The sequence below is a fragment of the Sphingomonas yantingensis genome, from assembly GCF_014199325.1.
Classification (GTDB): Bacteria; Pseudomonadota; Alphaproteobacteria; order Sphingomonadales; family Sphingomonadaceae; genus Sphingomonas; species Sphingomonas yantingensis.
The window spans coordinates 391,621-506,329 of sequence record NZ_JACIJJ010000004.1; the positions used below are offsets into that span (position 1 = coordinate 391,621).

100 protein-coding genes, 1 tRNA gene and 2 pseudogenes (2 of these 103 running past the window's edge) are annotated in these 114,709 nt (G+C 68.3%); 46 read left to right on the top strand and 57 right to left on the bottom strand.

All coding sequences use genetic code 11. The annotated features are described in order from the left end of the window. Together FHR19_RS14555 and FHR19_RS14560 are read left to right on the top strand one after the other, a co-directional pair. Positions 1–337 carry the 3' end of an MFS transporter gene (locus FHR19_RS14555; protein WP_184029799.1) on the top strand. 860 nt of this gene lie to the left of the window's left edge, so the window shows 337 of its 1,197 coding nt (coding positions 861–1,197); its start codon lies off the left edge, out of view; the stop codon is at positions 335–337. A 43-nt stretch (positions 338–380) separates the two neighbouring features. Next, positions 381–1,952 (top strand): peptide chain release factor 3, encoded by a 1,572-nt coding sequence (locus FHR19_RS14560; protein WP_184029801.1) that lies wholly within the window; start codon positions 381–383, stop codon positions 1,950–1,952. 16 nt (positions 1,953–1,968) lie between these two features. On the opposite strand, the gene FHR19_RS14565 is transcribed toward FHR19_RS14560, so the two are convergent. Next, on the bottom strand, positions 1,969–2,343 hold the full coding sequence (locus tag FHR19_RS14565) for a hypothetical protein (protein ID WP_184029803.1): 375 nt from the start codon (positions 2,341–2,343) through the stop codon (positions 1,969–1,971). Next, complete coding sequence (locus FHR19_RS14570) at positions 2,340–3,017, bottom strand: EI24 domain-containing protein (RefSeq protein ID WP_184030187.1); 678 nt, start codon at positions 3,015–3,017, stop codon at positions 2,340–2,342. The genes FHR19_RS14565 and FHR19_RS14570 overlap by 4 nt, the downstream gene beginning before the upstream one ends. Positions 3,018–3,110: 93 nt before the next feature. Between FHR19_RS14570 and FHR19_RS14575 the strand changes: the two genes are divergently transcribed. Further along, entirely contained in the window at positions 3,111–4,109 is a 999-nt protein-coding gene (locus FHR19_RS14575; protein ID WP_184029805.1) for an adenosine kinase, read from the top strand. A 23-nt stretch (positions 4,110–4,132) separates the two neighbouring features. Further along, positions 4,133–5,356, top strand: coding sequence for a dipeptidase (locus FHR19_RS14580; protein ID WP_184029807.1), 1,224 nt, complete (start codon positions 4,133–4,135; stop codon positions 5,354–5,356). Here the strand turns inward: FHR19_RS14580 and FHR19_RS14585 are convergent. The 6 genes from FHR19_RS14585 to FHR19_RS14610 form a co-directional block, all read right to left on the bottom strand. Next, on the bottom strand, positions 5,353–5,673 hold the full coding sequence (locus FHR19_RS14585; RefSeq protein ID WP_184029810.1) for a DMT family transporter: 321 nt from the start codon (positions 5,671–5,673) through the stop codon (positions 5,353–5,355). The two genes, FHR19_RS14580 and FHR19_RS14585, sit on opposite strands and share 4 nt — an antisense overlap. Positions 5,674–5,778: 105 nt before the next feature. Next, complete coding sequence (locus FHR19_RS14590) at positions 5,779–5,979, bottom strand: hypothetical protein (RefSeq protein WP_184029812.1); 201 nt, start codon at positions 5,977–5,979, stop codon at positions 5,779–5,781. 45 nt (positions 5,980–6,024) lie between these two features. Next, positions 6,025–8,019, bottom strand: coding sequence for a tetratricopeptide repeat protein (locus tag FHR19_RS14595; RefSeq protein WP_184029815.1), 1,995 nt, complete (start codon positions 8,017–8,019; stop codon positions 6,025–6,027). After that, complete coding sequence (gene prsR / locus FHR19_RS14600; protein ID WP_184029817.1) at positions 8,003–9,355, bottom strand: PEP-CTERM-box response regulator transcription factor; 1,353 nt, start codon at positions 9,353–9,355, stop codon at positions 8,003–8,005. Before prsR ends, FHR19_RS14595 begins: the two co-directional genes overlap by 17 nt. Next, entirely contained in the window at positions 9,352–11,388 is a 2,037-nt protein-coding gene (gene prsK, locus FHR19_RS14605) for an XrtA/PEP-CTERM system histidine kinase PrsK (protein WP_184029819.1), read from the bottom strand. The genes prsR and prsK overlap by 4 nt, the downstream gene beginning before the upstream one ends. Before the next feature lie 4 nt (positions 11,389–11,392). After that, complete coding sequence (locus tag FHR19_RS14610; RefSeq protein ID WP_184029821.1) at positions 11,393–12,781, bottom strand: TIGR03013 family XrtA/PEP-CTERM system glycosyltransferase; 1,389 nt, start codon at positions 12,779–12,781, stop codon at positions 11,393–11,395. A 170-nt stretch (positions 12,782–12,951) separates the two neighbouring features. Here FHR19_RS14610 and FHR19_RS14615 point away from each other — a divergent pair, with 170 nt between their 5' ends. Then, entirely contained in the window at positions 12,952–14,007 is a 1,056-nt protein-coding gene (locus FHR19_RS14615) for a mannose-1-phosphate guanylyltransferase/mannose-6-phosphate isomerase (RefSeq protein ID WP_184029825.1), read from the top strand. A 4-nt stretch (positions 14,008–14,011) separates the two neighbouring features. Then, positions 14,012–14,380: an HNH endonuclease gene (locus FHR19_RS14620; RefSeq protein ID WP_246359536.1), complete on the top strand. Its 369-nt coding sequence runs from the start codon at positions 14,012–14,014 to the stop codon at positions 14,378–14,380. Between the two features lie 235 nt (positions 14,381–14,615). Here the strand turns inward: FHR19_RS14620 and FHR19_RS14625 are convergent, their stop codons facing one another. Continuing rightward, positions 14,616–16,205, bottom strand: a complete 1,590-nt coding sequence (locus tag FHR19_RS14625) for a class II 3-deoxy-7-phosphoheptulonate synthase (protein ID WP_184029828.1) — start codon at positions 16,203–16,205, stop codon at positions 14,616–14,618. A gap of 139 nt (positions 16,206–16,344) precedes the next feature. On the opposite strand from FHR19_RS14625, the gene FHR19_RS14630 reads away from it, so the two are divergent. The 8 genes from FHR19_RS14630 (at position 16,345) to FHR19_RS14665 (ending at position 24,649) form a co-directional block, all read left to right on the top strand. Then, the gene (locus FHR19_RS14630; RefSeq protein ID WP_184029831.1) at positions 16,345–17,844 is read left to right on the top strand and encodes a circularly permuted type 2 ATP-grasp protein; all 1,500 of its coding nucleotides are present in this window, start codon (positions 16,345–16,347) and stop codon (positions 17,842–17,844) included. Positions 17,845–17,863: 19 nt separating this feature from the next. Next, positions 17,864–18,799: an alpha-E domain-containing protein gene (locus FHR19_RS14635; protein WP_184030191.1), complete on the top strand. Its 936-nt coding sequence runs from the start codon at positions 17,864–17,866 to the stop codon at positions 18,797–18,799. 10 nt (positions 18,800–18,809) lie between these two features. Beyond that, complete coding sequence (locus tag FHR19_RS14640; RefSeq protein ID WP_184029834.1) at positions 18,810–19,610, top strand: transglutaminase-like domain-containing protein; 801 nt, start codon at positions 18,810–18,812, stop codon at positions 19,608–19,610. Between the two features lie 638 nt (positions 19,611–20,248). Continuing rightward, the gene (locus tag FHR19_RS14645) at positions 20,249–21,499 is read left to right on the top strand and encodes a lipoprotein-releasing ABC transporter permease subunit (RefSeq protein ID WP_184029837.1); all 1,251 of its coding nucleotides are present in this window, start codon (positions 20,249–20,251) and stop codon (positions 21,497–21,499) included. After that, positions 21,492–22,166: an ABC transporter ATP-binding protein gene (locus FHR19_RS14650; RefSeq protein ID WP_184029840.1), complete on the top strand. Its 675-nt coding sequence runs from the start codon at positions 21,492–21,494 to the stop codon at positions 22,164–22,166. Before FHR19_RS14645 ends, FHR19_RS14650 begins: the two co-directional genes overlap by 8 nt. After that, a complete protein-coding gene (locus tag FHR19_RS14655) occupies positions 22,163–22,648 on the top strand; it encodes a glutathione peroxidase (RefSeq protein WP_184029843.1) in 486 nt (161 codons plus the stop codon). The genes FHR19_RS14650 and FHR19_RS14655 overlap by 4 nt, the downstream gene beginning before the upstream one ends. 43 nt (positions 22,649–22,691) lie before the next feature. Continuing rightward, positions 22,692–24,329 (top strand): DNA polymerase III subunit gamma/tau, encoded by a 1,638-nt coding sequence (locus FHR19_RS14660; protein ID WP_425505972.1) that lies wholly within the window; start codon positions 22,692–22,694, stop codon positions 24,327–24,329. Further along, positions 24,326–24,649, top strand: coding sequence for a YbaB/EbfC family nucleoid-associated protein (locus FHR19_RS14665; protein WP_184029846.1), 324 nt, complete (start codon positions 24,326–24,328; stop codon positions 24,647–24,649). Before FHR19_RS14660 ends, FHR19_RS14665 begins: the two co-directional genes overlap by 4 nt. A gap of 129 nt (positions 24,650–24,778) precedes the next feature. Here the strand turns inward: FHR19_RS14665 and FHR19_RS14670 are convergent, their stop codons facing one another. The 4 genes from FHR19_RS14670 to mutS form a co-directional block, all read right to left on the bottom strand. Further along, positions 24,779–25,981, bottom strand: a complete 1,203-nt coding sequence (locus FHR19_RS14670; RefSeq protein ID WP_184029848.1) for a glycosyltransferase — start codon at positions 25,979–25,981, stop codon at positions 24,779–24,781. 55 nt (positions 25,982–26,036) lie between these two features. Next, positions 26,037–26,465 (bottom strand): OsmC family protein, encoded by a 429-nt coding sequence (locus tag FHR19_RS14675; RefSeq protein WP_184029850.1) that lies wholly within the window; start codon positions 26,463–26,465, stop codon positions 26,037–26,039. 90 nt (positions 26,466–26,555) lie between these two features. Further along, positions 26,556–26,873, bottom strand: coding sequence for a glycine zipper 2TM domain-containing protein (locus FHR19_RS14680; protein ID WP_184029853.1), 318 nt, complete (start codon positions 26,871–26,873; stop codon positions 26,556–26,558). Between the two features lie 147 nt (positions 26,874–27,020). After that, positions 27,021–29,600: a DNA mismatch repair protein MutS gene (mutS, locus tag FHR19_RS14685; protein WP_184030196.1), complete on the bottom strand. Its 2,580-nt coding sequence runs from the start codon at positions 29,598–29,600 to the stop codon at positions 27,021–27,023. Positions 29,601–29,760: 160 nt separating this feature from the next. Between mutS and FHR19_RS14690 the strand changes: the two genes are divergently transcribed. Together FHR19_RS14690 and FHR19_RS14695 are read left to right on the top strand one after the other, a co-directional pair. Next, the gene (locus FHR19_RS14690; RefSeq protein ID WP_184029855.1) at positions 29,761–32,019 is read left to right on the top strand and encodes an NADP-dependent malic enzyme; all 2,259 of its coding nucleotides are present in this window, start codon (positions 29,761–29,763) and stop codon (positions 32,017–32,019) included. Positions 32,020–32,024: 5 nt separating this feature from the next. Then, positions 32,025–32,675: a peptidylprolyl isomerase gene (locus FHR19_RS14695; RefSeq protein WP_184029858.1), complete on the top strand. Its 651-nt coding sequence runs from the start codon at positions 32,025–32,027 to the stop codon at positions 32,673–32,675. A gap of 3 nt (positions 32,676–32,678) precedes the next feature. On the opposite strand, the gene FHR19_RS14700 is transcribed toward FHR19_RS14695, so the two are convergent. The 10 genes from FHR19_RS14700 to FHR19_RS14745 all read right to left on the bottom strand — a co-directional run bounded on the left by FHR19_RS14700 (position 32,679) and on the right by FHR19_RS14745 (position 47,512). Then, the gene (locus tag FHR19_RS14700) at positions 32,679–34,001 is read right to left on the bottom strand and encodes an APC family permease (protein WP_184029861.1); all 1,323 of its coding nucleotides are present in this window, start codon (positions 33,999–34,001) and stop codon (positions 32,679–32,681) included. After that, positions 33,998–35,773, bottom strand: a complete 1,776-nt coding sequence (locus FHR19_RS14705; RefSeq protein WP_184029863.1) for a cation:proton antiporter domain-containing protein — start codon at positions 35,771–35,773, stop codon at positions 33,998–34,000. The genes FHR19_RS14700 and FHR19_RS14705 overlap by 4 nt, the downstream gene beginning before the upstream one ends. A 69-nt stretch (positions 35,774–35,842) precedes the next feature. Further along, positions 35,843–36,445: a bifunctional 4-hydroxy-2-oxoglutarate aldolase/2-dehydro-3-deoxy-phosphogluconate aldolase gene (gene eda / locus FHR19_RS14710; protein WP_184029865.1), complete on the bottom strand. Its 603-nt coding sequence runs from the start codon at positions 36,443–36,445 to the stop codon at positions 35,843–35,845. Continuing rightward, entirely contained in the window at positions 36,442–37,410 is a 969-nt protein-coding gene (glk, locus tag FHR19_RS14715) for a glucokinase (protein ID WP_184029868.1), read from the bottom strand. Before glk ends, eda begins: the two co-directional genes overlap by 4 nt. Before the next feature lie 55 nt (positions 37,411–37,465). Further along, the gene (edd, locus tag FHR19_RS14720) at positions 37,466–39,286 is read right to left on the bottom strand and encodes a phosphogluconate dehydratase (protein WP_184029870.1); all 1,821 of its coding nucleotides are present in this window, start codon (positions 39,284–39,286) and stop codon (positions 37,466–37,468) included. A gap of 23 nt (positions 39,287–39,309) precedes the next feature. After that, entirely contained in the window at positions 39,310–40,014 is a 705-nt protein-coding gene (gene pgl, locus FHR19_RS14725; protein WP_184029872.1) for a 6-phosphogluconolactonase, read from the bottom strand. Positions 40,015–40,070: 56 nt separating this feature from the next. Next, a complete protein-coding gene (gene zwf, locus FHR19_RS14730; RefSeq protein WP_184029875.1) occupies positions 40,071–41,528 on the bottom strand; it encodes a glucose-6-phosphate dehydrogenase in 1,458 nt (485 codons plus the stop codon). Between the two features lie 107 nt (positions 41,529–41,635). Next, on the bottom strand, positions 41,636–43,105 hold the full coding sequence (locus FHR19_RS14735) for an efflux transporter outer membrane subunit (protein WP_184029878.1): 1,470 nt from the start codon (positions 43,103–43,105) through the stop codon (positions 41,636–41,638). Continuing rightward, positions 43,102–46,293: an efflux RND transporter permease subunit gene (locus tag FHR19_RS14740; RefSeq protein ID WP_184029881.1), complete on the bottom strand. Its 3,192-nt coding sequence runs from the start codon at positions 46,291–46,293 to the stop codon at positions 43,102–43,104. The genes FHR19_RS14735 and FHR19_RS14740 overlap by 4 nt, the downstream gene beginning before the upstream one ends. Position 46,294: 1 nt before the next feature. Beyond that, positions 46,295–47,512: an efflux RND transporter periplasmic adaptor subunit gene (locus FHR19_RS14745; RefSeq protein ID WP_184029884.1), complete on the bottom strand. Its 1,218-nt coding sequence runs from the start codon at positions 47,510–47,512 to the stop codon at positions 46,295–46,297. Positions 47,513–47,788: 276 nt separating this feature from the next. On the opposite strand from FHR19_RS14745, the gene FHR19_RS14750 reads away from it, so the two are divergent. Next, entirely contained in the window at positions 47,789–48,604 is an 816-nt protein-coding gene (locus FHR19_RS14750) for a ferredoxin--NADP reductase (protein ID WP_184029886.1), read from the top strand. Positions 48,605–48,719: 115 nt separating this feature from the next. Next, positions 48,720–48,794, top strand: a tRNA-Asn gene (locus FHR19_RS14755). Positions 48,795–48,854: 60 nt separating this feature from the next. Here FHR19_RS14755 and FHR19_RS14760 read toward each other — a convergent pair. The 3 genes from FHR19_RS14760 to moaA form a co-directional block, all read right to left on the bottom strand. Then, positions 48,855–49,043 (bottom strand): hypothetical protein, encoded by a 189-nt coding sequence (locus FHR19_RS14760; protein ID WP_184029889.1) that lies wholly within the window; start codon positions 49,041–49,043, stop codon positions 48,855–48,857. An 88-nt stretch (positions 49,044–49,131) separates the two neighbouring features. Beyond that, the gene (locus FHR19_RS14765) at positions 49,132–49,908 is read right to left on the bottom strand and encodes an NAD kinase (RefSeq protein ID WP_184029892.1); all 777 of its coding nucleotides are present in this window, start codon (positions 49,906–49,908) and stop codon (positions 49,132–49,134) included. After that, complete coding sequence (moaA, locus tag FHR19_RS14770) at positions 49,905–50,903, bottom strand: GTP 3',8-cyclase MoaA (RefSeq protein WP_184029894.1); 999 nt, start codon at positions 50,901–50,903, stop codon at positions 49,905–49,907. The genes FHR19_RS14765 and moaA overlap by 4 nt, the downstream gene beginning before the upstream one ends. Before the next feature lie 100 nt (positions 50,904–51,003). On the opposite strand from moaA, the gene FHR19_RS14775 reads away from it, so the two are divergent. Next, positions 51,004–52,911, top strand: a complete 1,908-nt coding sequence (locus tag FHR19_RS14775; protein WP_343053285.1) for an EAL domain-containing protein — start codon at positions 51,004–51,006, stop codon at positions 52,909–52,911. Between the two features lie 118 nt (positions 52,912–53,029). On the opposite strand, the gene argC is transcribed toward FHR19_RS14775, so the two are convergent. From argC to FHR19_RS14790, 3 genes are read right to left on the bottom strand one after another with little or no spacing between them, the layout of a single operon-like run. Next, positions 53,030–53,962 (bottom strand): N-acetyl-gamma-glutamyl-phosphate reductase, encoded by a 933-nt coding sequence (argC, locus tag FHR19_RS14780; protein ID WP_184030200.1) that lies wholly within the window; start codon positions 53,960–53,962, stop codon positions 53,030–53,032. Then, positions 53,959–54,855, bottom strand: coding sequence for an NlpC/P60 family protein (locus FHR19_RS14785; RefSeq protein WP_184029897.1), 897 nt, complete (start codon positions 54,853–54,855; stop codon positions 53,959–53,961). The genes argC and FHR19_RS14785 overlap by 4 nt, the downstream gene beginning before the upstream one ends. After that, a complete protein-coding gene (locus tag FHR19_RS14790; RefSeq protein WP_184030202.1) occupies positions 54,785–55,111 on the bottom strand; it encodes a MarR family transcriptional regulator in 327 nt (108 codons plus the stop codon). Before FHR19_RS14790 ends, FHR19_RS14785 begins: the two co-directional genes overlap by 71 nt. 274 nt (positions 55,112–55,385) lie before the next feature. Here FHR19_RS14790 and secG point away from each other — a divergent pair, with 274 nt between their 5' ends. Next, positions 55,386–55,787, top strand: coding sequence for a preprotein translocase subunit SecG (gene secG / locus FHR19_RS14795; protein ID WP_425505973.1), 402 nt, complete (start codon positions 55,386–55,388; stop codon positions 55,785–55,787). A 98-nt stretch (positions 55,788–55,885) separates the two neighbouring features. Further along, a complete protein-coding gene (gene pyrG / locus FHR19_RS14800) occupies positions 55,886–57,520 on the top strand; it encodes a CTP synthase (protein WP_184029899.1) in 1,635 nt (544 codons plus the stop codon). Positions 57,521–57,623: 103 nt separating this feature from the next. Here pyrG and FHR19_RS14805 read toward each other — a convergent pair whose 3' ends face one another. Then, positions 57,624–58,088 (bottom strand): Hsp20 family protein, encoded by a 465-nt coding sequence (locus FHR19_RS14805; RefSeq protein WP_184029902.1) that lies wholly within the window; start codon positions 58,086–58,088, stop codon positions 57,624–57,626. Positions 58,089–58,314: 226 nt separating this feature from the next. On the opposite strand from FHR19_RS14805, the gene FHR19_RS14810 reads away from it, so the two are divergent. After that, positions 58,315–60,816, top strand: coding sequence for a TonB-dependent receptor (locus tag FHR19_RS14810; RefSeq protein WP_184029906.1), 2,502 nt, complete (start codon positions 58,315–58,317; stop codon positions 60,814–60,816). 37 nt (positions 60,817–60,853) lie between these two features. Here FHR19_RS14810 and FHR19_RS14815 read toward each other — a convergent pair whose 3' ends face one another. Next, positions 60,854–62,185: a cation:dicarboxylate symporter family transporter gene (locus FHR19_RS14815; RefSeq protein WP_184029909.1), complete on the bottom strand. Its 1,332-nt coding sequence runs from the start codon at positions 62,183–62,185 to the stop codon at positions 60,854–60,856. Positions 62,186–62,495: 310 nt separating this feature from the next. Between FHR19_RS14815 and FHR19_RS14820 the strand changes: the two genes are divergently transcribed. Together FHR19_RS14820 and alaS are read left to right on the top strand one after the other, a co-directional pair. After that, positions 62,496–62,942 (top strand): phytanoyl-CoA dioxygenase family protein, encoded by a 447-nt coding sequence (locus tag FHR19_RS14820; RefSeq protein WP_343053287.1) that lies wholly within the window; start codon positions 62,496–62,498, stop codon positions 62,940–62,942. A gap of 31 nt (positions 62,943–62,973) precedes the next feature. Next, the gene (gene alaS, locus FHR19_RS14825; protein ID WP_184029914.1) at positions 62,974–65,619 is read left to right on the top strand and encodes an alanine--tRNA ligase; all 2,646 of its coding nucleotides are present in this window, start codon (positions 62,974–62,976) and stop codon (positions 65,617–65,619) included. 79 nt (positions 65,620–65,698) lie between these two features. On the opposite strand, the gene fdxA is transcribed toward alaS, so the two are convergent. The 4 genes from fdxA to FHR19_RS14845 form a co-directional block, all read right to left on the bottom strand. Next, positions 65,699–66,040 carry a ferredoxin FdxA gene (fdxA, locus tag FHR19_RS14830; protein WP_184029916.1) on the bottom strand — a complete coding sequence of 114 codons (342 nt, stop codon included), beginning with the start codon at positions 66,038–66,040 and terminating at the stop codon, positions 65,699–65,701. Between the two features lie 36 nt (positions 66,041–66,076). Then, positions 66,077–66,409 (bottom strand): RNA-binding S4 domain-containing protein, encoded by a 333-nt coding sequence (locus FHR19_RS14835; protein ID WP_246359537.1) that lies wholly within the window; start codon positions 66,407–66,409, stop codon positions 66,077–66,079. Beyond that, positions 66,372–68,897: a helicase-related protein gene (locus FHR19_RS14840; protein WP_184029922.1), complete on the bottom strand. Its 2,526-nt coding sequence runs from the start codon at positions 68,895–68,897 to the stop codon at positions 66,372–66,374. The genes FHR19_RS14835 and FHR19_RS14840 overlap by 38 nt, the downstream gene beginning before the upstream one ends. Before the next feature lie 76 nt (positions 68,898–68,973). Next, positions 68,974–69,690 carry a GcrA family cell cycle regulator gene (locus tag FHR19_RS14845; RefSeq protein WP_184029924.1) on the bottom strand — a complete coding sequence of 239 codons (717 nt, stop codon included), beginning with the start codon at positions 69,688–69,690 and terminating at the stop codon, positions 68,974–68,976. A gap of 106 nt (positions 69,691–69,796) precedes the next feature. Here FHR19_RS14845 and FHR19_RS14850 point away from each other — a divergent pair, with 106 nt between their 5' ends. The 6 genes from FHR19_RS14850 to FHR19_RS14875 all read left to right on the top strand — a co-directional run bounded on the left by FHR19_RS14850 (position 69,797) and on the right by FHR19_RS14875 (position 75,093). Further along, the gene (locus FHR19_RS14850; RefSeq protein WP_246359538.1) at positions 69,797–70,612 is read left to right on the top strand and encodes an ABC transporter permease; all 816 of its coding nucleotides are present in this window, start codon (positions 69,797–69,799) and stop codon (positions 70,610–70,612) included. Positions 70,613–70,695: 83 nt separating this feature from the next. Then, the gene (locus tag FHR19_RS14855) at positions 70,696–71,892 is read left to right on the top strand and encodes an aspartate aminotransferase family protein (RefSeq protein WP_184029927.1); all 1,197 of its coding nucleotides are present in this window, start codon (positions 70,696–70,698) and stop codon (positions 71,890–71,892) included. Beyond that, the gene (gene argF, locus FHR19_RS14860) at positions 71,889–72,815 is read left to right on the top strand and encodes an ornithine carbamoyltransferase (protein WP_184029929.1); all 927 of its coding nucleotides are present in this window, start codon (positions 71,889–71,891) and stop codon (positions 72,813–72,815) included. Before FHR19_RS14855 ends, argF begins: the two co-directional genes overlap by 4 nt. 124 nt (positions 72,816–72,939) lie before the next feature. After that, positions 72,940–73,860: an Hsp33 family molecular chaperone HslO gene (hslO, locus tag FHR19_RS14865; RefSeq protein WP_184029932.1), complete on the top strand. Its 921-nt coding sequence runs from the start codon at positions 72,940–72,942 to the stop codon at positions 73,858–73,860. 104 nt (positions 73,861–73,964) lie between these two features. Continuing rightward, positions 73,965–74,372, top strand: coding sequence for a DUF3617 domain-containing protein (locus FHR19_RS14870; RefSeq protein WP_184029935.1), 408 nt, complete (start codon positions 73,965–73,967; stop codon positions 74,370–74,372). A gap of 109 nt (positions 74,373–74,481) precedes the next feature. Then, positions 74,482–75,093 (top strand): hypothetical protein, encoded by a 612-nt coding sequence (locus FHR19_RS14875; protein ID WP_184029938.1) that lies wholly within the window; start codon positions 74,482–74,484, stop codon positions 75,091–75,093. Here FHR19_RS14875 and FHR19_RS14880 read toward each other — a convergent pair. Beyond that, the gene (locus FHR19_RS14880) at positions 75,090–75,956 is read right to left on the bottom strand and encodes an S-methyl-5'-thioadenosine phosphorylase (RefSeq protein ID WP_184029941.1); all 867 of its coding nucleotides are present in this window, start codon (positions 75,954–75,956) and stop codon (positions 75,090–75,092) included. The two genes, FHR19_RS14875 and FHR19_RS14880, sit on opposite strands and share 4 nt — an antisense overlap. A gap of 56 nt (positions 75,957–76,012) precedes the next feature. Between FHR19_RS14880 and FHR19_RS14885 the strand changes: the two genes are divergently transcribed. Beyond that, positions 76,013–76,426 carry a DUF2147 domain-containing protein gene (locus tag FHR19_RS14885; protein ID WP_184029944.1) on the top strand — a complete coding sequence of 138 codons (414 nt, stop codon included), beginning with the start codon at positions 76,013–76,015 and terminating at the stop codon, positions 76,424–76,426. 34 nt (positions 76,427–76,460) lie between these two features. Here FHR19_RS14885 and FHR19_RS14890 read toward each other — a convergent pair whose 3' ends face one another. From FHR19_RS14890 to FHR19_RS14940, 11 genes are all read right to left on the bottom strand, one after another. Next, a complete protein-coding gene (locus tag FHR19_RS14890; protein ID WP_184029947.1) occupies positions 76,461–76,814 on the bottom strand; it encodes a HesB/IscA family protein in 354 nt (117 codons plus the stop codon). A gap of 1 nt (position 76,815) precedes the next feature. Beyond that, positions 76,816–77,283: an SUF system Fe-S cluster assembly protein gene (locus tag FHR19_RS14895; protein ID WP_184029950.1), complete on the bottom strand. Its 468-nt coding sequence runs from the start codon at positions 77,281–77,283 to the stop codon at positions 76,816–76,818. Further along, positions 77,283–78,497, bottom strand: coding sequence for a cysteine desulfurase (locus FHR19_RS14900; protein WP_184029953.1), 1,215 nt, complete (start codon positions 78,495–78,497; stop codon positions 77,283–77,285). The genes FHR19_RS14895 and FHR19_RS14900 overlap by 1 nt, the downstream gene beginning before the upstream one ends. Then, entirely contained in the window at positions 78,494–79,567 is a 1,074-nt protein-coding gene (locus tag FHR19_RS14905; RefSeq protein WP_343053288.1) for a SufB/SufD family protein, read from the bottom strand. Before FHR19_RS14905 ends, FHR19_RS14900 begins: the two co-directional genes overlap by 4 nt. Continuing rightward, positions 79,564–80,307, bottom strand: a complete 744-nt coding sequence (sufC, locus tag FHR19_RS14910) for a Fe-S cluster assembly ATPase SufC (RefSeq protein ID WP_184030211.1) — start codon at positions 80,305–80,307, stop codon at positions 79,564–79,566. Before sufC ends, FHR19_RS14905 begins: the two co-directional genes overlap by 4 nt. After that, positions 80,294–80,587, bottom strand: a complete 294-nt coding sequence (locus FHR19_RS14915; protein WP_184029956.1) for a hypothetical protein — start codon at positions 80,585–80,587, stop codon at positions 80,294–80,296. Before FHR19_RS14915 ends, sufC begins: the two co-directional genes overlap by 14 nt. Further along, complete coding sequence (locus FHR19_RS14920; RefSeq protein WP_184029959.1) at positions 80,584–80,886, bottom strand: hypothetical protein; 303 nt, start codon at positions 80,884–80,886, stop codon at positions 80,584–80,586. Before FHR19_RS14920 ends, FHR19_RS14915 begins: the two co-directional genes overlap by 4 nt. After that, entirely contained in the window at positions 80,883–82,361 is a 1,479-nt protein-coding gene (gene sufB / locus FHR19_RS14925) for a Fe-S cluster assembly protein SufB (protein ID WP_184029962.1), read from the bottom strand. The genes FHR19_RS14920 and sufB overlap by 4 nt, the downstream gene beginning before the upstream one ends. Further along, entirely contained in the window at positions 82,358–82,792 is a 435-nt protein-coding gene (locus tag FHR19_RS14930; protein WP_184029965.1) for an SUF system Fe-S cluster assembly regulator, read from the bottom strand. The genes sufB and FHR19_RS14930 overlap by 4 nt, the downstream gene beginning before the upstream one ends. 58 nt (positions 82,793–82,850) lie before the next feature. Beyond that, a complete protein-coding gene (locus FHR19_RS14935; protein WP_343053292.1) occupies positions 82,851–83,693 on the bottom strand; it encodes a DUF6597 domain-containing transcriptional factor in 843 nt (280 codons plus the stop codon). A gap of 330 nt (positions 83,694–84,023) precedes the next feature. After that, complete coding sequence (locus FHR19_RS14940; protein WP_184029971.1) at positions 84,024–84,560, bottom strand: superoxide dismutase family protein; 537 nt, start codon at positions 84,558–84,560, stop codon at positions 84,024–84,026. A 135-nt stretch (positions 84,561–84,695) separates the two neighbouring features. Between FHR19_RS14940 and hppD the strand changes: the two genes are divergently transcribed. The 3 genes from hppD to FHR19_RS14955 all read left to right on the top strand — a co-directional run bounded on the left by hppD (position 84,696) and on the right by FHR19_RS14955 (position 87,532). Next, the gene (gene hppD, locus FHR19_RS14945) at positions 84,696–85,754 is read left to right on the top strand and encodes a 4-hydroxyphenylpyruvate dioxygenase (protein ID WP_184030213.1); all 1,059 of its coding nucleotides are present in this window, start codon (positions 84,696–84,698) and stop codon (positions 85,752–85,754) included. A 117-nt stretch (positions 85,755–85,871) separates the two neighbouring features. Beyond that, a complete protein-coding gene (gene hmgA / locus FHR19_RS14950) occupies positions 85,872–87,164 on the top strand; it encodes a homogentisate 1,2-dioxygenase (protein WP_184029974.1) in 1,293 nt (430 codons plus the stop codon). After that, on the top strand, positions 87,161–87,532 hold the full coding sequence (locus FHR19_RS14955) for a Rieske (2Fe-2S) protein (protein WP_184029977.1): 372 nt from the start codon (positions 87,161–87,163) through the stop codon (positions 87,530–87,532). The genes hmgA and FHR19_RS14955 overlap by 4 nt, the downstream gene beginning before the upstream one ends. Here the strand turns inward: FHR19_RS14955 and FHR19_RS14960 are convergent. Then, a complete protein-coding gene (locus tag FHR19_RS14960) occupies positions 87,522–88,517 on the bottom strand; it encodes a quinone-dependent dihydroorotate dehydrogenase (protein ID WP_184029980.1) in 996 nt (331 codons plus the stop codon). The two genes, FHR19_RS14955 and FHR19_RS14960, sit on opposite strands and share 11 nt — an antisense overlap. A gap of 101 nt (positions 88,518–88,618) precedes the next feature. On the opposite strand from FHR19_RS14960, the gene pheS reads away from it, so the two are divergent. Beyond that, the gene (gene pheS, locus FHR19_RS14965) at positions 88,619–89,701 is read left to right on the top strand and encodes a phenylalanine--tRNA ligase subunit alpha (RefSeq protein WP_425505974.1); all 1,083 of its coding nucleotides are present in this window, start codon (positions 88,619–88,621) and stop codon (positions 89,699–89,701) included. A 98-nt stretch (positions 89,702–89,799) separates the two neighbouring features. Continuing rightward, the gene (gene pheT / locus FHR19_RS14970; protein ID WP_184029985.1) at positions 89,800–92,190 is read left to right on the top strand and encodes a phenylalanine--tRNA ligase subunit beta; all 2,391 of its coding nucleotides are present in this window, start codon (positions 89,800–89,802) and stop codon (positions 92,188–92,190) included. A 38-nt stretch (positions 92,191–92,228) separates the two neighbouring features. Here the strand turns inward: pheT and FHR19_RS14975 are convergent, their stop codons facing one another. The 6 genes from FHR19_RS14975 to FHR19_RS15000 all read right to left on the bottom strand — a co-directional run bounded on the left by FHR19_RS14975 (position 92,229) and on the right by FHR19_RS15000 (position 95,036). Beyond that, a complete protein-coding gene (locus tag FHR19_RS14975; RefSeq protein WP_184030215.1) occupies positions 92,229–92,978 on the bottom strand; it encodes a helix-turn-helix domain-containing protein in 750 nt (249 codons plus the stop codon). Between the two features lie 66 nt (positions 92,979–93,044). Then, a complete protein-coding gene (locus FHR19_RS14980) occupies positions 93,045–93,275 on the bottom strand; it encodes a DUF4170 domain-containing protein (RefSeq protein ID WP_184029987.1) in 231 nt (76 codons plus the stop codon). 186 nt (positions 93,276–93,461) lie between these two features. Further along, positions 93,462–93,893, bottom strand: a complete 432-nt coding sequence (locus FHR19_RS17740; protein WP_246359539.1) for a hypothetical protein — start codon at positions 93,891–93,893, stop codon at positions 93,462–93,464. Further along, entirely contained in the window at positions 93,890–94,207 is a 318-nt protein-coding gene (locus tag FHR19_RS14990; protein WP_184029989.1) for a DUF3618 domain-containing protein, read from the bottom strand. Before FHR19_RS14990 ends, FHR19_RS17740 begins: the two co-directional genes overlap by 4 nt. Next, positions 94,204–94,545 (bottom strand): phage holin family protein, encoded by a 342-nt coding sequence (locus tag FHR19_RS14995; protein WP_184029991.1) that lies wholly within the window; start codon positions 94,543–94,545, stop codon positions 94,204–94,206. The genes FHR19_RS14990 and FHR19_RS14995 overlap by 4 nt, the downstream gene beginning before the upstream one ends. Positions 94,546–94,553: 8 nt before the next feature. Beyond that, positions 94,554–95,036: a hypothetical protein gene (locus FHR19_RS15000; protein ID WP_184029993.1), complete on the bottom strand. Its 483-nt coding sequence runs from the start codon at positions 95,034–95,036 to the stop codon at positions 94,554–94,556. Between the two features lie 146 nt (positions 95,037–95,182). On the opposite strand from FHR19_RS15000, the gene eno reads away from it, so the two are divergent. The 6 genes and pseudogenes from eno (at position 95,183) to FHR19_RS15025 (ending at position 102,154) form a co-directional block, all read left to right on the top strand. Then, the gene (eno, locus tag FHR19_RS15005; protein WP_184029995.1) at positions 95,183–96,463 is read left to right on the top strand and encodes a phosphopyruvate hydratase; all 1,281 of its coding nucleotides are present in this window, start codon (positions 95,183–95,185) and stop codon (positions 96,461–96,463) included. A gap of 31 nt (positions 96,464–96,494) precedes the next feature. Beyond that, on the top strand, positions 96,495–96,815 hold the full coding sequence (locus FHR19_RS15010; RefSeq protein ID WP_246359540.1) for an FtsB family cell division protein: 321 nt from the start codon (positions 96,495–96,497) through the stop codon (positions 96,813–96,815). A 49-nt stretch (positions 96,816–96,864) separates the two neighbouring features. Then, the gene (locus FHR19_RS15015) at positions 96,865–97,140 is read left to right on the top strand and encodes a hypothetical protein (RefSeq protein ID WP_184029997.1); all 276 of its coding nucleotides are present in this window, start codon (positions 96,865–96,867) and stop codon (positions 97,138–97,140) included. A gap of 115 nt (positions 97,141–97,255) precedes the next feature. Further along, positions 97,256–99,800: pseudogene (gene secA, locus FHR19_RS15020) on the top strand (preprotein translocase subunit SecA); the annotation flags it as partial. A gap of 53 nt (positions 99,801–99,853) precedes the next feature. Then, positions 99,854–99,985 carry an SEC-C metal-binding domain-containing protein gene (locus FHR19_RS18060; RefSeq protein WP_425505977.1) on the top strand — a complete coding sequence of 44 codons (132 nt, stop codon included), beginning with the start codon at positions 99,854–99,856 and terminating at the stop codon, positions 99,983–99,985. 147 nt (positions 99,986–100,132) lie between these two features. Further along, positions 100,133–102,154, top strand: a complete 2,022-nt coding sequence (locus FHR19_RS15025; RefSeq protein WP_184030002.1) for a protein-disulfide reductase DsbD family protein — start codon at positions 100,133–100,135, stop codon at positions 102,152–102,154. Here FHR19_RS15025 and cysS read toward each other — a convergent pair. Genes cysS through FHR19_RS15040 form a run of 3 tightly spaced genes read right to left on the bottom strand, consistent with a single transcriptional unit; the run spans position 102,151 to position 105,461 of the window. Next, on the bottom strand, positions 102,151–103,590 hold the full coding sequence (cysS, locus tag FHR19_RS15030; protein ID WP_184030004.1) for a cysteine--tRNA ligase: 1,440 nt from the start codon (positions 103,588–103,590) through the stop codon (positions 102,151–102,153). The genes FHR19_RS15025 and cysS overlap by 4 nt on opposite strands. Beyond that, the gene (locus FHR19_RS15035) at positions 103,587–105,191 is read right to left on the bottom strand and encodes a phytoene desaturase family protein (RefSeq protein WP_184030221.1); all 1,605 of its coding nucleotides are present in this window, start codon (positions 105,189–105,191) and stop codon (positions 103,587–103,589) included. The genes cysS and FHR19_RS15035 overlap by 4 nt, the downstream gene beginning before the upstream one ends. 36 nt (positions 105,192–105,227) lie before the next feature. Further along, positions 105,228–105,461, bottom strand: a complete 234-nt coding sequence (locus tag FHR19_RS15040; protein ID WP_184030231.1) for a hypothetical protein — start codon at positions 105,459–105,461, stop codon at positions 105,228–105,230. Positions 105,462–106,225: 764 nt separating this feature from the next. Between FHR19_RS15040 and FHR19_RS15050 the strand changes: the two genes are divergently transcribed. From FHR19_RS15050 to FHR19_RS15060, 4 genes and pseudogenes are all read left to right on the top strand, one after another. After that, a complete protein-coding gene (locus tag FHR19_RS15050) occupies positions 106,226–106,543 on the top strand; it encodes an HPF/RaiA family ribosome-associated protein (protein ID WP_184030010.1) in 318 nt (105 codons plus the stop codon). 66 nt (positions 106,544–106,609) lie between these two features. Further along, a pseudogene (locus tag FHR19_RS17745) lies at positions 106,610–106,785 on the top strand (flotillin family protein); the annotation flags it as partial. 244 nt (positions 106,786–107,029) lie between these two features. Beyond that, entirely contained in the window at positions 107,030–107,254 is a 225-nt protein-coding gene (locus tag FHR19_RS15055; protein WP_184030012.1) for a hypothetical protein, read from the top strand. Between the two features lie 593 nt (positions 107,255–107,847). After that, on the top strand, positions 107,848–114,709 hold the 5' portion of the coding sequence (locus FHR19_RS15060; RefSeq protein ID WP_184030014.1) for a hypothetical protein. 1,277 nt of this gene lie beyond the right edge of the window; 6,862 of the gene's 8,139 nt are visible here — the first part of the coding sequence; it begins with the start codon at positions 107,848–107,850; its stop codon lies beyond the right edge, outside the window.

A 114,709-nucleotide genomic window follows, 5' to 3' on the forward strand; every position in this document is an offset into this window, starting at 1 on the left:
CGCGCTGCTGATGTGGCCGCTTGCCACCGGCACGCTCTGGACGCTGTGCCTCGGCGCGCTGGCGATCGGGATTGGCGGGGCGCTGGGCACCGTGCTTCAGACCCGCCTGATGGACGTGGCGGGCGAGGCGCAGGCACTGGCCGCCGCGCTCAACCATTCGGCGTTCAACACGGCCAACGCACTCGGGCCGTGGCTGGGCGGCATGGCGATCGCGGCGGGGTTCGGCTGGACCTCGACCGGCTGGGTCGGCGCACTGCTGGCGCTCGGCGGCCTCCTCTTCCTCGCGGTCTCGATGCTGATCGAGCGGCAGGGGGCGCCGGTGCCGGCGACCGCCTGACCCCCTCGCGTCCCGCGGCAATAGCCGCTAGGGGCGGCGGACGATGAGCCACTACGACGACCGCCGGACCTTTGCGATCATCTCGCACCCTGACGCCGGCAAGACGACCCTCACTGAAAAGCTGCTCCTGTTTGGCGGTGCGATCCACCTTGCCGGCGAGGTCAAGGCGCGGGGCGCCGCCCGCCGCGCCCGCTCCGACTGGATGAAGATCGAGCAGCAGCGCGGCATTTCCGTTACCTCCTCGGTCATGACGTTCGAGCGGGAGGGGGTGACCTTCAACCTGCTCGATACGCCGGGCCACGAGGATTTCAGCGAGGACACCTACCGCACGCTGACCGCCGTCGATTCGGCGGTCATGGTGATCGACGTCGCCAAGGGCATCGAGAGCCAGACGCGCAAGCTGTTCGAGGTCTGCCGCCTCCGCTCGGTCCCGATCATCACCTTTGTGAACAAGGTCGATCGCGAGGGCCGCCCGGTCTACGAGACGCTGGACGAGATCGCCGAGCTGCTTGCGCTAGACGTGACGCCGATGACGTGGCCGGTCGGCATGGGCGGCGAGTTTGAGGGGATCTACGACCTCGTCGGCAATCGCCTGCTCCTGCCCGAGGGGGCGAGCCGCGAGTTTCTGGGCAAGGTGATCGAGGTTTCCGGGCTCGACGATCCGTTGCTCGACGAGCATCTGTCGCCCGCCGGCATCGCTAAGTTGCGCGAGGAAGCGGAGCTTGCCATGGCCGGCTATGCGCCCTTCGATGTCGAGGCGTATCGGAACGGCGACCTGACGCCGGTTTATTTCGGGTCGGCACTCAAGGAGTTCGGCGTCGATTCGCTGATCGCCGCGCTCGCCGAACATGCGCCGCCGCCGCGCCCGCAGCCGGCCGAGCCTGCGCCGGTCAGCCCTGCGAACCCCGAAGTCACCGGCTTCGTGTTCAAGGTGCAGGCGAACATGGACCCCAACCACCGCGACCGCATCGCGTTCATGCGGCTGTGTTCGGGCACCTTCAAGCGTGGCATGAAGCTCACGCCGAGCGGCCATGGCAAGCCGATCGCGATCCACTCGCCGATCCTGTTCTTCGCCCGCGAGCGCGAGCTGGCAGACGAGGCCTATCCCGGCGACATCATCGGCATCCCCAACCACGGCGTGTTGCGGGTGGGCGATACGTTGTCCGAGCGGCCGGGCGTGCGCTTCACCGGGCTGCCCAACTTCGCGCCGGAAATCCTGCGCCGCGTCGTCCTGAAAGACCCCACCAAAACCAAGCAGCTTCGCAAGGCGCTCGACGACATGGCCGAGGAGGGGGTGACGCAGGTCTTCTATCCCGAGATAGGCTCGAATTGGGTGATCGGCGTCGTCGGCCAGCTCCAACTCGAAGTGCTGCTGTCGCGGCTGGACGCGGAGTACAAGGTCGGCGCCAACCTCGAGCCCGCGCCTTTCGAGACCGCGCGCTGGATCAGCGCGGAGGACCCGGCGGAATTGAAGGCGTTCATGGATCAGAACCGATCGGCGATGGCGCGCGATCGAGACGACAATCCCGTCTTCCTCGCCAAGTCGGCCTGGGAAGTCGGCTATATCGCCGATCGCTATTCCAAGGTGAAGTTCGCGGCGACGCGCGAGCGGTAAGCGGCGCGGCGGGCGGTCAGCGCCCGCCCGTCCGCCGGGTCAGCGCCGCGACGCAGCTCGCCCGGTCGATCGCCCGCCCGTCGCGTTGGCGCGCATCGACGTACGAAACGACCGGCACGCCGCCCCCGTCCTTCGGATAGAGATAGGCGTCGAGCACGCAGATCCCGCTAGAGAACTGGAGCTTGCGGCCGGTCCCCTCGGTCATTTCTGCGTCCGGTTCGCCAAACAACTGGCGAAGCGCGGCGGCGTTCTGGCCCAGCACGCGCTCCAGTCCGACGGTGGCGAAGGTCGGCTTGGCTGGCGGCGGCGGGGGGCTCGCCATCGGCGCGGGTACGGTCGCGCAGCCCGCCAGCAGCAGCCCGCCCGTCATCGCCAGTCCCAGATGCCTCATCCACGCCCCCTCATGTGATACCAATGCGTCGCCATCGCCGCCGCCAGCACCGGCGCGACGAGATTGACGAGCGGTACGACAAGCAGCGCCGTCCCCGCCAGCCCCAGCATGAAGCGTCCGCCGCGCGTGCCGCTCCGCCAGTCGCGCATCGCCGCGCGCGGGTGATGCCGCGCCGCGACCATGTCGCCGAGGTCGCGGCCGAGCAGCCACCCGTTGACGACGAAGAACGCCGCCGCGGTGCCGACACCCGTCACCAGCAGCGCGATGTATAGTGGGGAGAGCGCCAGATTGACCAGGAGCGTCCGCGCCGCCGACCCGAGGCCCATCGCCGCCCCGCGCGCGATTGGTACCGGCCGTGCGGTCGCCAGCGCCGCGGGATAATGCCGCTGCTCGACTGCCTCGACCACTTCGTCGGCGAAGATGCCGACGACCGCGATCGCGACCGCGCGGAACAAGAGCCATGACGCCAAGAGCGCAACGAACACCGCCGCCACGCCCGCCAGCTCGCTCCACCCGCCCGCGCCGTAGCTTTGGGCGAGCGCCCGCGCGCCCCACCAGCCACCGCCGCCGAGCGCGAGGAAGACGACGACCGTCAGCCCCAGCGACTTGGCGAGGACGCGCAGCACCGGCGGATCGCCGAGCTGTCCGATCGAAAGGGCAAGCGCGCGGAGCATCGCCGCCTTGTGCCCTCGGGGCCACGCGAACGCCAGCACCGCTTGCGCGCGCGCGGCGCGGGCGATAGGCGCGCCCAAACCCAGGAGCATGAATTGACCAATACCCAGTACGACGTCGTCGCGATCGGCAATGCCATCGTCGACATTCTCGCCCAGGCCGACGACGCCTTTCTCGCGGCCGAAGGGATGAACAAGGGCTCGATGCAGCTCATGTTCTCGCCCGAGGATGCCGATGCGCTTTATGACAAGATGGGGCCGGGGCGCGAAATTTCGGGCGGGTCGGCCGCGAACACCGTCGCCGGCATGGCGGCGCTGGGCGACCGCTGCGGCTTTATCGGCCAGGTCGCCGACGACCAGCTCGGCCAGGTGTTCGGCCACGACATCCGCGCGCAGGGCGTCCGCTTCGACACCGCCCCACGCGCCGGCGATCCGACGACCGCGCGCTGCCTGATCTTCGTCACGCCCGATGGCCAGCGGACGATGAACACCTTCCTCGGCGCGTCGCAGTTCCTGCCCGAGGCCGCGCTCGACCGCGCGATGATCGAAAGCGCCGCGATCCTGTATCTGGAGGGCTATCTCTGGGATCCCGAGGAACCGCGCGCGGCGATGCGTGCGGCGATCGACTATGCGCGGGGCGCGGGGCGGAAGGTCGCCTTCACGCTGTCGGACGTGTTCTGCATCAGCCGCCACGGCGACGACTTCCGCCGGCTCCTCGCCGACGGCCTGATCGACATCCTGTTCGCCAACGAGAACGAACTGCTGGCGCTGGCACAGGGCGAGGATTTCGAGGCGGCGGTGTCGGCGATCTCGGCGCAGGTCCCCGTCCTCGTCGTCACGCGCGGCGAGCATGGCGCGATCGCGGTCTCGAACGGCGAACGTGCCGAGGTGGGCGCCGAGCCGATCGAGCGCGTCGTCGACACGACGGGTGCGGGCGACCTGTTCGCGGCCGGCTTCCTCCACGGTCAGGCCAAGGGGCAGGACCTGTCGACCTCGCTTCGCACCGGCGCGCTGTGCGCAGCCGAGATCATCTCGCATTACGGCGCGCGGCCCGAGGTGGACCTGAAGGCGATGATCGCGCAGAAACTCGGCTGAGTTTCACGAGGGGAGAGGCGGCGATGCGCGGACGGTTCTGGATCGGTCTCGCGCTCGCCGCCGCTCCGCTGCCCGCGGCGGCACAGTCCGTCGAGGCGCGGCTCGACCGCTTTCTCGCCACCCGGCCGGTGATCGACGGGCACAACGACCTGCCCTGGGAAATCCGCGAGAAATACGGCGCCTCGCCCGAGGCGGCGCGTCTGGAGGGCGATACCGCCACCGCCTCTGCGCCGCTCCAGACCGACCTGCCGCGCTTGAAGCGCGGGGGCTATGCCGCGCAATTCTGGTCGGTGTGGATCCCCCAGACAACGATCGGCCCCGCGGCTGTCGAAACGACGCTCGAACAGATCGACATCGTTCGCCGGATGGTCGCCGCCCACCCCGACCGGCTCGCGCTCGCGACGACCGCCAGCGAGATCGAGGCGGCGCGCCGGGTGGGTAAGGTCGCCAGCCTGATCGGGGCGGAGGGCGGCGGGCAGATCGACGGCAACCTCGCCATGCTGCGCCAGTATCGCGCGCTCGGCGTCATTTACCTCACGCTTACGCATACCAAGAACATCGCCTGGGCCGACAGCGGCACTGACGTGCCCGCCGTCCGCGGCTTCACCGACTTCGGGCGGCAGGTGATCGCCGAGATGAACCGCATCGGCATGATCGTCGACCTCAGCCACACGTCGCCCGACACGATGCGCGCTGCGATCGCTGCGTCGAAGGCTCCGGTGATTTTCAGCCACTCGAATGCCTATGCGGTCAATCCGCACCCGCGCAACGTGCCCGACGACGTGCTCGCTTCATTGAAAGCGAACGGCGGCATCGTCATGGTCAACGTCTATCCCGTATTCGTTTCTGCCAAGGCGCGCGCGTGGCAGGCGGAAAAGGCGGCGCAGGAAGCGCGGCTGACCGGCTCCCCCGCCGGGCTGATGCTCGGCCAGCCCGCGGCGGCGGTCGAGGCGAAGATGGCCGAATGGGTCGCCGCCCACCCGCAGCCCCCTGTCACCGCCGCCGACGTCGCCGACCAGGTCGAGCATATCGCGCGCGTCGCCGGGCGCGATCATGTCGGCCTGGGCGGCGATTACGACGGCATCAGCGGCGCGGGGCCGGAGGGGATGAAAGGAGTCGACGGCTGGCGGCTGCTGTTCGCCGAACTCATGCGCCGCGGGTGGAGCGACACCGATCTGGCGAAGCTGGCGGGCGGCAACATCCTGCGCGTGATGCGCGGGGTCGAGGCTGCCGCCGCCGGGCGTTAGGCGGTGGCGGTCAGCTTGGTGCCGACGACCCCCACCACGATCAGCGCGATGAAGCCGAGCTGCACCGTGTTCACCTTCTCGCCGAACAGCCAGATGCCGAGCAGCGTCACGCCGACCGCGCCGAGCCCGGTCCACACCGCATAGGCGGTGCCGGCGGGCAGGCCGCGCATCGCCATCGCGAGCAGGCCCATGTTCACAAAACTGAGGACGATGGGCACCGCCGATGCGGTCCAAGTCCCCTGCGTCGCCGCCCATTTCAGGCTCAGCGCCCAGATGATTTCGGTCACGACCGCGACCCCGAGGATGACCCACGCCATCATCGTCTCCTCATAATCGGGCTCGTCAGGAAAGTGCCGGCCGGAAACCCGAAAAGAGGCCGTGCGTGCGCGCCGCCTAGCCGATGGCGCGCGGCGGGTCCAGCTTCAGCGACGGGCGAGCGCGCGGCCGGTCCAGATGCCGAAGCCGATCCCGACGATCGCGAGGACGCCGTTCACGATAAGCGCCACCTCGATCAGTCGGATGCTGCCCGTCGCCGCGGCGACTATCGTGAGGCTGAACGCGAGCCCGGCGGCGATCCACAGATAGCTCGAGCGGGCCATCACGGTTCGGTGCGCGTCATCCATCAGCGATCTCCTCGCGTACAGCATGCTCGAAACGCGCAGCGCCGACTAGCCTGCCGCTTCGGCCTCGCGCAGGTGTTGGGCAATGATGGGGTCGCCCGGCGCCAGCAGGCTCGCCTTGTGAAGCAGGTCGCGTGCGCCCGGGGCGTCGCCATTTGCCAGTAGCGCAACACCGTACGCATCGGCGACCGCCGGGTTCTGCGGCTGGAGCGCATAGGCGGCGGCGGCGTATTCGATCGCGCGCGCGTCGTTCTCTAGCCCCAGATGCGCCAGCGCCAGTTCGGCGAGCAGCCCCGCATCGCGGTCGCCGATCCGCAGCCGCAATTCCTCCAGCGTCGCGGCGGCGGCGGCATCGTCGCCGGCGGCCAGGTGCCAGTGCGCGGAAAGGCGCAGCGCTGCGACATTCTGCGGGTTCTGCGACAGGAACAGCGCCAGCGTGCTCGCCGCCTTTTCCCGCTGGCCCGACGCGTCGAGCGCCTCGATCAGCCGCATCGCGGCCGGCTCGTCGAAGCGAAGCGCGGCGACACGGGCATAGGCGGCGGCGGCGTCGGCGGGACGCTTGCCCATCATCCACACGTCGCCCAGCAGCAACTGCGCCGCTGGCACGCCGGGATTGGCATCGGCCAGCGCCCGCGCCTCCGAAAGCGCCTGCGGCCCGTTTGCGGCGTCGATCAGCCCGCGGATCAGCGCGATCCGCTCGGCCGGCGATCCGCCCGCGGCACGCTGTCGCAGCACGCCGAGGCCGTCGTCGGGACTGAACGCCGCGACCGCGGCGGGGGCGGGCAGCGCGGCGCGGTCGAGCAGTTGGGCCGCCACCTGCCGCTCGCCGATCCGCTCATGCGCACGCGCAGCGAGAGCGAGCGTGTAGCTGTCGGCATCGGGTCGCGCGACGACAGGGCCGAGCACGCCGATCGCGTTGCGTGCCGCGTCGGAGCGGAGATAGGCGGTCGCCAGCAACTTTCGCGCGGTGATGTTCATCGGCTGGCGCGTGACCAGCGTTCGTAGGCCAGCGATCGCCTGTTCCTGCTCGCCCGCCTGAAGATCGAGGACCCCGCGCAGCAGCATCACGCCGGGCAGGTCGTCGATCGCCCCGTTCGCATGGTCTAGCACGTGACGCGCCAGATCGAACTTGCGCGCCCGCGCCGCGAGCACCGCCTGAAGATAGAGCGCCTGCGGGCTGCCCTTGCGCACCAGCGTCGCGCGGCGCAGTGCCGCTAGCATGTCGCGCGCGCGGCCCAACTCACCGAGCGTGGCGGCGTACTGGATCAGCGCCGCGTGATTGCGGGGATCGCTCGCCAGCGACCGCTCGAACCAGGGGAGCGCGGCGGTCAGGCCATATTGCTCGCGCACCAGCTCCCCGCGCAGCGCGAGCGCATCGGTCGATCGCGGGGCGGCGGCGACGGCGCGCGCGCTCGCCTCGATCGCGCCCGACAAGTCGGCGGCGGCACGGCGAGTGCGGGCGAGCGCCAGCCACGCCGCCCCGTCAGCGGGCCGCGCCGCGACCGCGCGGTCGAGCGTCGCGAGCGCGTTGCCGAAACGTCCAGTCCGGGTTGCGAGTTCGGCGCGAACCAGATCCGCCTCGGCCGCGTCGCTCGGGTCGGCGGCGGCGAGCTCGTCTGCGGCACGTTTGGGGTCGCCCATCAGCATCAGCGCGCGTGCCCGCAGGTGCCGCGTACGCTTCATGTCGAAGCCCACCGCCTGTGCCCGGTCGAGCGAGGCGCCGGCACCCAGGCCGTCGTCGAGCGCGAGCTGCATCCGCGCGAGCCCTACCTGACCCTCGCCCCAGTTTGGATCGGCGGCGACGGCATCACCCGCGGCGGCGCGCGCGGCAGAGGGATTGCCCGCCTTCAACAGCGCCTCGGCCTGCGCCAGCGCCTTTTCGGCCGCGGGCCGGTCGGCACGGTCGGGCAGCAGGCCCCGGATGCCAAGCGTGACGACGCCAAGCCCGAACAGCGCGATGACGCCGATGACGATGCGGCGCCGCCACCGGCGGCGGACGCTGCCGCTGCGGCGGACGGGCTTGGGCTCAGGGCTGGAGGTCATAGGCCTTCATCAGGTCGTAGAGGGTAGGGCGGCTGATCCCGAGCAGCCGGGCGGTGCCAGAGATATTGCCCTCGGCATGGGCAAGCGCCTGGCGGATCGCGGCGCGGTCGGCCGCCTCGCGAACCGCGCGCAGGTTGATCGGTAGCGCGGGGGCGGCATCGCCGGTCAGGTCGAGGTCGTCGGCGGTGACGTGGCTGCCATCGGCCATGATGACCGCGCGCTTCACCCGGTTTTCGAGCTCGCGCACGTTGCCGGGCCAGCGCCACCCCTCGATCGCGGCGACCGCATCGGGAGTGAAGCCCTTGACCGGCAGCTTCATCGCCGCGGCGTGGCGCTTCAGGAAGTGCCGGGCGAGGAGGACGGCATCGCCCGACCGCTCTGCCAGTGCCGGAATGCGCACGACGATCTCGGCAAGGCGGTAATAAAGGTCCTCGCGGAACCGACCGTCGGCGACCATCGCGTCGACATCCTGATGCGTGGCGCAGACGATGCGCGTGTCGACCGCGATCGGTCGCCGCCCGCCGATCCGCTCGATCACGCGTTCCTGAAGGAAGCGCAGCAGCTTGACCTGAAGCGGGAGCGGCACGTCGCCGATCTCGTCGAGGAACAGGGTGCCGCCCGCGGCCTGTTCGATCTTGCCCTCGGTCGTCTTGACCGCGCCCGTGAAAGCGCCCTTCTCGTGCCCGAAAAGCTCGCTTTCGAGCAACGTTTCGGGGATCGCGGCGCAATTGATCGCAACGAACGCGCCGCCGCCACGCGGGCTGGCGTCGTGCAGGCTGCGGGCCAGCACTTCCTTGCCGGTGCCACTGGCGCCCAGCAGCATGACCGACACGTCGGCGCCCGCCACCCGCTCGATCATCCGCGTGACCTTGAGCATTTCGGGCGAGGCGGTGACGAGACCATGGGCACGCTCGCCGCCGCGCTCGGCCAGGCGCCGGTTCTCCGCCTCCAGCGCGTGGACGTGGAACGCGCGCGCGACGATCAGGCCCAGCGCGTCGATATCGATCGGCTTGGCGTAGAAGTCCCACGCCCCCTCGGCGATTGCACGGCGCGCGCTTTCGCGTTCGCCATGGCCGGAGGCGACGATGACTTTCAGGTCGGGTTTCAGCGCCAGCATCTCGGCCAGCGCGGTGAACCCCTCGTTCACGCCGTCGGGATCGGGCGGCAGGCCGAGGTCGAGCGTCGCGACCGCCGGCTCCTCGGCGCGCAGCAGCGTGAGGGCGGTCGCGCGGTCGGGCGCGATCAGCACCTCGTACCCGTCATAGGCCCATCGCAATTGCCGCTGAAGGCCGGGATCGTCCTCGACCACGAGCAGCTTGGGAAGGGGCGTCGTCATGCCGCGCGCTCCATCGAGCTGACCGAAGGAAGGATCAGGCGGAAGCGGCTGCCTTCGCCCTCGCGGCTGGACACCTCGATCGCGCCGCCCATTGCCGCGGCGATCGCACGCGCCTCGTACGTGCCGATGCCGAAGCCGGCCGGCTTGGTCGAGACGAACGGCTTGAACAGGCGGTCGCGCATGAAGGCAGCGGACATGCCGCACCCGCGGTCGATGACTTCGGCGACGACGCGCGGCCCCTCGATCCGCACGGCAACGCCGACCGGCTCGCCGGGCGGGCTCGCCTCGATCGCGTTCTGGATCAGGTGGCGCAGCACCTGTGTCGTGCCGGCGGAGTCGGCAAGCGCGATGGCGGCCGGATCGCCGGTGACGACGACCGGATGGGTCAGTCGCCGCTCGCCCGCCAGCGTTTCGGCAAGGCCGAGCAGCGGCACCGCGCGCGGCGCGTCGGTCCGCGGCGCGCGATCCTGCGACAGTCGGGCGACAAGTTCGGTCATCCGCCCTGCGGATTCGTTCAATGTGGCGACCATGTCGGCGCGAAAAGCGGGGTTGTCGGCATGGCGTTCGGCATTGCGCGCGACGAGGCTCAATTGGCTCACCAGATTCTTGATGTCGTGAAGGATGAAGGCGAAGCGGCGGTTGAACTCGTCGAACCGCTCGGCCTCGACGAGGCGCGCCTGCGCCTGCTGTTCGGCCAGCGAACTTGCCGCCTGTCGCCCCGCGACTTTGAGAAGATCGAAATCCTCCCAGTCGAGCGCGCGGGGCAGCGGCGGGCGGGCCAGCACGATCGCTCCCACCAATCCGCCGCCATGCGGCAGCGGAACGATCGCCCACGCCTCGGCACAGTCGAGCAGCGCCGCCGGGATCGTGTCGGCATCGGCGGGCGCACCGCCGGCGCGGATTGCGTCCAGCTCGATCACGCGGCCGGTGGCGCCGAGGTGCCGGGCCAGCAGGTCGTCGCCGACCTGAACCGGCATCGCCGCGGCGTCCCAGCGCCATTCGGCCGCCGGGACCAGCGTATCGCCCGACAGCGTCAACAGCACCCCGCCCGGCGCATCGAGCAATTCGGCGATCGCGCGGATCACGCGCGCGTCGAGCGCATCGCCGTCCGCGCGATGCCCGAGCGTTTCGGTGAACCGCATCCACTCGGCCCGATAGTCGTAGCGGTGGCGGAACAGGTGCTTCATCGCCTTGACCCGCAACCAGGCGCGCGCGGCGGGCGAGGCGAGGACGGCGAGCAGCGCGGCCGTCGATCCGAAGACGAACGCGGTCTGGAGCACGCGGGCGTGCGTGCCGCCCATGATCGCCAGCCCCTCTGTCACGCTGGCGAAGATCGCGAAATAGCTGAGCACCGCGAGCAGCGAGAGCGACTGGACCGCGACGGCGCGCGACAGCTGGATCGGGCGGTCGTCCTGCCGCTGAAGATCGGCGGCGAAGACCGCGGCGACGACGACCATCACCGCGCCGCGCATGGCGAGGATCGCGTCGGGCCAACTTCCGGTCGCCCAGGCAAGCGTCAGGATGTTTGCGTCGACCAGCCACATAGCCGCGATGCCGAGCGTCGCCGCACGCAGGCTGGCGCCCGTCGCGCGAGCATGGACATGCTGGACGAGGACGAGCGCGGCGACGCTCGCGAGCAGCCGGAGCACCACGCCGGCATCGACCAGCGCGCGGGCCATCGCCGGGTCGCGGATCATCGCCCCCGCCGACCCGATCGCACCGCCGGCGACGACGATGGAGGCGAGCACAGCGTAGAAGACCGTCCGCGATCGCTGCGCGCCCGCCTGCTCCGCACGCCACAGAAAGGCGAGCCAGCCGAGGTTGCGCAGCGTCTCCGCCAGCCGCGTCACGCCGTCACCGCTGCCGAGCCCGGCGACCGCGAGCGCCCACAGCGCCGTCAGCGCCAGCGCGGTCGCAAGGCCACGCCGCCGCCGCGGCTGCCGCCACGTCCATGCCGCCAGCGCCGCGAACAGCAGCGCGGCCAGCGAATGGCCCCAAAGCGTCAGCAGGTCGATGGCACCGCTCGCCAGCATCGGCTCAGCGCGCGCCTTCCGGCCACAGGACGACGCGGATCGTCTGAAGCAGGATCAGCACGTCGAGGAACGGCGAATAGTTCTTCGCGTAATAGAGGTCGTATTCGAGTTTCTGGCGCGAATCCTCGATCGAGGCGCCATAGGGGTAATTGATCTGTGCCCAGCCGGTGATGCCCGGCTTCACCATGTGCCGCTCGGCATAATAGGGCAGCTTCTGTTCGAGGTCCTCGACGAACTGCGGTCGCTCGGGGCGGGGGCCGACGAAGCTCATCTCGCCCTTCAGCACGCTCCAGCATTGCGGCAGTTCGTCGATGCGGAGCTTGCGGATGATCCGGCCGATCCGGGTGATGCGCGGATCGTCCTTCTCGGCCCAGACGGCGGTGCCCGCGACCTCGGCATCGATCCGCATCGACCGCAGCTTCACGATGTCGAACCCCTGATTGTAGAGGCCGACGCGGCGCTGGCGGTAGAAGGCGGGCCCCTTGCTGTCCAATTTCACGACGATCGCGGTGACGAGGACCAGCGGCAGCGTGAGGACGAGGAGCAGCAGCGAGGCGCCGATGTCGAACAGGCGCTTGAACGCGCTCGAGAACATCCGCCCCGAGGAAAAACCGTCGGAGAAGATCAGCCAGCTCGGATTGACGCTGTCGAGGTCGACGCGGCCGGTTTCCCGCTCGAGAAAGGTCGAGATTTCGTTGACGTGGACGCCGGTCGTCTTGATGCGGACGAGATCCTTGAGGGGCAGGGCGTTGCGCCGTTCCTCGAGCGCCAGCACGACCTCACTGGCGTTCAACAGGACGACGTGATCGGCCAGGTTGTAGATCGCGTCGCGGGCGATCGCCTCCGGGATCACGCGGTTTGCCTCGCTCATCGAAACATAGCCGACGACGACGAAGCCGGATCCCGGCTGGCGTCCCAGCGCCTTGATCCGTTCGGCGCGCGGCCCGGCGCCGAGCACGACGACGCGCCGCTTGAACACCTGTCCGCCCAGCGTCTTGCCGATCAGCAGGCGCAGGACGAACATCAGCACCAGCGCGGCGCCCATCGCGTAGAGCAGGTTCGATCGCCAGAAGGTCAGCGTCGGCACGAAGAAGAACACCACCGACAGGAAGATCGTCCCCAACGAAACCGCGACGATCAGCCGAGCGGTGGCGAACCGCATCGAGGTGAGCGCCTTCGGGCTGTAGGCACCGACCGCGACCATCGCCAACATCAGGCTGCCGGCGAAACTCAGCAATTGCGGAATGCGGGTCGATACCGGCTCCAGGTCGAAGTCGAGCTGATGGATGCGCCATTGCCAGCCGAACTCGGCCGCGGCGAGCAGGCAGACGAAGTCGAGCAGGCCTAGGAGCAGCACCGCATTCGGCACATAATGCTTGAACAACCGGATCATGCGGCAGGCCCCTGTCGCCCAGGTGTAAGGTTCACCGACATGTTGGCCGTGTCGCATCAATTGACAAAGAAAAGCTGAATGGTCCGTTCAAGAGGAACGGTTCCTTCCGGGCGTTCGTGCGTTTAGGCTCCGAAACGACCGCCATCCGGCGGCGAGGGGGAAGTGCGTCGATGTCCGAAACGAAGCTGATCGTGCCCGTCATCCTGTCGGGCGGATCGGGAACGAGGTTGTGGCCGATGTCGCGGCCCGAACTACCCAAGCAGTTCCTCGCGCTGACCGCCGACGAGACGATGCTGCAACTGACCGCGCGGCGTACCGACGCGGGCGAGCATTTCGCCGCGCCGATCGTCGTCGCCAACGCGATGCACGTCGACCAGATCGAGGCGCAGCTGGCCGAGGCGGGGACTGCGCCGGCGTCGATCATCCTCGAGCCGATGGGCCGAAACACCGCCCCGGCGATCGCGCTGGCCGCGCTGGCTGCCGAGGATCCTACGGCGCCGCTGCTGGTCATGCCGTCGGACCATGTCATTGCCGACGTGGCCGCTTTCCACGAAGCGATTCACCGCGCGCTGCCGCTGGTCGAGGACGGGTGGCTCGTCACCTTCGGCATCGAGCCCGACGCGCCGGAGACGGGCTATGGCTATATCCAGGTCGGCGAGCCGCTGGTCGAGGGCGTCCACCGCGTCGCCCGTTTCGTCGAGAAGCCGCCGCGCGACGTGGCCGAGGCGATGGTGGCGTCCGGCGATCATGCGTGGAACGGCGGGATCTTCCTGTTCAGGGCCGACAAGTTCCTCGACGCGCTGTCGGTCCACAATCCCGACATGCTCCACGCCGTCCAGCAATCGATAGAAAAGGCCAAGCGGGAGGGCGTGCGCGTCTGGCCCGAGCATGACGCCTTTGCTGAATCGCCATCCGATTCGATCGATTATGCGGTGATGGAAAAGGCCGACCGCGTTGCCGTCGTCCCCGTGGCGATGGGATGGAGTGACGTCGGCAGCTGGGACGCGCTGCACGCGATCAGCGACCGCGACGAGGGCGGCAATGTCTGCCGCGGCGACGTGGTGGCCATCGACACGCGCGGCTGCCTGGTCCGCGGCGACGGGCGGCGGGTGGCGCTGGTCGGGGTCGAGGACCTTATCGTGGTGGCGAGCGGCGACGACGTGTTGATCCTGCCGCGCGGCCGCAGTCAGGAAGTCAAGAAGCTGCTCGACGCGATGAAGAACTGAGCCGATGGGCCGGGTGCGGCGCAAGCTTGCCGTGGCGGCGGGCGAGCGCCGCGCGGCGGAGGCGGAGCCCCCGCCGGTCTGCGCACTGTGTGCCCGGCCGCTCGGCGCGAAGGTCGAGTGGCATCATCCGGTGCCCAAGGCGGAGGGCGGGACGGCGACCGTGCCCGTCCATCCGATCTGTCACCGTGCGATCCACGCCGCTTTGACCAATGCTCAATTGGCGAAGGAGGGTGGCAACATGGTCGCCCTCGCGGCGCATCCCGCGCTGGCCGCGTTCCTGCGTTGGGTGGCCGACAAGCCCCCCAATTTCCACGCGCCCACGCGCCGGGCAAAGACGCGCGGCGTCCCCAACCCACCGTCACCCCGGACTTGATCCGGGGTCCCGCTTCTTCCCCGTGTCCAGGGGGAGGAAGGGATTTCTCGCAGAGGCGCAGAGATATGGTGATTGCCGCGCAGCGGCTCTTACCAGCGGGCGTCGAGGAAAGCACTTTCGGCGCCCCGAAAATCATCACCTGCGCGCTCTCTACGCCTCTGCGCGAACTACCTTCTGCCGCCTCTTTTCAGAAAAAGCGGGACCCCGGATCAAGTCCGGGGTGACGGAAGAAACCTCAGGCAGCCGCCTTCTTCCGCTCGGCCAGTTCCTCGTTAAGCATTTCGGCGAGCAGGAACGCCAGTTCGATGCTCTGCCCGGCATTGAGTCGCGGGTCGCAGTGCGTGTGATAGCGGTCCGCCAGCGCCTGCTCACTCACCGCGATCGCGCCGCCGGTGCATTCGGTGACGTCCTGTCCGGTCATCTCGGCATGGATGCCGCCGGCATGCGTCCCCTCGGCGCGGTGGACGGCGAAGAAGCCGCGCACTTCGGCCAGGATTCGCTCGAACGGCCGCGTCTTGTAGCCGGTCGCCGCCTTCACCGTGTTGCCGTGCATCGGGTCGCAGCTCCACACGACCGGATGCCCCTCGCGCTTGACCGCGCGGACGAGGGCGGGGAGGTGCGCCTCGATCTTGTCATGGCCGTAGCGGGTGATGAGCGTCATCCGCCCCGCCACGCGATGCGGGTTGAGCGTGTCGAGCAGGCGCAGCAGCGCGTCGGGTTCGAGGCTCGGCCCGCACTTCATGCCGATCGGATTGCCGATACCGCGCAGATACTCGACATGCGCCGACCCCTCGAACCGCGTCCGGTCGCCGATCCACAGGAAATGCGCCGAGGTGTCGTACCACTGGCCGGTCAGCGAATCCTGCCGCGTCAGCGCCTGCTCATAGGGGAGCAGCAGCGCTTCGTGGCTGGTGTAGAAGTCGGTCCGCGACAGTTGCGGCACCGTCTCGGCATTGATGCCGCACGCCTCCATGAAGTCGAGCGCCTCGCCGATCCGGTCTGCGACGTCGGCATAGCGGTCGGCCCAGGGGCTGCGACCCATGAAGTCGAGCGTCCATTTGTGGACCTGATGCAGGTTCGCGTACCCGCCCTGTGCAAAGGCGCGCAGCAGGTTGAGCGTCGCCGCCGACTGCGAATAGGCACGCAGCAGCCGCGCCGGGTCCGGCACGCGCCCCTCCGTCGTGAAGGCGATGTCGTTGACGTTGTCGCCGCGATAGCTCGGCAGTTCCTGCCCGTCGATCACCTCGGTCGGGGCCGAGCGCGGCTTGGCGAACTGGCCCGCCATACGCCCGACCTTCACCGTCGGCAGCTTCGAGGCGAAGGTGAGGACCACCGCCATCTGAAGGATCACGCGGAACGTGTCGCGGATATTGTTGGGGTGGAACTCGGCAAAGCTTTCCGCGCAATCGCCGCCCTGAAGGAGGAAGCCATGCCCCTCCGCCACCCGGCCGAGCTCGGCGGTCAGTTGCCGCGCCTCGCCCGCAAAGACGAGCGGGGGGAAGCGGCCAAGTTCGGTCAGCGTCGCGTCGAGCGCGGCCTGGTCCGGATAATCGGGCATCTGCCGCGCTTCGGCGTTCTGCCAGCTTGCGGGGGACCAGCTACCCATTGCATTCTCCATGTTACGCGGGGTCACGAACCAGTCGGCGTGGTGCGCGATGCCGTTGGCGGCGATCTGATTGACGATCGGCGCGGCAGCGCGCTTGCCGTCCTCCTCCCAGCCCTGAACCGTGCTGCCGGGCGCGCCGTACCACGTGCCGAAAGCGGCGCGACTGATGCCGCGCGCCTCGCGAAACCGCCTGATCTTGATGCCTGCCAACGTCGTCATGCGTGCCGTTTACGCGATCTGGGTAAGGCCGATCAACCCCAAAAGGGTAAGCGACAAAGATTGTGCGCGCCGGGCTTGTGCAGCGCAACAATGCGCTACAGCATGCAACCGTCTTCGCATTGAAACATTGAAGGGGCGGATGGGGGAAGCACGCGCGTTCGATGAGATCTGGGGCCATGGCGGGCCGACAAACCCGCGTGCGCCACTGGAGATGCTGGCCGGCTGGATCGCCGAAACCCCGCGCGAGGAACTCGCCCGGCGGCTGGAAGCGGCGGAGAACACCTTCCGGCAACTCGGCATCACCTTCGCCGTCTATGGCGACCGCGATGCGGCAGAGCGGATCATTCCCTTCGATATCGTACCTCGCGTGTTCCTAGCCGATGAATGGGCGCGGCTATCGGCGGGGCTCGTCCAGCGGGTCGAGGCGATCAACGCGTTTCTCGACGACATCTATGGCGAGCGCCGCATCCTCGCCGACGGCATCCTCCCGCCCGACATCGTGTTCCGCAACCCGCAGTTCCGGCACGAGGTCGTCGGCATCCGCCCGCCGCATGGCATCTGGGCGCATATCTGCGGCATCGACCTCGTTCGCACCGGGCCGGACGACTTCTTCGTTCTCGAGGACAATGCCCGGACGCCCTCGGGCGTCAGCTACATGCTGGAGAACCGGGAGGCGATGATCCGCCTCTGCCCCGAACTGTTCCGCAATTTTCGCGTGGCGGCCGTCGACAGCTATCCCGACCGGCTGCACGAAACGATGCGCTCGGTCGCGCCGCCGGGGGCGGGGAGCCGCCCTGTCTGCGTCGTCCTCACCCCGGGGCATTTCAACAGCGCCTATTACGAGCACAGCTTCCTTGCCGATTCGATGGGCATCGAACTGGTCGAGCCCGCCGATCTCGTGGTCGACGACGACGTCGTCTGGATGCAGACGATCGCGGGCCGGGTGAAGGTCGATGTGATCTATCGCCGGATCGACGACGACTTTCTCGATCCTGTCGTCTTCCGCCCCGATTCGCTTCTCGGCGTGCCCGGCATCATGTCGGCGTATCGCGCCGGCAACGTCACGCTTATCAACGCGCCGGGCAACGGCATCGCCGACGACAAGGCGATCTACAGCTACATGCCCGAGATCGTCCGCTATTATTCGGGGGGCGAGGCGAAGCTGCCCAATGTCGAGACCTATCGCTGCCGCGAGCCGCAGGCACTGAGATACGTGCTCGAACGTCTGCCCGAACTGGTTGTGAAGCTGGTGGACGGATCGGGCGGCTACGGCATGCTCGTCGGGCCGACCGCCACGAAGCAGGAGATCGAGGATTTCCGCGCCGCGCTGATCGCCGAGCCGCACCGCTACATCGCGCAGCCGACGCTGGCGCTCTCGACCGTGCCGACGCTGACCGAAAAGGGGCTGGCGCCGCGGCACGTAGATTTCCGTCCGTTCGTTCTCACCGGCCGGGACGGGGTGCAGGTGGTCCCCGGCGGCCTGACGCGGGTGGCGCTGAAGGAAGGATCGCTGGTGGTGAACTCCAGCCAGGGTGGGGGGACGAAGGACAGCTTCGTCCTGTTGCCCGACAGCCCCCAGCTGCAGGCGCAGAGCCAGACGCTGGGCGGGATGTTTCAGCAGCAGGAACTGGGATCGTGAGGGGCGTGCACGCATGCTGATGCTCTCGCGCACCGCCGCGTCGCTCTACTGGCTTGGCCGCTATGTCGAGCGGGCGGACTTCATCGCGCGATTGGTCGAGGCGACCGTCCGCCTCGACGCGCTGTCGGCGACCCCGGCGGGGGAGGCGGCGTGGGAAAGCGCGCTCAACGTCACCTATACCGACGAGGCGTTCGCCGCGACCGGCGCGCGGGCCGATCAGGCGAGCGTCGCGCGGTTCCTGACGATCGACACCGGCCATTCGGGCTCGATCGTTCAGTGCCTCGACATGGCGCGCAACAATGCCCGCGCCGTCCGCACCGCGCTGACGCGTGAGGCGTGGACCGCGATCAATCGCGCATGGCTGCTGTTCAACTCGCGCATGCGACCGGGCAACGCGATGGCGACGCTCAACCTCGTTGAGGCGGTGAAGGCCGAGACGCGCGGGTTCGAGGGCGCGATCCTTCGCATGATGCGCAATGAGGCGGTGTGGTTCATCCGCCTTGGTTCCGCGGTCGAGCGGGCGGACAACACCGCGCGGCTGGTCGACGTGAAATACCACCTGCTGCTGCCGGAGGGCGAAGCGGTGGGCGGCATCGTCGATCGCGACCAGTGGACGACGATCCTTCAGACCGTGTCCGCGGTCACCGCCTATCGCTGGCTCTATTCGGAGGGGCTGGAGCCGCGGCTCGTCATCGACCTGTTGCTCACCCGCCCCGAACTCCCCCGCTCGCTGGCCGCGTGCGTCGAGGAAAGCGTCGAGATGCTCGGCCTGCTCGGCAAGCGCACGGGGCTTCAGGGCGGGGCGGACCGGATGGCGCGCGCGCGAATGGCGCGGATGCACAAGACGCGCACGCCCGAGGTGATCGTCGGCGGCCTGCATGAGTGGCTGTCGGCGTTCATCGCCGAAAACCTCGCGCTCGACCGCGCGATCGCCCAGCAGTTCAGGTTCATCTAGGATAGAGAAGATGCGCCTCATCGTCGAACATCGCACGCGCTATCGCTTTAGCGAGCCGCAGATCCGGTTGATCCAGTGCCTGCGCATGACCCCCGACGATACCGACGACCAGACGGTGGTCGGCTGGTCGATCGATGTCGATTGCGACGCGCGCCTGCGCCAGAGCCGCGACGGGCTCGGCAACCGACAGGCGATGCTCTACGCCGATGGCCCGATCGGGGCGATCGAGATCAGCGTGCGCGGCGAGGTCCTTACCGGCGACCATGGCGGCCATGTCCGCGGTACGGCCGAGCCGCTGCCGCCCGAATTCTACCTGCGCGAAACCGACCGGACCGTCGCGGGCGAGGCGCTGGGCGCGTTCGTCGGCGGCGCGGTGAGCGGGCTGTTGGGCGCCGACACGATCGATGCCGCCACGCGGGCGATCCACGGGCGGTTCGAGCGAATCCCCTATGTCGAGGAACTGCGCGACGCGGCGACGACGTTCGCCGGCACCACCGCTACCGGGCGCGAAATGGCGCAAATGCTGGTCGCCGGCCTGCGCACCGCCGAGATTCCCGCGCGCTATGTCGGTGGCTATCGCCAGCGCGAGGGGCGCGCCTGTGCCCCGCATGGCTGGGTCGAGGCGTATGCAGACGGCGAGGGCTGGATCGCCGTCGATCCCTCCACCGGCGGGCGCGTCGACGAGCGCTACATCCGCGTGGCGGTGGGCCTGGACACTGCGGGCGTGACGCCCGTGGCGGGTTCTCGGCTGGGGCAGGGCGAGGAGATGCTCGACGTCGCGCTGATCGTGGAACAGGCGCGGAGGCAGTAACCCGATCCTCCCCGGCATGGGAAGTCGGCCGCGCAGTCTGAAGAAGGGGCTGCCACAGGCGCGCCGCCCGCGGCGCGCCCGCTCCATCACGCTTCGCGTGCCACCTCCCCTTTGCGGGGGATGATGACGGTTCAGCGCCAAGCGCTCAGCTTGTCGATATCGCTAGGGACGGTGCGGTGCCGATTGGCGAAGACAGTCTCTCTACCGTCACCCCGGACTTGATCCGGGGTCCCGCTTGCTCTTGTTCTATCGTTCCAGCAGGCAGCGGGATCCCGGATTAGGTCAAGGATGACGAGCAACATCGATGGATCGCAGAAGCCTGAAACGGCAAACGCCCGGGCCGCATGTTGCAGCCCGGGCGCCTGCGTGACGATCGCTCGTCAGCCCCCTAATGTTGGCTCCGTCCACTCGCACTTTACCTTACGGCAAGGCGGGACTGGAACCTCCCCGAACCACGGCCTGTTTGCCTGAGCTTCGTGAGAGCTTGATTACGATTCCGTCATCCATCTGTCATTCACAATCGAGCAACGTGATTCCGAATCGCTTCACCATGTGTTCATTCGGCAACAGCCCCGATTGCACCCCTCCACAACGCTGCTAAGGCGGGCGCGAATGATCCCCTTTATCAAGGCCAATCCATGATCCTGTCGCGCTACGAGCGCATGATCGCGCGGCGCTATCTGCTGCCCGGACGGGGCGAGGCGTTCATCTTCCTGGTCGCGGGCATCAGCCTGGTCGCGGTCATGCTCGGCGTCGCCGCGCTCGTCATCGTCATGAGCGTCATGAATGGCTTTCGTGCCGAGCTGTTCGACAAGATCGTCGGCCTCAACGGTCATGCGGTGGTTCAGGGCTATGCCGGCCAGCTTCGCGACTGGCGCGAGGTGCTGGACGATGCCAAGGCGACCAAGGGCGTGACCAGCGCGACGCCGCTGATCGAGCAGCCGCTGATGACCGATTATAACGGCCGGACCGAGGCGGTGATCCTGCGCGGCATGCGGGTCGAGGATATCCGCGGCAACCCGACGATCCGCGACAATGTCGTGTTCGGCGACCTGAAGCAGCTGACGCCCGGCAGCGGCAACGTCGCGATCGGCTCGCGCCTTGCGCAACAGCTCGGCGCGACGGTGGGCAGCGAGATTTCGCTCATCAGTTTTCAGGGGGTGGCGACGCCGATGGGAACGGTGCCGCGCATCGTCTCCTACCGGGTGGCCGCGATCTTCGAGGTCGGCGTCTATGACTATGACAAGGCGTTCGTCGTCATGCCGATGGAGGATGCGCAGACGCTCCTCCTGATGGGCGATTCGGTGGGCATGATCGAGATCGACACGGTGGACCCCGACAAGGTGGAGCAGATCCTCGCGCCGCTGGCGGTCAAGGTTGGCGCCAAGGGCCAGCTCAACGACTGGCGGCGGCTCAATTCGGAGATTTTCGAGGCGCTCCAGGTCGACCGGCTCGTCACCTTCACCGTGCTGTCGATCCTCATCCTCGTCGCGGTTTTCAACATCCTGTCGTCGCTCATCATGCTGGTGCGTGCCAAGACGCGCGACATCGCGATCCTGCGCACGATGGGCGCGACGCGGCAGGGGCTGATCCGCATCTTCGTGACCGTGGGGACGACGATCGGCGCGCTCGGCATCATCGCCGGGCTCGTGATGGGGTTCATTCTTCTCTATTTCCGGCAGGGGGTGCTGAGTTTCATCGGCACCGTCACCGGGCAGCAGATCTGGGACCCGTCGATGCGTTACCTCACCGAATTGCCGTCGAAGACCGATCCGGTGGAGATTGCGGGCATCGCGCTGATGGCATTCGTGTTCAGCTTCCTCGCGACGCTCTACCCCGCGTTCAAGGCGGCGAGCACTGATCCGGTGCAGGTGCTGCGCTATGAGTGAGCCGATCCTCGCCACGCGCGGCCTGACGCGCAGCTTCACGCAGGGCGGTGCCACGATCGAGGTGCTGCGCGGCATCGACCTGACCGTAGGCCCGGGCGAGATCGTCGCGCTGCTCGGCCCCTCCGGATCGGGCAAGTCGACGCTGCTCCAGGCAGTCGGGCTGCTAGAGGGCGGATTCCAGGGCTCGATCCGCATCGCCGGACAGGAAGTCGCACAGATCAACAGCGCCGAGCGGACCGAAGTGCGCCGTGATCGCCTCGGTTTCATCTATCAGTTCCACCACCTCCTCCCCGACTTCACCGCCGCGGAGAACGTCGTCCTGCCGCAGCTCATCCATGGCGCGGGCGAAAAGGAAGCGGCCGACCGCGCCGAACGGCTGCTCTCCGCGCTCGGCCTCGGCCACCGGCTGACCCACCGGCCGAGCCAGCTCTCGGGCGGCGAGCAGCAGCGCGTGGCGGTCGCCCGCGCGCTCGCGAACCGGCCGGCGCTGGTGCTCGCCGACGAACCCACGGGAAATCTCGACGAGGCGACAGCAGACGTCGTGCTGGCCGAGTTCCTTCGCCTCGTCCGCGGTGAGGGATCGGCGGCGCTGGTCGCGACGCACAACGAACGGCTCGCGGCGCGGATGGACCGCGTCGTGCGCCTGCATGAAGGGGTGCTCGAATGACCAACCTCTACACGATCCCCGTCACCGCCGCCGACGGCAGCACGACCGACCTGTCGGCCTATCGGGGCCGCGTACTGCTGATCGTTAACGTCGCCTCCAAATGCGGGTTCACGCCGCAATATGCGGGGCTCGAGGCGCTTCATCGCGCGCATGAGGGCGCGGGGCTGACCGTCCTCGGCTTCCCCTGCAACCAGTTCGGCGCGCAGGAGCCGGGCGACGCGGCGGAGATCGCCAGCTTCTGTTCGCTCACCTACGACGTGACCTTCCCGGTGCTCGGCAAGGTCGATGTCAACGGCGCCGATGCCGCGCCGCTGTGGCGGCATCTGAAGCACGAGGCGCCGGGGCTGCTCGGCAGCGAGGCGATCAAGTGGAACTTCACCAAGTTCCTGGTCGGCCGCGATGGCCGCGTCATCGAACGCTATGCGCCGACGACCAAGCCCGAGGCGATCGAGGCCGATATCCAGCAGGCGCTCCAGCGCTGACGGGGGCTATCGCCCGCCGGCCCCAGCCCCTAGATTGATCGCGATGGACGAGATGGGTTTCGATCTGGGCGAACCGCCCGCGCCGCCGGCGCCGAAGGGCGAGGCGTACCGCGTCCTCGCGCGCAAATACCGGCCGCAGACCTTTGCCGCGTTGATCGGCCAGGACGCGATGGTCCAGACGCTGGGCAACGCGATCAAGCGCGACCGGCTCGCCCACGCCTTCCTGCTGACCGGCGTGCGCGGGGTCGGCAAAACCTCGACCGCGCGACTGATCGCCAAGGCGCTCAACTGCGTGGGGCCGGACGGTGAGGGCGGCCCAACGATCGACCCCTGCGGCGTCTGCGAGCCGTGCCGGGCGATCGCCGAGGGGCGCCATATCGACGTGATCGAAATGGACGCCGCGAGCCACACCGGCGTCGACGACGTGCGCGAGATCATCGAGGCTTCGCGCTATGCCGCGGTCTCTGCCCGCTACAAGATTTACATCGTGGATGAGGTCCACATGCTGTCAAAGAACGCGTTCAACGCGCTTCTGAAGACGCTGGAGGAACCGCCCGCCCACGTGAAGTTCCTGTTCGCCACGACCGAGGTGAACAAGGTCCCGATCACTGTCCTGTCGCGCTGCCAGCGTTTCGACCTGCGCCGCATCCCCGCCGACAAGCTCGCCGCACATTTCGCGCATGTCGTGGGCGAAGAGGGGTTCGAGGCCGAGCCCGAGGCACTGGCGCTGATCGCCCGCGCGGCGGAGGGGTCGGCGCGCGACGGCCTGTCGATCCTTGATCAGGCCATCGCCCATGCGGGGCTGGAGGGCGGGGGTGTGCGTGCCGATGCGGTGCGCGAGATGCTGGGCCTGTCCGATCGCGGCGCGGTGCGCGAACTGTTCGGCCATCTGCTCGCCGGCGACGGGGCGGGGGCGCTCGCCGCCTTGCGCCGCCAGTACGACCTTGGCGTCGATCCGCAGGCGGTGATGCGCACCCTACTGGAAGCGGTGCACGGCATCACTTTGGTCAAGGTCGGCACGCCCGCCGATCCCGCGCAGCCCGTTGAGGAGCGGGAGGCGCTGGCTGAATGGGCCTCGCGCCTGTCCTTCCCGCTGCTCCATCGCCTCTGGCAGTTGCTGCTCAAGGGGCATGAGGAAGTCGGCCGTGCGGCGCTGCCGATCGAGGCGTGCGAAATGGCGCTGCTGCGCGTCGTCCACGCCTCGCAGCTTCCCGATCCGGGCGAGCTGGCGCGCCAGATTCGCGAGGGCGGGGTGCAGGTCGCGCCTGCTGCTACCGCGCCGCCGCCGCCCGCGCCCGCCACGGCGCCGGCGCTCCCCTCGACCGCCGAGGCGATCGGCGACACGATCGCGCAGACCGGCCGGATGGCGCTGGCCGAGGCATGGCGTAATCATGCGCGCCCGGTGCGGATCGAGCCGCCCGAGATCGAGCTGTCGACCGCGCGCCCTATCCCCTCGGACTTTCCGCGCGAACTGATGGACGCGCTCAAGACCGCGACCGGCACCCGCTGGAAGGTCACGACCAGCGACGCGCCCGGTACGCCTTCGTTGCGCGAGGCCGAACGCGCCGACGACGAGGCGTTTGAGGCCTCGATCCGTGAAACCCCCGTGGTGGCCGCCGCGCTCGCCGCCTTTCCCGGCGCCGAGCTCGTCGGCCCCAAGACCCGACGGAGCATGACATGAAGAATCTCGACGACATCATGGCGATGGCCCAGAACGTCCAGAACGAGCTGACGAAGGCACAGGCGGCGCTCGACACGATCGAGGTCGAGGGCGTGTCGGGCGGCGGCCTGGTCAAGGTGCGCGCGAGTGCCAAGGGGCGGATCATCGGCGTTTCGATCGACGACTCGCTGCTGAACCCTGCCGAAAAGGGTGTGCTCGAAGACCTGATCGCCGCCGCGCTCAACGACGCTCGGGCCAAGGCGGATGCGGCAAGCTCGACCGAAATGTCGAAGCTGACCGCGGGGATGCCGTTGCCGCCGGGGTTCAAGCTGCCGTTCTGATTTGGACCAGGGGGCGGTGCCGCGCTGACAATCGGGCGCCCCATCCCGATCGCGATAAAGAAGGAAGAAGCGGGATCCCGGATCAAGTTCGGGATGACGGTGTGGCGAGGGGAGCGTTTCTCCCCAACGTCACCCCGGACTTGATCCGGGGTCCCGCTTCTTCTTCTTCTTCTTCTTCTCGACCAGCGCCGCAAGGTGCGCCCGCAGCGTTTGAGCATTCCGCTCCCAGGTAAACTTCGCGGCAGTCGCTCGAACCGCCTCGCGCGCCGGGGGCACCCGCAACAAGCCATCGATCGCTTCGGCAAACGCCTCAGGTGTCCGCGCGACGATCCGCCCCGCCTCCGCCCGATCAACCACCTCGCGCGCCCCGCCGGCGTCGGGAATGACGAGCGGCGTCCCGCTCGCCAGCGCCTCGACCCAGGCGTTCGCCAGCCCCTCCGACGAGGAGGCCAGCGCCATCACGTCGGCGGCAGCGAGCAGCGGCGGGAGCGCGTCATGCGGCACCGGCCCGAGAAGCCGTACGCGATCCCCGACATCGAACGCGTCGATCAAGCCTTGAAGCCGAGCGCGTTCCGGCCCCTCACCGGCGATACGCAGCGACACGCCCGGCAGCCGCGCCACCGCCTCGATCACGATCCCGTGCCCCTTGCGCGGGATCAGCGCACCTACCGAGGCGACCAGCGGCCCGGTGACCCCAAGCGCCGCCTTCGCCGCCAGGTCGGGGCGGAAGCGCGCCTGATCGACGCCGGTATGGTGAATCGCGATCCGATCGCTCGGCATCCCCAGCGCGATCATATCCTCGCGCATCGCCGCGCTGACGGCGAGGAGGCCATCGGCCGCGCCGCCCGCGTGCCGGACGGCATCGAGCGTAGGGGCGGCGCGTCCCCAGTGATGGATGTCGGCCCCGCGCGCCTTGATGGACACCGGCACGCTGAACCGCTTGCCGAACGCCACCGCCGCCGGGCCATCGGGAAAGAAGAAAGACGCGTCGATCACGTCAAAGGCGAAATCGCGGCGAATGCTGGTCAGCGCCGGGACCAGCGCGCGTATCAGCATCGCCGCATGAAAGCGCCCGCTCGTTGCCGGTATATTGAGGAATCGTGGCCGCTCGACCGACAGTCCCTTCCACGTCTCGTGGCGGGGCAGCGCGGCGAGTTTACGATGGCTCGGATGTTTTGAGAGCGGAAAGGGCGCTAACCCGACCGGCGCGACCACGCGAACCTCGGTATCGGGCAGCGCCGCCAGCCCCAGCGTCTGGCGCTCTACGAACACGCCAAAATTGGGCCGCGTGGCATCGGGAAACAGGGTGGAGAGCGTGAGAACGCGCAGCATCGCCCCCGATTAGCGCGGGAAGGTTAAACGATCCGCCACCTTCCCGCGTATCGGCTTACGCGTTCAGCGTGTGCTCCAGCGTGATCTCGGCATTGAGCAGCTTCGAGATGGGGCATCCGGCCTTCGCCTCGCCGGCGATCTTCTCGAACTCGGCGGCGTCGATGCCATCGACGTGCGCGATCAGGGTGAGGTCGGAGCGCGTGACCTTGAACCCGTCGCCGTCCTTTTCGAGCGCGACCTTCGCCGTCGTCTCTAGCGTCCCGTCCTTGTGGCCGGCCCCGGCGAGCGCGAAGCTCAGCGCCATCGTAAAGCACGACGCATGGGCGGCGGCGATCAGTTCTTCGGGATTGGTGCCGGGCTCGTTTTCGAACCGGGTGTTGAAGCCATAGGGCTGGTCGGTCAGCACGCCCGACTGAAGCGAGACGTGGCCTTTGCCGTCCTTGCCAAGGCCCTCATACTTCGCACTTGCGCTGCGGGTTGTCATTTCCGGCTTCTCCTTTGGTGGAATGCGCCGGACAAACGAAAGGGGCGGGCAAAGGATGCCCGCCCCTCCGTTCATTTCAGACCGTTCGGCTTAGCGGCAGCGACCGCGGCTGCCGCTACGCTCGATCTCGCGGCCCGCGAGCGCGCCTGCACCGGCGCCGAGCAGCGTGCCGAGCGTGCGGTCGCCGCGCGTGTCAATCGTGCGGCCGACGAGGGCACCGGCGACGCCGCCGACCAGCAGGCCCGTCGTGCCGTCGGGCTTGCGGCAATAACGGCGACCGTCACGGCCGCGCCACTCGCGATACTTGTAGCGCTTCTGCATCGACGCTTCCGCCTTGTCGGTCGGCAGGACGACGGTGGCGGGAACCAGAAGACCAGCGGCCGCAACGGCCATCATCAGATTACGCATTATAGTAACTCCCTAGTATCAATCTCGCCCCTCTGAACGTCGATTGCGGCGAAGGGTTTCATGAACGAAACGTTCAGCCGAATCAGCGTTCCCGGTGAGGTTCTTCTAGGGATGTGAGCCTGAACGCTGCGTGGGATCGTCGTTCATCTAGCGCGCAGATTCGGCCGCGATCGACTTCAGCGCATATAGTGCATCCAGCGCCTCGCGCGGGGACAATGCATCGACGTCGATCCCGGCCAGTTTCTCGCGCAGCGCGTCCACGGCCTGCGCTTCGTGCTCAGCCGCGGCGGCGAACAGCGGCAGGTCGTCGAGGCCGGCGGCAAGTCCGCCGGTCTTCGCGCGCCCCGCCTCGAGCTTCGCCAGCACCGACTTGGCGCGCGCGACCGTCGCCGGGGGCAAGCCCGCAAGCCGTGCGACGGCAAGGCCATAGCTGCGGTCCGCGGGACCGGGGGCGAGTTCGTGGAGCAGGACCAGATCGCCCTTCCATTCGCGCGCGCGGACATGGTGGAGGCGCAGCGCATGGCAGCGTTCGGCGAGCCGGGTAAGCTCGTGATAGTGCGTCGCGAACAAGCAGCGGCAGCGATTGACCTCATGAATCGCCTCCACCACTGCCCAGGCGATGGCGAGCCCGTCATAGGTCGAGGTGCCGCGCCCCACCTCGTCGAGGATGACGAAACTGCGCGGGGTCGCCTGTGCCAGGATCGCGGCGGTCTCGACCATCTCGACCATGAAGGTCGAGCGCCCGCGTGCGAGATTGTCGCTGGCGCCGACGCGGCTGAATAGGCGGTCGACCAGGCCGATGCGCGCACGCGTCGCGGGGACATAGCTGCCCGCTTGCGCAAGCACCGCGATCAGCGCGTTCTGGCGCAGGAAGGTCGACTTGCCGCCCATGTTCGGCCCGGTGACGAGCCAGAGGCGCGAGTCCTCGCCCAGCGAACAGTCGTTGGCGACGAAGCGCTCGGCCCGCTTGGCCAGCGCCGCCTCGACGACCGGATGGCGGCCGCCCTCGATCTCGAAACAGGCATGATCGACGAGCGCGGGGCGGGACCAGCCCCCCTCGATCGCGCGTTCGGCCAGCGCCGCGGACACGTCGAGCCGGGCGAGTGCGTCGGCAGTGGCGGCGATCGGTTCGCGCCGCGCCATCGCTTCCTCGATCAGCGTTTCGAGATGCGCGGCCTCGGCCGCAAGTGCGTGGTTGCCGGCCTGCGTGACCTTGAGCGCGGCTTCGTGCAGTTCGGGGGCGTTGAAGCGGACGACACCGGCCAGCGTCTGGCGATGGGTGAAGCCGCTCCCCTCGGCCATCAGCTTGTCGGCGCCGCGGGCGGGCACCTCGACATGATAGCCGAGCACGCCGTTGTGGCGGATCTTGAGCGCCGAAATGCCGGTGCGCGTCCGATACTCGGCCTCCAGCGCGGCGATGACGCGGCGGCCGCCCGCGCCCGTCGCGCGTAGGTCGTCGAGCGCGGGGTCGAACCCCTCGGCGATATAGCCGCCCTGCGCCGCCTCGATCGGCGGCACGGGCACGAGCGCGCGCTGGAGCAGGTCGATGAGCGCGCCGTGCCCCTGCAGCCGCGGGGCGAGGTCGGTCAGGAGCGGCGGCGGCGCGGCGAGCTTCGACAGGCTTTCGCCGAGCTGCCACGCGGCATCCAGCCCGTCGCGAAGCTGGCCGAGGTCGCGTGGGCTGCCGCGCCCCGCGACGATCCGGCCGAGCGCGCGACCGATGTCGGGCAGCGCGCGCAGCTTGGCGCGGACCCGCTCGCGCAAGCTTCCTTCGTCATGAAACCGCTGGACGAGATCGAGCCGCGCGCCGATCGCTTCGGCCTCCATCAGCGGGGCGGACAGGTCGGCGGCGAGCAGCCGCGCGCCCGCGCCCGTCACGGTGCGATCGACGGCATCGAGCAGGCTGCCCGTCCGCGCGCCCGCCTGTGTCTGTGTGAGTTCGAGGCTCTCACGCGTCGCCGCATCGATCGCCATCGTCGCGCCGCCGGCGTGGCGGACCGGCGGGCGCAGGAACGGCAGCGCGCCCTTGGCGGTATGGTCGAGATAGGCGACGAGGCCCCCGGCGGCGGCCAGCGACGCGCGGTCGAACTGGCCGAACCCGTCGAGCGTCGCGACACCGTACAGCGCCTTCAGCCGCGCTTCGCCCTTGGCGCTGTCGAATTCGCCGCGCGGACGATAGGCTGTCGCCTCGACCGCCGACCCCTCGGCGGCGATGACCTCCGCCGGTGACAGGCGGGCGAGCGTCGCGCCCAATGCGGCTGCATCGGTTTCGAACAGCTCGAACCGGCCGGTCGACACGTCCGCGGCGGCGACCGCGACCTCACCGCCCGCCTCGCCCACCGCGACACACCAATTGGCGGCGCGCGAATCGAGCAGCGCCTCCTCGGTCAGCGTGCCGGCTGTGACGACGCGCACGATCGCGCGCGCGACCAGCGCCTTCGACCCGCCGCGCTTCTTGGCTTCCTCGGGCGTCTCGACCTGTTCGGCGATGGCAACGCGGTGCCCCGCCTTGATGAGCCGCTGGAGATAGGCGGTGGCGGCGTGGATCGGCACGCCGCACATCGGGATCTTCTCGCCCTCGTGCTCGCCGCGCGCGGTCAACGCGATGTCGAGCACGGCGCTGGCGATCTTCGCATCGTCGAAGAACAATTCGAAAAAGTCGCCCATGCGGTAGAAGAGCAGGCAATCGCCGGCTTCCGCCTTGAGCGTCAGATATTGCGCCATCATCGGCGTTGGGGCGGTGGTCGTCATAGGCGGGGAAAGGGGGCGTCCGCAATCATCCCCGGCCTTTAGGCGGCGGCTACCGCCTTGCCTAGCGGGGTTGCGGTTCGCTGGCTTAGCGGCCAAGAGCCGTAGCGTCATTCCCGTCCCCGGAGCGCCGCCCAGCATGACCGAGATCCCCGCCGACCAGTTCACCGAGCGCGAGGCGCTGCGTTTTCATGCCGAGGGCCGGCCGGGCAAGATCGAGATCATCGCGTCGAAGCCGCTGACGACGCAGCGCGACCTGGCGCTCGCCTATTCGCCGGGTGTCGCATGGCCGGTAAAGGCGATCGCGGAGGATCCGGCGACCGCCTACGACTATACCGCAAAGGGCAATCTCGTCGCCGTGATCTCGAACGGGACCGCGATCCTCGGCCTGGGCAATCTCGGCGCGCTCGCCTCCAAACCCGTGATGGAGGGCAAGGCGGTGCTCTTCAAGCGCTTCGCCGACGTCGATTCGATCGATATCGAACTGAAGACCGAGGACGTGGACCGCATCATCGATGCGGTGGAACTGATGGAGCCGAGCTTCGGCGGCATCAACCTCGAGGATATCAAGGCGCCCGAATGCTTCATCATCGAGCAGACGCTGCGCGAGCGGATGAATATCCCGGTCTTTCATGATGACCAGCACGGCACCGCGATCATCTGTGCCGCGGGGCTCATCAACGCCTGCCTGCTGACCGGGCGGCGGCTTCAGGACATCAAGATCGTCGTCAACGGCGCGGGGGCGGCGGCGATCGCCTGCACCGAACTCGTCAAGGCGATGGGCGTGCGCCACGACAACGTCATCATGTGCGATCGCACCGGCGTGATCTATCAGGGCCGCGACGGCGTGAACCAGTGGCAGTCGGCGCACGCCGCCGCGACCGAGGCGCGGACGCTGACCGAAGCGCTGCACGGCGCCGACGTGTTCCTCGGCCTGTCCGCCGCGGGCGCGCTGAAGCCCGAGATGGTCAAGGACATGGCCCCCGCGCCGATCATCTTCGCGATGGCCAATCCCGAGCCGGAGATCCGCCCCGAACTGGCGAAGGCGGCGCGCCCCGACGCGATCATCGCGACCGGCCGCTCGGACTATCCGAATCAGGTCAACAACGTCATCGGCTTCCCCTTCATTTTCCGAGGCGCGCTCGACGTGCGCGCGACCGGCATCAACGATGCGATGAAGATCGCCGCGGCCAACGCGATCGCCGAACTGGCGCGCGACCGCGTGCCCGACGAAGTGGCGGCGGCGTACGGTGTGCAGCACAGCTTCGGCCCCGAATACATCATCCCCGCGCCGTTCGACCCGCGCCTGATGGAAGTCGTGTCGGCCGCGGTCGCCAAGGCGGCAATGGATTCGGGCGTCGCGACGCGGCCGATCCTCGACATGCCCGCCTACCGCACCAGCCTGCGCGCGCGGCTCAACCCGACCACCGCGGTGCTGAGCCTGGCCTATGAGGGCGCGCGGGCGCGGCCGAAGCGCGTCATCTTCGCCGAGGGCGAGGAGGAAGTGGTGCTTCGCGCGGCGATCGCGTTCCGCGACGGCGGTTATGGTACGCCCGTCCTCGTCGGACGCGACGACGTGCACGACCGCCTGCGCTCGCTCGGCGTCGCCGATCCCGAGAGCTTCGAGGTGCATAACAGTCGCGTGTCGCCGCTCGTGCCCGCGATGGTCGACTTCCTCTATGCCCGACTCCAGCGGCGCGGCTTTTTGCGCCGCGAATGCGAGCGGATGGTCAATCAGGACCGCAACATCTTCGGCGCGCTGCTGCTCCAGCTGGGGGAGGGCGACGCGATGATTACCGGCGTCACCCGCGCCTATGCCCAGTCGATGCGCGAGATCCGCCGCGTCATCGATCCGGCGCCCGGCCGCACGCCGTTCGGCGCGCACGTGCTGGTTGGCCAGACGCACACCGTCTTCATCGCCGACACCACGGTCAACGAACGTCCCACCGGCGAGGAACTGGCCGACATCGCCGAGGCGACGGCACAGGTCGCGCGCCGCATGGGCCACGAACCGCGCGTCGCGTTCCTGAGCTATTCCACCTTCGGCAATCCCGAGGGCAAGTGGCTCGACAACATTCGCGGCGCGGTCAAGGAACTCGACAAGCGCGAGCCGGGCTTCGAATATGAGGGCGAGATGTCGCCCGATGTGGCCCTCAATGCCAAGCAGCTGGCGAACTATCCGTTCGCGCGCCTATCGGAACCGGCCAACGTCCTCATCATGCCGGGGCTTCAGTCGGCCAACATCTCGGCCAAGCTGCTGCGCGAGCTGGGCGGCGACCAGATGATCGGGCCGATGCTGATCGGCATGGAAAAGAACGTGCAGATCGCGCCGATGACCGCGACGGCCAGCGACCTGGTGACGTTGGCGGTGCTGGCGGCGGGGGGCATGGCGCGCTGAAGTCTATGCTGACGCGGCGCGGGCTGATCGCGGGCGGCTTCGGCCTGCTCGCGATCCCGCGCGCACGGGCGGCGGCGCGTGAGCCGGCGGTGGTGCGGGTGCGGATCGTCACGCCCGCCGGCGTCATCATCGTCGCGCTCGACACGCGCCGTGCGCCGGGGACGACGGCGAACTTCCTCGCCTATGTCGATGACGAGCGGTTCGACGGCACGCGCTTCTATCGCGCCGCGCGCTCGAAGAAGGTGCCCGGCACCGGCTTCATCCAGGGCGGCATCCAGACCGACGCGCGTCGCATCCTGCCGCCCTTTCCGTTCGAGCCGACGACGAAGACCGGGCTGCGGCACGTCGATGGCGCGATCTCGATGGCGCGGGGGACCGATCCGAAGTCCGCGGGCGGCAACTGGGTGATCTGTGTCGGCCCGGCACCGCAGCTGGATGGGCGCGAGGGCTATATGGGTTACGCCGCGTTCGGGCGGGTGATCGCCGGCATGGCGGTGGCCAAGCGCATCCTAGCGGTGCCGACCGGCGGCGGGTTTGACGCGATGAAGGGCCAGATGATCCTGAAGCCCATCCCGATCCTGCGCGTCGAGCGTATGGATGGCGTCAAGAAACCGACCGGGCGCCCGCGCATGTGGCTGCTCTTTCAGAAGCGTTGACGTCTATTTGGCGGGCTTCAGGAAGACCAGCATCACCGCCCCGCTCGCAAGCACTACGCAACCCGCCAGCGCGCCCCAGCCGGTATAGGCCAGGCTCGACCAGAGCAGATACGCCGTCGTCGCGCAGAACAGCGCCGGTGTCACCGGATAGAGCGGCACGCGGAACGGCCGCTCGATTCCCGGATCGCGGCGGCGCAGGACGAACAGCGACAGGCCGGTCAGCAGCAGGAACAGCCAGAAGACCGGCGCGGTGTAATCGACCACCAGCGCGAACCCGTCGCGTGCGACCGCGCCGGCCGCCACCAGCGCCAGCGCGATCGCGGCTTGCGCCAGCAGCGCATTGCCCGGCGTGTCCCGCCGCTCGTTCCAGCGCCCCAGCCACCGCAGCCCCGGATATTCGCGCCCGATCGCGCAGGTCGTGCGCGCGCCGGTAATCGCGGTGGCGTTGGCGGAGGTGAGCGCCGCGATCGCCACCGCGCCGGCGATCAGCGCCGCGCCGGTCGGCCCGAACGCCGCGCGCGCGACATCCGCCGCCACCGCTTCGCTTCGCGCCACGCCGGCGAGGCCGAGCGCATTAAGAAACGCGAGGTTGGCGAGCACGTAGAGCGCGGTGACGATGCCGAGCCCCGCAACCAGCACCCAGGCGATCCGCCGCTTGCTGCCGCGCACCTCGGCCGACAGATACGCCGCCTCGCTCCATCCGCCATAGGTGAGCAGGACATAGACGAGCATCAGGCCGACCGATCCCTCGCGGGGGACCGTCGGCGCGGCCGGCACGCGATCGGCGACGAAGCCGGCGACGATCAGCAGGACCAGCCCGCCGATCTCCGCCAGCGTCAGCCAGCGCTGCACCGCCGCCCCCTCGCGCACACCCAGCCAGTTGATCGCGGTGATGACGGTGACGGCCTGCGCCGCCCAGAGACTGGCGCCGACCGCGCCGAGCGGCAGCAGCGCCTGGAGATAGTCGCCGCAGACATAGGCGAGCAGCGCCAGTGACCCCGTCTGGATCACCGCCAGCCGCGCCCAGCCGTATAGAAACGCCAACCGCCGCCCGAAGGCGAGCCCGAGGAAGTGATAGTCGCCGCCGACATCAGGGTAGGTCGCGGCAAGCTCGGCATAACAGAGCGCCCCGACGATCGACAGCAGCCCGCCCGCGACCCACACGGCGACGACCATGCCCTCGCTGCCCGCCATCCCGGCGACAAGGGCGGGGGTGCGGAAGATGCCCGCGCCGATGACGATACCGACGATCAGCGCGAGCAGGTCGACGAGCCCCAGCGTCGGTCGCGGCCGACCGAGCGCACCGTCACCTGAAGGGTCGCTCAACCCTCTGCCCGGCGGACGCGGCGGATGCGCGGTTCGCGGTCGAGCCCGGATGCATCCTTGATCGCCTTGCGCATCTCGTCGCGCTTTTCGTGTATCGAGGCGATCACCGGCCCCACCGCGACGCCGAGGTCGACGAGCAACGCCTCGGACAGTTGCAGCGAGCTTTCGAGCGTCTCGGGCACCGCGTCCGTGGCGCCCGCGCGATACAGGGCGGCGGCGTGGCCCGCGTCGCGCGCGCGCACGATGATCGGCAGATTGGGCACCCAGCCGCGGACACGCCGGGTCAGGCGGACGCTCAGCACCGGATCGTCCATCGTGATGACCAACGCCTTGGCATGGCCGAGGTTCAGGCGGTCGACCATGTCGGATCGTGCGACGTCGCCGAACTGAACGCTGTACCCCTCCGCCCGCGCCATGTTGACGACGTCGATATCCGCCTCGATCGCGAGATAGGGCTTGTCGTGGGCGCGCAGCATGTCGGCGATCGTGCGGCCCACACGGCCGAAGCCCACGACCACGGTCCCGTTCGAGGCCACCGCGCCGGTGTCGACCGCTTCGGCCGGCACGCCCGCGCGGGCCTCGATCCGGCGCGCGACCAGTCGGCCGCCCTTGGCGAGGATCGGCGTGATCGTCAGGCCGATCGCGGTGACGGTGGTCCAGAAGGTTGCGGTCGACGGCTGGATGAGGCCCGCGGCGCCCGCCGCCGCCAGCACGATCAGCGTCGTCTCCGACGGGCTGGCCATCAGTACGCCGGTCTCGGCGGCGACGCCGGGCCGCGTGCCGGACAACTTGAGGATCACCATGGTGACGAGCGTCTTGACCGCCATCACCCCAGCGATCGCCGCCAGCAGTTCGGGCCAGTATCGCGCGACCAGCCGCAGATCGAGCGCCATGCCGACCGAGATCAGGAACACGCCCAGCGCAAGGCCCTTGAACGGCGCGGTGATCGCGTCGACTTCCTCATGATACTCGGTCTCGGCGATCAAGAGGCCCGCGAGCAGCGCGCCGACGATCGGCGACAGGCCGGCGGCGGCGGTGGCGAGGCTGGCGACGATGACGACGAGCAGGCTGGCGGCGAGGAACAGCTCGGGGCTCTTGGTCCGCGCCGCCTGTCCGAACATGCGCGGCAGGACGAGGCGCCCGGCGACATAGAGCGCGACGATGGTGATACAGCCCGCAATCGCCACCTCGGCCAGGCCGTTCCAACCCTCGTCGGTGGCAGTGGGGGCGAGCGCGCCGAGCATGAAGATGATCGGGACGAGCGCCAGATCCTCGAACAGGAGCATCGCGAATGCCCCGCGCCCGATCGCGCTGGTGGTACCTGCCAGCGGCAGGACCAACGCGGTAGACGAGAGCGCGAGCGCGAGGCCGAGGCCCAGCGCACCGCCCCATGCCTGTCCCATCAGGTACAACGCCGCGCCGATCAGCAGGCCCGAGCCGAGCAACTCGGCCGCACCCAGCCCGAACACCTGCACCCGCATCGCCCATAAGCGCCGGAACGACAGTTCTAGTCCGATCGAAAAGAGCAGCAGGATGATGCCGAACTCGGCGAACGGCTCGATTGCGTGGGTGTTCGAGATCGTGATGAAATAGAGCCACGGATAGCGATCGACCATCGAGCCGAGCGCGTTCGGGCCGACCAGGATGCCGACGAGGATGAACCCGATGACGGGGCTGATCTTGAACCGCGCAAAGGCGGGGATCACCAGCCCCGCCGAGCCGAGGATGACCAGGGCATCGGAAAGCCCGCTGTTCCGAATGTCTAGCGCCATGGGGCCATCTAAGCGGGGCGGGGCAGTGCTGTCAGCCGCTAATACACCTTTCGGACCATTATCTTCCCGTCAGCGCCCCAGCCGTGCCGCCGCGCCCGCGCGCGCCTCGACATCCGCCACGGCGCCGCCCGTGACCCAGCTGCCGCCGACGCAGAGTACCGGGTCAAACGCCAGCCAGTCGGGCGCGGTCACTTCGGAGATGCCGCCGGTGGGGCAGAACTTCGCCTCGTAGAACGGGGCCGCCAGTGCCTTCAGCGCCTTGAGCCCGCCCGAGGTTTCGGCGGGGAAGAACTTGAAGTGGCGCAGGCCCAGCGCATAGCCGCGCATGATGTCGCCTGCGGTCGCGACGCCGGGCAGATAGGGAACCTGCGAATTGACGATCGGCTCGGCCAGCTGCTCGGTCAGGCCAGGGGAGACGATGAACTCGCTACCCGCGGCGATCGCCTGCTCGAACTGCTGCGTCGACACGACGGTGCCCGCGCCAACGATCGCGCCCTCGACCTTCTTCATCTCGGCAATGGCGTCGAGCGCGGCGGGCGTGCGCAGCGTGACCTCGAGCACCTTCAGACCGCCGCGGACCAGCGCCTCGGCCAGCGGGCGGGCGGTCGCCGCATCCTCGATCACTAGCACGGGGATGACGGGGCTAGTGCGCATGATGTCTTCGATGGTCATTGCGTATGCTCCTGCGCAAAGGCGGCGGCGGCGCCGTAGAGGCCCGGCTGCGGATAAGTGATGAGCTTGACGGGGATCGAGTTCATCAGGCCCTGGAACCGCCCCTTGGCGATGAACCGCTGACCGAACCCCGAATTGAGCAGATGGTCCTTGAGGCGCAGGCCAAGGCCGCCGGCGATCACCACGCCCTTGGGCCCATGGCACAGCGCCAGATCGCCCGCGACCGAGCCCAGCGCCGAACAGAAGCGGTCGAGCGCGGCGGCGGCAAGGCTATCGGTATTCTCGAGCGCCATCGTCCAGATCGCCTTGTCGTCGAGCTGGTGGATCGGGCGGTTCTCGATCGCGGCCAGCGTTTCGTAGATCGCCTTGATCCCCGGACCCGAACAGACGCGCTCGACCGAGACGCGCGTGAAATCCTTGCGCAGACGGGCCAGCAGTGCGTCCTCGATATGATCGAGCGGGGCGAAGTCGGTGTGCCCGCCCTCGGTCTCGATCACGTGATAGCCGGTGCCGCTGCGAAAGACCTGTGCGACGCCCAGGCCCGTGCCCGGGCCGCAGACGGTGATCGAGCCCTTCTCGGGCAACCCGCTTTCCGGTCCGCAAAGGTGCACGAAATGCTCGTCGCCCAGCTGCGCGACCGCATGACCCACCGCGCCGAAATCGTTGATGAGCGTCCAGTCGTCGACCTCCAGCCGCTCGCGAATCAGCGGCGGGCGGATGATCCACGGATTGTTGGTCAGCTTGATAAGGTCGGGATTGATCGGCGAGGCGACGGCGATCGCGATCGCGCGCGGAGCCGGCCGGCCGAGCGTCGCGCAGAACGCCTGCCATGCCAGTTGCAGGCTGCCATGCTCGGCCGTCTTCTGCGTGACGGGCTCACCCATATGGACGACGCGCCCGTCCTCGACCTCGGCAATGGCGAAGCGGGCGTGCGTACCCCCGATATCGACTGCGGCGACTTCCATCACATTCCCCTAGATCGTCGTGCCCGGCTTGGCCGGCGCTATTCGTCGTGTGGTGTCAGAGACCGGCGGCGGCGAGCATCGCGCTGGCGCCCTTCTCGGCCTCGTCGGCGCGCTGGTTCATCATGCGGAACAGCTCGCGGCCGGTGCCATCCGCCATCTCCGGCGTCGCCGCAGGCTCGCGCGCGGCCCACTCGGCCTCGTCCACCAGCACCTGAAGTGACCCGGCCTCAGCATCCAACCGCACCACGTCGCCGTCGCGCAGCTTCGCGACCTGGCCGCCGCCGAATCCCTCGGGCGAGAGGTGGATCGCCGCGGGCACCTTACCGCTCGCACCCGACATGCGCCCGTCGGTGACGAGCGCGACGCGAAAGCCGCGGTTCTGGAGAACGCCGAGCGGCGGCGTGAGCTTGTGAAGCTCGGGCATCCCGTTCGCCTGCGGCCCCTGAAAGCGGACGACGACCACCACGTCGCGGTCAAGCTCGCCGGCCTGAAACGCGTCCTGCACGGCTTGCTGGGTGGAGAAAACGCGCGCCGGGGCCTCGATCACCCAGCGGTCGGGATCGACTGCCGACGTCTTGATGCACGCGCGGCCGAGGTTGCCCTGGAGGATGCGGAAGCCCCCCTCGGGCGAAAAGGGCGTCTCGACGTTGCGGACGATGCTGTCGTCGCCAGACTTGGCGGGCAGGTCGCGCCAGATGAGCGCGTCGCCCTCCACGTCCGGCTTGCGGCCGTACTGGGCGAAGCCGCCCTCGGCGATCGTCAGGATGTCGTCGTGGATCAGCCCGCCGCGCGACAGTTCGCGCAGGACGAAGGGCGGGCCGCCGGCATCCTCGAACGCATTCACGTCGGCCGATCCGTTGGGATAGACCCGGGTCAGCAGCGGCACGACCTTCGATAGGCGATCGAAATCCTCCCAGTCGATGACGATCCCCGCCGCCCGCGCGATGGCGGGAAGGTGGATGAGGTGGTTGGTTGAGCCGCCCGTCGCTAGCAGGGCGATGGCGGCGTTGACGACCGCCCGCTCGTCGACGCAATGGCCGATCGGGCGATAATCCTCGGTGCCCCAGCCGATCTCAGGCAACCGCTGAACCGCGGCGCGCGTCAGTTCCTGGCGCAGCTTGGTGCCCGGATTGGCGAAGGCGGCGCCGGGAACGTGAAGGCCCATCGCCTCCATCATCATCTGGTTCGAGTTGGCGGTGCCGTAGAAGGTGCAAGTGCCCTTGCCGTGATAGGCCGCGATCTCGCTGTCGAGCAGCTCCTCGCGCGTCGCCTTGCCCTCGGCATAGCGTTCGCGCACCGCCGCCTTGTCCTTGTTGGCAAGGCCCGAGCGCATCGGCCCGCCGGGGATCAGCACCATCGGCAGGTGACCGAAGCGCAGCGCCCCCATCAGCAGCCCTGGCACGATCTTGTCGCAGATGCCGAGCAGGGCCGCGCCCTCGAACGTCCGGTGGCTGAGCGCGATCGCGGTGGCCAGCGCGATCGTGTCGCGGCTGAACAGCGACAGCTCCATCCCCTGATAGCCCTGCGTCACGCCGTCGCACATCGCCGGTACGCCGCCCGCGACCTGTGCCGTCGCGCCGACCTCGAGCGCCCAAACCTTCATCTGTTCGGGATAGCGGTAATAGGGCGCATGAGCCGACAACATGTCGTTGTACGCGGTGACGATGCCGATGTTCATCGCCTGCCCCGACTTCAGCCGGTCGCGCTGCTCGTCGGTCCCGGCATAGGCATGGGCGAGGTTCGCGCAGCCGAGCTTGGGCCGATCGAAGCCCGAGGCGCGCTCGCGCTCGATCAGGTCGAGATAGGCGCGGCGGCCGGGCCGCGACCGCTCGATGATGCGGTCGGTGACGGCGGCGATGGTGGGGTGGAGCGTCATGCGTCTGGCCCTTTGCGGCGGCTTCAGGCGGCCCAGTGGATGTCGACGGGGAGTTCGGCGTCGGCAAGCACGCGGCCGATCGGATAGGGCGACCCGGCGCCTTCCTTGATTGCCGCTTCGATCACGTCGCGCTTTGCCTGGCCGGTGACGGCGATCATCACCGCCTTGGCCGAGACGATCGACGCGCGGGTCAGCGAAACGCGCGCGACCGGCGCCTCGGGCGGCAGCGGATCGGGCATCACGCCCAATGCGCGGCGGTCCTTCGGCCCGTTCAGTGCCTCGTCGAAATCGGAGCCGGGGAAGATCGAGGCGGTATGCCCGTCGCCGCCGACGCCGAGCAGGCACAGGTCGAGCGGCCAGTGCAGGTCCTGAAGCCGCGCATCGGCGGCCTTGCCCGCGGCCTTGTAGTCCTTCGCCGCCTCGCTGGTGATCGGGAACACGCGCGCGCCCTTGGGCACGAACAGCTTGCCGAGCGCGGTGACGTTCGACAGCGGATCGCCCATCGGCACGAGCCGGTCGTCGGTGGGGACGATCGTCACCCGCTTCCAGTCGAGCTTGGCCTTGGCCAGCTTCTCATAGGCGGGGAAGGGGGTCTTGCCGCCCGCCAGCGCGACAACCGCGCTGCCGCGCGCGTCGATCGCGCTTTCGATCACGAACTGGACGTCGCCGGCCACGGCCTCCGCCAGCTCGTCCGCGTCGTCATAATCCCACCATTCGATCTCGGTCATGTCACTTCTTTCGGTCGTGTTCGGGTCGGCGTCGGATACGCTACGCCGAGAAAAGCTCAGTCGTTCCAGGTGACGCCGTCACGCTCGGTCAGGGCGATGCTGGAGGACGGACCCCAGCTGCCCGACTGATAGCCCTTGGGCTTCACGTCATTGGCATCCCAGCCGGCGCGGATCTGGTCGATCCACTGCCACTGGGCCTCCACCTCGTCGCGGCGGACGAAGAGAGTCGGGTCGCCCTCGATCAGGTCGAGCAGCAGCCGCTCATAGGCGATGCGGCGGCGGGTGCCGGCGAACTCGGTGTCGAGGCTGAGGTTCAGCGGCACCTCGCGCAACCGCACGCCGTCGCGGTCGAGGCCGGGCTGCTTGGCCATCACCAGCAGGCGGACATATTCCTCCGGCTGCAACCGGATCGCCAGCACGTTGGGCTGGAGCATCCCGCCGCGCTCGGCGAAGATCGAGTGCGGGACCGGCTTGAACTGGATGACGATCTCGCTGCGCCGCTCGGGCATCCGCTTGCCGGTGCGCAGGTAGAAGGGCACGCCCTGCCAGCGCCAGTTGTCGACATGCGCCTTGAGCGCGACGAACGTCTCGGTCCGCGAATCCTTGCCCAGCTCCTCGTCATAGCCGCGCACGATCTCGCCCTTCACCGCGCCGGCGTCATACTGGCCGGTGACGGTCAAGTGCGGGGCTTCGTCTGCGGAAATCGGGCGCAGCGATCGGAGGACCTTCACCTTCTCGTCGCGGATCGACGTGCCGTCGAAGCGCGCCGGCGGTTCCATCGCGATGAGGGCGAGCAGCTGAAGCATGTGATTCTGCACCATGTCGCGCAGCGCCCCGACCTCGTCATAATAGCCCGCGCGCCCCTCAAGCCCCACGGTTTCCGAGATGGTGATCTGCACGTGGTCGATGCCGCGCGCGTTCCAGATCGGCTCGAACATCGAATTGCCGAAGCGGAGCGCCAGAATGTTCTGGACGGTTTCCTTGCCGAGATAATGGTCGATGCGGAACGTCCGCTCCTCCGGGAAGGCGGCGGCGACAAGGTCGTTGATCTCGCAGCTCGAGGCGAGGTCCTTGCCCAGCGGCTTTTCGAGGCCGATGCGCACGTTCTCGCCGGCCAGACCCGCCGATTGCAGGCCCTTGATCGTCGGGCCGAACAGCCACGGCGCGGTCGACAGGAAGATGGCGAGCCCGCCCGACACGTCGCCGATCTTGGTGGCGAGCGCATCGAACCCCTCGAGCGTCGAGGCGTCGAGCGGCTGATACTGGAGCCGGGCGAGGAAACCCTCGATCGCCTCGGCATCCTTGCGGTCGTCGGCGAGGTGGGTGTCGAGCGCCTTGCGCGTGAAGTCGCGGAAATCGTCGTCGCTCTGTTCGGAGCGCGCGGTGCCGGTGATCGTCAGGCCTTGCGGAAGCAGGCCATCGGCGTGGAGGCCGTAGAGCGAGGGCAGCAGCATCCGCTGCGACAGATCGCCGGTGGCACCGAACAACAGCAGTTTGCCCACCGCGTCGCGCATCTCGTGCCGTCTCCGTTCCGTTACCGTTGGCCGCGGGGTAGCGGATGGGGCGGCGGGCGCAAGCCGTGCATAGCTATTCTATGCGATTTGCCGCCCGCCTTGGCAGATCAGCCCTGCGGCTTCACTGGCTCCCGCCGCGTCGCCTCGGGCGCGTCCTCCCAGCCGCCGCCGAGCGCTCGGAACAGAGCAATCTGCGCTTCGGCCAGCGCCGCATCGGATTGAGCGCGGGCAGCGCGGGTGTCGGCGCGGTCGCGCTCTGCCTGGATCAGCTGAAGGAAGCTCTCGCGCCCCAGGTCAAAGCGGAGGCGCGACAGCCGCGCCGCCTCGCCCGCCGACCGCTCGCCGCGGCGCAGGACGCGGTTGCGGTCGAGTTCGCCCGCATAGCGCGCCAACGCCTGTTCGGTCTCGCGCAGCGCGGTGAGCACGGTGCCGTCGAAGCTGGCGAGGCTGCCCTCCGCCGTCGCTTCCGCCTGACGCAGCCGGCTGCGCGCTGCGGTCTGGTTGGGGAAACTCCACGAGATGAGCGGCCCTAGCGAGAAGTTGATGCTGTCCTTGTCGATCAGACTGTCGAGCGTGGTCGAAGCGAGGCTGACCGATCCGAGCAGCGAGATCTGCGGATAGAGTGCCGCGGTCGCCACACCGACGCGCGCGGTGTCGGCGGCGAGCTGGCGCTCGGCCTGGCGCACGTCGGGTCGGCGGCGAAGCAGCGAGGCGCCGTCGCCGACCGGGATCAACTGTGTCAGCTGCGGCAGGCGCGCACATTGCGCCGCCGCCGCATCGGTTTCCGCGGGCGGGCGTCCCGTCAGCGTCGCCAGCGCATAGAGAGCGGCGCGGCGTTCCGCCTCCAGCCCCGGCACCTGCGACTGGGTCTGGGCCAGCAGCGCGTCGGCCTGCTCCACGTCGCGGCGCTGACCGCGGCCGGCATCGAACAGCCGGCGGGTGAGTGCCAGCGTCTGTCCCTGAAGCCGCACCGTCTCCCGCGCGACGGTCAGCTGCGCGGCGTTGGAGCAGACGAGCGCGTAGGAGCGCGTCGTTTCCGCCGCGACAGACACGCGGGCGGCGTCGATCTGTGCCGCCGCGGCCTGCACGTCGCCGCGCGCCGCCTCGATCGCGCGGCCGACGCCGCCGAACAGGTCGAGCTCGTAATTGGCGTTGAAGCCGGCGGTGAACAGATCGGTCTCGAACGACGGGATCGCCTGCGTCCCCCCGAACTGCGCGCCGAAGCTGTTCGATCCGGTGCGCTGGCGCGTATACTGCGCCTGCACGTCGGTGGTCGGCAGCCGACGGCCGCGCGCCTCGTTCAGGACGGCGCGTGCGCGCTGAAGGTTGGCGGCGGCGACGCGGATGTCGGTATTGTGCGCCAGCGCCTCGCCCACCAGCCGGTCGATGTTCGGGTCGTCGTAAAGCCGCCACCATTTCTGCGGCAGCTCGGAGGCGTTGACCGCGGACAGGCGGGCGCCTTCGACGAACGCCCCCTCCGCGTTGATCCCGCCCGGCGTCGCCGGCTTTTCGTAGTTCGGACCGACCGCGCAGGCGCCGAGCATCAGCGCGGCCGTCAGGCTTGCCAGTTTCTTCATGCCGGGGCTCCCGGTTCGGTCGCAGGGGCGGGCGGGGCAGTCCTGGGCTTGCGCTTGAATCGCTTGCCGGCCCAGTCGCCGAAGCGTCTGCTGATGACGTAGAAGGCAGGGGTGAAGATGAGGCCGAACACGGTGACGCCGATCATCCCGAAGAACACCGCGACGCCCAGCGCGCGCCGCATCTCGGCACCCGGACCCGACCCGATTACCAGCGGCAGCACGCCGAGGATGAACGCGATCGAGGTCATCAGGATCGGGCGAAGGCGCTGCGCGGCGGCATGGCGTGCCGCCTCGTAGAGTTCCTGTCCCTCTTCCTCGTTCTGCTTGGCGAATTCGACGATCAGGATCGCGTTCTTCGCGGCGAGGCCGATCAGCACGACCAGACCGATCTGCGTCAGGATGTTGTTGTCCATCCCCATCAGATTGACGCCCAGCATCGCCGCCAACAGGCACATCGGCACGATCAGGATGACCGCCAGCGGCAGCACGAGGCTTTCATAATTCGCCGCGAGGAGCAGGAAGACGAACAGCACTGCCAGCGCGAAGGCGATGACGCCGGTGTTACCCGCCTGCTTCTGCTGGAAGGCGAGTTCGGTCCACTCGTACGACATCCCCTCGGGCAGCGTTTCCGCCGCGATCTTCTCCATCGCCGCCAGCGTCTGGCCAGAGGAGAAGCCGGGCACGGTATCGCCCTGCAATTCGGCGGAGGGATAGAGGTTGTAGCGCACGACGCGGTACGGACCGCTGTCGTCGCGCACCGTCATGACCGCGTCGAGCGGCACCATCGCGCCCGAGGCCGACCGCGTCTTCAACCGCCCGATATCGGAGGTCTCGTCGCGGTATGGCGCATCCGCCTGTGCCGTCACGCGGAAGGTGCGGCCGAGGAAGTTGAAGTCGTTGATGTAGGAGGAGCCGAGATAGGTGCCCATCGTCGAGAAGATGTTGCTGACGGGCACGCCCAATTGCTCGGCCCGCTCGCGGTCCACGTCGGCGAACAGGCGCGGGGTGCGCGTGTTGAACAGCGTGAAGGCGCTGGCGATGCCGGGCGTCTGGTTCGCCTTCATCATCATGCCGAACGTCGCCGCCTCGAGCGCCTTGTAGCCCCGGTTCTCGCGGTCCTCGATCATCATCTTGAACCCGCCGCCGGTGCCGATGCCCTGGACGGGCGGCGGCGGGATGACGAGCAGCAGTCCCTCGTTGAACTGAGCGAAGGCGCCGCGCAGCTGGTTGGCGATCGCTTCAAGCGGCGCGCGGTCAGCATGCGGCTTCATCGTCACGAACATCGCCGCGGTATTGGGCGCGGTCGAGAAGCTGGCGCCGTCGAGACCGACGAGCATGACGGTGTCGAGCGTGCCCGGTACCGCGCGCGCCGCCTTGTCCGCGCGGAGCATCACATCGGTCGTTCGTTGGAGTGAGGCGCCCGGCGGCAACTGCGCCGCGGTGATGACATAGCCCTGGTCCTGCGAGGGGATGAAGCCGGTGGGCGTCGCATAGAAGCGCCAGCCGGCCAGGCCGATCAGCAGGATATAGGCAATGGCGATGACGCCCAGCATCCGGATCGCACGGGCCGTGAACCGGCCATACCGGTCTGCAAGCCAGTCGAACCCGCGGTTGAAACCGCGCGCGAACCGGCCGGGCGCGCCGCGCCAGCCGGGCTTGGGCTCGGCATCATGCGCCTTGGGCTTCAGGATCAGCGCGGCGAGCGCGGGCGACAGCGTCAGCGACACGATCGCCGAGATGGCGGTCGCCGAAACGATCGTCAGTGCGAACTGCTGATAGAAGGCGCCCGAGATGCCCGGAATGAACATCGTCGGCACGAACACGCCGCACAGGACGAGCGCGATCGCGATGAGGGCGCCCGCCACCTCGTCCATCGTTTCGTGCGCGGCCTCGCGCGGGGACATGCCGCGCTCTTCCATCAGGCGCTCGACATTCTCTACGACGACGATCGCGTCGTCGACGACGATGCCGATCGCCAGCACCATGCCGAACAGCGAGAGGTTGTTGAGCGAATAGCCGAAGCCGGCCAGCACCGCGAGGCTGCCGAGCAGCGACACCGGGATCGCGATGATCGGGATGATCGCCGCGCGCCAGCTTTGGAGGAAGATCAGCACGACGAGGCTGACCAGCACGATCGCCTCGATCAGCGTGTGGACGACCGCATCGATCGACGCCGAGATGTATTCGGTGGGATTGTAGGGCACCGAATAATCGAGGCCCGGCGGGAAGGACGCCTTGGCGCGATCGAGCTCTTGGATCACCGCGTCGGCTGCCGACAGCGCGTTCGAGCCGGGCAACTGACTGACCGCGACCGCCGTCACCGGCTTGCCGTTGAGATAGGCGTTGACCGAATAGGTCTCGGCCCCGAGCTCGACGCGCGCCACGTCGCGCAGACGGGTCATCGCGCCGTTCGCGTCGCGCTTGACGATGATCTGGCCGAATTGCTCGGGCGTGGTCAGACGTCCTTCCGTCTGCACGCCAAGCTGGAAGGCGGCGCCCGAACCGGCGAAGGGCGGCTGACCGACGGCACCCGCCGCGACCTGCGCATTCTGGCCGCGAATCGCGGTGACGATCTCGTCGACGGTCAGGTTGCGTGCGGCGGCAAGGTCGGGGTCGATCCAGACGCGCATATTGTAATCGCGTCCGCCGAAGCTTTGCGCGTTGCCGACGCCGGGCACGCGCGCCAGCCGGTCGATGACCTGCGTGCCGACATAGTTGGAGACATATTCCTGGCTCAGCGACCCGTCAGGCGACGAGAACATGATGACCATGAGGAAGTCGGGCGAGTTCTTGAGCGTCGTCACGCCGATCTGGCGCGTCTGTTCGGGAAGGCGCGGCTCGGCCGAGGCAACGCGGTTCTGCACCAGCACCTGTGCCTGGTCGGCGTCGGTCCCCTGCGCGAACGTCACCGTGATCTGAAGCGCGCCGTCGCCGGTCGAGGAAGAGGACATGTAGATCATGTTCTCGACGCCGTTGATTGCCTCTTCCAAGGGAGCGGCGACGGTTTCGGCCAGCGTCTCCGCGCTCGCGCCGGGGAACTGGGCGGTGACGACGACGGTCGGCGGCGCGATCTCGGGATACTGGGTGATCGGCAGCGTCGGCAGCGCGACGATGCCGAAGACGAGGATCAGGATCGACAGGACCGCCGCGAAGATCGGGCGGTCGATGAAGAAATGCGGGAAGCGCATGTCAGTTCGCCTGGCTGGCGTCGGCGGCGGGCGGGGTGGTCAGCGCCTGCGACGCGGGCGTGTCGCCCTTGGGCTTCGCCTGGATCTTCGTGAGCTTCGCCTGCACCGGCATGCCGGGCTGGAGCGTGGTCAGCCCCTGCACGACGACGCGGTCGGTGGGGGCCAGCCCCTCCTTGATGACGCGCAGGCCATCGGCCGGCGGGCCGGTGACGACGGGGCGCGGTGCGACCTTGCCGTCCTTGCCGACGACGTAGACGATCTTGCGCGCCTGGTCGGTGACGATCGCGGTGTCGGGGACCAGCATCGCGCGGTACGTGCCCGAGCCGAGCAGGCGGGCGCGGCCGAACATGCCGGGGGTCAGGAAGCCGTCGGGATTGGCGATGCGCGCGTGTGCCCGGATCGTCCCCGAATTGGGGTCGATCGCGTTGTCGACGAAGTCCATGCGGCCCCGCCAGTTATAGCCGCTCTCGTCGGCCAGCTGGACCTCGACCGGATTGGCGGTGTTGCGCGAGGAGCCCCGGACGCCGGCTTCGTTCTGGCGGCTGTACTTGAGGTAGAAGGACTCCGCCCCGTCGAAGCTGAACCAGATGGGGTCGGTCGAGACGACGCGGGTGAGGACGGTCGTCCCCTCCTGAACGAAATTGCCGCGACTGACCGAACGACGCGAGACGCGGCCGCTGATCGGCGAGCGGACGGTGGTGAAGCCGAGGTTGAGCTCGGCGGTCTGCACCTGCGCGCGCGCAGCCTCGAGCTCGGCGACGGCGGTGCGCACGTCGGCGACGTTCTTCTCATATTCCTCGCGGCTGACCGCCTGCGCCTTGAGCAGCGCTTCGGATCGCGCGGCGACCGAACGCAGATTGGCGAGCGAAGCCTGCGCCTTGAGCACTTGCGCCTTCGCGCTGGCGAGCGCGGCGCGATAGGGGCGCGGATCGATCTGGAACAACGCCTGGCCCTGGCTGACGCGCTGGCCGTCGCTGAACAGGACGTCCTGGATCGTGCCCGAGGCACGCGGACGGATTTCGGCGTCCTGTATCGCCTCGAACCGACCGACATACTCGTCCCAGTCGTACACTTCGCGCTGGATCGGGGTCGCGACCTGCACGACGGGCGGCGGCGGCGCCTGTTGCGGCTGCCCGCCGCCGCATGCGGCAAGCGCGAGAAGCATCAGGGCAGGGGCGGGGACGGCGGCCCGGCGGAGAGGAGCGGGGAAGGAGCGCATAGAGGTATCCCTTTTCGGCAGGCCGCGCTCTTTCGGCGCTTCGGCGACCCCTAAGTGCGGAGCCGTTCATCTGATTGCAAGGATGCGGAGGCAGATTTTTGTACGAAGGCGTTCATAAGTTTTGCATCGCAGCATTTGAGCCCGTCCGGCGTCCTGTCCGAAGCGCTTGAAAGGCCGTGCCAAAGACAAACTGTCTTGCAACCCGGGGCGGGTGCGATCATTTCGCCGCCATTCCTCGCGCGCGTCCACGCGTGCCGCTGTCACGGAGCCATTGTCTTGAACGCCCCCGCCCGCCTGCCGATCGTCCAGCCCCCGCACGCCGCTTTCGAGACGGTAAAGGTGCTCTGGGTGCGCCACTGGAACGAGCATCTGTTCAGCCTGGCGGTCGAGCGTCCGCAAAGCTTCCGCTTCCGCTCGGGCGAATTCGTGATGCTGGGCATGGAGGTCGAGGGCAAGCCGCTGATGCGCGCCTATTCGATCGCGAGTCCCGCCTGGGCCGAGGAAGTTGAGTTCCTGTCGATCAAGGTCGAGGACGGCCCGCTGACCTCACGCCTTCAGTCGGTGGGCGAGGGGGACGAGCTCTATCTCGGTCGCAAGCCGACCGGCACGCTGGTCACCGACGCGCTGCGGCCAGGCAAGCGGCTGTTCCTGCTCTCCACCGGCACCGGCCTCGCGCCGTTCCTCAGCCTCGTGCGCGATCCCGACACCTATGAGCGGTTCGAGCAGGTGATCGTCGTCCATTCGGTGCGCCGGGTGAGCGATCTCGCCTTCCGCGAAGAACTGACGGCGAGCTTCGCCGAGGATCCGCTGGTGGGCGAGCAGGCTGCTGAGCAGCTTCACTACCTCGCCACTTGCACCCGCGAACCGTTCGAGAACCAGGGCCGCATCCAGGCGCTGATCGAAAACGGCAAGATGTTCGCCGACCCGATCAAGGGCCCGCCGCAGTTCGACCCGGCCGAGGACCGGATCATGCTGTGCGGCTCGACCGCGATGATCAACGATTTCGCCAAGCACTTCGAATCGATCGGGTTCGAAGAGGGCTCGAACGCACGGCCCGCCGATTTCGTGATCGAGCGCGCGTTCGTGGGTTGATCCGGCGCGCGGGCAGGGGAAAGCAAAAAAACCTGCTTTCCCCGCTTGCGCGATCCGAAAAGGCGGCGCTATAGGCGCGCTTCCAACGGGCGGGACGCCCCTTGGCACTTGGTGATCCCTGATAGCTCAGCGGTAGAGCTCTCGACTGTTAATCGAGCGGCCGTAGGTTCGAATCCTACTCAGGGAGCCACCAGTCGGCCGGTATCGCCCGGCCCCTTCCGGCTCGGCTGTCGTCAGCCGGCCCTACCTTTCATCCCCGTTCGTCCGGCCGCTTGCGGCCACGCTTCACGAACGCCTGCCACTCGCGGTCGAGCTCTCGATTGCGTTCGCGGCGGGCCAGACGCTCCTGCCGTCGTTTTCGCTGGCCATTCTGTTTCAGGATCACCGGCGTCATCAGCACGAGCGCCGCGCCGACGCCCAACAGGATCAGATGTGTCATTCGCCCTATTCCCCCGGTGGCGGGGGGTAGCGAAGCGTTCGGCAACCCGATTGGAAAAACGGTCGCAAGCGGCGGAGAACGGCGGCGTTCAGGCGATGAACTGTTCCATCGTGATGCGATCGTCGAGCGCGTGCTCGGGATCAAACAGCAGCGTCAGGTCGCGGATATGGTCGATCGCGATCTCGACCCGAGCGACGTCGCGCACCTCGCGCTGGTCGGCAACCGCGCTGACCGGCCGTTTTTCGGCCTCGAGCACGGTCAATGCGACGCGGGCCTTCTCCGGCAGGATCGCTCCGCGCCAGCGCCGCGGGCGGAACGGGCTGATCGGCGTCAGCGCAACGAGCTTCGAGCCGAGCGGCAGGATGGGTCCGTTGGCGGACAGATTATAGGCGGTCGATCCCGCCGGCGTTGCGACGAGGATCCCGTCGCAGACGAGTTCGGGCAGAACGTCGCGATCGTTGACCTCGACGCGCAGTTTGGCGGTCTGACGCGTTTCGCGCAGGAGCGAGACCTCGTTGATCGCGGGCATGACGTGGCGGGCGCCGTCGATCGTCGTCGCGGTCATGCTGAGCGGCGACACGCGAAACGGCCGCGCGCGGGCGATCCGCTCCTCCAGCCCGTTCAGCCGCCACTCGTTCATCAGGAAGCCGACGGTGCCGAGGTTCATGCCGAACGCCGGTACGATCCGCCGCCGCTCCAGCATCAGGTGCAGCGTCTGAAGCATGAACCCATCGCCGCCGAGGACGACGAGCATCTCCGCCTGTTCGAAATCGACCCAGTCGTAGCGGTCGCGAAGCTCGCCGATCGCCGCCTGCGCAGGACCCGTGGGCGAGGCCACCAGCGCGGCCCGGTGGAACAACGTCATCCGCCGGTGACGCTCATGTGGCGCGAATGCGCGGGCGCGGCGCCCGCCTCGATCCGGAAGTCGTGCGCCAGTGGCTTCGCGGCGAGCGCGTCGTCGATCGCGGCGTCGACGGCGGCGAGGCCCCCGTCCCGGATCGCCGCCTTCAGATCGACCGAATCCTCGTGGCCGAGACAGGTGTACAACATCCCCTCGGTCGTCAGCCGCACGCGGTTGCACCCGGCGCAGAAATTGCCGGTCAGCGGCGAGATGAGGCCAAGCCTCACCTCGCTGCCCGCCACACGCCAGTAGCGCGCCGGCCCACCGGTCGAGCGGGCGTCGGGCGCCAGGTCGAATCGCGCCCGCAACTGTTCGAGCACACGGGTCAGCGGGACGAATCGATCGGCGCGATCCTCGTCGATATTGCCGACGGGCATCGTCTCGATCAGCGTCAGGTCGTGGCCCTCGTCCACGCACCAAGCCAGCATGTCGCCAAGCGCATGATCGTTGAGGCCGGCCAGCGCGACGGCGTTGATCTTGACCGAAAGCCCCGCTGCCTTTGCCGCGGCGATCCCGCCAAGCACCTGATTAAGGTCGCCGTGGCGGGTGATGTGTCGGAAGGTCGCAGGGTCGAGGCTGTCGAGGCTGACGTTGATCCGCCGGACGCCAGCGGCGAACAGCGCCGGGGCGTGCTCGGACAGGCGCGTGCCGTTGGTGGTCATCGTCAGTTCGTCCAGCCCGCCACCGACATGCCGGCCGAGCCGCTGGACAAGATCGAGCGCGTCACGCCGGACCAGCGGCTCGCCGCCGGTCAACCGCACCTTGCTGACGCCGCGCGCGATGAACCGTTCGGTGATGAGCGCCATCTCGTCGAGCGTCAGCAACGCCGACCGCGGCAGGAAGGTCATCTTCTCGGCCATGCAATAACGACAGCGCAGGTCGCAGCGGTCGGTGACCGAAACGCGAAGGTACCGGATCGCGCGGCCGTGACGATCGATGAGAGGCGCTTGGATCGTCATGCTGTGAAATAACCTAGGTCGGGGGTGAATTGTGAACAACCCCGGATTGGCGAGCAAGTGCCACCGCGCTACACATTGTTTCCGAGGGGAAGGGGAGCGGGTGACCAGCGACGCCGAGATTGCACCGCGCGGCCAGCCGCCATTGTTCGTGCTTTCGTTCCGCCAGAGAGATGAACTCGCCAGCCTGGTGGCGCGGGGCGGGTGGCTGGCGGTCGCCGCCCGGCGGGGCGAGGCGGTGGAGCGGCGCTTTCGCGCATCGGGCGCCTCGATCGCGCTGATCGACGCGCGCGGCGCGTTCGAGGACGGCCTGATCGCCGCCCGCGCGCTGGGCGAGGCGATCGAGCGGCCGGCGGCGATGATGGTGTGCGTGTCGAAGACCGACCTGTCGCGGCTCGGCGCCCTCTATGATGCCGGCGCGACGCATTTCCTCGCGAGCCCGTTCGGCGAGGAGGAACTGCTCCACGCGCTCCGCTTCGCCGCGCGCGGGGCCGAACCGCGCGGCGGCGGCGTCGCCCGCGACCTGATCGGCTGGCGCTGGGATCCCGAGCGGCGGCGCGTCCAGCTCTCACCGCTGCTGGCGCGGCTGTCCGACCAGGCCGATTCGCTGACGCTGCGCGCCGCGATGCGGCTGCTGACGCGAGACGCGCGGGGCGACCTTCGCGCGGCCCTGCGCGGAATCGAGGGTGCGACTGCGCTCGTCCAGACGATCGAGCCGCTGGGCCGCGTCGTCCAGCATCTGCAGCGCGACCCGCGCACAGGCCGCCTGCTCGCGCTCGTCGAGCCGCTCGGCGCCCCGCCCGACGTCGCCGTGCTGCTGCGCGAGGCGATGCCGCGCGTCCGCGATGCGGCGGGTGCGCGCCGCTGGATCGAACATGCACTGGCGGAAGGAGAGGTCCACCTGCTGGCCGTGTCGCTGGCGCGGCTGGATATCGTCAACCTCGCCTATGGGCGCGGGGCGGGGGACCGGCTGATCCAGTCGGCGGCGCGGCGGATCGACGATGCGCTGGGGCCGCTCGGCGGAGCCCGGCCGCCGGTCGCACGGCTCGACGGGGCCGAGTTCGCGGTGCTGTCGCGTCGGCGGCTGGAAGAGGCGGCGGCCGCGATCGAGGCGGCGCTGGCGCGGCCGTTCGTGGTCGAGGGCGAACTGATGCCGCTCGGTGCCACGCTGCGCACCGTGGCGAGCCGTCCGGGCGACGATGCGGCGGCGCTGCTCCGCCGGTTGAGCGAGGGGGACGAGGCGCAGTCGGTGTCGATCGATACGCTCGCGGTACAGCTTCGCGACGCGATGGACGCGGGCCAGGTCGATATCCTGTGGCAGCCGCAGGTGGCGATCGCCAGCGGCGCGATCGTGGGGGTCGAGGCGCTGGCGCGGTGGCGGCATCCGCAGCTCGGCGAGCTCGGCGCGGAGCCGTTGTTCGCCGCCGCCGACCGCGCGGGCCTGTCGACGGCATTGTCCGATCATGTTCAGGCACTGGCGCTCCGGCGCGCGGCGAAATGGCCCGCCAGGCTCAAAACGCTGCGAGTGTCGATCAACGTGACCGCGGGGGACGTGGCCCGCGCGGGCTTTGCCGACCGGCTGCTCGACCGCGTGGATTCGAGCGGCTTCCCGCGCGGGCGGTTGACCGTCGAGATCACCGAAAGCGGGCTGATGGCGGAACTGGGTGAAGCGGCGCGGCTGCTCGCCGAGCTGCGCCGCGCGGGGCTTCGCGTCGCGATCGACGATTTCGGCACCGGCTATTCGAGCCTCGCCTATCTGAAGGCGCTGCCGCTCGACTATCTGAAGATCGACAAGGCGCTGGCGCAGGATATCGGTGGCACCGCGCGCGACCGCATCGTCGTGCGCGGCGTCATCGACATGGCCCGCTCGCTCGGCCTGTCGGTGGTGGCGGAGGGCGTGGAGACCGAGACGCAGCTCGAATTGCTGGCGGCGGAAGGGTGCCAGTATTTCCAGGGGTTCCTATGCGCCCCGCCGCTGACGCTGGAGGCGCTGGAGGGATTGGTGGGCTAAAACCCACGAGCCGTACCCCGGTGAAGGCCGGCGTCCAGTTACGGTGTCGCCCGCTGGTCCGTAATTCCGCAAAGCCGTCCCAACTGGACCCCGGGCTTCGCCGGGGTACGGCCAGTTTTCAGACCCGCAGCCCCGCCGCCGGGTCCAGCCCCGCCATCAGATTGAGGTTCTGTACCGCCGCGCCGCCCGCGCCCTTGCCTAGATTGTCGAGCGTGGCGATCAGCCGTGCCTGGCCGCTCGCCGCATTCCCGAACGCGCGCAGCGTCATGCGGTCGGTCCCGGCATCCGCCTCGATCTCGACGCTCGTCGCTTCCTCGCTGGCGGCGACGCGGACCAGCGGCTGGTCGCGATACGCCTCCCGCCACGCCGCCTCGATCGCGGCGAGCGAAGGCTTGCGGGGCAGGGCGTGGAGCGCCAGCGGCACCTCGACCAGCATGCCGCGATAGGTGCGCGCGACCGCGGGCTGGAAGATCGGCGGATGGGCGATGCGCGCATGCCGCTGCATCTCGGGCAGGTGCTTGTGCGAGAGCGACAGCGCATAGGCGCGGTGCGCGGTTTCGGTCCCGCCGCTTTCGAACTCGGCGATCATCGCCTTGCCGCCGCCCGAATAGCCCGACACCGCGTTGACGTTGAGCGGCCATTCGTGCGGCACCAGCCCGGTGCGGACGAGCGGCCGGACAAGCGCGAGAAAGCCGGTCGGATAGCAGCCCGGATTGCTGACGCGGGCCGCTTCGGCGATCGTCGCGGCCTGCACGGGCTCGAGCTCGGGAAAACCGTAGGTCCAGCCATCGGCGACGCGATGCGCGCTCGACGCGTCGATCACCCGGACGGCCGGGTTGCGGATCAGCTCCACCGCCTCACGCGCGGCGTCGTCGGGCAGGCAGAGGATGACGAAGTCGGCGGCGTTGAGCGCCTCTGCCCGTGCGGCGGGGTCCTTGCGCGCGTCGCCTTCCAGCGTCGTCACATGGAACTCGGGCCGATCGGCCAGCCGCTCGCGGATTTCCAGGCCGGTGGTGCCCGCGCCGCCGTCGATGAAGACGCTGCGCATCAGTCGAGCGTGCCGTATGCGACGGGCGCACCGTGGCGTTCGATCAGCGTCGACAGGCGTTCGCGCCCGACCCGGCCCTTGACATGCACCGCGCTGACGGCGTCGACCATGATCGCCAGATGCTGATCGGCGAACACTACGACCTCGCCCGCGACCGCCGCCTCGCCGCCGGCGCTGACCGATGCGGCGATCAGGTCGGGCAGGCGCGGGACAGCGAAGCCCGCGACATCGTGCGCCAGGAAGATCAGGCCCGCGCCGTCGACGCCCGCCCCCGATCGACCGCCGGTCCGCTCGCTCGCGCCGATCATGCGCAGCGCCGCGGCGATCACCTCGGCGCGTTCGGGCTCGCCCACCGGACGCACCGCATCGGCCGCGACATAGCCATGGTCGGTGAGTAGGAACTCCCCGCGCTCGCCCAGCGCGGCGATGCGGCTGCCCATCGGCAGCGCGGCCAGCGTCGCGGCATTGCGGTCGGGCGCCTCGCCCAGCGTCGCCTCTCGCGCGCAGATGATGTGCGTGGCGGCGACCGCCTCGCCCAGCAGACCTTCCGCCACATAGCCGACGATGCCGTCGGTCAGCGACCGGCCCCAGGCCATGCCGCCGCTCAGTTCCAGCAGGTCGAACGTATCGCCGGGCACGAGCTCCGACACCGGCACGCCGCCGGGTGCGTCGAACACCGGGCCGGCGGCAAGCGCCGTCTGGGTCCGCGCCTCGGCATAATGCGGCGCGAAGACGCGATCGGCGAGGCGCAGGTCGGTGAGGTCCGCGCGCACCGCATCGACCCGCGGGTCGAGCCGGACCGAACGGCCCGTCAGGGCATGGCGTTCACGCGGTGCCGATTCCGTTGCGGCGGGGATAGGCGTCGTCTGCCCCGAGGAAATGCCCGAATTCTGCAAGAAAGTCCGCCCCTTCCGGTGTGCGCGTCACGAAGATGTTGCGCTTGTCGCTATCGTCGCGCTGTCGACGCAGATAGCCGAGCGCGCCCAGCCTGTTCAAGGCGCGCGTGACGACCGGTTTCGAAACGTTGAGCGCGCGAGCAAGGCCGCGCACCGTATGGGGGCCGGGTTCGAGATAGACGAGCATCAGCAACGCCATCTGACGATTGGTCAGATCGGGCTCGCCCGAGCGGACATAATCGACCAGCGTGTGCATCCACGAGGATAGTGCAGCGGGGGTGATCGCATTCACGCGCGAATCCATATCGTTACAGCTCCGCAAGCACGGACGCTCTCTGCGCACCTGAACGCCCCTGCGGCGCTGCGGTTTCGCGGCGTTTCGCAAATGTCACATCCATCCAGTTTCGCGGCCCAAAAGGGGTATCCGCCCGGCCGGGCGAGGCCGTGGTTGATCCCGCGGCGCGCCCGGCTTATGTGCGCGGCAAGCCGGGCGTCGCCGATACGCCCCAAAACTGGATTCCTGGTCTCCGATGCTGTTCTCCTTCCTTCTCGTGGTGCATGCGATCATCGCCGCGCTGCTCGTCACCGTCATCCTGATGCAGCAGTCGGAGGGCGGCGGCCTGACCTCGAGCGGCAGCCCCTCGGGCCTGATGTCGGCGCGTGGCGCCGCCAATTTCCTGACGCGCGCGACCGCGGTGCTGGCGGGCCTGTTCATCGGCATGAGCATCCTGCTCGCGGTGATCGCCGCGACGCGCAGCAACAACGCGATCGACACAAGCCTGGCGCGGCCGACCGCGGCGGCGCCCGGCGCTCCGACCGGTCCCGCCCCGGCGGCGGCTCCCGGCGTCGATCCGCTCGACGCGGCGGCCGGCGCGGTCGCGGCGAACCAGGCGGCCCCCGCCGCCGGCAATTCGAGCGCGCCGGGCCGCTGAGCCCCGCCGCTCGCGAGCCTCGTCTCGCATGATTTTTCGAGAGCGTGCGGATTCGCGCGCTTGGTCCCCATGACTTTCGGCGTTAGGCGTTTCCTCCCATGGCGCGGTACATCTTCATCACCGGCGGCGTGGTCTCGTCGCTCGGCAAGGGTCTCATGGCAGCCAGCCTCGCGGCGCTGCTCCAGGCGCGCGGCTATCGCGTGCGGATCCGCAAGTTCGATCCCTATCTGAACGTCGATCCGGGGACGATGAGCCCCTATCAGCACGGCGAGGTCTACGTCACCGACGACGGGGCGGAAACGGACCTCGACCTCGGCCATTACGAGCGGTTCACCGGCGTGTCGGCGCGTCAGTCGGACAACGTCACCTCCGGCCGCATCTACCAGACGATCATCCAGCGCGAGCGGCGCGGCGATTATCTCGGCGCGACGGTGCAGGTGATTCCGCACGTCACCGACGCGATCAAGTCCTTCTCGCAGGTCCAGACCGAGGATCTCGACTTCGTCCTGTGCGAGATCGGCGGCACCGTCGGCGACATCGAATCGCTGCCGTTCATCGAGGCGATCCGACAGCTTCGCAACGACCTGGGCCGCGGCCAGTCGATCAGCGTTCATGTGACGCTGGTCCCGTACATCGCCGCGGCGGGCGAGCTGAAGACCAAGCCGACGCAGCATTCGGTGCGCGAGCTGGCGGCGCTGGGCGTTCAGCCCGACGTGCTCGTCTGCCGATGCGAAAAGCCGCTGCCCGAGAGCGAGAAGCGCAAGATCGCGCAATTCTGCAACGTCAGGCCAGAGGCGGTGATCGCCGCGCTCGACGCGCCGAGCATCTATGCCGTTCCGCTCCAGTATCACGAAGAGGGGCTGGACGAGGAAGTGCTGCGCGCCTTCGGCATCGATCCGGGCGAGAAGCCGGGTCTTGGCCGCTGGACCGAGATCACCGACCGGCTGTTCAACCCCGAGGGCGAGGTGACGGTCGGCGTCGTCGGCAAATATGTCGGGCTTCAGGACGCGTACAAGTCGCTGAACGAGGCGCTGGTCCATGGCGGCATCGCCAACAAGGTTCGCGTCAACATCCGCTGGATCGACGCCGAACTGTTCGAGGGCGACGAGGCCGAAGTCGCCGCCGCGCTCGAGCCGTGCCACGCAATTCTCGTCCCCGGCGCGTTCGGCTCGCGCGGGGCGGAGGGCAAGATCGCCAGCGTCCGCTTCGCCCGCGAGCGGCGGGTGCCCTATTTCGGCATCTGCTTCGGGATGCAGATGGCGTGCATCGAAGGCGCCCGGAACCTTGCCGGCATCGAGAATGCGTCCTCGACCGAATTCGGCCCCACGGACGAGCCGGTCGTCGGTATCATCACCGAATGGATGAGCGACAAGGGGATCGAGACGCGTGAGGCGGGCGGCGACCTGGGCGGCACGATGCGGCTCGGCGCCTATCCGGCCAAGCTCGCCGGCAACAGCGTCGTCGCCTCGATCTACGGCGCCAACGAGATCGAAGAGCGGCATCGCCACCGCTACGAGGTCAACACCGGCTATCGCGAGGCGCTGGAGAAGGGCGGGCTGGTCTTTTCGGGCATGTCGCCCGACGACATGCTGCCCGAAATCGTCGAGCGGCCCGATCATCCCTGGTTCGTCGGCGTGCAGTTCCACCCGGAGCTGAAGTCTAAGCCGTTCGATCCGCACCCCTTGTTCGCCAGCTTCATCGCGGCGGCGGTCGCGCAGTCGCGGTTGGTCTGAACAATCAAAAGGCGCCCGGACCGAAGTCCGGACGCCTTTCGCCGCGGCGCCCAAGGGAGCAAGGCGCTTGGCGGATCGGTGATCGCCCGAGCCGGGCGGCGGATTACGCCGCCTTGTGCTCGATCGCGGGGCCGGTGGGGGCACCGGTCGCGACGGCGATCTTCTTGGGCTTCATCGCCTCGGGCACTTCGCGGACGAGGTCGATCGTCAGCAGCCCGTCAGCGAGGTTCGCTGCCTCCACCCGCACGAAGTCGGCCAGCTCGAACCGCCGCTCGAAGCTGCGATTGGCGATGCCGAGATGCAGGAAGTTGGCGCCCTGGTTGTCGTTGTGCTCGCCCTTGCGACCGGCGACCAGCAGCAGGTTCTGCTGCGCGGTGATGTCGATCTCGTCGGCCTTGAACCCGGCGACGGCAAGCGTGATGCGATACTGGTCCTCGCCCATCTTCTCGAGGTTGAAGGGCGGGTAGTTATCCCCCTGGTTCTGCCGGGCACTCGTCTCGAGCAGGTCGAAGAGGCGGTCGAAGCCGATCGCCGAACGGCGATAGGGGGTGAAGTCGAACTGACGCATGTCAAATCCTCCAAAGAAGCAATGTGACGAAAGCGCGCCGCCCATCTGGCGCGGCGTGGTCGACGACCCGTTCTACGGCGTCGGCGACACGAACAAGATGGGCCAGATCGGTACGATTTCAAGTGGAACGATCGGGGAGAGCCGGACTTCGCCGGACCCAATTGCTTCTTTATCGACTATCCCGATGGGAATTGTAGGCTCAGCGATGTTCTAGGGAGAATCATCGATGAGCCTTGCCGTTCTGAAGGGGGTGCTGCTGCTTGCAGCCAGTCCGCAAGTCTTCGCCGCCGCCGAGCCGCCGCGCGTGCCGGTACCCGTCGCATCGTCTGCCACGGCCGAGGAGGGCAAGGAGCCCGAGGCGCAGCAGGGCGGCGACATTACCGTCACCGCCCGCCGGCGCGAGGAGAATGTGCAGCAGGTGCCGATCGCCGTCTCGGTGGTCAGCGGCGCGACGCTCGACGCGCAGGGGACGTACAATATCTCGCGCCTGACGCAGCTCACCCCGACGCTGCAATTCTATTCGCAGAACCCGCGCAACACCTTCATCAACATCCGCGGCATCGGCGCGCCCTTTGGTCTCACCAATGACGGGTTCGAGCAGGGCGTCGGCATCTATATCGACGACGTCTATTACAACCGGATCGCGTCGGCGACGCTGGACTTCGTCGATGTGGAGCGGATCGAGACGCTGCGCGGGCCGCAGGGCACGCTCTACGGCAAGAACACCACCGCCGGCGCGATCAACATCACGACGCGCGCGCCGAGCTTCGATTTCGAGGGCAAGGCCGAGGTTTCGGTCGGCAACCTCGACTTCAAGCAGGGCAAGGTTTCGGTTTCCGGCCCGCTGTCTGAGAACCTTGCCACGCGGCTGAGCGCGACCGTGACCGACCGGCGCGGCACGCTTTACAATACGCGTACCGGCCAATACATCCAGTCGCAGGACAGCGTCGGCGTGCGCGGGTCGCTCCTCTGGAAGGTGAAGCCTGATCTCGACATCACATTGTCGGGCGACTGGAACCTTCAAGACCCGATCTGCTGCGCCTTCTCCTATGGCAGCTACGGCCCGACACAGCGCGTGGCGAACCGCCAATATCCCGCGCTGGTCAGCTATTTCCCCGGCTATGCGGTGCCGAGCACCAATCCCTATGACCGGCTGACCGACGTCGACGCACAGCTTCGCGCGCGCAACGAGCATGGCGGCCTGTCGGCCCGACTGGTGTGGGAGATCGACGGGGCGAACACGCTGACCTCGATCACCGCCTGGCGATACTGGGACTGGCAGCCGGCGAACGACCGTGATTACACCGGCCTGCCGGTCTATACCAAGGTCAACAACCCGACCAAGCAGGACCAGTACACGCAGGAGTTGCGCTACAACCATCAGGGCAACGGCTTCGACTTGACGCTCGGCCTGTTCGGCTTTCACCAGAAGATCCGCACGAGCGGCATTCAGGAGACGGGGACCGCGGCGAGCAAGTGGCTGCTCAACCCGACCAGCGCGCTCTCGAACAATCCGGCGGTGCTGAACAACGTCCTCGCGCTGAACGACATCCGCCTCGACAACACCAGCGTCGCGGCGTTCGGCAAGCTCAACTGGGAAGTGACCGATCGCTTCACCGTGTCGCCGGGTATCCGCATCAATTACGACAAGAAGGACGGGCTCTATAATTCGGTCGTGACGGGCACCGCGTCGAACGGCACGCGGCAGGTGGTCTCGGCCGTCCCCGGCTCGCCCTCTTACAACGACCCGTGGACCGCGGCGCAGCGCGGCATTCAGGCATCGCAGTTCTTTGAGCCGAAGTTCAGCGCGTGGAACGCGAGCTACGACCTCAACCTGCGGTACGAGGTGGCGCGGGACATCAACGTCTATGCGACTTATGCGCGCGCGTTCAAGACCGGCGGCATCAACCTGAACGGCGTCCCCGCCGACGCCAATGGCGCTCCGATCCTGGCGGCCGCGACGATCAAGCCCGAAAAGGTCGATCATTTCGAAGCGGGCATCAAGACGCAGTTCTGGGACCGCCGCGCGACGTTCAACCTCACCGGCTTCTGGACCGACATCAAGGATTTCCAGGCCAACGTCAGCAACGGCCAGTTCGGCACGGTGCGCGGCTACCTCGCCAACGCCGAAAAGGTGCGCAGCCGCGGGTTTGAGGCGGACTTCTCCGTCAGGCCGAGCGCGCGTTTCAATGCCTATGCCAGCGGCGCGTTCACGGATGCCGAATACGTCAAGTTCTGCGACGCGCCGCCACCGCCGGAGCTGTCGGGCGGCACCACGCTCCCTGCGACGGGTCCGTGCACCTTCTCGGGCACCGTCAGCGCACCTGGCACGTCGGGAGGCAACAGCCCGCCGTTCGTCGATGCCTCGGGCCAGGACCTGCCCGGCGTGTCAAAATGGGCGTTCTCGTGGGGTGCGGAGGCGAACAAGGAAGGGCGGCTGTTCGGCGAGGGCGGGCAATTCTATGTCGGCTATGACGGCAGCTATCGCTCCGACTGGTCGTCGAACCCGACGCCGTCGATCTACACGCAGGTCGAGGGATACTCGATCCATAACTTCCGCGCGGGCTTCCGCACCGGCAAGTTCGACCTGTTCGGCTGGATCCGCAACGCCTTCGATCAGGATTATATCGACCTGCTGCTGGCGGGCACCGGCGGCAATACCGGGCTGATCGCGGCCCAGGTGGGCGATCCGCGCACGTTCGGCGGCACGGTGAAGCTCAACTTCTGATGGTGAAAGGGGCGCCCGTAGCGGGGCGCCCCGTCATTCATCCGCCCAGCTTGTCGAAGCTGTCCGGCCCGGTCGCCGGCGGCCCGCCGCTCGGCGCGCGGGCGGGTACGATCTCCGCCGCTTCGGGCGTGTCGAGTCGGCCGCCCTCCCACTTGGCGATCACCGCGCTTGCCACCGCATTGCCGACGACGTTGGTCGCCGACCGGCCCATGTCGAGGAAGTGGTCGACCGCCAGGATCAGGAGCAGCCCCGCCTCGGGGATCTTGAAGAAGGCCAGCGTCGCCGAAATCACCACCAGCGACGCGCGCGGCACGCCCGCCACGCCCTTCGACGTCACCATCAGTATGAGCAGCATCGTGATCTGCTGCCCGAGGCTCAGGTCGATGCCGTAAGCCTGCGCGATGAACATCGTCGCGAAGGTCATGTAGATCATCGACCCGTCGAGGTTGAACGAATAGCCGAGCGGCAGCACGAAGCTGGCGATGCGCGGCGGCACCCCGAACTTGTCCAGCGCCTCCAGTGTCCGCGGATACGCCGCCTCCGAAGAGGCGGTAGAGAAGGCGAGGAGCAGCGGATCGCGGATGTAGCGGACGAGCTCCGCCATGCGCGGACCGACGATCAGGAAACCGACGCCGATCAGCAGCGCCCAGAGCAATCCCATGCCAAGATAGAAGGTCGCCATGAAATAGGCGAGGTCGCCGATGATCCCCGCGCCCCGCTCCGCCAGCGTCCCCGCCACCGCGGCGAACACCGCCAGGGGGGCAAAGCGCATGACGTAGTTGGTGACCTGAAGGATCACTTGCGCCAGTGCCTCGATCCCGCGCAGCAGCGGCGCAGCCTTTTCGCCGACCGCAGTCATCGCGACGCCGATGAACAGGCTGGCGACGACGATCTGGAGGATCTCGTTGGTCGCCATCGCCTCTACGATCGAGGCGGGGACGATGTGGGTGACGAAATCCTTGAGGTTGAACGCCGCCTTGTCGACGCCGGAGGCGGTGTCGATCGGCGGGATCGGGATGCCGACGCTGGCGCCGGGCTGGAAGAAATTGACGAGGATGAGGCCTAGCGTCAGCGACACGAGGCTTGCGCACAAGAACCAGCCGATCGCACGGCCCCCAACGCGGCCGAGCGCCGAGGTGTCGCCCATATGCGCGATGCCCGCGACCAGCGTCGAGAAGACGAGCGGCGCGATGATCATCTTGATGAGCCGCAGGAACAGGCTCGTCACGATCGCGAAATAGCCGGCGATCTCCTTCAGCCGCGCATCCCCCGCGCCGCCGCCGTCGGCCAGCGACAGGTTGAGCGCAAGGCCGACGACGATGCCCAGCACCAGGCCGATCAGGATAAAAAGGGTCAGGCGCTTGGCCACGCAGTCACTCCGGTTGGTTCGGCCTGCAACCAAGGGGATTGCGGAGCGTGGGTCAAGTCGGCGAGCATCGGCGGATGACCGTCGGGACCGTCCGCTCGCTGCCCCGCGACCTTATCGACCGCGGTGCATGGCCTGTCCGGGGCCTGCTTTCCGTCGCCGCGCAGCGTGTGCTGGCGGATCGGTTCGAGTAGCTGGCGCCCGGTGCGCCCGGCGGCCGGATCGAGGTCGGGGCGGCGCGGGTGAGCCCGGTATCGAGAAGGCGCGACGCTACGCCGCCGATTGGCTCAGCGAATCGGGTCGCGTCGCGCGCGTGCTGCTGCTCGACAAGCGGCCGGATGCGAACTGGGCGCTCGGCTGGCATCAGGATCGGACGATTGCGGAGCTCTCGCGGCAGGAAGTGGACGGCTTCGCGCCGTGGACCGTGAAGCGTGGGATCGTCCATGTCGCACCGCCGGCCGCGCTTCACGCGAAGATGCTGACCGCACGACTGCATCTGGACCATATGGACGAGCGGAACGGCGCGCTACTGATCGCGCCCGGCTCGAACCGTTTCGGCCGGATCGCCGAGGCCGATATCCAAGCCGTGGTTGATCGGCATGGCGTTGAGACGTGTCACGCCGATGCCGGCGACGTCTGGTTCGATTCGACGCCGATCCTTCATGCGTCCGCCCGCGCCGAGGCCGGCCGCCGCCGCCGGGTCGTGCAGATCGACCTTGCCGCGTTCGACCTGCCGGGCGGGCTCGAATGGAGTGCTTGAGCCCGGACGCGGCCTCGCATAAGCGGCGTGCATGACCTCGACCAACGACATCCGCCGCTCGTTCCTCGACTATTTCGCGGGCCAGGGCCATGCGAAGGTGCCATCGGCGCCGCTGATCCCGCAGAACGATCCGACGCTGATGTTCGTGAACGCGGGCATGGTGCCATTCAAGAACGTGTTCACCGGCCTCGAAAGCCGGCCTTACACGACCGCGACGTCTTCGCAGAAGTGCGTGCGCGCGGGCGGCAAGCACAACGACCTCGACAATGTGGGCTATACCGCGCGGCACCACACCTTCTTCGAGATGCTCGGCAATTTTTCGTTCGGGGATTATTTCAAGGAGCAGGCGATCACGCATGCGTGGACGCTGCTGACGCGCGAATGGGGCCTGCCGGCGGACAAGCTGACCGCGACGGTCTATCACACCGACGACCACGCATTCGACCTGTGGCGCAAGATCGCCGGCCTGCCCGAAGAGCGGATCATCCGCATCGCGACGAAGGACAATTTCTGGGCGATGGGTGCGGACGGGCCGTGCGGGCCATGCTCTGAAATCTTCTACGATCACGGCGACCATATCTGGGGCGGCCCGCCGGGATCGCCGGAGGAGGACGGTGACCGCTTCGTCGAGATCTGGAACCTCGTCTTCATGCAGCATCTGCAGGAAGCCGACCAGATCGTCGGCGACCTGCCGCGCCCGTCGATCGACACCGGCATGGGGCTGGAGCGCATCGCCGCGGTGATGCAGGGCGTCCACGACAATTACGACACCGACACCTTCAAGGCGCTGATCGCCGAAAGCGTCGCGCTGACCGGCACGGCGGCAGAGGGCGAGGCGCGGGCCAGCCATCGCGTCATCGCCGACCATATGCGCGCGTCGGGCTTCCTCGTCGCCGACGGCGTGCTGCCCGCGAATGAAGGGCGCGGCTATGTCCTTCGCCGGATCATGCGCCGGGCGATGCGGCATGCGCACCTCTTGGGCGCCAAGGACCCGTTGATGCATCGCCTCGTCGGCGGGCTGGTCGCGCAGATGGGCGCGGCCTTCCCCGAGCTGGCGCGCGCGCAGTCGCTGATCGAGACGACGCTGGAGCAGGAGGAAACCCGCTTCCGCCGCACGCTCGCCAACGGTCTGCGGCTGCTGGACGAGGCAACGGCGGACATGGGCGAGGGCGATACACTGGCGGGTGAGACGGCGTTCAAGCTCTACGACACCTATGGCTTTCCCTACGACCTGACCGAGGATGCGCTGCGCGCGCAGGGCCTGTCGGTCGACCGCGTGGGCTTTGACACCGCGATGGCCGAGCAGAAGCGCGCCGCGCGCGCCGCGTGGAAGGGCTCCGGCGAGAAGGCGTCGGACGAGCTCTGGTACGACCTTGCCGAGGAAGCCGGCGCGACCGAGTTCGTGGGCTATGCCGCGGAAGAGGGCGAGGGGCAGGTCATCGCGATCGTCAAGGACGGCGTGCGCGTCGAGCGCGCCGCTGCGGGCGAGGCGGTGGAGGTCGTCGTCAACCAGACGCCCTTTTACGGCGAGAGCGGCGGACAGGTTGGTGATGCCGGCAGCCTGACAACCGAGGGTGGCGTGCGCGCCATCGTCAAGGACGTGCAGAAGCATCTCGGCCGCATCTTCGCGCATCAGGCGGTGATCGAGGCGGGCGAACTGAAGGTCGGCGATGCCGTCCACCTGACCGTCGACCACGCCCGCCGCGCCGCGATCCGCGCCAACCACTCGGCAACGCACCTGTTGCACGAGGCGCTCCGCGAGCATCTCGGCACCCATGTCGCGCAGAAGGGCAGCCTCGTCGCGTCGGAGCGCCTGCGCTTCGACTTCTCGCAGCCGACTGCGGTGACCCCTGAGCAGATGGCGGCGGTCGAGGCCGATGTGAACGCGCAGATCCGCGGCAATGGCGTGGTCTCGACGCGGCTGATGACGCCCGAGGACGCGATCGCCGAAGGGGCGATGGCGCTGTTCGGCGAGAAATACGGCGACGAGGTGCGCGTCGTGTCGATGGGCACCAATGGCGACGGCTCGACCTATTCGCTCGAGCTGTGCGGCGGCACGCATGTCCGCGCGCTGGGCGATATCGGCCTGTTCAAGGTCGTCGGCGAAAGCGCGGTCAGCTCGGGCGTGCGCCGGGTCGAGGCGCTGACCGGCGAGGCGGCGCGCGCCTATCTCGCCGGCCGCGACGAGAAGCTGCGCGAGGCGGCGGCGGTTCTCAAGGCTTCACCCGACGAAGTGCCCGCGCGTGTCGCGGCGCTGGTCGAGGAGCGCCGCCGGTTGGAGCGCGAATTGGCTGATTCGAAGAAGGCGCTGGCGCTGGGCGGTGGCGGTGCGGCGGTCGCCGGGCCGGAGCAGGTCGGCGGCGTCAATTTCGTCGGTCGCGTGCTGGACGGCTTGGAGGCCAAGGCACTGCGCGGTGCGGTCGACGAGGAAAAGGCGCGCATCGGTTCGGGCGTCGTCGCGCTGGTGGCGGTCAATGACGGCCGTGCCTCGGTCGCGGTCGGCGTGACCGACGACCTGAAGGACGCGAAGAGCGCCGTCGATCTGGTCAAGCTGGCGGTCGCGGCGCTGGGCGGGCAGGGTGGCGGCGGGCGGCCGGATATGGCGCAGGGCGGCGGGCCGGATGGCGCTGCCGGTGATGCGGCGATCGACGCGGTGCGTTCGGCGCTATCGGGCTGAGCCGCTCACGCAGATAGCCGAAAACAAGAGGGGCGCAGCGGTCGAACGCTGCGCCCCTTTTCGCGTAAGGCAGACCGACTCAATCGCCTGCGCCGGGCTCCGGCGAGAAATACTTCTCGAACTTGCCCTCGACGCCCTTGAACTCGTCGGCGTCCGGCGGCGTCTGCTGCGCGTTGCGAGTGACGTTGGGCCACTGGGCGGAGAAGGTGTTGTTGAGCTCCAGCCACTTTTCGAGGCCGTTCTCGGTATCGGGCAGGATCGCCTCGGCCGGGCATTCGGGCTCGCACACGCCGCAGTCGATGCATTCGCTGGGGTTGATGACGAGCATGTTCTCGCCCTCGTAAAAGCAGTCGACCGGACAGACTTCGACGCAATCCATGTACTTGCAGCGGATGCAGGCGTCGGTGACGACATAGGTCATTGTCGGGTCAGCTCCAGTCGGAAATCGCGGCCCCTGCTATGCGGCGGCGCCGGGTGCGTCAACGCCCTTGGCATGGCGAAGGTCCAGGTCGGCGTAACAGGCCTGTGCCTCGGGCGCGGGGCCTCGGCGGCCGGGGAGCGACTCGACGCGGATGACCCGAATGACGCCGTGACAGGGGAAGGCGAGGACCGAGCCGACGCGCACGCACGCATGTGCCCGGTCGATCCGCCGCCCGTCGAGGCGCAGTGTCCCCGCCTCCGCAATCGCCTGCGCCGCGCTCCGCGTCTTGGCGAAGCGTGTGTACCACAGGAACAGGTCGAGGCGCTGGCCGTCACCCACCGCGCAGGTCCAGTCCGGCAAGCGCGGCAAAGGCATTGCCCGGGCGCGGCTTGGCCGGTGCCGTCGCCTCGCGCCGCCGCGGCCGCCCGCGCCAGGTCCAGGCGGGCGCCTCGCCATCGCGCGCGTTGTGCTGGAAGCCTATCATCGCCATCAGCCGCGCAAAGGTGGCGGGGGCGAGCCCGATCGAGGTGGCGAGCGCGGGGTCGGGCACGAAGGGCTTGCGCCCCTCCCGCGCATCGTGCGCCGCCCGCGCGATCCGCTCGACCAGATCGACGCGGACGAACTGCCCGCCGATCCGGCGAAAGCCGGGGGCGGGGTGGGCGAGGACGGTGGCGCCGACCGGCGGCGGATCGCCCGGCGGCAGCGCACCGCGCGCGGCAGCGAGCGCCCGGCGCCAGCGCGTCGGCTCGGGTTTGAGCAGGCGCGGATCAAACACGTCGAGCGTGCCGATCACGATCCCCGCCCGCCGCAGCCAGCGACGCGGCCCCGGCTCCAGATGATCGAGCGAGGTCGACAGCGACTCGCGCGGCGCGATCCCGCCAGCATCGGCGAGCGCCGCGATGAACGCGCGCAGGACGCCGGGTGCCTCGGGATCGCGCACCGCCCCGTCGAGGATGACAAGCGCGGGGACGTGTCGCCGCACCTGTCCCTCGACCCACGCCGCAATCCGCGCGCGCGCCTTATCGCGCAGCGTCCGGTCGAGACAGTCGAGCGCGCGGTCGAGCACGACCTGTGGCCGGGTGAGCACTGGACCCGATTCCAGCCTTGCTACGACGTGGCTCTGCCAGACGACCACCGGCGCATCCGCGCCGAGCGACAGCGCCTCGTCCGGCGCGTCGATCAGTGCGCCGCCGCGCTTGGCAAACTCGCCCGACAGATGCTTTTCGGCCGTCGACAGGAGCAGCCGCTTGTCCGCCGCCTTCGCCTCCGGCGCGACGCGGAAGCGGAAGCCGTCGATGCGGCCGAGTTCGTGCTCCTCGACCGTCACCTCGCCCTCTGGCCCCACGACGACGGGCAGGTGGCCGGCACCCGCGCCGATCTGACGGAGGAGTGCGGTGGTGCGCTTGTCGACGAACCGCTGCGTCAGGCTGGCGTGAAGCGCGTCGGACAGCCGCTCCTCCAGCTCGCGCGTCCGGCCCGCCCAGTGGGCGGGGTCCTCCAGCCAGTCGCTGCGATGCGCGATATACGCCCAGCTTCGCGCGGCGGCGATGCGACCCGCCAGCGTCTCGACATCGCCGTCCAGCCGGTCGAGCCGCGCGATCTCGTCGGCGAACCACTGGTGGGGCAGGTGCCCGCGCCCCTCGGACAGATGCTGGAACACGCGACCGACGAAGCGGGCGTGCGGATCGACGCCGAGCTTGCGGAAATCGGGGAGGCCGCACGCCGCCCACAACCGCCGCAGGATCACCGGATGCCGCGCCCGCGCGCGCACCCAATCCTCCTCGGCCAGTTTCTTCAGCACCGCGAGATCGACGGCCTGTGGGGCTGCACGCAGCACCTCGTCGCGCGGCTTGCGCTCGAGGCTGTCGATCAGCGCGTCGAGCGAGGCGAAATCGGGCGACCCCTCGCGCCAATAAAGGTGGCTGAGCGGCGGGACCTGATGCTCCTCGATCGCCAGCACTTCCTCGGGCGCGAAGGCCCCGGGCCCGTCGTCGACCAGCGCGCCGAACGTGCCGTCGCGCTGGTGCCGTCCCGCGCGGCCGGCGATCTGCGCCATCTCGGCCACCGTCAGCCGGCGGCGGCGGTGGCCGTCGAACTTGTGCAGCCCCGCGAACGCGACGTGCGCCACGTCCATGTTGAGGCCCATGCCGATCGCATCGGTCGCGACGAGGTAATCGACCTCGCCCGCCTGGAACATCGCGACCTGTGCGTTGCGCGTGCGGGGGGACAGCGCACCCATCACTACCGCCGCGCCGCCGCGCAGCCGGCGGATCGCCTCGGCCACGGCGTAGACCTCCTCGGCGGAGAAGGCGACGATCGCCGACCGTTTGGGCAACCGGGACAGCTTGCGCGCGCCGGCGTAGGTGAGCGTCGAGAAACGCGGGCGACCGATGATCTCGGCATCGGGCACCAGCGCCTTCAGCATCGGCCGGAGCGAATTGGAGCCGAGGATCATGGTCTCGGCATAGCCGCGCGCATGGAGCAGCCGGTCGGTGAAGACATACCCGCGCTCGGGATCGGCGCCCAATTGCGCCTCATCGATCCCGACGAACGCCGCCTCGCGCTCGATCCCCGTCGCCTTGGCAGCGTTGCCGCTCAAGAGCGGCATCGATTCGACGGTGCAGAGGAACCAATTGGCCTGCGGCGGGACGATCCGCTCCTCGCCGGTGACGAGTGCGACCTGATGCTCGCCCTTCACCTTCACCACGCGGTCATAGACCTCGCGCGCGAGCAGGCGGAGCGGGAAGCCCATGATGCCGCTGGCGTGGCCCATCATTCGCTCGACCGCGAGATGGGTCTTGCCCGTGTTGGTCGGTCCCAGCACTGCCGTGACCGGGCTACGCGCGAACTGCGTCATGGTGCCCCGAACATCGGACGCCGCGGCACCATGCGCAAGTGCCTAGATCAAGCCGATCAGCTTACCGGACGCAGCCTCAACGAACGCGCGGGCCGCCATAGGGAAGCGGCGGCGGCGGGCGCCGATCGCGGCGGGGCAGCTGCGCCTGATAGGCATGGCCGCAATGATCGACGCAATAGGGGAAGCCCGGGTTCACCTTGTCGCCGCAGAAGTGGAAGTCCGGCTCGCCCGGATGGCCGATCGGCCACTTGCAGACGCGATCGTTGAGGTCGAGCAGGCTGGTCTTGCCCGCAATCGCCTCCGACGGCCGCGCGGGGACGAGGCGGCGGGGCGGGGCCGGCGTGCTGGGCGGTGCCTGCTCGCCCGGATTCTGGCGCACGAAGCCGCCCGGGCCGACCGAGCGAAGTTCGGGCTGGCGCGGCACCGGGGCGGTGGGGGTGGTCGAGGGGATGGCTGGCCCTTCGCCGAACACGTCCTCTTCCTCGTCCTCGTCAGCAGTCTCGACCGGCGCGGGCGGCGGGGGCGGCGCGGCGACGGGCGGCTGCGGCTTGGGCGCGGGCGTCGCGGCCTTGGGCGCTTCGGCGACCGGCGCGGGCTTTTCGACCGCGGGTTCGGCAGTAGCGGCGGCGTTCGCCTTGACTGGCGACGGGCGCGGCTTCAGGCCCAGGCGGTGCGCCTTGCCGATCACGGCATTGCGGCTGATCCCGCCGAGCTCCTCGGCGATCTGGCTCGCGGTCATGCCCGATTCCCACATCCGGGTCAGCGTACCAATGCGTTCCTCGGTCCAACTCATGTGCGTCGTCTTTCCAATACAGATCGTCCGCATGTCGCCTTGCAGGCCCCGGCGCCAGCGACTAGTCGCCGCTACCATGGCCAGCGAACCCCGGGCTGTTCAGCCCATGCCCACCGACGACATGCTGCCCCCGCCCGGCGCGCCGGTGATTCGGAGCGTCAACTGGGGGGGCTTGAAGGCGCTCTATGTGAAGGAGGTGCGCCGGTTCTTCAAGGTGCAGCTCCAGACGATCTGGGCGCCGGCGGTGACGACGCTCCTCTATCTCGTCATCTTTACCGTGGCGCTCGGCGGATCGGGGCGGACGGTGATGGGGATGCCGTTCGCCAGCTTCATCGCGCCGGGGCTTATCGTGATGGGGATGCTTCAGAACAGTTTTGCCAACGCCAGCTTCTCGCTACTCGTCGGCAAGATCCAGGGCACAATTGTCGATTACCTGATGCCTCCCTTGTCCACCGGCGAGCTGCTGGCGGCGCTGGTCGGGGCGTCGGTGACGCGCGCCGTGCTGGTCGGCGGGGCGGTGTGGCTGGCGATGGCGATCTGGGGCGTCGACGTCTGGCCGCGCCATCCGCTGTCGATCCTGTGGTTCGGGCTGTTCGGGGCGGCGATGCTGGCGCTCGCTGGCGTCATGACGTCGATGTGGGCGGAGAAGTTCGACCACGCCGCCGCCGTCACCAATTTCGTGATCGCGCCGCTGTCGCTCCTGTCGGGCACCTTCTACTCGGTCGAGGCGCTGAGCCCCACCTTCCGCGCGATCAGCCACGCCAACCCGTTTTTCTACATCATTTCGGGCTTCCGATACGGCTTCCTCGAGCGCGCGGATTCGAACATCGTCGTCGGCGGCGTGGTGCTGTTGGCAGTCGATGTGGCGCTGGCGGTGGCCTGTTACGTGCTGCTGCGCCGCGGGTGGCGGATCAAGAGTTGACCCCCCACCACCCCCGGTCGTAGAGCAGCACACAGGGCGGCCGGGGGTCGCCCTTTCGCGTTTCTCACGTCAGGAGTGATCCCATGTCGATGCCAGCGCTCATGCCCGTCTATCCGCGGTGCGAGGTGCGTCCGGTGCGAGGCGAGGGGTGCTACCTGATCGGCGAGCGGGACGAGCGGTATCTCGATTTCGCCAGCGGCATCGCGGTCAACGCGCTCGGCCACGGCCACCCGCATCTGACCAAGGCGATTCAGGAGCAGACCGCGACGCTGATGCACGTCAGCAACCTCTACGGTTCGCCGCAGGGCGAGGCGCTGGCGCAGCGGATCGTCGACAACAGCTTTGCCGACACCGTCTTCTTTACCAATTCGGGCGCCGAAGCGGTCGAGTGCGCGATCAAGACCGCGCGCCGCTATCACCACGTCAACGGCAATCCCGAGCGGCACACGCTCATCACCTTCGACACCGCTTTCCATGGGCGCACGCTCGGCGCGATCTCGGCCACCAACCAGGCGAAGATGCGCGACGGGTTTGAACCGCTGCTGCCCGGTTTCGCCTATGCGACGTTCAACGACCTCGAAGGGGCGCTGGCGCTGATCGACGGCAACACCGCCGGCTTCCTGGTCGAGCCGGTGCAGGGCGAGGGCGGCATCCGCCCGGCGTCCCCTGAATTCCTCAAGGGCCTGCGCAAGGCGTGCGACGAACATGGCCTGCTGCTCGTCCTCGACGAGGTGCAGTGCGGCTATGGCCGAACGGGCAAGTTCTGGGCGCACGAGCATTACGGCGTGAAGCCCGACATCGTCGCCTCGGCCAAGGGGATCGGTGGCGGCTTCCCGCTCGGCGCCTGCCTTGCGACCGAGGAAGCGGCCAAGGGCATGGTGTTCGGCACCCACGGCTCGACCTATGGCGGCAACCCGCTGGCGATGGCGGCGGGGCAGGCGATCCTCGACGTGATCCTCGAGGACGGGTTCCTCGATCATGTCGCCAAGATGGGCGATCGCCTGCGCCAGAGCCTTGAGCAGATGATCCCCAATCACGACCACCTGTTCGACAGCGTGCGCGGGATCGGGCTGATGCTCGGCCTCAAGATCAAGGACCCAGCGGTGTGCCGCGATTTCGTCGCGCATTGCCGCGATCATCACGGGCTGCTGCTGGTGGCGGCGGGCGAGAACGTCGTCCGTATCCTGCCGCCGCTGGTGATCGAGGAGGCGCACATCGCCGAGGCGATCGAGAAGCTGTCGGAGGCGGCGCGCGCGTTCGTGCCGGTGAGCGAGGAATGAGCGCGCCGCGCCATTTCCTGAACCTGTCCGACGCCGGCCCCGACGGCTGCGCCGCGATCCTCGCCGACGCGCTCGACCGCAAGCGCGCGCGCGCGGGCTGGACGAAGGGGCGCGTGGATGCCGATGCGCCGCTCGCCGGGCACGTCCTCGCGATGATCTTCGAGAAGAACTCGACCCGCACGCGCGTCAGCTTCGACATGGCCATGCGCCAGCTCGGCGGGCAGGCGATGGTGATGGACGCCGGCTCGATGCAGCTCGGTCGGGGCGAAACGGTGGCCGACACCGCGCGCGTCCTGTCGCGCTATGTCGACGGGATCATGATCCGCACCGACGACCATGCCAAGGTCGAGGAGATGGCGGCACACGCGACCGTGCCGGTCATCAACGGCCTGACCGACTTCTCGCACCCGTGTCAGATCATGGCGGACCTGTTGACGATCCTCGACACCGGCCGCTCGCTGCCGGGGCTGAAGGTCGCGTGGCTGGGGGACGGCAACAACGTGCTCGCCTCGATCGTCGAGGCGGCGGGCATCTTCGGCTTCGATGTCGTCTCCGCCTGCCCGCAGGGGTTCCAGCCCGACGAGGCGGTGCTCGCGCTCGGCAGGGGCCGCGCGACCTGTGTCGCCAGCCCGGAGGAAGCGATCGCGGGTGCCGACGTGGTCGTCACCGACACCTGGATCTCGATGGGTCAGGCGCATGCCGAGGCGAAACTTGCCGCGATGATGCCGTATCAGGTCGACGCCGCGCTGATGGCAAAGGCCAAGTCCGGTGCCGCGTTCCTCCACTGCCTGCCCGCGCATCGCGGCGAGGAAGTGACCGCCGACGTCATCGACGGCCCGCAGTCGCTGATCTGGGACGAGGCGGAGAACCGGCTGCACGCGCAGAAATCGATCTTGCGCTGGTGCTTCGGCCAGATCGGCTGAACTTGTAACCGCGGGCGCGGCGCCTATTTGTGTCGCTCCAGCAATCGCTGGAGTCTCTTGCCTCTTGCATTCTGCCTTTGGCCCGAGGCCCCGGTTCACGCCGGGGCGACGAGGAATATTCGACATGTCCCACCTGCCGCTTCCCCCCACCGATATCGATCGCGCGATCGGCTTCACGCTGCCCGATCGCCATGCGCGCGGGCGCGTGGCGCGGCTGGGGCCGGTGCTGGACGAGATCCTGTCGGCGCACGCCTATCCCCCGGTGATCGAGCGGCTGCTGGCCGAGGCGCTGACGCTGACCGCGCTGCTCGGTTCGACGCTGAAGGACATGGAGGGGCAGCTTACGATCCAGGCGCAGACAGAGCGCGGGATCGTCAGCCTGATGGTCTGCGACTATCAGGGTGGGCGGCTGCGCGGCTATGTCCAGTTCGACGCGCATCGCCTGTCGCAGCTCGGGAAGAACCCGTCGATCCATGCGCTCTTCAACAAGGGCTATCTGGCGGTCACATTCGACCAGGCGTCGAGCGGCGAGCGGTATCAGGGGATCGTTCCCCTCGACGGCGAAACGCTGGGCGAGGCGGCGCAGGCCTATTTCATGCAGTCGGAGCAGATCCCGAGCCTGGTGACCGTCGGTACGCATCGCGGTGCTGACGGCAAGCTGCGCGCCGGGGGCCTGTTCCTTCAGCACCTGCCCGAGGGCGAGGTGGGCCGCGAACGGCTGCATGCGCGGGAGGATCACCCCGAGTGGAAGCACGTCGAGACGCTTGCGGCGACGATGGGGCAGGACGAGTTGGCCGACCCGTCGATCCCACTCGAGAACCTCGTCTGGCGCCTGTTCAACGAGGAACGCGAGGTGCGCACGCTGGTCGGCGTCGACCTGAAGCGCGGGTGCCGCTGCGACCCCGATTACATCCGCTCGGTCATCGCCAAGTTCCCAGAAGCGGATCGCGTGGAGATGGCGGACGAAGAGGGAATGATCGTCGTCGACTGCGCCTTTTGCGCCACCAAGTTCCCGGTTCCGCTGGCTGAGATCGCTGGAAACTGAACAGGGCCTTGCAAGCCTGACATCGGCTTCCCACTTTCGTTTTTTGTACGGCGGCGTCGGTTATTCACGACGCCGCCGTTTTCGAATGGCAGGGAGTGACGGCCATGGCGACGGGCAAGGGGTATGGCGTACTGGCCGGCATCGTGCTGGCGATGGGCGCCGGGCTTGCCAGCGCCGCGCCCGCGCAGGCTCCGGGCCTCAAGGTCCTGTCGCAGATCGAGCCTGGCCGCTGGCAGCTTCGCGAGACGGACAGCAAGACCGAGCGGACAGTCTGCCTGTCCGATCCGCGCATCCTGATCCAGTTGCATCACGGCGCCAGCCAGTGCTCGCGCTTCATCGTCGACAATCAGGATGCGACGGGCACGGTTCACTACACCTGCTCGGGCGCGGGACACGGGCGCACGACGATCTCGGTCGAGACGCCGCGGCTGATCCATGTCGAGACGCAGGGGCTGGCCGACGGCCTTCCCTTCGAAAGCGAGATCGAGGCGCGGCGGCTGGGCGGCTGCTGACGCCATAGGCGGTTGCCGTATCGCGGCGGTCCGCCACCGTTGCCGATGTGGTTGATGGTTCGGTAAGGCTGATGCCGCTAAAGACGGCGTCAGCCGAAAGGGACCGATCTTGCGTAAACCGATGACCGTCGCCGCGTTGACCGAATTGGGGCGCGTGCAACTCTCGCCCAATTTCTACATGCGCGACTTCCTCTATTCGGAAGTGGCGGCGATCTATGGCCTGTCGAATATTCCCGACAATCCCGACCTGGCGATCGAGGCGGGGCGGCGGCTGTGCACCGAATTGCTTGAGCCGTTGCAGGATGCGTTCGGGCGGATCACGATACGCTCGGCCTATCGCTCGGCCGAGGTCAACCGGATGGGCAATGCCAAGGGGCATAATTGCGCGCCCAACGAGCGAAACCATGCCGCACACATCTGGGACGTGCGCGACGCCAAGGGGCATATGGGCGCGACCGCGTGCATCGTCGTGCCGAGCTTCGCCAACCGCTTCGACCAGCCCGGCGACTGGCAGAAGCTCGCTTGGTGGGTGCACGACCATCTGCCCTATTCGACGATGGAGTTCTTCCCCGTCTATTGGGCGTTCAACCTCAATTGGCACGAGGCGCCGGCGCGGATGATCTACAGCCACGTCCCCGACGCGCGCGGCTATCTGACCAAGCCCGGCATGGCGAACCATGAGGGCAGCCATGAGGCGGAGTGGGTGGGGATCCTGCCCTAGTCGAGCGCCCGTCCCGCGATCGCATAAAGCTTCGCGAGGAGCGCGGGATCTCGTGCCGAGGGCGCGGTAATGAGCGCTGCATCCAGGCAGGTGTCGATCGGCGATGCCGACCGCTCAGCCGGCAATCCACGTAGCAGGTTCAAGACCATAGCCCGCGCCTTTACCGCGTTGGCCGAAAGTTGGCGGATCACTGCGGCGACATCGACGGCTTCCTCGCCTTCGCGCCAGCAGTCGTAATCGGTGGCCATCCCGACCAGCGCGTACGGCAGCTCGGCCTCCCGCGCGAGCTTGGCCTCCGGCATTGCGGTCATGCCGATCACGTCGCAGCCCCATTGGCGATAGAGGTTGCTTTCGGCGCGCGTCGAGAATTGCGGCCCCTCCATCGCCAGATAGGTGCCGCCGCGATGCACCGTCGCCCCTGCCGCCCCTGCCGCGTCGGCGGCCAGCGCGGACAAGCGCGGGCAGACGGGATCGGCCATCGAGACATGCGCGACCATGCCGGTGCCAAAAAAGCTGGACGGCCGCCCCTTGGTCCGGTCGACGAACTGATCGACGACGCTGAACGTCCCCGGCGCGCGCTCCTCCGCCAGGCTGCCGACCGACGACACGGCGAGCACGTCGGTCACGCCCAGCCGCTTCAAAGCGTCGATGTTCGCGCGCGCGTTGAGGTCGGACGGGTCGATGCGGTGCCCGCGGCCGTGGCGCGGCAGGAAGGCGACGCGGGCATGGCCGATCCGCCCGGTATAGATCGCGTCCGACGGCTTGCCCCAGGGCGTGTCCACCTCGACCCAGCGACCGTCCTCGATCCCTTCGACATCATAAAGGCCCGAGCCGCCGATGATGCCTATGTGCCACCCTGCCATGCATCGTCCCCGTTCAGTCATTGCCGCGAAAGCTTCGCCGCCCTAACCATGAGGCCATGAAGCATAAAGCCCTGTTTTCCGCGGCCCTGATGGGCCTTTCCGCAACCGCCGCGCATGCGGCCGAGCCGGTGACCGGCCGCTGGCTGACCGAGGGAGGCGCGGCGATCGTCGCGATCAAGCCGTGCGGTCAGAATCTCTGCGGCGCGATCGAGCGCGTCGTGAAGCCGACGCCCGGCGGCCCGACCACCGATGCGAAGAACCCGAACCCGGCACTGCGCAACCGCCCCTATGTCGGCATCACGATCCTGAGCGGCTTCACCAACAACGGCGACGACTGGCGCGGCCAGATCTATGATCCCAAGTCGGGCAAGACCTATCGCTCGATCATCAAGGCGGCGGGTAACACGCTGGACGTGAAGGGTTGCATCGCGGTCTTCTGCCGCAGCCAGACCTGGACGCGGGTCCGCTAATTGGTCGCCGGCGCCCGCAACGGGCGCCGGCCCATCAAACTGTGAAGCTCTCGCCGCAGCCGCAGGCGCCCTTGGCATTCGGGTTGGCGAAGACGAAGCCGGCGGTAAAGTCGTCCTCCACCCAATCCATCGTCGAGCCGATCAGGTACAGCACCGATCCGCCATCGACGAAGAAGGTACCCCCCGGCGTCTCGATCCGCTCGTCCATCGGATTGGCGGCGGCGACGTAATCGACCGAATAGGCAAGGCCCGAACAGCCGCGCCGCGGGGTCGACAGCTTGACGCCGACCGATCCCTCAGGCGCGCGCGACATGAGGTCGGCGACGCGCGCCTCCGCGGCGGGGGTCAGATGGATTGCCTGCGGGCGCGCACGGATGGTCGTCGTCATTTCACAGCATCCCGAGTTCGAGGCGCGCCTCGTCGGACATCTTCATCGGGTCCCAAGGCGGGTCCCAGACGAGGTTGACGTCAACCGCGCCGACGCCCGGCACGCTGCCGACACGAAGCTCGACCTCGGTCGGCATCGTCTCCGCCACCGGACAGTGCGGGGTGGTCAGCGTCATCGTGACCGCGGCGTGGCCGTCGTCCGACACTTCGACGCCGTAGATCAAGCCCAGGTCGTAGATGTTGACCGGGATTTCGGGGTCGTAAATGTCCTTCAGCGCCGCGATGATCGCGTCATAGGTTTCGCCGCCGGGCTGCCCCGCGGCCACGCCCACGGGCTTTTGCGCGAGGAAGCCGTCCAGATAGTCGCGCGTCCGCTCCGCGCGCGGTGCGGCGTCCTCCGCGTCGCTCACGCGGGCGCGGGGCGGGGGGGCGACGGCATCGACTTCTTCGACCTTAATATTGTCAGCCATTATCCGAAAATCCGTGTAACGCGTTCAATTCCTTCGACCAGCGCGGCTACGTCGCGCGGGCCGTTATAGACGCCGAAGCTGGCGCGCGCGGTCGCCGGGATGCCAAGATGGTCCATCAGCGGCTGCGCGCAATGGTGCCCCGCGCGGATCGCCACGCGGCCTTCGTCCAGGATCGTGCCGACGTCGTGCGGGTGCACGCCCTCGACCATGAAGCTGACGATGCCCGCCGAGTCCGCCGGGCCGAACAGCCGGACCGAATTCAGGCCCGACAACGCCTCCCGAGCCTCGCGAACCAGTGCGCCCTCATGCGCGTGGATCGCCTCCAGCCCGATCGCGTCGACATAGTCGATCGCCGCGTGCAAGCCGAGAACGCCGACGATATGCGGGGTCCCGGCCTCGAACCGCGCGGGCGGGGCCGCATAGGTGGTGCCGGCGAACGAGACCTTGTCGATCATCGCACCGCCACCCTGATAGGGCGGCATCGCTTCGAGCAGATCGCCGCGACCCCACAGCACACCGATTCCAGTCGGACCGTAAAGCTTGTGCGCGGAAAAGACATAGAAGTCGCAATCGAGCGCCTGAACATCGACGGGGAGCCGCGGCACCGCCTGGCACCCATCGAGCAGCAATTTCGCGCCGACGCCGTGGGCCAGATCGGCCGCGCGCTTTGCATCGAGCACCGCGCCGGTCACGTTCGACACATGCGCCAGCGCGACCAGCTTGTGTGCGGGCGTCAGCATCGCCGCCATGGCATCGAGGTCGATCGCGTGATCCGCGGTAAGTGGCACCACGTCGATCACCGCGCCGACGCGCTGGGCGACCAGCTGCCACGGCACGATGTTCGAGTGATGCTCGAGCTGTGACAGCAGGATGCGATCGCCCGCCCCGAGCTGCGTCGCCGCCCAGCATTGCGCGACGAGGTTAATCCCCTCGGTCGCGCCGCGGACGAACACGCATTCGTCGGGACTGGCCGCACCGATGAACCCGGCCACCCGCCGCCGCGCCGCCTCGTACGCCAGCGTCATGTCGGCGCTGCGCTGATAGACGCCGCGATGCACCGTCGCATAGGTCGTGTCATAGGCGCGAGTGATCGCGTCGATCACCGCTTGCGGCTTCTGCGCCGTCGCGGCGGTGTCGAGATACGCCCAGCCCTCGGGAATCGCCGGAAAGTCGGCGAGCCGGTCGAGCGGGCGGGCGTTGGTCAGCGTGGTCATAGCGCTTCGTTCAGCCAGGCTTCGGCGTCGGCGGCGAACACCTCGCGCACCGCCTCGTCCTCGATCCGGTCAATCGCGTCGGCGACGAAGGCACGGGTCAGCATCGCCTTGGCCGGTCCCTGGGGCAGGCCGCGCGACTGGAGGTAGAACAGCGCCTGTTTATCGAGTTCGCCCACCGTCGCGCCGTGCGCGCACTTCACATCGTCTGCGAAGATTTCGAGCTCGGGCTTCAGGTTTACGGTTGCCGTACGGTGCAAGAGAAGCCCGCGAAGCGATTGTTCGCCGTCGGTTTTCTGTGCCCCGCGCGCCACGTCGACCCGAGCCGCAAGACTGGCGGCCGAGCGATCGGCGGCGACCGCGCGCCAGATCTGGCGGCTCGCACCGTCGAGCGCGGAATGGCGGACCGTAACCGCGCATTCCTGTCGCTGCTCACCGCGGGTCAGCAGCGCGCCGCCCATCTCGGCGAGGCCGCCGTCGCCGGTGACGACGAGTTCGCCGTCGATCCGGCTCGCAGCCTTCCCTGCGCCGAGGAAGATGCTGGCAAGGCTCGCCGCCGCGCCAATCTCGGCCTCTTCGCGCAGGCTGACAAACCCCGACGCCTGGAGCAGGCGGACCGATCGCGTGAGACGCGCGCCCTCGGCCAGACGGATCGTCGTCAGGCGGTTGGTCCAGCCGGCGCCGACAAAGGTTTCGACGATCGAGGCGTCCGCATTGCGACTGAGTTCGATGACGCCGGGCAGGTGGTTCTCGCCGCCCGTCGCGACGTGGACGATCTGGATTACCGCGACCGTCTGCTCCGCCGCGAGCGTCAACCGCCAGCCGTCTCCTGCGGTCACCGCGCCGAGAGGGTGTGCGGTCGCCGGGCTGATCGCCTCGACCGACACCTCGCCCGGTGTGCTAAGTTTAGGCTGGTACATGCCGTCCCGAAACACGAGGCGCGGGCCATCGCCCTCGATCCAAAGTCCATCGAGCGCGGGCGCACTGCCACGATCCGTCGACCGAGCCGCCTCCAGCGCGGCGAGGTCGGTCCAGCGCCACGCTTCCATCCGGTTGGTGGGAAGCTGCGTCACGCCGCGATCGCTCCATAGCCTTCGCGCTCCAGTTCAAGCGCGAGCTCCGGCCCGCCCGAACGAATGATGCGCCCATCGGCCAGCACGTGGACGAAATCGGGGCGGACATAGTCGAGCAGCCGCTGATAGTGCGTGATGAGCACCACCGCCTTGTCCGGCGCGCGCATGATGCGGTTGATGCCGTCGCCGACGATGCGAAGGGCATCGATGTCGAGGCCGCTGTCGGTCTCGTCCAGGACGGCGATGCGCGGGTCGAGGATGCCCATCTGGACCATTTCGTTGCGCTTCTTCTCGCCGCCCGAAAAGCCGACGTTCACAGGCCGCTTGAGCATTTCCGCGTCCATGCCGAGCGCCGCCGCCTGTGCGCGCGCCACCTTGAGGAACTCGGCGCCCGACAGCGGCGCCTCGCCGCGCGCACGGCGCTGGCTGTTCAGCGCCTCCCGCAGGAAATGGAGGTTCGAGATGCCGGGGATTTCGACCGGATACTGGAAGCCGAGGAACAGGCCCGCGGCCGCACGCTCATGCGCTTCCATCTCGAGCAGGTCGTCGCCCTCAAGGCTGACCGAGCCAGCCGTCACCTCATAAGCCGCGCGGCCGCCGAGCACGTAACCGAGCGTCGACTTGCCGGCGCCGTTGGGCCCCATGATCGCATGCACCTCGCCCGCATTCACGGTGAGCGAGAGGCCCTTGAGGATGGGCTTGCCGTCGATTTCGGCGTGGAGGTCTTCAATCCTGAGCATCATCAACCTGCTTTGAAGCGAAATAGGTGTCGAGAAAGCGCGCGCGACCGTCGCGGACGCAGGTGCGAAAGGCCTCGCCGCGGCCCTTGTCGAGGCAATGCATCGCCACCTCGCACACGCCGTTGTCGATCGCCGCGTCGCCGCTGGTGCGCGTCACCCGGCAGCGGCGCTTGCCGGTGACGAGATTGCGGCCGACGGTCCCCCGCGTGGCGTCGAACCGCTTGCCGACGACGACAAGGTCGGCGTCCTGCACCAGCAAGGCGAGGGCCAGCGCAATCACGGCTTCGGCGCGTCAGACAGATCGCCGTCGACCTGTTCGGCGGACACTGGATCCTCGAGCACCTTGCGCGTCGAGGCGTCGACCTTGTCGAACATCGCCGCATCATCCGGCCGCGCGGACTTGCGCTTCGGCGCGCAAAGCTTGAGCGCGGCGTCATGGATCGCGAGGCGGGCAGCAACGTCGGCGGGCGGGTCGATCATCGCTGGGTCGGCATTGATCCGCGACGACAAGCAATCGGCATAGCCGGCCACCGCATCGCTCGGCGTCACCTGCGCGAAAAGGAGCAGCGCGAGGATCACCCGACGCTCCCTTCGAGACTGATGCCGAGCAGCTTCTGTGCCTCGACCGCGAACTCCATCGGCAGCTGCTGCAGCACTTCCTTGGCGAAGCCGTTGACGATCAGCGCGACCGCCGCTTCCTGATCCAGCCCGCGCTGCATCGCGTAGAACATCTGGTCGTCGCTGATCTTCGATGTCGATGCCTCATGCTCGATCTGCGCCGAGGGGTTGCGCACCTCGATATATGGCACCGTATGCGCGCCGCACTGGTCGCCGAGCAGCAGGCTGTCGCACTGGGTGAAGTTGCGCACGCCCTCTGCGGCCGGCGCGACGCGGACGAGGCCGCGATAGGTATTGTCCGACCGTCCCGCGCTGATCCCCTTCGATACGATCGTCGATCGCGACCCCTTACCGTTGTGGATCATCTTCGTGCCGGTATCTGCCTGCTGGCGGCCGTTGGTCACGGCGACCGAATAGAACTCGCCGACGCTGTTCTCGCCGTTCAGCACGCAGCTCGGATACTTCCAGGTGATCGCGCTGCCGGTCTCGACCTGTGTCCACGACACCTTGCTGTTCCGACCCTGGCAAAGCGCGCGCTTGGTGACGAAGTTGTAGATGCCGCCGACGCCGTTCTCATCGCCCGGATACCAGTTCTGGACGGTCGAATATTTGATCTCGGCATCGTCGAGCGCGACCAGTTCGACCACCGCGGCGTGAAGCTGGTTCTCGTCGCGCATCGGCGCGGTGCAGCCCTCGAGATAGGACACATATGCGCCCTTGTCGGCGACGATCAGCGTCCGCTCGAACTGGCCGGTATTCTCGGCATTGATGCGGAAATAGGTCGACAGCTCCATCGGGCAGCGGACGCCTTCCGGAATGTAGACGAAGGTGCCGTCGGAAAAGACCGCGCAGTTGAGCGTGGCGAAATAATTGTCGCGCATCGGCACGACCTTGCCCAGCCACTGGCGGACGAGGTCGGGATATTCGCGGATCGCCTCGCTGATCGAACGGAAGATGACGCCTGCCGCCTCCAGCTCCTTGCGGAACGTGGTCGCGACCGAAACGCTGTCGAACACCGCGTCGACCGCCACCCGGCGTGCGCCCTCGACGCCGGCCAGCACTTCCTGCTCGGCGATCGGGATGCCGAGCTTCTCGTACGTCCGCCGAATCTCGGGATCGAGCTCGTCGAGCGACGCGATCGTCTTCTTCGCCTTCGGCTCGGCGTAGTAGTACGCGTCCTGATAGTCGATCGGCGGCACGTTGAGCTTGGCCCAGTCGGGTGCCTCCATCGTCTGCCACAGGCGGAACGCCTTGAGCCGCCAGTCGAGCATCCATTCGGGCTCGTCCTTCTTGGCGCTGATGTAGCGGACGGTGTCCTCGGTCAGGCCCTTGGGCGCGAATTCCTGCTCGACCTCGGTCGCGAAGCCCCACTCGTACTTCTTGTTGGCGGCGGCCAGCGCCTCGGCGTTCTTCGGCGCGACGGCGGTATCGGTCATGCTTCGGCTCCAACGCGCGCAGGCTGGTGCGCGCCGATCAAATTACTGAGGGTGACGCCGGCCAGCGCGCCGCGGACGGCACCGTTGACCGCGTCCCAATGGGGGCGGACGTCGCACGACCCCTCGATCGCGCAGTCGTGGCGGCCATGCTCGACGCACGGGGTCATCGCGATGGGGCCCTCGATCGCCTCGACGATGTCGGCCAGCGTGATCGCGGCGGGCGGGCGGGCGAGGCGAAAGCCACCGCCGGTGCCGCGCGAGCTTTCGATGAGGCCCGCCGCCGACAGCCGGCTGACGAGCTTCTGCACCGTCGGCAGCGGCAGTCCCGTCTCCGCTGCCAGCAGCGTCGCGTTGAGGCGCACCGACCCGCACTGGCGGGCGGCGGCGCGCATCATCACGACGGCATAGTCGGCCTGGGCGGAAAGGCGCATGGGTTCCTAATCGGATGGTTTCGTTCCGATTGCCATGTGGGCGCGCGGGCGCGGGGGGTCAAGCCCGTTCGGGTGTCGCAGGCTCTGGTGGGGCCAGCTCATTGAATGCGGCGGGCGACAGGGTCATCGCCAGTACCGGGTCCATGCGAGAGGCAAGCGTCCCCGGCGTGTGACCGGTGAAATGCTTGATCTCGCGGATCATGTGCGGCTGGTCGTAGAATGCCTCCGCCACCTCGCGCGCATCCGCGCCGTCGGCCAGCGCGGTGGCGGCGCGCAATGCACGGAACTTGCGCTCGAGGAGCTTAGGCGGGGCGCCGAAATAATGGTTCACCAGCCGCACGACCTGGCGCGACGACAGCGGGATCGCATCGAACAGCGCCGCCACGCGCGGTGCATCGCTGCTCGACAGCCACTGGCGGACCGATTCGCAGAGGCGTTGATGCTCGGGCGGGACCGGCCGCGCGCGTTCGAGCAGGAACGGTTCGACCACCGCCGCCATCGCCGCCACGTTGTCCAGCGTGCGCAGATGCTCGAGCAGCGCGCTTCCCGCCGGGCCGAATACGGCCTCGCCATCGGTGACGTGGTCGGCGCGCTCGTGCGCGGGAATGCCGATCAGCGAAGACCAGCCCACGGGGCGCAGCGCCGCGCCGAAGCAGTGAAAGGGCCCCTCCACCCGGTACGCCGCCGCGCCCGTTCCGGGGCCGTTAACCATGATCGGGCAAGAGGGTTCGACATGCCCCTCGGCAAAGGTCAGGTGGCCACTACCTTTCAGCATGAAGCGGATCTGCCCGACGTCCGCGCGCTCGATCCCCTCCACCACCGGCTCATCGGATCGATAGAGATAGAAGATCGTCACCAGCGGCGCGATCGCCGGCGACGGTTGGTGGAAATCCAGCAACATCGACACGCTTCCCTGTTGGCGAAGTCGCCCCCGATGCCCCCGGGGAACGATGTCGCGTGCCACGGCGATGCCGGGATCGATCGGAAAGCGAAAGCGGGAAAGTGTGGGGGAGGCCCAAAAGCCGTGTACGCCGGACCGAAAAAAAGGGAGCGGCCGCTCACGAATGAGGGCCGCTCCTAGAAAAAGGCCCCTGTTAGGAACCTCTTGGGTCGCAAGGCTGCTCTAAGCGCGTCGATCGAGTCGGTCTTGTACGGATATGACAAAAAGGATGTAGTCGCGAAACGAACGCGTCCCCCTCATCCTCCGACACATCCCGAGCGTTGCGCCGGGTCAGCTCCGCCGGAACACGCCGCACGCGATCCGGCTGCCGCTGTTGCCCGAAGGATCGGTCCGCATGTCGTCCGGGCCCGCATGGATCATCATCGCCGAGCCGTCGGCGTCGAACAAGCCGTCGAACGTGCCGCCGGGCAGCGTCACGGTGAGGACGCCCGACCCATCTGTACCGACGTCGAGATTGGGCATGTCGCCCGCATGCGGCCCGGCCGGATTTTCCATGCCGTGCTTCTTCGCCATCGGGTTCCAGTGACCGCCGGCGGTCTCGAACGTCGGCGCGTCGCAGCGGCCGACCGTGTGGACATGGGCGCCATGCGCGCCGGGCGGCATGTTGCGGCCCTCGACCACGATCTGGATGCCGTCGCTCATCGCCGTCGCCGTCGCGCGGCCGACCGACTGGCCGTTGGCGGTCATCAGGTCCGCGACCGCCGTGGGTTCGGCCGTGCCGCCGCCGTTGCCGTTCATCGTGCACCCGCCAAGGCCCACGCCGCCCAGCGCGATACCCGCCATCGCCAGTTTCAGTCCGCTCCGCATCTCGTCCTCCTGCCTGTTGTTCGCTTGCGAATGCGCCAGGGCTTGCCCGGTTCCGCGGCGGGTTGACCAGTGCCACCGTTCGAGCGATATTCGTATCAACTGATACCATCTTTGGAGGATGCCGCCGTGGAGCATATGGACGTCAATCCGCTGGGCCTCGACGGGTTCGAGTTCTGCGAGTTCTCCTCGGCCGATCCCGAGCGGATGGGGGCGCAGCTCGAGGCAATGGGCTTCACTGCCTTCTCGACGCATCCGAACCGCGACGTGGTCCGCTACAAGCAGGGGCGGATCAATCTTCTCCTCAACCGCATGAGCGAAGGCCACGCCGCCGATTTCCGCGCCGCACACGGGCCGTCTGCGGCGGGGATGGCGTTCCGCGTCGCTGACGCCAAGGCAGCGTTCGACAATGCCGTAGCCCGCGGCGCCAAGCCCGCCGACGCGTCGAACGGTGCGCTGGGCGAGGGCTATGTGCTGGAGGGGATCGGCGGCTCAATGCTGTATCTCGTCGACCGGCATGGCGATGCCGGCAGCCTCTATGCCGACTGGACGCCGATCGAGGGCGCGGAGGAAGCCGAGGCGCGCAATTCGGTCGGCCTCGACCTGCTCGACCACCTCACGCACAATGTCCGGCGCGGGCAGATGCGCGTGTGGTCGGAGTTCTACAACCGCATCTTCAACTTCGAAGAGCAGAAGTATTTCGACATCAAGGGCAAGGCGACCGGCCTGTTCAGCCAGGCGATGATCGCTCCCGACAAGGCGATCCGCATCCCCCTGAACGAAAGCCAGGACGAGAAGAGCCAGATCGAGGAGTTCATCCGCGACTATAATGGCGAGGGGATCCAGCACCTCGCCTTCACCACCGACGACATCTACGCAACGGTTGAGAAGCTGCGCGACCGCGGGGTGAAGCTTCAGGACACGATCGAGACCTACTACGAACTCGTCGACAAGCGCGTGCCGGGGCATGGCGAGGACCTCGACCGGCTGAAGAAGAACCGCATCCTGATCGACGGCAATGTCGGCGAGGAGGGTATCCTGCTCCAGATCTTCACCGAGAATCAGTTCGGGCCGATCTTCTTCGAGATCATCCAGCGCAAGGGGAACGAAGGCTTCGGTGCCGGCAATTTCCAGGCGCTGTACGAATCGATCGAGCTGGACCAGATCCGGCGCGGCGTCATCACGGTCGACGCGTAAGCGTCGGCCGGATGCCGAGCGCAGACGAGGCGCCGCGCCCGGCCGGCACGGCAAGCCGGGCATAAGGCCCGGCTTTGCCGGGTCCGACGCCCGGCGGGAGAAAGAACGGAGGTTGCGATGAGCGAAGGTTACATCCCCGGTTTCGGCAACCACGTCTCGACCCAGGCGGTGCCCGGCGCCCTCCCGATCGGCCGCAACTCGCCGCAGCGGCCCGCCTTCGGCCTCTATGCCGAGCAGCTCTCGGGCACCGCGTTCACCGCGCCGCGGCACGAGAATCGGCGTTCGTGGCTCTATCGCCTGCGCCCCACTGCCGAGCATCCGCCGTTCGCGCGCTACACCGGCGCGGCGCGGTTCGCGCCGAAGGCGGATCGGACGCCGCTCGCCCCCAACCGCCTGCGCTGGGACCCGCAAGCTTTACCGGACGCAGGCGGGCAGGGCGTCGACCTCATCGACGGCATGACGACGATGCTGACCAACCGCGATCCGGCCGACCTGGAGGGCGTCGCGCTCCACATCTATGCCGCCGACCGCGACATGGACGCGCGCGTCTTTCAGAATGCGGATGGCGAGATGCTGTTCATTCCCGAGCAGGGCCGCCTGACACTGCTGACCGAGATGGGCCGCATCGACCTTTCGCCGGGCCAGATCGCTGTGGTGCCGCGCGGCGTCCGCTTCCGTGCGCTGCTGCCCGATGGGGCGGCGCGTGGTTATGTCGCGGAGAATTATGGGAGCCTGTTCCGGCTCCCGGATCTCGGCCCGATCGGTGCCAATGGCCTCGCCAACCCGCGCGATTTCGAGACGCCCGTCGCCTGGTTCGAAGACCGCGACGAGCGGTTCGAGGTCGTGCAGAAGTTCATGGGCGCGCTTTGGACGACGACGCTCGATCACAGCCCGCTCGACGTTGTCGCTTGGCATGGGAACTTCGCCCCCTACCGCTATGATCTGGCGCGGTTCAACACGATCAACACCGTCAGCTTCGACCATCCCGATCCGTCGATCTTCACCGTGCTGACCAGCCCCAGCGACGTCCCCGGCCGCGCGAACGCCGACTTCGTCATCTTCCCGCCGCGCTGGATGGTGGCGGAGGACACGTTCCGCCCGCCCTGGTTCCATCGCAACGTTATGTCGGAGGCGATGGGGCTGATCCACGGCGCCTATGACGCCAAGGCGGAGGGTTTCCGGCCCGGCGGGCTCAGCCTCCACAACCTGATGGCCGGGCACGGCCCCGACGTGGCGACGTGGGAGAAGGCGAGCGCCGCCGACCTTCAGCCGCACAAGATCGACGGGACGATGGCGTTCATGGTCGAAAGCTGCTGGCCCTATCGTCCGACCGCGCATGCGCTGGCAACGGCGCAGCCCGACTACGACGCCGCCTGGGCGCCGTTCCCCAAGGCGAAGCTGCCCGGATGAGCGAGGCGCCCGCGGGTAGCCGCGTGTTCGCGACGCCGCCGGGCGTCACGCTCGGGCCGGTCGACCTGATCGCCGAGGGGGCGGCGCGCAACTTCGTGCTGCAACTGCGGGCGGGCCGCTTTCACGGTTTCGTCGTGCGAAGGGGCGATGAGGTGATCGGTTATGTCGATCGCTGCCCGCATATGGGCGTACCGCTGGCGCAGCAGCTTGACGGCTATCTCTCGCCCGCCGGCGACCGCATCGTCTGTAGCTGGCACGGCGCCGTGTTTCGCATCGAGGATGGCGAGTGCCTGGGCGGGCCGTGTCCGAACACGCGGCTGACGCCGTGGCCCGTGACGGTCCGGGACGGAAAGATCGTTACCGGCTGAGCCCGCGCACGATCTTCGCGGCGAGCCCCGGCCCGTGATAGACGAGCGCCGAATAGAGCTGCACCAGCGACGCCCCCGCGTCGAGCCGTGCCTGTGCCTCCGCCGCCGAGTCGATGCCGCCTGCCGAGATGATCGGCAACTGCCCGCCCATCGCCGACACCGCGTCGCTCAGTATCCGGCGGGCAAGGGGCGCCAGCGGCTTGCCCGACAGCCCGCCCGTTTCCTTCGCGTTCGCCGATGTCAGCGTATCGGGCCGTGAGATCGTCGTGTTCGACACGATCAGCGCGTCGATCCCATGATCGATCGCCGCGCGCACCACCACGTCCAACCCCGCCCGGTCGAGGTCTGGCGCGATCTTCAGGAACAGCGGCACCCGCTCACCGCCGCCGCGCCGCGCGTCGTCGCTGGCGGCGAGAAGCTCGCCCAGCGCCGGCTGTGATTGCAGGTCGCGCAGGCCCGGCGTGTTGGGGCTGCTGATATTGATCGTCACATAGTCGGCCAGCGGCGCGACCTTTGCCACCGCGGTTGCATAATCGGCGACGCGGTCGGTCGAGTCCTTGTTGGCGCCGACATTGATGCCGAGGATGCCCCTCTTGCGCCGCGCCGCGCGGATGCGGGGCAGGGCGGCGTCGATCCCGCCATTGTTAAAGCCCATCCGGTTGACGACGCCCTCGTCCTCGATCAGCCGGAACAGGCGGGGCTGTGGATTGCCCGCCTGTGGCCGGGGCGTCAGCGTGCCCACCTCGACGAAGCCGAAGCCGAGGCCGAGGAACCCGTCGATCGCCTCGGCATCCTTGTCGACGCCAGCGGCGAGGCCCACGGGGTTGGGAAAATCGAGGCCGGCGATGCGGACAGGCTTCGCCTTCGGCCGGACGGCGAACGGCGTTCCGGCCTTGCCCCAGGCCGACAGCGCCCGGATCGTCAGGCGATGCGCCTTCTCCGGATCGAGCGCGAACAGGGCGGGGCGATAGAGCGGGGCGGCCATGGCGCGTGCTCTGCCAGCGGGTGCCGAAGCACGCTAGGGTTGATTTGCGCGCGCGCATGGGGTTTCGGAACGGCGAACGGTCAGTTGGACCGCAAAGGACGATGATGAGCGAGCTTCAAACCCTTCAGGCCGACCTTCTCGCGCGCATCGACGGCGCCGCGAGCATCGAGGCGGTCGAGGCGATCCGCGTCGAGGCGCTGGGCAAGCAGGGGCGCATCACCGCGCTTCTCAAGTCGCTGGGCGGGATGACGCCCGAAGAGCGGCTGGTCGAGGGGCCGGCGATCCACGCGCTGCGCGAGGGCGTGACGGCGGCGATCGGGACTCGCAAGGCGGCGCTGGAGCGGGCGGCACTCGACGCGAAGCTTGCGGCCGAGACGCTCGACATGACGCTCCCCGCCGATCGCACCCCGCCGGGCAGCGTGCATCCGGTCAGCCAGGTGCTCGACGAACTTGCCGAAATCTTTGCCGACCTGGGCTTCGCGGTGGCGAGCGGGCCGGAGATCGAGGACGACTGGCACAATTTCTCGGCGCTCAACATCCCGGAGACGCATCCGGCGCGCGCGATGCACGACACGTTCTACTTCCCCAATGAGGGGGAGAAGCGGATGCTGCTGCGGACGCACACGTCGCCGGTGCAGATCCGGACGATGCTGAAGGACAAGCCGCCGATCCGCATCATCGCGCCCGGCCGCGTGTATCGCAGCGACAGCGACGCCACGCACACGCCGATGTTCCATCAGATCGAGGGGCTGGTGATCGACCGCGGTATCACGCTCGGTCACCTCAAATGGACGCTGGAGACGTTCCTGAAGGCGTTCTTCGAGCGGGACGACATCGTCCTGCGCCTGCGTTCGTCCTACTTCCCCTTCACCGAACCCTCGGTCGAGATCGATGTCGGCTACTCGATCGTGAACGGCAAGCGGGTGATTGGCGGGTCCGACGGCTGGCTGGAAGTGCTCGGCAGCGGCATGGTCCATCGCAAGGTGATCGAGGCGTGCGGCCTCGACCCCAGCGAGTGGCAGGGCTTCGCATTCGGCACCGGCGTCGATCGGCTGGCGATGCTCAAATACGGCATGGACGACCTGCGCGCCTTCTTCGACGGCGACCTGCGCTGGCTGCGCCATTACGGCTTCGCCGCGCTCGACGTGCCGACGCTGTCGGGCGGCGTCGGCGTGCCGGCCTGAACAAGATACGTCACCCCAGCGAAAGCTGGGGTCGTCCGCGGCCAAGTCGCACCATTTCAGAAAGACCCCAGCCTTCGCTGGGGTGACGGGTTGAAACGATGAAGTTCACGCTGAGCTGGCTCAAGTCGCACCTCGACACGGCTGCCGACCTCGACACGATCCTGACCACGCTGACGCGCATCGGGCTGGAGGTCGAGGGCGTCGACAACCCGGCCGAGCGGCTGGCGGGCTTCCGCATCGCGCGGGTGCTGACCGCCGAGCGGCATCCGCAGGCCGACAAGCTGCAGGTCCTGTCGGTCGATACCGGCGAGGGCGCGCCGCTTCAGGTCGTGTGCGGGGCGCCCAATGCGCGTGCAGGGCTGGTCGGCGTGCTCGGCACCCCGGGCGCGGTGGTGCCCGCCAACGGAATGCAGCTTCGCGTGTCGGCGATCCGCGGCGTCGAATCAAACGGCATGATGTGTTCTAGCCGCGAGCTGGAACTCGGCGACGACCATGACGGTATCATCGAGCTGGGCGAGGATGCGCCGGTCGGCATGCCTTTCGCAGCGTTCGCCGGCCTCGACGATCCGATGATCGAGGTGTCGGTGACACCCAATCGCCAGGATTGCATGGGCGTGCGCGGCATCGCCCGCGACCTTGCCGCCGCGGGGATCGGCACGCTGAAGTCGCTGGAGGCAGCGTACCGCCTCGACGCGCCGCTCGTCCCGGTCGAAGGCAGCGGTCCCGCGCCCGAAGTGCGAATCGAGGATGCCGAGGGCTGCCCCGCCTTCTACGCACAGGCCGTCCGCGGCGTGGCCAACGGCGCGTCGCACGACTGGCTGCGGCGTTACCTGACCGCGATCGGGCAGAAGCCGATCTCGGCGCTGGTCGACATCACCAACTTCGTCTCGGTCGATCTCGGCCGCCCGCTACACGTCTATGACATGGCGAAGCTGAGCGGACCGCTGACCGCGCGCCGGGCGAAGGCGGGCGAGCAGGTGCTGGCGCTCAACGGCAAGACCTATACGCTGACCGAGGGCATGACGGTGATCGCCGACGACGCCGCGGTCCACGATATCGGCGGCATCATGGGCGGCGAGGAATCGGGCGTGGGCGAGACGACGACCGACGTGCTGATCGAATGCGCCTATTTCACGCCGGAGGCGATCGCGCGGACGGGACAGGCGCTGGCGCTGACCAGCGATGCGCGGCAGCGGTTCGAACGCGGGGTCGACCCGGCCTTCCTCGACCAGGGCCTCGCCATCGCGACGCATCTCGTCACCGCGCTGTGCGGCGGTAGGCCGTCGGCGATCACGCGGGCCGGCGAGGCGCCGCTCGGCACCCGGCACTTCGCTTACGACCCGGCGCTCGCCGGGAGCCTCGGCGGGTTGGAAGTGCTGCCGGTCCGTCAGCGCGAAATCCTCGCCTCGCTGGGGTTCGAAGTTAGCGACGAGTGGCAGGTCACGCCGCCGACCTGGCGCCGCGACGTGGACGGCCCCGCCGACATCGTCGAGGAGGTCATCCGTATCGTCGGCCTCGACAACGTGCCCTCGACCCCGCTGCCGCGTGCCGAGGGCGTGGCGCGCCCGACCGCGACGCCCGAGCAGCGCACCGAGCGTCGCCTGCGCCGTGCCGCCGCCGCGCGCGGCCTCAACGAGGCGGTGACGTGGAGCTTCCTTCCCGTCGCCCAGGCCGAGGTGTTCGGGGGTGGGGCGTGGACGCTCGCCAATCCGATCAGCGAGGACATGAAGGTCATGCGCCCGTCGCTGCTCCCCGGCCTGCTGGCGGCGGCGCAGCGCAACCTGTCGCGCGGGGCGACCAGCGTGCGGCTATTCGAGTTCGGCCGTCGCTATCTCGCCGATGCCGAGCGGCCGACGCTCGCCGTCGTGCTGGCGGGCGAGCGGTCGGCGCGCGGCTGGCAGGGCGGAAAGGCGCAGGCGTTCGACGCCTACGACGCCAAGGCCGAAGCGCTCGCGCTGCTCGAGGCCGCCGGCGCGCCGGTCGCCAACCTGCAGGTGATGCGCGAGGCGGGCGAGGCGTGGCATCCCGGCCAGTCGGGCACGCTGCGGCTGGGGCCCAAGACGGTGCTGGCCGCGTTCGGGACCGTCCATCCCTCGGTCGCACGGGCGTTCGACCTTGGCGGGCCGGTGGCGGCGGTCGAGCTCTATCCGGATGCGATCCCGGCCAAGCGGTCGTCGGGCTTCATGCGCGCCGCCTATGCGCCGCCTGCGCTACAGGCCGTGCGCCGCGACTTCGCATTCCTGGTGCCCGCATCGCTGTCGGCCGAGCAACTCGTCCGCGCGGTGCGCGGCGCCGACAAGGCGGCGATCGTCGAGGCGCGACTGTTCGACGTGTTCGAGGGCGCCGGCGTGGGCGAGGGGATGAAGAGCCTCGCGGTCGAGATCGTGCTTCAGCCCGGCGAGAAGAGCTTTACCGATGCAGACCTGAAGGGCATCGCCGACCGCGTCGTCGCCGCGGCCGGCAAGCTCGGCGCAGTGCTGCGCGGTTGAACGCTAGCCGGCCGGGGCGAACCCGGCCGGCAGCGCGCTTACTCGACGTAGATGCCGACGACCTTCCAGGCGCCGTTCTCGCGCTCGAAGGTGACGGTTTCGACCGCATCGGGCTTGTTCGCGTACTGTGCGCGGAACTTGACCACCTGATAGCCGGCGGGCGGGGCGGGAAGCTCTTCCTGCGCCAGGAAAGTCCGCGTCTTTACCTTGCCGAAGCGAGCGCGAACCTGCTCGGAAGTCTTTGCCCAAACCGCCTCGGTATTGAGTTTCCGGAACGCCGCGCCGGTGCCGCGATAGGTGCCGGCCCAGTCGTCGCGATCGAGCTGCGCCAGCCATTGCGTCGCCGCCTCTATGACCGAGGCGTTGGCGGAGGCCTGGGTCGCTGGCGCAATACCCGGAAGCGTGGGGGAACCGATGCCGATCACGGCAGCGAGGGCGAGGGTGAGGGACATGAGCGACACTCCGATGATCGCGGCGGGGCCGATCCGCCGCCGGGCGCCGTCGACCGGCGCTGCGGCCTGATTGCGCTGTCCGGTCGCGGAATCTTCCCCGATTCCATTGTTCCCAACGGTTTCGGGGATGCCGCCCTCTGCCTCGAACAGCAGGCGCGCGGCCTCGCGGCTGCTCGGCACCGCCAGCTTTCGGCGCGCCTCGCGAAGCCGCTCGTTGATCGTGTGGACGGATAGGTCGAGCGCACGCGCGGCCGACTTGGCGTCATGACCGCGCACGATCAGGCGTAGCGTCGCCTTCTCCTTGTCGGTCAACGTGTCGAGGTCGCGAAGGGACATCTGCATGCCCCAGACTAGGGGGCGCGGCGGGCGCCCCGCTACCCCAAAATCCTTGTAGGGTGCCGCTTACTCGCCGCGGTTCAGCGCGGGGTCGGGCTCCAGCAGGCGATGAAGATGCACGACGACATACTTCATCTCGGCATCGTCGACGGTCCGCTGCGCGGCGGCACGCCAAGCCTTTTCGGCGCTGGCATAGTCGGGGAACAGGCCGACGATATCGAGGCCCTTCAGATCGGTGAAGTCGAGGGTCTGCGGATCGCTCACGCGGCCGCCGAAGACGAGATGAAGCTTGCTCATGCGCCAAGGTTCCGATGCTAGGGGCTGTACCCGCGCTCGCGGCGGGCTTCGTCAGACCGCATAGCGGAATCGGCGGGTGGCTCAAGGGTGTCGGGGTGGCAGCAACGAAACGTCACTGCTGGAGGCGGCGGAGAGCCGATATAGAAAACACCGTACCCCGGCCTGCGCCGGGGTACGATCGATAGGTCAGGCCGCCGACTTCACCGCGTCGCGCGCTGCGCTGGCGACGTTGCCGAGCAGAGCCGACGCCTTTTCCTTAGCGTTGTGCTTGTCGGGGATAAGCGCCTCGATTTCTTGGCGACCGGCGTCGCGGGCGGCGCGCACCACGGCACCCGCGCTCTCGGTCAGGCGCTTGCCGAGCGGCCCCAGCGTCTCGCGCTCGCGCTGCGTGCGGGGCAGGAGCGCACCGATGGCGATGCCGATCGCGACGCCGCCGAGCAGCGCGGCGAGCGGATTACTCTCGATCTGGTCGGCGGTCTTGTTCGCCGCCTTGGTCGCGGCGTCCTTCGTTACCTCGACGGCGTGCGTCGTCGTTTCCTTCGTCGCCTCGACCGCATGGGTTGCGGCGTCGCGGGCGCGGTCGGTCAGGCTGGCCTTGGTCGGATCGATGTCGGTCATGAGGGATGTCCTTCGACGAGTTCGATGGGATCGGGTTCGGGGGCTGGTGACGGGGTCAGCCGGCGGAAAAGGCCGAAGATCGGCTTGCGGGCGAGGAGCAGGAGCGCGCCGCCCGCGACCGAACCGGCGAGCACGGGCCGCGCCCGAGCGGTTTCGACGGTCTGTTCGGCCACGTCGATCGCTTTCTCGCGGGCACTTTCCACTGCCTCGCTGACGAGCGTGGCGGGCGACAGGCGCGTCTTCAGCCGGTCGAGATTGCCGATCAGGTCCGCGCGCGCCGCGTCGGCCTCGGCCCGGGCTTTCGCCGCGCTCATGCCGCACCGCCAAAGGCACGGCGGATGCGCGACAGGCCCAGCAGGCCGAGGATCGCGGTCACCACCAGCGCGGCGATAACGACGATCAGCGTGGCGATGCCGGTACCGACATGCGGCGCCAGCGTGAGGACGAGGCCGACGAGCAACGCCGCCAACGCCGCTTGCGCGATCCCTGCCGCGGCGATGGCCAAGCCGATCCCAAGCCCGGCATCCTTGCCGCGCTCGGACACCAGCGCCTTGCCATAGGCGACCTCTGCGCGCGCCCACCGCTTGGCATCGTCGACCGCCTGCATCGCCAGCGCGGCGATGCCGGGTTCCTCGGTTGGCGAAGTGGCCACGGGCAAATTCAGACCGTCGTCTTGGTCGTGACGGCCGGCTCGACGCCCGCCTTGACGACGCGCGCGAGGACGAAGCCGAGCGCCGCCGCAGTGCCGATCGCGACCGCCGGGCTCTTGCGAACCAGGCCGCGCACGTCCTCGAGCAGTTCGTCGACATCCTTGGCATCGAGCTGGCTGGCGAAGCCGCCGAGCGACTGCGCGGCCGACCGGGCATATTGGCCGTACTGCTCGCCCAGCTTGTCGTCGACCTGGCCCGCGGCGTCTTCCATCATCTTGGCGAACTCATTGAGCGCGCCCGATGCCTTGGCCTTCCCGTCGCCCGCCAGCGAGCGCGCCTTGTCGGCGGCCTGGGTGCCGAGCTTCGACGCTTCGGTCTTGATCGTGTCCTTGGTGGTGCGCGCGGTCGACGCTTCGAACGTCACGTCGCCCGCCTCAGCCTTCAGCGGCACCGCGGGTTCGAACGTCGGTTCGACGTTGTTGTGGTCAGCCATTTGAAATCCCTCCGTCGTTTGCCGAACAACCGCATGGCCTCGTGGGGGTTCCATACGAAACGACGCCCGGCACCGTTTGCGCCCCCGGCATCGGCCCGCTAAGGGCGGCGCCGAGCCTGCTGCCCCAAGCTTAGGGAGACCGTTACGTGACCGCAATCATCGACCTGCACGCCCGCCAGATTCTCGACAGCCGCGGCAACCCCACGGTCGAAGTCGACGTGCTGCTCGACGACGGCAGCTTCGGCCGCGCCGCGGTCCCCTCGGGCGCCTCGACCGGCGCGCACGAAGCGGTGGAGCGCCGCGACGGCGACAAGAGCCGTTGGGGCGGCAAGGGCGTGACCCAGGCGGTCGAGGCGGTGAACACCGACATCGCCGAAGCGGTGCTGGGCCTCGATGCCGAGGATCAGGCCGATGTCGACCAGGCGATGATCGAGCTGGACGGCACCGCCAACAAGAGCCGACTCGGTGCCAACGCGATCCTCGGCGTCAGCCTGGCGGTGGCGAAGGCGGCGGCGGATGCGCGCGGGCTGCCGCTCTATCGCTATGTCGGCGGCGTTGGGGCGCTGACGCTGCCGGTGCCGATGATGAACATCATCAACGGCGGCGCGCATGCCGACAACCCGATCGATTTCCAGGAATTCATGATTATGCCCGTGGGCGCCGACAGCCTGTCGGAAGCGGTGCGCTGCGGCTCGGAGATCTTCCACACGCTGAAGAAGGGCCTGTCGGAAAAGGGTCTGAACACCGCGGTCGGTGACGAGGGCGGGTTTGCGCCCAACCTGGCCAGCGCGCCCGACGCGCTCGACTTCATCATGTCGAGCATCGAAAAGGCCGGCTATAAGCCCGGCGATGACGTGATGCTCGCGCTCGACTGCGCCGCGACCGAGTTCTTCAAGGACGGCGCGTACCGCCTCGAAGGCGAGGGGCGCACGCTGTCGCCGCACGAGATGGCCGCGTACCTCGCCGACCTTGCCGCCCGCTATCCGATCCTGTCGATCGAGGATGGCATGGGCGAGGACGATTTCGAGGGGTGGAAGGCGCTCACCGACCTCATCGGCGACAAGGTCCAGCTCGTCGGCGACGACCTGTTCGTCACCAACCCCGAGCGTCTGGCCGACGGCATCAAGCGCGGCCTCGCCAACTCGCTGCTGGTCAAGGTCAACCAGATCGGCACGCTGACCGAGACGCTGGAGGCGGTGAATCTGGCGCATCGCTCGCGCTACACCGCGGTCATGTCGCACCGTTCGGGCGAGACCGAGGATGCGACGATTGCCGACCTGGCCGTCGCGACCAACTGCGGTCAGATCAAGACGGGCAGCCTCGCCCGCTCGGACCGGCTCGCCAAGTACAACCAGCTGCTCCGCATCGAGGAGGAACTGGGCGATGTCGGTCGTTATGCGGGCCGGGATGTGCTTCGCCGCGCTTGATTAAAGGCGCGTTCGATATGATAAGGATAACATGTCGAACGCGTCCAAGAACCGCCTGATGCCGTTGTTGCAGAGCGCCGGGATCCCGGCGCTCGCGATCGTGTTCATGGGCTTTTTCGGCTATTATGCCGTCGCGGGACCCAACGGCCTGCTGCGCTACCGAGAATACAGCCGTGCCTATGCCAAGCGCGAGGCGGAGTTTGCCCAGCTCGACAAACGGCGCGCGGCGCTGCGCAACCAGGTGGCGCTGCTCGATCCGAAGCGCGGCGCCAATCCCGACATGGTCGACGAACTGGTCCGCAAGGAACTGAACGTCGCGCATCCCGACGAGATCATCGTCCCGCTCAACTGATCGCGGCCACGTAGCCTATTCGGTGGACGTTCAGACTTTCGCCGCATAGATGGAAAGCGTGAACCTGCTCGCTGCCCTTTACGCGTTCCTCGCTGCGATCACCGGGCTGTCGCTCGGCGGCGTCGCAGACGCGCGTGTGGCCCGGCCGGCGGTCGCCGCGAGCTTCGTGCAGCCCGGCGTTGCGCAGGTGGTGCAGGCAGCAAAGCGCCGCGATCCCGTCGCCGCCATCCGGCCGGTGCCCGCGCCGGTGCGCGCCGAGGCGGCCGCGCCGCTGACACTCGTCGTCCTGCCGATCGAGCGCATTCCCGCCCGCCGGCGCGAATAACCCCGGCGCCGGCGCGGGAACCCGCGCGCGCCCTTCGCATTTCCTCATTTCATTACGCCCCCGACAGGTGCGCCCGCGCGCCCGGCGGCGATCCGATTTCAGACAGGACACCATCATGCTCGGCGGCCTTGCCAAGACCTTTTTCGGCTCCTCGAACGACCGCTACGTCAAGTCGCTCGGCGGTCTCGTCAACAAGATCAACGCCTTCGAGCCCAGCGTTCAGGCGTTGAGCGATGACGAGCTGAAGCAGCAGACCGTCCGCTTCCGCGAGCGCTTGGCGAATGGCGAGACGCTCGACGGTCTGCTGCCCGAGGCGTTCGCGACCGTGCGCGAGGCGTCGGTGCGCGTCCTCGGTATGCGCCATTTCGACGTACAGCTCGTCGGCGGCATCGTCCTCCATCGCGGTGAGATCGCCGAGATGAAGACGGGCGAGGGCAAGACGCTCGTCGCGACGCTCGCGGTTTATCTCAACGCGCTGGCCGAGCAGGGCGTCCACGTCATCACCGTCAACGACTATCTCGCCCGCCGCGATGCCGAGGAAATGGGCCGCGTCTATGGCTTCCTCGGTCTGACGACCGGCGTGATCGTGCCCAACCTGCCCGATCACGAGCGCCGCGCGGCCTATGCCGCGGACATCACCTACGGCACGAACAACGAGTTCGGCTTCGACTATCTGCGCGACAACATGAAGTACGACCGCGAATCGATGGTCCAGCGGCCGTTCTCGATGGCGATCGTCGATGAGGTCGATTCGGTCCTGATCGACGAGGCGCGCACCCCGCTCATCATCTCGGGGCCTACCGACGACAAGTCGGAGCTCTACATCGGCGTCGACGCGATCGTGAAGCAGCTGACGCCCGAGGATTACGAAAAGGACGAGAAGCAGAAGTCGGTCGTCCTGACCGAGGACGGCACCGAACGGGTTGAGCGCCTCCTCGAGGAGGCCGGCCTGCTCCAGGGCACCAACCTCTACGATTTCGAGAATACGCAGGTCGTTCATCACCTCAACCAGGCGCTGCGCGCGGTGGTGATGTTCAAGCGCGACATCGACTATATCGTAAAGGACGAGAAGGTCGTCATCATCGACGAGTTCACTGGCCGCATGATGGACGGCCGACGCTGGTCCGACGGCCTGCATCAGGCGGTCGAGGCGAAGGAAGGCGTGACGATCGAGCCGGAGAACCAGACGCTCGCCTCGATCACCTTCCAGAACTATTTCCGCATGTACCCGAAGCTGTCGGGCATGACGGGCACCGCCGCGACCGAAGCGGCCGAGTTCTTCGACATCTACAAGATGAACGTCGTGTCGATCCCGACCAACGTGCCCGTCCAGCGCGTCGACGAGGAAGATCAGTTCTACAAGACGCTGCAGGACAAGTTCATCGCCATCGCTCGCTCGATCAAGGAACATGCCGAGAAGGGGCAGCCCGTGCTCGTCGGCACCGTCTCGATCGAGAAGTCGGAGCTTCTGAGCGAATATCTCCAGAACGAGGGCGTGCCGCACAAGGTGCTGAACGCGCGCTATCACGAGAGCGAGGCGCACATCGTCGCGCAGGCGGGGCGTCTGGGCGCCGTGACGATCGCCACCAACATGGCCGGCCGCGGCACCGACATCAAACTGGGCGGCAACCTCGACTTCCGCGTCGCCGACGAGCTGGCCGACATCCCCGAGGGGCCGGAGCGTGAAGCCGCGATCCAGCGCATCCGCGAGGAGATCGAGGCGGAGAAGGCGCAGGTGCTCGCCGCCGGCGGTCTGTTCGTGCTCGGCACCGAGCGGCACGAGAGCCGCCGCATCGACAACCAGCTGCGCGGCCGTTCGGGTCGTCAGGGCGATCCGGGGCTCAGCCGCTTCTACCTCAGCCTCGATGACGATCTGCTGCGCATTTTCGGCCCGGACACGATGTTCGCCAAGATGATGCGCTCGAACATCGCCGATGGCGAGGCGATCGGATCGAAGTGGCTGACCAAGGCGATCGAGACCGCGCAGAAGAAGGTCGAGGCTCGCAACTACGATATTCGCAAGCAGGTCGTCGAATACGACAATGTGATGAACGACCAGCGCAAGGTCATCTACGAGCAGCGTGCCGACATCATGGATGCCGAGACGGTGGGCGACGTCGTCGCCGACATGCGCGCCGAGACCGTCAACGCGCTGGTGGGCGAGGCGATCCCGCCGGGCACCTATCCCGAGCAGTGGGACGTGCCCGGGCTGACCGCGCGCGCGACCGAGGTGCTGAACGTCGAGGCGCCGGTCGCCGACTGGATCGCCGCGCAGGACGGCCTCGAGGCCGAGGATATCGAGACCCGCATCCGCGAGGCTGCCGACGCGCTGGTCGAGGGCAAGTCGAAGGAGCTGGAGCCAGCGACCTGGGCGGGGATCGAGAAGTCGATCCTGCTCCAGAACCTCGACCATCACTGGAAGGAGCATCTGGCGATGCTCGATGCGCTGCGCCAGATAATTCACCTGCGCGCCTATGCGCAAAAGACGCCGATCAACGAGTACAAGCAGGAGGCGTTCGGCCTGTTCGAGAAGATGCTCGACAGCATCCGCGAGGATGTGACGCGCACCTTTGCGTACGCGCAGTTCCAGTTCCAGGCGCCGCCGCCGCTCCCCGAGCTGCCCGATTTCCTGACGCATCACTTCGACCCGCTGACGGGCGAGGATGACACATACGACCAGGACGGGTCGGGCCTCGTCATCCCGCCCTTCCAGATCCCCCAAGCCGAGCTTGAGGATTACGGCGACGACCCCGCCGGCTGGGAAGGCCGGGTCAGCCGCAACGCGCCGTGCCCGTGCGGGTCGGGCCGCAAGTACAAGCACTGCCACGGCGCGCTGGTGGCGTGACGATCGGGGGAGCGGATCATTTTCCCGCTTCCCTTCACCTCCTTCGGTCACCCCGGACTTGATCCGGGGTGACGTGTTCTGGTTGCAAAGCGAACCGCCCAAAGCCCGCAGTGGCGCCCGGTCCGCACCGCCGCTAGACCGACCCAGATGCTTCGCTTCCTCGCGCTCCTCGCCGCCTTATTCCTCGCCGTCCCCGCGGCGGCGCAATTGGCGGGACAGCCCCGCCACATCGCGATCGAGCTCGTCGCCGAAACCGACATGCCCGCGCCGGGCAGCGAGGTGACGCTCGCCTTTGCATCGAAGCCGGACAAGGGTTGGCACGGCTATTGGCAGAATCCCGGCGATGCGGGGGTCCCTACGGCGCTCAAATGGACGCTGCCCGCGGGCGTCACTGCCGGGCCGCTCGAATACCCGGTCCCGCAGCGGCTCGTGATCGCGGGCCTCATGAATTACGTCTATGAGGGGCCGTTCGCGCAGTTCGTGCGGCTAAAGGTCCCCGCCGGACGCGCCCCCGGCACCCGCCTGCCGATTGCGGTCGAGGCGGATTACCTCGTCTGCACCGACCAGATCTGCGTGCCCGAACGCGCGCAGTTGTCGACCGTCCTGACGGTCGGCGATGGCGCGATCTCGCCCGAGCGGCGCGCGCAATTCGACCAGTGGCGCCGGACGCTACCCAAGCCGCTCGGCAGCCCCGCGGTCTTTGCGGTCGAGGCCGGAAAGATGCGGATCGCGGTGCCGTGGCCAGCGGACCAGGCGGCGGACGGCGCCTATTTCTACCCGCTCACTGACGGTGCGGTCACCTATGCGGCGGTGCAGACGATCGGCCGCGCCGGCGATCGCCTCGTCATCGAGACGCAGGCCGGCGGCAAGGTGCCGGACGAAGTGTCGGGCGTTGTCGCGCTCGGCGACGGACGCGGCTTCACTGTACGCGCGGTGCCGGGCGCGGTGCCGGCGGCGAGTGCGCCGGCAGCCTATGACTGGCGCGCGATCCTCGTCGCCTTCGCCGGTGCGGTGCTCGGCGGCCTAATCCTCAACGTCATGCCCTGCGTCTTCCCGATTCTGAGCCTCAAGGCGCTCAGCCTCGCGAGAGCGGGCGGCGACGAGCGCGGGGCACGGGGCGAGGCGCTTGCCTATTCGGCCGGGGTTATCGCCGTTTGTCTCGCGCTCGGCGGTGCGTTGCTGGCGCTGCGAGCGGGCGGCGCGACAGTGGGCTGGGCATTCCAGCTTCAGGACCCCCGCGTCATCCTCGTACTGCTGCTGCTGGTCACCGCCATCGCCCTCAACCTCGCCGGATTGTTCGAGCTGTCGGCGCCCGGCGCGGTCAATCGCATGGCGGCGAGCGGCAAGGGCGGGGCGTTCATAACGGGCGCGCTCGCCGCGTTCGTCGCGACGCCCTGCACCGGGCCGTTCATGGCGGCGGCGCTCGGGGCCGCACTGGTGCTGCCCACTGCGGCGGCGCTGATGATCTTTGCCGGCCTTGGCCTAGGCCTTGCCATCCCGTTCCTGTTGATCGGCTTCGTGCCCGCGCTGCGGCGGCGGATGCCGAAGCCCGGACCGTGGATGGCGACGTTCCGCCACATCCTGTCGGTGCCGATGTTCCTGACCGCGCTGGCCCTCGCGTGGGTGCTGGGCAAGCAGGCGGGTGTCGACGGCATGACGCTGGGGCTGGGCGCGGTGCTCGTCGCCGCGCTGGCGCTCTGGTGGACGGGGGTGCGGCAGGGCCGGGGGAAGGGGCTGGCCTGGGCGCCGGCGGCGGTCGGCATCGCCTTGGCGCTGGCGGTGACACTGCGCATCGAACAGCGTCCGGCGGAGGCGGCGGGAGCCACCGCGCTCGGCGCCAAGCCCTTTACCGAGGCCTCGCTTGCGGCACTCAGGGCCGAGAACAAGCCCGTCTTCGCCTATTTCACCGCCGACTGGTGCGTGGCGTGCAAGGTGAACGAGAAGGCGGCGATCGAGACCGATACCGTCGCCGCCGCCTTCGAGAAGGGCGGGGTGGAGGTGCTGGTCGGCGACTGGACCAACGGTGATCCGGCGATGGGCCGCTTCATCGAGCAGCACAACCGCGCGGGCGTGCCGCTCTACCTGTGGTACGCGCCGGGTGCCGCGCAGCCGCGGGTCCTGCCGCAGCTTCTGACCCCGGCGATGCTCGCCGCGCTGCCGGCGGGCTAGAGCTTCCAGTCCCAGCCGAGCGGGTCGCCGTCCATTACTTCGACCCCAACGGCGGTGAGCTCATCGCGTAGCGTGTCCGAACGGGCGAAGTCCTTTGCCGCCCGCGCGTTGCGCCGTTCTGCGAGCTTCGCCTCGATCGCGGCCTCATCGATCGCAGCATCGGCGGGGCGGACGCGCAGGTCGGCGCGGGTGATCGTTGCGAGTTGCAGCCCGAGCACGCGGTCGAACGCGGCGGCGGCTTCGAGGCGATCGGCGGGCGACAGCGACTTGTCGGCGAGCAGCTCGTCCAGCACTGGCACCGCGCGCGGCGTGTTGAGGTCGTCGCTGACCGCCGCGTCGAATGCCTCGCGATATCCATCGACGGTCCCGCGTGAAGGCTTGTCGGGCGCCGCGCGCAGCTTCTCGACCGTCTGCACCAGCCGCTTCAGCCGTGTCTGCGCCGCGATGACGTTGTCCCAGGTGAACTCCAGCTCGCTGCGATAATGCGCCGACAGGCACATCAGGCGGTAGCTGAGCGGATGGATGCCGCGATCGACAAGCGTCTGGAGCCGCAGGAACTCGCCGGTCGACTTCGACATCTTGCCGCCGCGGTCCACGAGGAAGTTGTTGTGCATCCACATCCGCGCGCCGGTGAAGCCGGGCTCGGCGTCGGTGCAGCCGCACTTCGCCTGGTTTTGGGCGATTTCGTTCGGATGGTGGATCTCGCGGTGGTCGATGCCGCCCGTGTGAATGTCGAACGGGTGGCCGAGCTCGGCGAGGCTCATCACCGAGCATTCGAGATGCCAGCCCGGCGCGCCGCGGCCCCAGGGCGAGTCCCACTCCATCTGCCGCTGCTCGCCCGGCGGTGAGGTGCGCCAGATCGCGAAATCCTGCGGATTGCGCTTGCCGCCCACCGGGTCGATCCGGCTCTCACCTGCTTGCGTATCCGTGCGCGCCAGACGACCGTAATTGGGCACCGTCGACACGTCGAAATAGAGCCCGCTGTCGAGCCGGTAGCAGTGCCGCTCGGCGAACGTCTCGGCAAAGGCGATCATCTGCGGCACGTAATCGGTTGCGACCGTCCACTTGGCCGGCGGCGTGATGTTCAGCCGCTCGACGTCGAGCTTGAACGCCTGTGTGTAGTGCGCGGCCACGTCCCAGATCGACTTCTGCTGCGCGCGGGCGGCCTTTTCCATCTTGTCGTCGCCGGCGTCGGCGTCGCTCGTCAGATGGCCGACATCGGTGATGTTGATGATGTGCTTGAGGCCGAGCCCCTTCCACCGCATCGTCCGGCCGAGCGTGTCGGCGAACAGGAACGCGCGCATGTTGCCGATATGCTGGTAATTATAGACCGTCGGACCGCAGGTATAGATGCGCACCTCATTCGGGTCGATCGGATGGAAGTCCTCGATCGACCGGGTCAGCGAATTGTAGAGCTTGAGAGGGGCGCCGTTCATCGCGCCCGCTTAAGCAGGCCGAGCCGCCCCGCCAAGCCCCGGTCGGCAAGGATCGCTCTTGCCGCATTGTGGCCCGGCGCCCCGGTGACGCCGCCGCCCGGATGCGCACCCGCGCCGCACAGATAGAGACCCGCGATCGGCATCCGGTATCGCCCGTGCCCGAGCACCGGCCGCGCCGCCCAAAGCTGGTCGAGCGACATCCGCCCGTGAAAGATATCGCCGCCCGCCAGCCCGAACTTGCGCTCGAGGTCGAGCGGCGAGTGGATCTGGCGCGCGAGGATGCTGGCGCGAAAGCCGGGGGCGTAGGTTTCGATCGTATCGATGATCGTGTCGGCCGCAGCTTCTCGCGCGTCGTCCCAACTGCGGCCATCGGGGAGGCACGGATTGAACTGCTGACAGAACAGGCTGGCGACATGCTGCCCTGGCGGGGCGAGCGTGTCGTCAAGCGTCGAGGGGATGAGCATCTCGACGATCGGTTCGCGCGACCAGCCCAGCGCCTTCGAGTCGGCGAAGGCGCGCTCCATATAGTCGAGGCTGGGGGCCATGATGATCCCCGCCGACAGATGCGGGCCGGGCTCGGGCCGTGCGGTAAACCGCGGCAGTTCGCTGAGCGCAAGGTTCATGCGGAAGCTGCCGGAGCCGACCGCATAACCGACGATACGCGCGCGAAAATCGGGGTCAAGGTCGGCGGGGTCGACCAGCTTCTCGAACAGCGGCTTCGGCCCCAGATTGCCAATGACGCGCGACGCGGCGAATTCGCGCCCGTCGGCAAGGCGGATACCCACGGCGCGACCGCGGTCGGCCAGCACGCGGGCGACGGGCGCCTCGACCTCGATCTCGACGCCCACATCGCGGCACGCCGCCGCCATCGCCTGCGTGATCGCGCCCATCCCGCCGATCGCATGGCCCCAGGCGCCGCGATTGCCGTTCACCTCGCCAAAGACGTGGTGGAGAAAGACATAGGCGCTACCCGGCGTGTCGGGGCCGGCGTGGTTGCCGACGACCGCGTCGAAACCGAACACCGCTTGCACCGGATCGCTTCCGAACCAGCCCGACAGGAACTCGCGTGCGCTTTTGGTAAACAGGGCGAGCGCGTCGCGCTGCGCCGCTGCGGTCATCCGCCGCGCTCGCATCGCCAGCGACAGCGCTTCGCCGATCGAAGTGCCAGCGGGCGGCGGGCGGAGTGCTAGGTCGCGCAGCAGGTCGGCGACCCGCTCCACGGCTGCGTAATAGGCGGGCAGCCGCTCTGCATCGCGGACGGAGAATTTCGCGAACTCGGCCTGCGTCGCCGTGATCCCTCCACCCAAGCTCAGGCTGCGGCCGTCGGGTAGGGGTAGGAAATTGGACAACGGCCGCTCGACGATCCGCAGGCCGCGTTCGTGCAGGCGCATGTCGGCGATGACGCGGGCCTGGAGCAAGCTGACGGTATAGCTGGCGGTCGAGTTCCGAAAGCCGGGGTGAAAACATTCGGTGACGGCCGCGCCGCCAACCACGCCACGCGCCTCGAACATCTTTACGCGAAGACCCGCGCGGGCAAGATACCAGGCGCAGACGAGGCCGTTATGGCCCGCGCCGATGATGAGCGCGTCGTATCGTTCCATGCCGCCGGTGGTGCCCCGCCGGCGGCTGGCGGTCAATCAGGCCGCGAGGGGTGCAAACGGCTTGTTGCCGACCGACCGGAACAGGCCGGTGCCGGAGGTCTGGCCGGTGCGGATCGGCAGCGCGGTCGCGCAATAGGCGCATTCGGCGGTCAGACGCCCGACCAACCAATGCGACCGGCCGCAACCGGGGCAATGGTTCGCCTCGTTCATGCGATAGGCGATGCGATATCCCGCGCCGCTGGGACTGAAGGGCAGGCTACCGAGCTGCATTTCCCAACTCCCCGTGTGATGGTTTCGCCATCGTAACACGGATGAATCGTGCTTTGTTCCCGGTGAAGCGAACGCACGCGAAAAAGTTAACGCCGTGGCGCCATTGCAACATGTCGACGGGGAGGAACGACGGTAGGCACAGAAGAAGGATCAGCGCCACGGACACGCTCGGCAATGCCGGATCGCAATCGCATTGCAAAACACCGATGATCGCGCGGACGGACGGGGCGTGAGCATGCGAAAGCTCCAGACGGAAACGTTCGTCGCTGGCGGCCCGACCAACGAAAACCCTCTCCGCGATTAACGCTCACGGACACCCTAAGCGGCCTCTGCACTAGTGCGCGCAAAGCGACAAGCCGCCGACGCTGGCAACCGATCGTGATCGGCGATCATGCGGCGGGATCTTGAAACCGGCCGTCTGCCGGTACCGGTTCGCGCTGATATCGATCGGCCCCGGCAACAATTCATCACGGAACCCATCCGGGATCATGGGGGCACTCTTCATGCGGTTGGGCTGTACCGGCTCGGCCCCGCCACCCGGATAAAGGGAGTCAGTTGATGACAAAACAAACGGAATAGCAGCAAATTGCTGAGAAGGCGGCCCGGCTCAAGGCCGAAGCGGATCAGGGCTCGCACCGCCCCGAGAATGACGCTCATGCCAACGAGTGCATCGTTTCAAAGCGTTTCGAGGATCAGGCACCGTCGGGCGCCTTTGATGCCGAAGGCCATCGTCCCGTCCTTGAATGTAGCCGGAAGGTCCGCTGATGCTCGTACAGATCAATACCGACACTCGTGTCGATGGGACCGAGGCGACCAGCGATGCAATTGAAGACCGGCTGCGCGAACGGCGGTCACGGTTCGGCGACCGACTCACGCGAGTTGAAATGCGTATTCGCGACGTCGACGGTGATCGAAACGGAGCCAGGGGCATCGAAGCCAAGCTAGAGGCGCGACCTGCTGGTGGGCAACCGATCGTCGTCACTGACCAAGGCGCGTCGACCGATGCCGCCATAACGGGGGCATTGCGAAAAGCTGTCGAGATCCTCGATCGCGCCTTTGCGAAGCATGACGCCGTGCGATGATTAAGGAAGGCGCGCCCAAGGCGCGTCTTTCATCCCTAAGGATTTTCTACACGCGCTTCCGCCGGCAACAGGGATGCGCTGATCACGCTCGACCGTCTGCGCATCGACGTTCGCGCCGAGTTCTACGTCCGCGTCCGCCCCGATCGTGAGGCGCTTGCGACGGCGGCGCAGATGCTCGGACAGCGATGCATCCCGAAGCACTCAAGGAACTGGTGGAGGGCAAGTTCGTCGACGCCCTCCGACCCGAGCAGGATAACGAGGGCTGGCCGCGCACTTCGAACCATCACTGTGGGGCGATGATTATCAACGTTGATGGGAGCCCGCAACGTCAGCTGCGACAGCCGTTTCTAGTGCGATCGCCGACGTCCTCAGTGGATGAACAAATGGCAGAAGACGGGAAAAAGCGAGGCCGAGCGCCGACAGTCCGGTTGTGGGTCTGTTGGACCGATGACAGCATCGAAACTCAAGCGATCAACGTAGCTGACTATGCGTATTGAACCAGAAGAGGAAATGATGATGGCGATCCTAGATTCTGGGCCGTTTCAGGATTGGATCCGCGCCTTCGACCGTCACGAGCGGGCTCAGAAGCGCTATGACGCGGCAGGCCGAATCAGGAACGAGGCGTTGATAAACTACCTGCGTCCCGAGTTGGATGAAGCGGGACGCGAGCTCAACGCGGCAACAAGGGCGCTAAATAACCAATACCGCTAAGTTGCAGAATTGTGGCGCTGCGGTTCGGCTATGGAAGCGGCCATTTCGCCTTCTGCACCAGGGCGTTCACCCGGATCTACGAACGCCGTCAATCCGCACGCATTGGCGAGATGAACGATCGACCGGCCTTAGATTGCGTGCAAAGGCACTCGAACGAACGAAACTAGGTCAGACCTCTCATCTTTGTTTGCCGTCCAATCTTTACCGGACGCGGCCAAGAAAAGACGCAAGGGCAGCTGAAAGCGTCGACAGTCCGACGGAAAGCATCACCGCTGCCTCACCATAAGAGTTTACGATCATACCTTCCGCAGCGGTGCCACGCTGCTGTAACGAAGATATATCTCATGGGAGCTCCCCGGCCGCATCCTAGAGGAGCCGTCGTGCGTAAGGCGATGCACGAGATTGCCGGGCCTTAGTCCCACGATCCTGTACGATTCCAATTATTTGACCGTTGTGGAGGAAGAAAGAAAGTAAAGTTTTCATTGATATTGATTCGTTTGTTGACCGACTCGGTTTTATCCTAAATAATACTCCAAGTAGCTTTGGCGTTTGTACGATCTCTGTTGCTCGAAAAAGAGTAGGGGGAGGGTTCAATGCCGACGCCGTTGGCAGAGCTGTTCGATGGCCCGCTCGGACCGCTGTTCCGTGACATCGCCGACCGGTTCACCACCGACGGCGTCACCTCGACCCCGTTCACTGGCGGCGTCCAGCACAGCGGCACGCTGAAGTCGGTCCGCACCGATCCGATCGACCTCGGCTTCGGCGAACTCGAACTGCCCGGTGTTACCGCCGGCGTGCCGTTTCGCATGGCGGAGTTCGATGTGCCCGACGGGCGCTGGCACCTCGACCTCGTGCTCGACGGGTTCAGCCTCAAGCTCAAGGACCTGCACGGCGCCGATTTCGAGGCGGCGACCGCGACCACGCCGCGTCGGCTGATCCGCCGCGCGACCGATACCGCTGTCGTCATCTCTGGCGAGGCGACGATCCGCTTTGCAAAGGCGTCGGCGGACACGCCGGTCATCCTGCTGTTCGTCGAGAACCGCTCGGCCGCCGATCCGCTGGCCACGACGGGCGCGGTTGTCCAACTGCGCTGCACGCCGCGACACTTCTTCTTCGGCAGCTCGCAATTCGCGATGACGCTGGCGGACCTGCTGTTCGACGCTTCGGACACCTTCTCGCCCGATTTCGTCATTGGCCAAGGGCAGACGGCCGAGTGGGTCGGCTTTGCCGTTGCCGAAGCCACCTTCTACGCGCCGCCCAATGCGATCGGGCGCGGCGGTTTTTCGGGCGGGGTGCGCAATCTCCTGATCGGCAGCCCACGTGGCGTCCAGGGCGAGTTCGAGGTCCAGTGGGGACGTACCCCGCTCGACCCCGCGACCTTCGTCTTCACCCAGACCGGCCATCCACAGACGGCGGCGACCGGCAGCGGCAACACCCGCCTCGTCGCGATCACCGGGGGGCAGGACGAGGATGTGGCGATGACCGCCAGCTTCGTTGCCTCGCAACCGCCGGATGGCGGCGCGCTGACCGACTGGGGCGCGACATGGCGCTGGCCCGACGGCAGCGAGACGACCGGCGACGTCGCGACCGGGCAGGTGCGCCACGGCCAGGTGCTGCGGGTGGTGCCCGAGGAACGGATCACCGGCCGCCCGGTGGTGCGCCATCCGGAGGTCAGCTTCCGCTTCGTCGCGGCGGGGGAGGTGCCGGAGATCGACGTCGTCGCCGGTGCCTCGACGGTGGCCAACGTCGTCCACGTCGCCGGCCCTGCCGCCGATATCGCCGCCCTGTCGTTCGCCGCCCGGTCGAGCGCGCCCACGCCCGGCACCTTCCACTGGAAGGTCGAGCCCGACGGCACCGAGCGGACCGGCACGTCGGTCAGGATCCCACTGGCGGAGCTCGACGGCGACGCGCCTCTGGTGCTGCGGGAAGTCGACGGTGCCGGGCGTGCCCGCGTCGCGCGGGTGCGGCTCCAGGTGGCGGAAGGGGCGGGACTGCTGATCGGCAGCGAGGGCGGCGTCGTTGCGGCGACGGCGCCGGCAAGCCCGATCACGCCTGCGGCGGTCGAGGGGACGTACGACCTTACCGATTTCCGCGCGCGCGGACGCTATGCGCCCAGCCTCGACGACGCGGCGGTCGATGCAGCGCGCGCCGAACGGGTCGACGTGCCGGCCGGTGGGCTGGCGCTCGTCACCATCCCCTCGGGCGGGGCGGCACCGACGGTCGAGCATGACCGCCATGTCGAGATCCTGTTCGAATTCGCAACCGGCCGTGCGATCCGCTGGGGCGCGGATCGGCCTGCGGCGGCAAGCCAGGGCGGGGACGAGGCGGGGTTGCAGCGCCAACTCCTGCAATGGGCCGCGAACTATCCCGGCGCGCGCTTCCTGGTGGTCGGGCGCTGCGACGACCTGGGAACGGACAGCCTCAATGCGACGCTGGCGCATACGCGGCGCGACACGGTGCTGCGCTTCCTGACGGCGGTGCCCACGGGCAGCGGGCTGAGCGCGATCAACCCGTCAAGGATCGACCATTGGGGCGAACAGGACGGTCAGCCGGGCAGCGTCACCGCCAGCCCGCTCGACGACGAGGAGAAGGCGCCCCAGCGCCTCGTCCTGGCGACCGACGCGGGCGGCGCGCCGATCACCGACCGCAGCGACTGGATCACCGGCACCAGCGCGCCGACCGAGCCGCGCCGCGAGCCGTTCCGGCGCGTCGACATCTACGCCGTTGGGGGCACCCCGGCCGCGGGGGCGGTCCGCCGCCAGATCGACCCTGGCCGAGCGCCCGACCTTCGCCGGATGCTGATGCCCGGCGCGACGGTCGATCCCGCGCCCGCGCCGGTGACGACGCCGGAGAGCGACTATCGGGTCAAGCTGCTGGCCGCGTGGGACAAGCCCAGCGGCGACGGGTGGAAGGATCTGATCCCGTCCAAAGCCGAGTTCGAGTACGCCTGGTCCCCCGACGACCATCCGCTGCCGTCGCTGGGCGGACAGCCCGTCACGCTCGAGGTCCTGACCGTTTATGGCAACTGGCGGCACGACGACGCCAGCGGTTTCACCCGCACGCAGCTCGGCATCCGGTCGGACGGCGATCCGGACGGGCTGGTGCGGATCGACCAGCCCAACCTCGTCGCCGCGCTGGCGCTAGGTCCTGTGCTGCTGTCCGGGGTCAAGCCGGGCGTCGACACGGTCGAGGCGGGCGCGCGCATCGCCGCGCTCGCCGCGGGCATCGGCTTCGCGCAGGTCGACCTCGGCGGCGGGCCGCTGCTCGGCACCGCGTCGAAGGCAGCGATCAAGAAGCTGGAGGCGACCGCCGAGATCAAGGACATCGATGCGGTCGGCGACGACTACAAGATCAGCCTGACCAGCGACTATTCGACCGTCCTGCACGTCAACACCGGCGCACTGGGCCTTCGCACCCAGCCCGACCAGCCGGTCAAGTTCCGCTACAAGGACGTCGGCATCGTCTTCGACCAGTCGAAGACGAACATCTGGGAAAAGATCGCCGTCGCCTATCCCACCGACGCGCTCAGCATCGAGGATCCGGGCCGCTGGCGGATCGAGGGCGTGCTCGGCGAGCTGCTCCGCGCGGTGGAGACGGCGCTGGGGCAGGGCTCGCTCTGGATCGAGACGCGCTTCGCCTTTGCGCTGTCGATCGGCGTGGTCGAGGTGACGGAGGCGGTGATCCGCGTCACGTTCAACCCGCCCGCGACGTTCCCGGACATCTCGCTGCGCGGGCTGGTCGCCCGGATCGACATTCCCGCGACGCTGAAGGGCGAGGGGCGCCTGCGGATCGAAGACCCGGGCGGTGTCATCAAGGCGGGCATCGACATCGAGGTCGTGCCGCTCCAGCTCAAGGCGTCGGCCGCCTTTGCGATGGCGCAGATGACGACGCCGGTGCCGTACACCTTCGTCAATCTCTATGCCAAGGTGCAGTTTCCCGTCGGCATCCCACTGGGACCATCCGGCGCCGCGCTGCACGGATTCATCGGCCAGACCGTCATCAACGGCACGCGCGATGTCGCCTCAACGACCGACATCGTCGCGCGAGAGATCGGCTGGTGGCGCAAGAACCCGGAGGACAAGTACAAGCCGCTGAAGGACCAGCACGCATTGGGCATCGGCGCGGTCGTCGGCACGCTGCCCGATGCCAGCTTCTCGCTGTCCGCGACGGGCATGATCGTCATCGCCTTCCCCGATCCGGAAGTGATCTTCGCGGTCGAGATCGCGCTGCTGTCGGTGCCCGTGCGTGCACCCAAGGAGAAGAAGGACGGGTCGAGCGCGGCGATCACCGGGCTGATCGTCATCGACGACACCGCCGTCGCGCTGGCGGCGCAGGCGCGGTATGAGATCCCCGAGGTGCTGCGCGTCGTCGTGCCGTTCGCGGCCTACTTCCCCTATTCGGGGATCGGCACCTATGTCCGGATCGGGTCGGACGGGCAGGCGGGACGCAGCGGCGAGCCGGTCACGCTGACCCTCCTTCCCTCAACGCTCAATCTTCAGGCCTATGCCTATCTGATGATCGAGCAGGACGGCCTGCCGAACCTGGGCGGCGATCCGCGCTTCAGCTTCCAGGGCTTCTCGGTCGGGTTCGGCGCTGGCGCGGGCCTGGAATGGAAGGCGGGGCCGATCCGGCTGTCCGCCTCGGTCAAGCTGCTCGCCGGCATGGGCACCGACCCGCTGCTCATCAAGGCCGGGATCTTCGTCAAGGGCGAGCTCGACCTCGTCGTCGTGTCGGTCTCCGCACGCGGCGAGATCATCCTGACCTATCAGGCCGGCCGCATCTGGATGGACGGGGAATTCTGCGGCGAGGTCGACCTGTTCTTCTTCTCGCTGAAGGGCTGCGTCACCTTCCGCATCGGCAGCGACCTGACCGGCCCGCCACCGCCGCCCCTTGCGCCAGTCGTCAGCATCTTCCTGACCGATCGCGGCGGCCGGGTGATGGGTGAGGCGCTGGCCGACGGTGCCGGCGCGCTCCAGGCGCTGCCGATCTTCGATTTCGTCCAGGTGGGCGACAAAGTGGAGAACCACGGCGTCGCGCCGAGCGGCAATCACACCGTCTGGGCCGACACCGCGCCGCTCCTCAACTTCCGCCACTATATCGCCGATGGCGAGACCGGCACGCGCCAGTTCGAGCGCGCCGGGCTGTCGTCGGGCGCGCCGTGGTTCGGATCGAACCGGCTGAAATACGCCTATCTCCTGAATCGCGTGCGGGTCGTACGCGACAGCGACGGCGCGCCCGTGACCGGCAGTCACGCGCTGAAGGCCGGGTGGCAGACCTCGCCCGCGCGTCAGCCGGGCGGCGCGGGACCCGCACTCCCCTCCGGCGCGGAAGCGCTCAGCCTGAAGCTGTTCGACTGGCAGCCCTGGGACTGGGCGCTGCCAATGGCGGACGGGGGTGAAAGCGCGGCCGGCGATCCGGCGGCGACGGTGGGCAATCTGTGCCAGCCGGTCCCCGCGCCCGCGCGCGCCTGTCTGTTCGGGCAGGACGCACGCGGCTCCGGCGGCGACCGCATCGGCCTGTTCCACGAGACGCCGCCGCCCGGCCCCTATCCCAGCTTCTTCACGCTGCGCGGGCGGCCGGGGCTGCGCACGCCGGCCGGTGTGGTTGAGGGATCGGCGCTCGCCTCGCTGGTCGCCGCCGCGGGCGCGCTGCCGCTGCCGGGATCGGTGGTGATGCTGGCACAGCCGGTGGCGGGGCCGCAGGGACCGCTACAAAAGGGCTATCGCCTGCCCGCGGTGCAGGTGGCGACGCCGGGCAGCGTCGCGACCACTACGCTGCCCTGGATTGCCGCGTTCGACCGCAGCGTTCGCCGCGCCAGCTTGCTGATGCTCGTTTGCGACGGTGGTGGGCGCGGTGACGCGGGGGCGCGCGACTGCTACCGCTTCGCTGGCCTGCCGACGGGCAAGAGCTTCGCCGCGCTCGACGTGCCGCGCTTCAAGCTGGAGGCGATGCGCGCCGACCGGCCGTTCACCATCACCGACCGCGTCGACCTGACGCACAGCGGCGGCACGTTGGGGAGCGATCGCCAGCCCGACATCCTGATCGCCGAGCCCGGCCTGATCCTGCGCCCCAGCGTGCCCGTGCGCGACATCGAAGTGCACGTGTTCCGCGGCGCACCGCTGACCGGCACGGTCAAGTGGCGCGACGCCGCGGGCGGGGGCGACGCGATCGCGCTGGAACCGGGCGAAGTGGGCGCCCGGTCGGTGCGGATCAGCGCCGCGGCCGATCTGGTCGAAATCGCGATCTCGGTGAAGGGCGGCATGCTGTTCCTGACCGAAATCTGCACGCCGGCGGCGGGGGAGGGGCGGCGCTGCCTCGACTTCGAGGATCTGTCGCCGCGTGCGATGCAGCAAGGACGCTTCGCGCTGGACGGCGTAACGTTTACCGCGCTCGACCCGCGCATCGGCTTCGCGCTGGCCGACAATGTCGATGCCGGCGCGGTGCCGCCGGTGCGTGGCAGCGACCGCCGCCCGGAGCTGCGCTTCCCCGACAAGGGCGTCGAACTTGCCTTCGCCGCGCCGGTCGCCGGGGTCGATCTGGGCGTTTGGAGCGGTGCCGGCCCGGTTTCCGCGATCGCGTTGGATGCACGTGGCAACGTGCTGGACCGGGCCAGCGATCCGGCACGCGACCCGGTCGAACTGCGCCTTCGCGGCACCGGCATCGTGCGCGTGATCGTGTCGGGCGGCACGAACGAGGCGGCGCTCTACCACGTCTGCCGCCACGATGGGCAGGGCGAGGAGCGCTGCGTGACGTTCGGCGTCAAGGCGGAGCGCGGGCTGCGAACGCTGGAGCGCGAAGGCCTGACTTTCACCCCGCGCAGCGATGCCGAGGTGCTGACTCTGGGCGACGTCGCCACCGCCGCCGATCCGGTCGTCAACGCACAGGATGGGCTGGTCGAACTGATCCTGCCGGGCAAGGGCTTGTCGATCGCGCTCAAGACGCCTGTCGGCGGCGTCACCCTGTTCGTCCTCGCGCTGCGCGACGCGCGGGTCGAGGCGGTGGCTTATGACGCCGCGGGTGCCAAGGTGGCGAGCGCCGATGGCGGTGGTGCGGGCGACACGCTCGCACGGCTGGTGCTGGCGGGCGCGGGCATCGCGCGTATCGACCTGATGGCGCGCGGCCGGGCGGCCCTGACGCGCGTCTGCCTGCGCGAAAGGCAGAGCCAGGGCGGCTCGCTCATCGCCCGCGCCGCCGCCGTGGCGACCGGCGGCACGCCGATCGTCACGACGCGGCAGGGCGACCAGATGCACCACTGGCCAAGCACGGTCGTCGGCACGATCCCCTCGGCAGAGGGCCGTTCCTGCCGCCTGATCCGCTTCGACCAGCCCGCTGCGCTGGTCGACGTGGCCGGGTTCGACGTGGTGGCGCCCGCCGGACTGAGCCTGACGCTGCTGTCCGTCTGTGCGATCGACAGTGCCGCGGCGCTGGCGCAGGCACAGGACGCCGTCGCACAGG

Bases quoted from the DNA above. Each gene is read 5' to 3' on its own strand.
- FHR19_RS14640 (WP_184029834.1), top strand. From the start codon at position 18,810: ATGCGCCTCATCGTCGAACATCGCACGCGCTATCGCTTTAGCGAGCCG.
- FHR19_RS14580 (WP_184029807.1), top strand. From the start codon at position 4,133: ATGCGCGGACGGTTCTGGATCGGTCTCGCGCTCGCCGCCGCTCCGCTG.
- FHR19_RS14645 (WP_184029837.1), top strand. From the start codon at position 20,249: ATGATCCTGTCGCGCTACGAGCGCATGATCGCGCGGCGCTATCTGCTG.
- FHR19_RS14880 (WP_184029941.1), bottom strand. From the start codon at position 75,956: ATGGCAGGGTGGCACATAGGCATCATCGGCGGCTCGGGCCTTTATGAT.
- FHR19_RS14840 (WP_184029922.1), bottom strand. From the start codon at position 68,897: ATGACGCAGTTCGCGCGTAGCCCGGTCACGGCAGTGCTGGGACCGACC.
- zwf (WP_184029875.1), bottom strand. From the start codon at position 41,528: ATGCGCGACGCGGTGGGCAAACTGCTGTTGTTCGGTGCCACCGGCGAT.
- FHR19_RS14705 (WP_184029863.1), bottom strand. From the start codon at position 35,773: ATGGCGCTAGACATTCGGAACAGCGGGCTTTCCGATGCCCTGGTCATC.
- FHR19_RS14625 (WP_184029828.1), bottom strand. From the start codon at position 16,205: ATGACGACGTTGGCAGGCATCAAGATCAGGCGGTTTCGCGAGGCGCGC.
- FHR19_RS15055 (WP_184030012.1), top strand. From the start codon at position 107,030: ATGCGTATTGAACCAGAAGAGGAAATGATGATGGCGATCCTAGATTCT.
- FHR19_RS14650 (WP_184029840.1), top strand. From the start codon at position 21,492: ATGAGTGAGCCGATCCTCGCCACGCGCGGCCTGACGCGCAGCTTCACG.
- FHR19_RS14935 (WP_343053292.1), bottom strand. From the start codon at position 83,693: ATGTTGCTGGATTTCCACCAACCGTCGCCGGCGATCGCGCCGCTGGTG.
- argF (WP_184029929.1), top strand. From the start codon at position 71,889: ATGAGCGCGCCGCGCCATTTCCTGAACCTGTCCGACGCCGGCCCCGAC.
- FHR19_RS14660 (WP_425505972.1), top strand. From the start codon at position 22,692: ATGGACGAGATGGGTTTCGATCTGGGCGAACCGCCCGCGCCGCCGGCG.
- FHR19_RS14955 (WP_184029977.1), top strand. From the start codon at position 87,161: ATGAGCGAGGCGCCCGCGGGTAGCCGCGTGTTCGCGACGCCGCCGGGC.
- sufC (WP_184030211.1), bottom strand. From the start codon at position 80,307: ATGCTCAGGATTGAAGACCTCCACGCCGAAATCGACGGCAAGCCCATC.
- FHR19_RS14610 (WP_184029821.1), bottom strand. From the start codon at position 12,781: ATGATCCGGTTGTTCAAGCATTATGTGCCGAATGCGGTGCTGCTCCTA.
- FHR19_RS14855 (WP_184029927.1), top strand. From the start codon at position 70,696: ATGTCGATGCCAGCGCTCATGCCCGTCTATCCGCGGTGCGAGGTGCGT.
- FHR19_RS14745 (WP_184029884.1), bottom strand. From the start codon at position 47,512: ATGCGCTCCTTCCCCGCTCCTCTCCGCCGGGCCGCCGTCCCCGCCCCT.
- FHR19_RS14690 (WP_184029855.1), top strand. From the start codon at position 29,761: ATGACCGAGATCCCCGCCGACCAGTTCACCGAGCGCGAGGCGCTGCGT.
- FHR19_RS14845 (WP_184029924.1), bottom strand. From the start codon at position 69,690: ATGAGTTGGACCGAGGAACGCATTGGTACGCTGACCCGGATGTGGGAA.
- pheS (WP_425505974.1), top strand. From the start codon at position 88,619: ATGATGAGCGAGCTTCAAACCCTTCAGGCCGACCTTCTCGCGCGCATC.
- edd (WP_184029870.1), bottom strand. From the start codon at position 39,286: ATGACGCTCCACCCCACCATCGCCGCCGTCACCGACCGCATCATCGAG.
- secG (WP_425505973.1), top strand. From the start codon at position 55,386: ATGCTGTTCTCCTTCCTTCTCGTGGTGCATGCGATCATCGCCGCGCTG.
- FHR19_RS14655 (WP_184029843.1), top strand. From the start codon at position 22,163: ATGACCAACCTCTACACGATCCCCGTCACCGCCGCCGACGGCAGCACG.
- FHR19_RS14565 (WP_184029803.1), bottom strand. From the start codon at position 2,343: ATGAGGCATCTGGGACTGGCGATGACGGGCGGGCTGCTGCTGGCGGGC.
- FHR19_RS14735 (WP_184029878.1), bottom strand. From the start codon at position 43,105: ATGAAGAAACTGGCAAGCCTGACGGCCGCGCTGATGCTCGGCGCCTGC.
- FHR19_RS14695 (WP_184029858.1), top strand. From the start codon at position 32,025: ATGCTGACGCGGCGCGGGCTGATCGCGGGCGGCTTCGGCCTGCTCGCG.
- FHR19_RS14790 (WP_184030202.1), bottom strand. From the start codon at position 55,111: ATGCACACGCTGGTCGATTATGTCCGCTCGGGCGAGCCCGATCTGACC.
- pyrG (WP_184029899.1), top strand. From the start codon at position 55,886: ATGGCGCGGTACATCTTCATCACCGGCGGCGTGGTCTCGTCGCTCGGC.
- FHR19_RS14620 (WP_246359536.1), top strand. From the start codon at position 14,012: ATGGGCCGGGTGCGGCGCAAGCTTGCCGTGGCGGCGGGCGAGCGCCGC.
- FHR19_RS14595 (WP_184029815.1), bottom strand. From the start codon at position 8,019: ATGACCTCCAGCCCTGAGCCCAAGCCCGTCCGCCGCAGCGGCAGCGTC.
- eda (WP_184029865.1), bottom strand. From the start codon at position 36,445: ATGACCATCGAAGACATCATGCGCACTAGCCCCGTCATCCCCGTGCTA.
- FHR19_RS14590 (WP_184029812.1), bottom strand. From the start codon at position 5,979: ATGGATGACGCGCACCGAACCGTGATGGCCCGCTCGAGCTATCTGTGG.
- FHR19_RS14635 (WP_184030191.1), top strand. From the start codon at position 17,864: ATGCTCTCGCGCACCGCCGCGTCGCTCTACTGGCTTGGCCGCTATGTC.
- FHR19_RS14765 (WP_184029892.1), bottom strand. From the start codon at position 49,908: ATGACGTTGTTCCACCGGGCCGCGCTGGTGGCCTCGCCCACGGGTCCT.
- prsR (WP_184029817.1), bottom strand. From the start codon at position 9,355: ATGACGACGCCCCTTCCCAAGCTGCTCGTGGTCGAGGACGATCCCGGC.
- FHR19_RS14930 (WP_184029965.1), bottom strand. From the start codon at position 82,792: ATGCGCCTTTCCGCCCAGGCCGACTATGCCGTCGTGATGATGCGCGCC.
- FHR19_RS15050 (WP_184030010.1), top strand. From the start codon at position 106,226: ATGCTCGTACAGATCAATACCGACACTCGTGTCGATGGGACCGAGGCG.
- FHR19_RS17740 (WP_246359539.1), bottom strand. From the start codon at position 93,893: ATGACCGACATCGATCCGACCAAGGCCAGCCTGACCGACCGCGCCCGC.
- prsK (WP_184029819.1), bottom strand. From the start codon at position 11,388: ATGCTGGCGAGCGGTGCCATCGACCTGCTGACGCTTTGGGGCCATTCG.
- mutS (WP_184030196.1), bottom strand. From the start codon at position 29,600: ATGATGGCGCAATATCTGACGCTCAAGGCGGAAGCCGGCGATTGCCTG.
- FHR19_RS14680 (WP_184029853.1), bottom strand. From the start codon at position 26,873: ATGCGTAATCTGATGATGGCCGTTGCGGCCGCTGGTCTTCTGGTTCCC.
- pgl (WP_184029872.1), bottom strand. From the start codon at position 40,014: ATGACCGAGATCGAATGGTGGGATTATGACGACGCGGACGAGCTGGCG.
- FHR19_RS14760 (WP_184029889.1), bottom strand. From the start codon at position 49,043: ATGACACATCTGATCCTGTTGGGCGTCGGCGCGGCGCTCGTGCTGATG.
- FHR19_RS14975 (WP_184030215.1), bottom strand. From the start codon at position 92,978: ATGTCCCTTCGCGACCTCGACACGTTGACCGACAAGGAGAAGGCGACG.
- FHR19_RS14615 (WP_184029825.1), top strand. From the start codon at position 12,952: ATGTCCGAAACGAAGCTGATCGTGCCCGTCATCCTGTCGGGCGGATCG.
- FHR19_RS14560 (WP_184029801.1), top strand. From the start codon at position 381: ATGAGCCACTACGACGACCGCCGGACCTTTGCGATCATCTCGCACCCT.
- hmgA (WP_184029974.1), top strand. From the start codon at position 85,872: ATGAGCGAAGGTTACATCCCCGGTTTCGGCAACCACGTCTCGACCCAG.
- FHR19_RS14585 (WP_184029810.1), bottom strand. From the start codon at position 5,673: ATGGCGTGGGTCATCCTCGGGGTCGCGGTCGTGACCGAAATCATCTGG.
- FHR19_RS14665 (WP_184029846.1), top strand. From the start codon at position 24,326: ATGAAGAATCTCGACGACATCATGGCGATGGCCCAGAACGTCCAGAAC.
- glk (WP_184029868.1), bottom strand. From the start codon at position 37,410: ATGGAAGTCGCCGCAGTCGATATCGGGGGTACGCACGCCCGCTTCGCC.
- cysS (WP_184030004.1), bottom strand. From the start codon at position 103,590: ATGAACGGCGCCCCTCTCAAGCTCTACAATTCGCTGACCCGGTCGATC.
- FHR19_RS14890 (WP_184029947.1), bottom strand. From the start codon at position 76,814: ATGACGACGACCATCCGTGCGCGCCCGCAGGCAATCCATCTGACCCCC.
- FHR19_RS14670 (WP_184029848.1), bottom strand. From the start codon at position 25,981: ATGCTGCGCGTTCTCACGCTCTCCACCCTGTTTCCCGATGCCACGCGG.
- moaA (WP_184029894.1), bottom strand. From the start codon at position 50,903: ATGACGATCCAAGCGCCTCTCATCGATCGTCACGGCCGCGCGATCCGG.
- FHR19_RS14870 (WP_184029935.1), top strand. From the start codon at position 73,965: ATGGCGACGGGCAAGGGGTATGGCGTACTGGCCGGCATCGTGCTGGCG.
- alaS (WP_184029914.1), top strand. From the start codon at position 62,974: ATGACCTCGACCAACGACATCCGCCGCTCGTTCCTCGACTATTTCGCG.
- FHR19_RS14740 (WP_184029881.1), bottom strand. From the start codon at position 46,293: ATGCGCTTCCCGCATTTCTTCATCGACCGCCCGATCTTCGCGGCGGTC.
- FHR19_RS14895 (WP_184029950.1), bottom strand. From the start codon at position 77,283: ATGGCTGACAATATTAAGGTCGAAGAAGTCGATGCCGTCGCCCCCCCG.
- FHR19_RS14675 (WP_184029850.1), bottom strand. From the start codon at position 26,465: ATGACAACCCGCAGCGCAAGTGCGAAGTATGAGGGCCTTGGCAAGGAC.
- FHR19_RS14885 (WP_184029944.1), top strand. From the start codon at position 76,013: ATGAAGCATAAAGCCCTGTTTTCCGCGGCCCTGATGGGCCTTTCCGCA.
- hppD (WP_184030213.1), top strand. From the start codon at position 84,696: ATGGACGTCAATCCGCTGGGCCTCGACGGGTTCGAGTTCTGCGAGTTC.
- FHR19_RS14805 (WP_184029902.1), bottom strand. From the start codon at position 58,088: ATGCGTCAGTTCGACTTCACCCCCTATCGCCGTTCGGCGATCGGCTTC.
- FHR19_RS15035 (WP_184030221.1), bottom strand. From the start codon at position 105,191: ATGGAACGATACGACGCGCTCATCATCGGCGCGGGCCATAACGGCCTC.
- FHR19_RS14940 (WP_184029971.1), bottom strand. From the start codon at position 84,560: ATGCGGAGCGGACTGAAACTGGCGATGGCGGGTATCGCGCTGGGCGGC.
- FHR19_RS15025 (WP_184030002.1), top strand. From the start codon at position 100,133: ATGCTTCGCTTCCTCGCGCTCCTCGCCGCCTTATTCCTCGCCGTCCCC.
- FHR19_RS15040 (WP_184030231.1), bottom strand. From the start codon at position 105,461: ATGCAGCTCGGTAGCCTGCCCTTCAGTCCCAGCGGCGCGGGATATCGC.
- FHR19_RS14980 (WP_184029987.1), bottom strand. From the start codon at position 93,275: ATGAGCAAGCTTCATCTCGTCTTCGGCGGCCGCGTGAGCGATCCGCAG.
- hslO (WP_184029932.1), top strand. From the start codon at position 72,940: ATGTCCCACCTGCCGCTTCCCCCCACCGATATCGATCGCGCGATCGGC.
- FHR19_RS14850 (WP_246359538.1), top strand. From the start codon at position 69,797: ATGCCCACCGACGACATGCTGCCCCCGCCCGGCGCGCCGGTGATTCGG.
- FHR19_RS14990 (WP_184029989.1), bottom strand. From the start codon at position 94,207: ATGAGCGCGGCGAAAGCCCGGGCCGAGGCCGACGCGGCGCGCGCGGAC.
- FHR19_RS15010 (WP_246359540.1), top strand. From the start codon at position 96,495: ATGTCGAACGCGTCCAAGAACCGCCTGATGCCGTTGTTGCAGAGCGCC.
- FHR19_RS14960 (WP_184029980.1), bottom strand. From the start codon at position 88,517: ATGGCCGCCCCGCTCTATCGCCCCGCCCTGTTCGCGCTCGATCCGGAG.
- fdxA (WP_184029916.1), bottom strand. From the start codon at position 66,040: ATGACCTATGTCGTCACCGACGCCTGCATCCGCTGCAAGTACATGGAT.
- FHR19_RS15000 (WP_184029993.1), bottom strand. From the start codon at position 95,036: ATGGCTGACCACAACAACGTCGAACCGACGTTCGAACCCGCGGTGCCG.
- pheT (WP_184029985.1), top strand. From the start codon at position 89,800: ATGAAGTTCACGCTGAGCTGGCTCAAGTCGCACCTCGACACGGCTGCC.
- FHR19_RS14630 (WP_184029831.1), top strand. From the start codon at position 16,345: ATGGGGGAAGCACGCGCGTTCGATGAGATCTGGGGCCATGGCGGGCCG.
- FHR19_RS14570 (WP_184030187.1), bottom strand. From the start codon at position 3,017: ATGCTCCGCGCGCTTGCCCTTTCGATCGGACAGCTCGGCGATCCGCCG.
- FHR19_RS14810 (WP_184029906.1), top strand. From the start codon at position 58,315: ATGAGCCTTGCCGTTCTGAAGGGGGTGCTGCTGCTTGCAGCCAGTCCG.
- sufB (WP_184029962.1), bottom strand. From the start codon at position 82,361: ATGACCGATACCGCCGTCGCGCCGAAGAACGCCGAGGCGCTGGCCGCC.
- FHR19_RS14900 (WP_184029953.1), bottom strand. From the start codon at position 78,497: ATGACCACGCTGACCAACGCCCGCCCGCTCGACCGGCTCGCCGACTTT.
- FHR19_RS15015 (WP_184029997.1), top strand. From the start codon at position 96,865: ATGGAAAGCGTGAACCTGCTCGCTGCCCTTTACGCGTTCCTCGCTGCG.